Annotated in this window: 84 protein-coding genes, 3 tRNA genes and 2 pseudogenes; 40 read left to right on the top strand and 49 right to left on the bottom strand. The window is 70.9% G+C overall.

Annotated features, from left to right (window positions below; genetic code table 11):
- Positions 1-370: 370 nt before the first annotated feature.
- On the top strand, positions 371-1,816 hold the full coding sequence (locus ABD191_RS13675) for an RICIN domain-containing protein (protein ID WP_344081174.1): 1,446 nt from the start codon (positions 371-373) through the stop codon (positions 1,814-1,816).
- A gap of 51 nt (positions 1,817-1,867) precedes the next feature.
- On the opposite strand, the gene ABD191_RS13680 is transcribed toward ABD191_RS13675, so the two are convergent.
- Entirely contained in the window at positions 1,868-2,272 is a 405-nt protein-coding gene (locus tag ABD191_RS13680) for a four-helix bundle copper-binding protein (RefSeq protein ID WP_344081176.1), read from the bottom strand.
- A gap of 72 nt (positions 2,273-2,344) precedes the next feature.
- The gene (gene lepB, locus ABD191_RS13685; RefSeq protein WP_344081179.1) at positions 2,345-2,857 is read right to left on the bottom strand and encodes a signal peptidase I; all 513 of its coding nucleotides are present in this window, start codon (positions 2,855-2,857) and stop codon (positions 2,345-2,347) included.
- A 123-nt stretch (positions 2,858-2,980) separates the two neighbouring features.
- Here lepB and ABD191_RS13690 point away from each other — a divergent pair, with 123 nt between their 5' ends.
- The 6 genes from ABD191_RS13690 (at position 2,981) to ABD191_RS13715 (ending at position 11,645) form a co-directional block, all read left to right on the top strand.
- Entirely contained in the window at positions 2,981-4,651 is a 1,671-nt protein-coding gene (locus ABD191_RS13690; protein ID WP_344081182.1) for a hypothetical protein, read from the top strand.
- Positions 4,652-4,725: 74 nt separating this feature from the next.
- The gene (locus ABD191_RS13695) at positions 4,726-5,964 is read left to right on the top strand and encodes an aminotransferase-like domain-containing protein (protein WP_344081184.1); all 1,239 of its coding nucleotides are present in this window, start codon (positions 4,726-4,728) and stop codon (positions 5,962-5,964) included.
- A complete protein-coding gene (locus tag ABD191_RS13700; protein ID WP_344081187.1) occupies positions 5,961-6,911 on the top strand; it encodes a D-alanine--D-alanine ligase family protein in 951 nt (316 codons plus the stop codon). Before ABD191_RS13695 ends, ABD191_RS13700 begins: the two co-directional genes overlap by 4 nt.
- A 459-nt stretch (positions 6,912-7,370) precedes the next feature.
- Positions 7,371-10,775: an endo-1,4-beta-xylanase gene (locus ABD191_RS13705; protein ID WP_344081190.1), complete on the top strand. Its 3,405-nt coding sequence runs from the start codon at positions 7,371-7,373 to the stop codon at positions 10,773-10,775.
- Positions 10,776-10,953: 178 nt separating this feature from the next.
- Positions 10,954-11,211 (top strand): type II toxin-antitoxin system Phd/YefM family antitoxin, encoded by a 258-nt coding sequence (locus ABD191_RS13710; RefSeq protein ID WP_344081193.1) that lies wholly within the window; start codon positions 10,954-10,956, stop codon positions 11,209-11,211.
- A complete protein-coding gene (locus tag ABD191_RS13715; protein WP_344081196.1) occupies positions 11,211-11,645 on the top strand; it encodes a type II toxin-antitoxin system VapC family toxin in 435 nt (144 codons plus the stop codon). The genes ABD191_RS13710 and ABD191_RS13715 overlap by 1 nt, the downstream gene beginning before the upstream one ends.
- 144 nt (positions 11,646-11,789) lie before the next feature.
- Here the strand turns inward: ABD191_RS13715 and ABD191_RS13720 are convergent, their stop codons facing one another.
- The gene (locus tag ABD191_RS13720) at positions 11,790-12,926 is read right to left on the bottom strand and encodes a Fic family protein (protein WP_344081199.1); all 1,137 of its coding nucleotides are present in this window, start codon (positions 12,924-12,926) and stop codon (positions 11,790-11,792) included.
- Positions 12,927-12,961: 35 nt separating this feature from the next.
- Positions 12,962-13,816 carry a tetratricopeptide repeat protein gene (locus ABD191_RS13725; protein ID WP_344081202.1) on the bottom strand — a complete coding sequence of 285 codons (855 nt, stop codon included), beginning with the start codon at positions 13,814-13,816 and terminating at the stop codon, positions 12,962-12,964.
- A gap of 66 nt (positions 13,817-13,882) precedes the next feature.
- Between ABD191_RS13725 and ABD191_RS13730 the strand changes: the two genes are divergently transcribed.
- Positions 13,883-14,836 carry a TIGR03885 family FMN-dependent LLM class oxidoreductase gene (locus tag ABD191_RS13730; protein ID WP_344081205.1) on the top strand — a complete coding sequence of 318 codons (954 nt, stop codon included), beginning with the start codon at positions 13,883-13,885 and terminating at the stop codon, positions 14,834-14,836.
- A 57-nt stretch (positions 14,837-14,893) separates the two neighbouring features.
- Here the strand turns inward: ABD191_RS13730 and ABD191_RS13735 are convergent, their stop codons facing one another.
- The 3 genes from ABD191_RS13735 to ABD191_RS13745 all read right to left on the bottom strand — a co-directional run bounded on the left by ABD191_RS13735 (position 14,894) and on the right by ABD191_RS13745 (position 17,002).
- The gene (locus tag ABD191_RS13735; protein ID WP_344081208.1) at positions 14,894-15,460 is read right to left on the bottom strand and encodes a hypothetical protein; all 567 of its coding nucleotides are present in this window, start codon (positions 15,458-15,460) and stop codon (positions 14,894-14,896) included.
- Positions 15,461-15,543: 83 nt separating this feature from the next.
- On the bottom strand, positions 15,544-16,500 hold the full coding sequence (locus ABD191_RS13740) for a cyclase family protein (RefSeq protein ID WP_344081211.1): 957 nt from the start codon (positions 16,498-16,500) through the stop codon (positions 15,544-15,546).
- Positions 16,501-16,507: 7 nt separating this feature from the next.
- A complete protein-coding gene (locus ABD191_RS13745; protein WP_344081214.1) occupies positions 16,508-17,002 on the bottom strand; it encodes a GNAT family N-acetyltransferase in 495 nt (164 codons plus the stop codon).
- 236 nt (positions 17,003-17,238) lie between these two features.
- Between ABD191_RS13745 and ABD191_RS13750 the strand changes: the two genes are divergently transcribed.
- Genes ABD191_RS13750 through ABD191_RS13760 form a run of 3 tightly spaced genes read left to right on the top strand, consistent with a single transcriptional unit; the run spans position 17,239 to position 19,508 of the window.
- A complete protein-coding gene (locus ABD191_RS13750) occupies positions 17,239-17,607 on the top strand; it encodes a hypothetical protein (protein WP_344081217.1) in 369 nt (122 codons plus the stop codon).
- Positions 17,604-18,557 carry a hypothetical protein gene (locus tag ABD191_RS13755; RefSeq protein ID WP_344081220.1) on the top strand — a complete coding sequence of 318 codons (954 nt, stop codon included), beginning with the start codon at positions 17,604-17,606 and terminating at the stop codon, positions 18,555-18,557. The genes ABD191_RS13750 and ABD191_RS13755 overlap by 4 nt, the downstream gene beginning before the upstream one ends.
- Before the next feature lie 9 nt (positions 18,558-18,566).
- A complete protein-coding gene (locus ABD191_RS13760; RefSeq protein WP_344081223.1) occupies positions 18,567-19,508 on the top strand; it encodes a hypothetical protein in 942 nt (313 codons plus the stop codon).
- Positions 19,509-19,517: 9 nt separating this feature from the next.
- Here the strand turns inward: ABD191_RS13760 and ABD191_RS13765 are convergent, their stop codons facing one another.
- Positions 19,518-22,202: a PASTA domain-containing protein gene (locus ABD191_RS13765; protein WP_344081633.1), complete on the bottom strand. Its 2,685-nt coding sequence runs from the start codon at positions 22,200-22,202 to the stop codon at positions 19,518-19,520.
- Between the two features lie 110 nt (positions 22,203-22,312).
- Between ABD191_RS13765 and ABD191_RS13770 the strand changes: the two genes are divergently transcribed.
- The 7 genes from ABD191_RS13770 to ABD191_RS13800 all read left to right on the top strand — a co-directional run bounded on the left by ABD191_RS13770 (position 22,313) and on the right by ABD191_RS13800 (position 34,394).
- Complete coding sequence (locus tag ABD191_RS13770) at positions 22,313-22,984, top strand: hypothetical protein (RefSeq protein WP_344081225.1); 672 nt, start codon at positions 22,313-22,315, stop codon at positions 22,982-22,984.
- Positions 22,985-23,086: 102 nt separating this feature from the next.
- Positions 23,087-23,344, top strand: coding sequence for a WXG100 family type VII secretion target (locus ABD191_RS13775; RefSeq protein ID WP_344081228.1), 258 nt, complete (start codon positions 23,087-23,089; stop codon positions 23,342-23,344).
- Positions 23,345-23,355: 11 nt separating this feature from the next.
- Entirely contained in the window at positions 23,356-27,771 is a 4,416-nt protein-coding gene (locus tag ABD191_RS13780; protein WP_344081231.1) for an FtsK/SpoIIIE domain-containing protein, read from the top strand.
- Complete coding sequence (locus tag ABD191_RS13785; RefSeq protein WP_344081234.1) at positions 27,768-30,077, top strand: serine/threonine-protein kinase; 2,310 nt, start codon at positions 27,768-27,770, stop codon at positions 30,075-30,077. Before ABD191_RS13780 ends, ABD191_RS13785 begins: the two co-directional genes overlap by 4 nt.
- Before the next feature lie 14 nt (positions 30,078-30,091).
- Positions 30,092-31,066, top strand: coding sequence for an AAA family ATPase (locus ABD191_RS13790; RefSeq protein ID WP_344081237.1), 975 nt, complete (start codon positions 30,092-30,094; stop codon positions 31,064-31,066).
- Between the two features lie 11 nt (positions 31,067-31,077).
- The gene (locus ABD191_RS13795; RefSeq protein ID WP_344081240.1) at positions 31,078-32,238 is read left to right on the top strand and encodes a DUF58 domain-containing protein; all 1,161 of its coding nucleotides are present in this window, start codon (positions 31,078-31,080) and stop codon (positions 32,236-32,238) included.
- Positions 32,235-34,394, top strand: a complete 2,160-nt coding sequence (locus ABD191_RS13800; protein WP_344081243.1) for a transglutaminase domain-containing protein — start codon at positions 32,235-32,237, stop codon at positions 34,392-34,394. The genes ABD191_RS13795 and ABD191_RS13800 overlap by 4 nt, the downstream gene beginning before the upstream one ends.
- Positions 34,395-34,699: 305 nt before the next feature.
- Here ABD191_RS13800 and ABD191_RS13805 read toward each other — a convergent pair whose 3' ends face one another.
- From ABD191_RS13805 to ABD191_RS29255, 3 genes and pseudogenes are all read right to left on the bottom strand, one after another.
- Entirely contained in the window at positions 34,700-35,011 is a 312-nt protein-coding gene (locus ABD191_RS13805; protein ID WP_344081246.1) for a hypothetical protein, read from the bottom strand.
- 91 nt (positions 35,012-35,102) lie between these two features.
- Positions 35,103-37,484 carry an ATP-binding protein gene (locus ABD191_RS13810; protein WP_344081249.1) on the bottom strand — a complete coding sequence of 794 codons (2,382 nt, stop codon included), beginning with the start codon at positions 37,482-37,484 and terminating at the stop codon, positions 35,103-35,105.
- A gap of 56 nt (positions 37,485-37,540) precedes the next feature.
- A pseudogene (locus tag ABD191_RS29255) lies at positions 37,541-37,798 on the bottom strand (ATP-binding protein); the annotation flags it as partial.
- Between ABD191_RS29255 and ABD191_RS13815 the strand changes: the two are divergent.
- The gene (locus ABD191_RS13815) at positions 37,786-38,517 is read left to right on the top strand and encodes a hypothetical protein (protein ID WP_344081252.1); all 732 of its coding nucleotides are present in this window, start codon (positions 37,786-37,788) and stop codon (positions 38,515-38,517) included. The pseudogene ABD191_RS29255 and the gene ABD191_RS13815 overlap by 13 nt on opposite strands.
- On the opposite strand, the gene ABD191_RS13820 is transcribed toward ABD191_RS13815, so the two are convergent.
- From ABD191_RS13820 to ABD191_RS13830, 3 genes are all read right to left on the bottom strand, one after another.
- On the bottom strand, positions 38,490-38,777 hold the full coding sequence (locus tag ABD191_RS13820; protein WP_344081254.1) for a hypothetical protein: 288 nt from the start codon (positions 38,775-38,777) through the stop codon (positions 38,490-38,492). The genes ABD191_RS13815 and ABD191_RS13820 overlap by 28 nt on opposite strands.
- 121 nt (positions 38,778-38,898) lie before the next feature.
- Positions 38,899-39,222, bottom strand: coding sequence for a hypothetical protein (locus ABD191_RS13825; RefSeq protein WP_344081257.1), 324 nt, complete (start codon positions 39,220-39,222; stop codon positions 38,899-38,901).
- A gap of 57 nt (positions 39,223-39,279) precedes the next feature.
- Positions 39,280-39,867, bottom strand: coding sequence for a TetR/AcrR family transcriptional regulator (locus ABD191_RS13830; protein WP_344081260.1), 588 nt, complete (start codon positions 39,865-39,867; stop codon positions 39,280-39,282).
- An 81-nt stretch (positions 39,868-39,948) separates the two neighbouring features.
- On the opposite strand from ABD191_RS13830, the gene ABD191_RS13835 reads away from it, so the two are divergent.
- Both ABD191_RS13835 and tuf read left to right on the top strand, forming a co-directional pair.
- Positions 39,949-40,824 carry an SDR family oxidoreductase gene (locus ABD191_RS13835; RefSeq protein ID WP_344081263.1) on the top strand — a complete coding sequence of 292 codons (876 nt, stop codon included), beginning with the start codon at positions 39,949-39,951 and terminating at the stop codon, positions 40,822-40,824.
- A 358-nt stretch (positions 40,825-41,182) separates the two neighbouring features.
- Positions 41,183-42,370, top strand: coding sequence for an elongation factor Tu (gene tuf / locus ABD191_RS13840; RefSeq protein ID WP_344081266.1), 1,188 nt, complete (start codon positions 41,183-41,185; stop codon positions 42,368-42,370).
- Between the two features lie 109 nt (positions 42,371-42,479).
- Here tuf and ABD191_RS13845 read toward each other — a convergent pair whose 3' ends face one another.
- Positions 42,480-42,953 carry a DUF5680 domain-containing protein gene (locus ABD191_RS13845; RefSeq protein ID WP_344081269.1) on the bottom strand — a complete coding sequence of 158 codons (474 nt, stop codon included), beginning with the start codon at positions 42,951-42,953 and terminating at the stop codon, positions 42,480-42,482.
- Positions 42,954-43,217: 264 nt separating this feature from the next.
- On the opposite strand from ABD191_RS13845, the gene ABD191_RS13850 reads away from it, so the two are divergent.
- Positions 43,218-43,703, top strand: a complete 486-nt coding sequence (locus tag ABD191_RS13850; RefSeq protein ID WP_344081272.1) for a hypothetical protein — start codon at positions 43,218-43,220, stop codon at positions 43,701-43,703.
- Between the two features lie 324 nt (positions 43,704-44,027).
- Positions 44,028-44,414 (top strand): DUF3592 domain-containing protein, encoded by a 387-nt coding sequence (locus ABD191_RS13855; RefSeq protein WP_344081275.1) that lies wholly within the window; start codon positions 44,028-44,030, stop codon positions 44,412-44,414.
- Between the two features lie 258 nt (positions 44,415-44,672).
- Here the strand turns inward: ABD191_RS13855 and ABD191_RS13860 are convergent, their stop codons facing one another.
- A complete protein-coding gene (locus ABD191_RS13860) occupies positions 44,673-47,726 on the bottom strand; it encodes a tetratricopeptide repeat protein (RefSeq protein WP_344081278.1) in 3,054 nt (1,017 codons plus the stop codon).
- 97 nt (positions 47,727-47,823) lie between these two features.
- On the opposite strand from ABD191_RS13860, the gene ABD191_RS13865 reads away from it, so the two are divergent.
- Positions 47,824-48,429: a DUF2690 domain-containing protein gene (locus tag ABD191_RS13865; RefSeq protein ID WP_344081281.1), complete on the top strand. Its 606-nt coding sequence runs from the start codon at positions 47,824-47,826 to the stop codon at positions 48,427-48,429.
- Positions 48,430-48,617: 188 nt separating this feature from the next.
- Positions 48,618-49,085: a hypothetical protein gene (locus tag ABD191_RS13870; protein WP_344081284.1), complete on the top strand. Its 468-nt coding sequence runs from the start codon at positions 48,618-48,620 to the stop codon at positions 49,083-49,085.
- Positions 49,086-49,172: 87 nt separating this feature from the next.
- Here the strand turns inward: ABD191_RS13870 and ABD191_RS13875 are convergent, their stop codons facing one another.
- Positions 49,173-49,568 (bottom strand): hypothetical protein, encoded by a 396-nt coding sequence (locus ABD191_RS13875; protein WP_344081287.1) that lies wholly within the window; start codon positions 49,566-49,568, stop codon positions 49,173-49,175.
- Positions 49,569-49,605: 37 nt separating this feature from the next.
- Positions 49,606-50,025, bottom strand: coding sequence for a hypothetical protein (locus tag ABD191_RS13880; RefSeq protein ID WP_344081290.1), 420 nt, complete (start codon positions 50,023-50,025; stop codon positions 49,606-49,608).
- A gap of 712 nt (positions 50,026-50,737) precedes the next feature.
- On the opposite strand from ABD191_RS13880, the gene ABD191_RS13885 reads away from it, so the two are divergent.
- On the top strand, positions 50,738-53,194 hold the full coding sequence (locus ABD191_RS13885) for a non-reducing end alpha-L-arabinofuranosidase family hydrolase (protein ID WP_344081293.1): 2,457 nt from the start codon (positions 50,738-50,740) through the stop codon (positions 53,192-53,194).
- A gap of 454 nt (positions 53,195-53,648) precedes the next feature.
- On the opposite strand, the gene ABD191_RS13890 is transcribed toward ABD191_RS13885, so the two are convergent.
- Complete coding sequence (locus tag ABD191_RS13890; protein WP_344081296.1) at positions 53,649-54,437, bottom strand: hypothetical protein; 789 nt, start codon at positions 54,435-54,437, stop codon at positions 53,649-53,651.
- 86 nt (positions 54,438-54,523) lie between these two features.
- On the opposite strand from ABD191_RS13890, the gene ABD191_RS13895 reads away from it, so the two are divergent.
- Together ABD191_RS13895 and ABD191_RS13900 are read left to right on the top strand one after the other, a co-directional pair.
- Complete coding sequence (locus ABD191_RS13895) at positions 54,524-55,636, top strand: sensor histidine kinase (RefSeq protein ID WP_344081298.1); 1,113 nt, start codon at positions 54,524-54,526, stop codon at positions 55,634-55,636.
- Positions 55,633-56,238: a response regulator gene (locus tag ABD191_RS13900; protein WP_344081300.1), complete on the top strand. Its 606-nt coding sequence runs from the start codon at positions 55,633-55,635 to the stop codon at positions 56,236-56,238. Before ABD191_RS13895 ends, ABD191_RS13900 begins: the two co-directional genes overlap by 4 nt.
- 273 nt (positions 56,239-56,511) lie before the next feature.
- On the opposite strand, the gene ABD191_RS13905 is transcribed toward ABD191_RS13900, so the two are convergent.
- Positions 56,512-57,567 (bottom strand): hypothetical protein, encoded by a 1,056-nt coding sequence (locus ABD191_RS13905; RefSeq protein ID WP_344081303.1) that lies wholly within the window; start codon positions 57,565-57,567, stop codon positions 56,512-56,514.
- A 132-nt stretch (positions 57,568-57,699) separates the two neighbouring features.
- Positions 57,700-58,248, bottom strand: coding sequence for a P-loop nucleotide/nucleoside kinase family protein (locus ABD191_RS13910; RefSeq protein ID WP_344081306.1), 549 nt, complete (start codon positions 58,246-58,248; stop codon positions 57,700-57,702).
- A gap of 72 nt (positions 58,249-58,320) precedes the next feature.
- On the opposite strand from ABD191_RS13910, the gene ABD191_RS29400 reads away from it, so the two are divergent.
- Positions 58,321-58,791 carry an NsdA family TPR-like regulatory protein gene (locus ABD191_RS29400; protein ID WP_486341494.1) on the top strand — a complete coding sequence of 157 codons (471 nt, stop codon included), beginning with the start codon at positions 58,321-58,323 and terminating at the stop codon, positions 58,789-58,791.
- Here the strand turns inward: ABD191_RS29400 and ABD191_RS13920 are convergent.
- Entirely contained in the window at positions 58,788-59,093 is a 306-nt protein-coding gene (locus ABD191_RS13920; protein ID WP_344081636.1) for an HAD-IA family hydrolase, read from the bottom strand. The two genes, ABD191_RS29400 and ABD191_RS13920, sit on opposite strands and share 4 nt — an antisense overlap.
- Positions 59,053-59,415, bottom strand: a complete 363-nt coding sequence (locus ABD191_RS13925; protein ID WP_344081312.1) for an HAD family hydrolase — start codon at positions 59,413-59,415, stop codon at positions 59,053-59,055. The genes ABD191_RS13920 and ABD191_RS13925 overlap by 41 nt, the downstream gene beginning before the upstream one ends.
- A gap of 198 nt (positions 59,416-59,613) precedes the next feature.
- Here ABD191_RS13925 and ABD191_RS13930 point away from each other — a divergent pair, with 198 nt between their 5' ends.
- Positions 59,614-60,540: a phosphorothioated DNA-binding restriction endonuclease gene (locus tag ABD191_RS13930; RefSeq protein ID WP_344081315.1), complete on the top strand. Its 927-nt coding sequence runs from the start codon at positions 59,614-59,616 to the stop codon at positions 60,538-60,540.
- Between the two features lie 393 nt (positions 60,541-60,933).
- Here ABD191_RS13930 and ABD191_RS13935 read toward each other — a convergent pair.
- A tRNA-Arg gene (locus ABD191_RS13935) sits at positions 60,934-61,006 on the bottom strand.
- A 34-nt stretch (positions 61,007-61,040) separates the two neighbouring features.
- Positions 61,041-61,131, bottom strand: a tRNA-Ser gene (locus tag ABD191_RS13940).
- Between the two features lie 226 nt (positions 61,132-61,357).
- Between ABD191_RS13940 and ABD191_RS13945 the strand changes: the two genes are divergently transcribed.
- Positions 61,358-64,870 (top strand): carboxypeptidase regulatory-like domain-containing protein, encoded by a 3,513-nt coding sequence (locus tag ABD191_RS13945; RefSeq protein ID WP_344081318.1) that lies wholly within the window; start codon positions 61,358-61,360, stop codon positions 64,868-64,870.
- Positions 64,871-64,909: 39 nt separating this feature from the next.
- On the opposite strand, the gene ABD191_RS13950 is transcribed toward ABD191_RS13945, so the two are convergent.
- The gene (locus ABD191_RS13950) at positions 64,910-65,623 is read right to left on the bottom strand and encodes a CPBP family intramembrane glutamic endopeptidase (protein ID WP_344081639.1); all 714 of its coding nucleotides are present in this window, start codon (positions 65,621-65,623) and stop codon (positions 64,910-64,912) included.
- A gap of 52 nt (positions 65,624-65,675) precedes the next feature.
- Positions 65,676-67,154, bottom strand: coding sequence for a peptide deformylase (locus ABD191_RS13955; RefSeq protein ID WP_344081321.1), 1,479 nt, complete (start codon positions 67,152-67,154; stop codon positions 65,676-65,678).
- 213 nt (positions 67,155-67,367) lie between these two features.
- On the opposite strand from ABD191_RS13955, the gene ABD191_RS13960 reads away from it, so the two are divergent.
- Together ABD191_RS13960 and ABD191_RS13965 are read left to right on the top strand one after the other, a co-directional pair.
- The gene (locus ABD191_RS13960) at positions 67,368-68,153 is read left to right on the top strand and encodes a (2Fe-2S)-binding protein (RefSeq protein ID WP_344081324.1); all 786 of its coding nucleotides are present in this window, start codon (positions 67,368-67,370) and stop codon (positions 68,151-68,153) included.
- Between the two features lie 32 nt (positions 68,154-68,185).
- Positions 68,186-70,096, top strand: a complete 1,911-nt coding sequence (locus ABD191_RS13965; RefSeq protein ID WP_344081327.1) for a primary-amine oxidase — start codon at positions 68,186-68,188, stop codon at positions 70,094-70,096.
- Here the strand turns inward: ABD191_RS13965 and ABD191_RS13970 are convergent.
- The 5 genes from ABD191_RS13970 to ABD191_RS13990 all read right to left on the bottom strand — a co-directional run bounded on the left by ABD191_RS13970 (position 70,093) and on the right by ABD191_RS13990 (position 72,953).
- Positions 70,093-70,599, bottom strand: coding sequence for a GNAT family N-acetyltransferase (locus tag ABD191_RS13970; protein ID WP_344081330.1), 507 nt, complete (start codon positions 70,597-70,599; stop codon positions 70,093-70,095). The two genes, ABD191_RS13965 and ABD191_RS13970, sit on opposite strands and share 4 nt — an antisense overlap.
- Positions 70,596-71,060 carry a T6SS immunity protein Tdi1 domain-containing protein gene (locus tag ABD191_RS13975; RefSeq protein WP_344081333.1) on the bottom strand — a complete coding sequence of 155 codons (465 nt, stop codon included), beginning with the start codon at positions 71,058-71,060 and terminating at the stop codon, positions 70,596-70,598. Before ABD191_RS13975 ends, ABD191_RS13970 begins: the two co-directional genes overlap by 4 nt.
- A 152-nt stretch (positions 71,061-71,212) precedes the next feature.
- Positions 71,213-71,998 (bottom strand): hypothetical protein, encoded by a 786-nt coding sequence (locus ABD191_RS13980; RefSeq protein WP_344081336.1) that lies wholly within the window; start codon positions 71,996-71,998, stop codon positions 71,213-71,215.
- Between the two features lie 58 nt (positions 71,999-72,056).
- Positions 72,057-72,803, bottom strand: coding sequence for a methyltransferase domain-containing protein (locus tag ABD191_RS13985; RefSeq protein ID WP_344081339.1), 747 nt, complete (start codon positions 72,801-72,803; stop codon positions 72,057-72,059).
- 61 nt (positions 72,804-72,864) lie between these two features.
- Positions 72,865-72,953: transfer RNA gene (locus tag ABD191_RS13990), tRNA-Ser, on the bottom strand.
- A gap of 103 nt (positions 72,954-73,056) precedes the next feature.
- On the opposite strand from ABD191_RS13990, the gene ABD191_RS13995 reads away from it, so the two are divergent.
- Positions 73,057-74,031, top strand: coding sequence for an NAD(P)H-quinone oxidoreductase (locus tag ABD191_RS13995; RefSeq protein WP_344081342.1), 975 nt, complete (start codon positions 73,057-73,059; stop codon positions 74,029-74,031).
- On the opposite strand, the gene ABD191_RS14000 is transcribed toward ABD191_RS13995, so the two are convergent.
- Positions 74,028-74,729, bottom strand: a complete 702-nt coding sequence (locus ABD191_RS14000) for a glycosyltransferase family 2 protein (protein ID WP_344081345.1) — start codon at positions 74,727-74,729, stop codon at positions 74,028-74,030. The two genes, ABD191_RS13995 and ABD191_RS14000, sit on opposite strands and share 4 nt — an antisense overlap.
- A gap of 125 nt (positions 74,730-74,854) precedes the next feature.
- On the opposite strand from ABD191_RS14000, the gene ABD191_RS14005 reads away from it, so the two are divergent.
- Positions 74,855-75,598 (top strand): class I SAM-dependent methyltransferase, encoded by a 744-nt coding sequence (locus tag ABD191_RS14005; RefSeq protein ID WP_344081348.1) that lies wholly within the window; start codon positions 74,855-74,857, stop codon positions 75,596-75,598.
- A gap of 71 nt (positions 75,599-75,669) precedes the next feature.
- A complete protein-coding gene (locus tag ABD191_RS14010) occupies positions 75,670-76,287 on the top strand; it encodes a bacterial proteasome activator family protein (protein WP_344081351.1) in 618 nt (205 codons plus the stop codon).
- Between the two features lie 30 nt (positions 76,288-76,317).
- Here ABD191_RS14010 and ABD191_RS14015 read toward each other — a convergent pair whose 3' ends face one another.
- From ABD191_RS14015 to ABD191_RS14025, 3 genes are all read right to left on the bottom strand, one after another.
- Positions 76,318-77,175 carry an HAD family hydrolase gene (locus ABD191_RS14015; RefSeq protein ID WP_344081353.1) on the bottom strand — a complete coding sequence of 286 codons (858 nt, stop codon included), beginning with the start codon at positions 77,173-77,175 and terminating at the stop codon, positions 76,318-76,320.
- Between the two features lie 79 nt (positions 77,176-77,254).
- Positions 77,255-78,514 (bottom strand): serine--tRNA ligase, encoded by a 1,260-nt coding sequence (gene serS, locus ABD191_RS14020; RefSeq protein WP_344081356.1) that lies wholly within the window; start codon positions 78,512-78,514, stop codon positions 77,255-77,257.
- A 48-nt stretch (positions 78,515-78,562) separates the two neighbouring features.
- Positions 78,563-79,363 carry a hypothetical protein gene (locus ABD191_RS14025; RefSeq protein WP_344081359.1) on the bottom strand — a complete coding sequence of 267 codons (801 nt, stop codon included), beginning with the start codon at positions 79,361-79,363 and terminating at the stop codon, positions 78,563-78,565.
- A gap of 135 nt (positions 79,364-79,498) precedes the next feature.
- Here ABD191_RS14025 and ABD191_RS14030 point away from each other — a divergent pair, with 135 nt between their 5' ends.
- Positions 79,499-80,116: a GNAT family N-acetyltransferase gene (locus ABD191_RS14030; protein WP_344081362.1), complete on the top strand. Its 618-nt coding sequence runs from the start codon at positions 79,499-79,501 to the stop codon at positions 80,114-80,116.
- Here the strand turns inward: ABD191_RS14030 and ABD191_RS14035 are convergent.
- Positions 80,078-80,902, bottom strand: coding sequence for a hypothetical protein (locus tag ABD191_RS14035; RefSeq protein WP_344081365.1), 825 nt, complete (start codon positions 80,900-80,902; stop codon positions 80,078-80,080). The two genes, ABD191_RS14030 and ABD191_RS14035, sit on opposite strands and share 39 nt — an antisense overlap.
- Before the next feature lie 21 nt (positions 80,903-80,923).
- Complete coding sequence (locus ABD191_RS14040) at positions 80,924-81,574, bottom strand: NADPH-dependent F420 reductase (RefSeq protein WP_344081368.1); 651 nt, start codon at positions 81,572-81,574, stop codon at positions 80,924-80,926.
- Positions 81,575-81,684: 110 nt separating this feature from the next.
- Here ABD191_RS14040 and ABD191_RS14045 point away from each other — a divergent pair, with 110 nt between their 5' ends.
- The 3 genes from ABD191_RS14045 (at position 81,685) to ABD191_RS14055 (ending at position 83,318) form a co-directional block, all read left to right on the top strand.
- A complete protein-coding gene (locus tag ABD191_RS14045) occupies positions 81,685-82,113 on the top strand; it encodes an OsmC family protein (RefSeq protein ID WP_344081371.1) in 429 nt (142 codons plus the stop codon).
- A 67-nt stretch (positions 82,114-82,180) separates the two neighbouring features.
- The gene (locus ABD191_RS14050) at positions 82,181-82,528 is read left to right on the top strand and encodes a metallopeptidase family protein (protein ID WP_344081641.1); all 348 of its coding nucleotides are present in this window, start codon (positions 82,181-82,183) and stop codon (positions 82,526-82,528) included.
- Between the two features lie 52 nt (positions 82,529-82,580).
- On the top strand, positions 82,581-83,318 hold the full coding sequence (locus tag ABD191_RS14055) for an AIM24 family protein (protein ID WP_344081374.1): 738 nt from the start codon (positions 82,581-82,583) through the stop codon (positions 83,316-83,318).
- A 145-nt stretch (positions 83,319-83,463) separates the two neighbouring features.
- Here ABD191_RS14055 and pheA read toward each other — a convergent pair whose 3' ends face one another.
- From pheA to ABD191_RS14110, 11 genes and pseudogenes are all read right to left on the bottom strand, one after another.
- Positions 83,464-84,399, bottom strand: coding sequence for a prephenate dehydratase (gene pheA, locus ABD191_RS14060; protein ID WP_344081377.1), 936 nt, complete (start codon positions 84,397-84,399; stop codon positions 83,464-83,466).
- A gap of 19 nt (positions 84,400-84,418) precedes the next feature.
- Positions 84,419-84,799, bottom strand: coding sequence for an ACT domain-containing protein (locus tag ABD191_RS14065; protein ID WP_344081380.1), 381 nt, complete (start codon positions 84,797-84,799; stop codon positions 84,419-84,421).
- Between the two features lie 67 nt (positions 84,800-84,866).
- Positions 84,867-85,298: a hypothetical protein gene (locus tag ABD191_RS14070; RefSeq protein WP_344081383.1), complete on the bottom strand. Its 432-nt coding sequence runs from the start codon at positions 85,296-85,298 to the stop codon at positions 84,867-84,869.
- A 58-nt stretch (positions 85,299-85,356) separates the two neighbouring features.
- A complete protein-coding gene (locus ABD191_RS14075; RefSeq protein WP_344081386.1) occupies positions 85,357-85,980 on the bottom strand; it encodes a hypothetical protein in 624 nt (207 codons plus the stop codon).
- Between the two features lie 201 nt (positions 85,981-86,181).
- The gene (locus ABD191_RS14080) at positions 86,182-87,054 is read right to left on the bottom strand and encodes a DUF5926 family protein (protein WP_344081389.1); all 873 of its coding nucleotides are present in this window, start codon (positions 87,052-87,054) and stop codon (positions 86,182-86,184) included.
- A gap of 17 nt (positions 87,055-87,071) precedes the next feature.
- Positions 87,072-87,527 (bottom strand): ATP-binding protein, encoded by a 456-nt coding sequence (locus ABD191_RS14085; RefSeq protein WP_344081392.1) that lies wholly within the window; start codon positions 87,525-87,527, stop codon positions 87,072-87,074.
- Positions 87,524-88,726, bottom strand: a complete 1,203-nt coding sequence (locus ABD191_RS14090; RefSeq protein ID WP_344081396.1) for a sensor histidine kinase — start codon at positions 88,724-88,726, stop codon at positions 87,524-87,526. Before ABD191_RS14090 ends, ABD191_RS14085 begins: the two co-directional genes overlap by 4 nt.
- A gap of 102 nt (positions 88,727-88,828) precedes the next feature.
- On the bottom strand, positions 88,829-89,578 hold the full coding sequence (locus ABD191_RS14095; RefSeq protein WP_344081399.1) for a glycerophosphodiester phosphodiesterase: 750 nt from the start codon (positions 89,576-89,578) through the stop codon (positions 88,829-88,831).
- On the bottom strand, positions 89,559-89,897 hold the full coding sequence (locus ABD191_RS14100; protein WP_344081402.1) for a rhodanese-like domain-containing protein: 339 nt from the start codon (positions 89,895-89,897) through the stop codon (positions 89,559-89,561). Before ABD191_RS14100 ends, ABD191_RS14095 begins: the two co-directional genes overlap by 20 nt.
- 24 nt (positions 89,898-89,921) lie before the next feature.
- Positions 89,922-90,989: an LCP family protein gene (locus ABD191_RS14105; RefSeq protein ID WP_344081405.1), complete on the bottom strand. Its 1,068-nt coding sequence runs from the start codon at positions 90,987-90,989 to the stop codon at positions 89,922-89,924.
- A 128-nt stretch (positions 90,990-91,117) separates the two neighbouring features.
- A pseudogene (locus tag ABD191_RS14110) lies at positions 91,118-91,353 on the bottom strand (LCP family protein); the annotation flags it as partial.

Here is a 91,353-nt window from a genome sequence, read left to right on the forward strand (position 1 = left end):
TTTGGCGCGGCGCGGCGCGGGCGCGGGCGCGGCGTGGGCGCGGGCGCGGGCCGTGCCGGTCGCCTTCGCGGTCGTCTTCTTGGCCGCGGCCTTCTTCGGCGCGGCGGCCTTCTTCGGGCCGCCGCCTTTGATGCACCCCGGGTTTGGACCGGACATCGGCCCGTCCAGGGCTCACCGTCCGTTGCCTGCGAGCACCGCTCAAGGCGGACAGTGGCGGAGTACCAGACGCTATCCGCCGTGGAGCGCACGCGGTCGACCCGTACTGCGGTATCTGTTCTTTTTTGAATCCTTTTGAATGATTCCTTTCGATGTATGGCCTGCCGGTTCCGTTTCCGTTACGAAGACGTTAACCGGACGAAAGGACGACACCGTGAGACCGAACCGACGGCTTCTATCGCTGGGCCTGTCGCTGGTCGTGACCGCGGGAGCGACGCTGGTCGCGGTGGCCGTGATGGCCCCCGCGGCGCAGGCGGCAGCGGTGACCCTCACCAACGGCACCCAGTTCCCCGACACCTCCGGCAACCCCGTGCACGCCCACGGCGGCGGGGTGCTCAAGGTCGGCGACTACTACTACTGGTTCGGCGAGAACCGCAACCCCAACAGCACGTTCCGGGCGGTGTCCGTCTACCGGTCGACCAACCTGCGTGACTGGGAGTTCCGCAACAACGTGCTGACCCAGTCGTCAGCCAGTGAGCTGCAGGTCGCCAACATCGAACGGCCGAAAGTCATCTACAACGCGAGCACCGGCCGGTACGTGATGTGGATGCACAAGGAGAACGGTTCGGACTACGGGGAGGCGCGCGCCGCGGTCGCCTCATCGGCGACGGTGGACGGCAACTACACGTACCACGGCAGTTTCCGGCCGCTCGGGCACATGTCCCGCGACATCACGCTCTACAACGACAACGGCACCGCGTACATGATCTCGGCCGCGGACGAGAATCGCGACCTGCACATCTACCGGCTGACGTCGGACTACCTCAACGTGGCGTCCCTCGTCGGGAACTTCTGGAACGACGCGGGTCGCGAGGCGCCCGCCCTGTTCAAGCGGGGCAGCACGTATTTCCTGCTCACGTCCGGGCTGACGGGTTGGAGCCCGAACCAGGCCAAGTACGCGACCGCGTCGAGCATCTCGGGCCCGTGGAGCGGCATGACGAACGTCGGCGACTCGACGACGTTCCGCTCCCAGTCGACGTATGTGCTGCCGATCCAGGGCAGCTCCACGACGAGCTACCTCTACATGGGTGACCGCTGGGCGGGCGCCTGGGGCGGTCCGGTCAACGACTCCCAGTACGTCTGGCTGCCGATCAGCTTCCCGTCGAGTACGACCATGAGTCTGAGCTGGTACCCGTCGGTCACGATCGACACCGCCGCCGGCACGGTCACCGGCGACGCACCGCCGTACTACCGCATCACCGCCCGGCACAGCGGCAAGGTGATGGACGTGGTCAACAACTCCACGGCCAACAGCGCGGAGGTCAAGCAATGGAGCTGGAACGGCGGCGGTAACCAGAAGTGGGAGTTCCAGGACGCGGGCAGCGGCTACGTCCGCATCGTCAACCAGAACAGCGGCAAGTGCCTGGACGTCGCCTCCGGTTCGACCGCCGACAACGCCAACATCATCCAGTACACGTGCGGCAGCGGCACGAACCAGCAGTGGCAGTGGCGGGCCACGGGCAGCTACTTCCAGCTGGTCGCGCGGCACAGCGGTAAGTGCCTGGACGTGGTCAGCGCCAACACGGCCGACGGCGCCGACATCACGCAGTACACGTGCGGCAGCGGTACGAACCAGCAGTGGTCCCGTACCCCGTCCTGATCCGGTGGCTCTTCGGGGCGTCGACGCGCGTCGACGCCCCGAAAGCGGCGGTCAGCTGATCGTGGCGAGCAGGTCGCGGCAGGCCTGCTCGCAGGCGCGGCAGGCTTCCGCGCAGATGCGGCAGTGCTCGTGCATCTCGGCATGGGAGGCACACTCGTCGCCGCAGGACCGGCAGGCGACCACGCACGCCTCCAGCAGGCTGCGGCTGATGTTGGCGTCATAGCCGGTGTGCCGGGACAGCACCCGGGCGGCGGTGGCGCAGATGTCGGCGCAGTCCAGGTTGGTGCGGATGCACGTGGTCAGCTCCCTGACCATCTCCTCGCTCAGGCAGGCGTCGGCGCAGGCCGTACAGGCGGCGCTGCACGCGATCAGGCTGTCGATCGTGGCCGCGAGCTCGGCGCGGTCCAGGTTGATCGAGGCCGGATAGGTCTCCAGCATCGGCATGGTCGTCGTCATGATCTTCTCCTGTCGCGGCTGGGCTGGCAATTCCCCCTCCCTACCCGCCACGGCGCCACGCAACCGTGATGATCAGGAGACCATCACCGCGGACACCGACGTCGCCGGGATCGGACCGGCGCACCGGGAGTCGTTGGACGCGGCGCGGTTGTCCCCCATGACGAAGACGCTGCCCGTGGGCACCGCGACCGGGCCGAAGCGGCGGGGCCCACAGTCCTGCGGGCTCGGCGGCAGGTCCAGCGGAGCGTCCGTCGCGACGTACGGCTCCGTCAGCGGCTGACCGTTGACCGTGACCTTCCCGTCCGGGTCGCAGCACGCGACGGTCTCGCCGCCGACCGCGATGACCCGCTTGAGCAGGGGCGCGCCGCTGCCGCCCCATTGTTCGCCCCCGTGGAACAGCACGATGTCACCGCGCTTGGGCTGGTAGTCACCCTCGACCGTCCGGACGGTGATGACCTGCCCGGACTTGACGGTCGGCGCCATGCTGACGCCGCCCTGGGTGAACTGTTCGGTCCCGGCGGCGTCACCACACGCGGCGGCCGTCACCAGAGCAGCCACGGCGAGCAAGGGCAACAGTCTCCTCATCCGGCCGATCCTGCCAGAAACGAGCCGGCCAATACATTGATGTATTCCGATGTTGGTGGCCCGGGCATATGCTCTCGAAAATCCGCGATAGGCAGCGTCGACGTTACGGTCAGGGGTGCCACGATGCCACGGCAATCTGGGGTAACGCGCTGGTCAGCGGGTATCCTGGCCGCGACGCTCGCGGCGCTGGGGCAGTCGGCACCGGCAACGGCCGGCGCCGGGAACCAGCCCATGGCGGCGGACTTCGTCGTGTACGGGTTCAGCCAGTCCGACGTCGGCGACGAGGATCCCCAGGTCTACGAACTGGACCCGGACACCACGATCCGCGCCATCGGGAAGTGGTCGACCGCGGGGGACGAGGCCGCCGACTACAACTTCGACCAGATCGCGCGCTACCGCGCCAAGGGCATCACCTTCATGGGCAGCGGCACCGCGAGCATCATCTTCCCGAAGGACTTCGCCACCCCGGAGATCTTCGACGACATGTCGACGCGCGACGCGGACGGCAACCCGGTCCCGCACGACGAGTTCGGCTTTCCGGAGCCGGCGCGCCGGGGCAACATCTTCAACCCCAAATACCGGGAGTACCTGCTGTCCTGGGCGCGCATCCAGGTGGACGGCGGCGTCGACGGGCTCAACTTCGACGAGATCAACGCCGGGTTCAGCGGCGGGTTGAAGTACGGCTTCAACGGCAACGAGGGCTTCGACGACTACGCGATCGCCGACTTCACCCGGTACCTGTTGGCGAAGTACCCGACCTACACCGCCGCGGACTGGATGTCCCGCTTCGGCATAGCCGCTGACAACCTCCCGCGTCGCGACGTGCCGGCCGACGACCTGGCGGCCAACTTCAACTACCGCGAGTACCTGCGGGCCGGCGGCTGGAACCTCAACCCGGTGAACGCGGCCAACCCGCTCGCCCCCGAGTGGGGCCGGGTGATCGCCAACCGCATGTACGCGGAGGACACGTCGTTCACGGCCACCTACATCCGCCGGTACTGGAAAGGGATGGTCGACGAGCTGCGCGGGTACGCCTGGCGCACCAAGCACCGTCGCCTGCTCATCTCCTCGAACGGGCTGTGGCCGTATGTGGACTTCAACAGCGTCGGCATGTACCCCTGGAACCCGGACGAGCAGACGCCCGACTGGCGCGGCGCCGACTACGTGCCGGTGGTCGACGGCCACCTCAACGGCGCCAAGTCACTGCAGTCGCAGTACCGGTACCTGAAGGAGCAGAGCGCCCGGATCGCGGGCAACGTGCCGGTCGTCGTGTTCATCGACTGGCCGACCGACATGATGACCAACTACCTCAACCTGCCGCTGCGGGAGAGGCAGGACTACTGGCGGATCTTCGGCGCCGAGGCGTACGCGAACGGCATCTTCCCCGCGTTCCATCTGAAGGACACGGTCGGCAGCCCGACCGCGACGGACCTCGGGATGATGGAGTTCTTCACGACGTACACCCGCTTCTTCAAGGACCATCGCTCGATCTTCAAGGACAACGCGATCGGCACCCGGGCGGTGCGGGTGGGCGCCTCCGGTGTGGCAGCCAGCCTGCTCGTGCAGCGCGGCACCGGCAGGCGCACCATCCACCTGGTCAACCACAACTACGACCAGGGCATCGCGCCGCAGGCCGGGTTCACCGTCGAGGCCGACCTGGGCTCGTGCCCGCGCCGGGTCACGATGATCTCCCCGGACCGCACCCGCTCGACGTCGCCGGCGTTCACCTGCCGGCACGGCACGCTCAAGGTGGCAGTCGACCGCCTCGACTATTACAACGTGATCCTCGTGTGAGTCATTTAGGCTGACCGCCAACCGGTGAGGTGAGGTGGTGGGCCGTGGGGCAGCCGTCGCAGGCTGGGTCGCGAATGGACCCGTGGCACGGGCATTACTCGTCGCGGGCGGCGGGCATGGTCGCCTCCGAGGTGCGCGCGCTGTTCGCGGTCGCCTCGCGGCCGGAGATCGTGTCGCTCGCCGGCGGCATGCCGTACGTGTCGGCCCTGCCGCTCGACCAGGTCGGCCAGCTGATGGCCGAGCTGATCGGCCAGCGCGGCGCGGTGGCCCTGCAGTACGGCTCGGCGCAGGGTGACCTCGGGCTGCGCGAGCGCATCTGCGAGGTGATGGCGCTGGAGGGCATCGACGCCGGCCCGGAGGACGTCGTCGTCACGGTCGGGTCGCAGCAGGCGCTGGACCTGCTGGCCCGCGTGTTCGTCGACCCGGGCGACGTGGTGCTCGTCGAGGCGCCCACGTACGTGACCGCGATCGCGACGTTCGCCGGCTACCAGGCGGAGCTGGTGCACGTACCCCTGGATGATTCCGGGCTCGTGCCGCAGGCACTGGCGGAGGCGCTGGGGCGGCTGGCGGCGGCCGGCCGGAAGGTGAAGCTGCTCTACACAGTGCCGACGTTCCAGAACCCGGCCGGGGTGACACTGAGCGCGGCGCGGCGCGCGGAGGTGCTGGAGATCTGCCGGCGCTTCAACGTGCTCGTGGTGGAGGACAACCCGTACGGCCTGCTGTGCTTCGACGGCGAGCCCGTGCCGGCGATGCGGGCCGGGGTGACGGACGGGCAGGTCGTGTACCTGGGCTCGTTCAGCAAGACGCTCGCCCCCGGCCTGCGGGTGGGGTGGGCGCTGGCGCCGCCGGCGGTACGCGACCGGCTGGTGCTGGCCGCGGAGTCGGCGATGCTGTCCCACTCCGTCCTCACGCAGCTCGTCGTCGAGCGGTATCTGGCGACGCAGCCGTGGCCCGAGCAGGTGAAGGTGTTCCGCGAGCTGTACCGGGAGCGGCGCGACGCGATGCTGGCGGCGCTGGCGGCGCACATGCCGGCCGGGGTGACCTGGACGCGGCCGGCGGGCGGGTTCTTCGTCTGGGCGACGCTGCCGGACGGGCTGGACGCGAAGGCGATGCTGCCCCGCGCGATCGGCGCCCGGGTGGCCTACGTGCCGGGTACGGGCTTCTTCGCCGACGGCGGCGGGCGGGCCAACCTGCGCCTGTCGTACTGCCTGCCGCCGGCCGACCGCATCGCGGAGGGCGTGGCGCGCCTGGGCGAGGTCGTGACCGCCGAGCTGGAGCTGGCCACCACGTTCGGAAGGGGTGGGACTCGATGAGCGATCTGGACCGCGTGGTGGTGCTGGCCGGTGGGCTGTCGCCGGAACGGGACGTCTCGCTGCGTTCCGGGCACCGCATCGCCGAAGCCCTGCGGCGCGTCGATGTGGAGGTCAGCGTCCACGACGTCGACGCGACCCTGTTCGCTCACCTGGCCGCCGACGCGGGCGTCGTGGTGTTTCCCGTCCTGCACGGCGTGTCCGGGGAGGACGGCACCGTCCGCGAGGTCCTTGAGCTGGCCGGCGTCCCGTACGTGGGGGCGGCGCCGCAGGCGTGCCGGTTCGCGTTCGACAAGCCGCTCGCCAAGGCGATCGTCTCGCGGGCCGGGCTGCGCACGCCGGCCTCCGTCACCCTGCCCCGCCAGGTCTTTCACGACCTGGGCGCGGCCGCGCTGAGCCGCCTGATCCTGGACAAGCTGGGCCTGCCCGTATTCGTGAAGCCCCGCGCGGGCGGGTCGGCGTTCGGCGTCACCGCCGTGCGCGGCCGCGACGAACTGGCCGAGGCGCTGATGAGCTGCTTCGGTTACCACGACGAGGCGCTCATCGAGCTGGCCGTCAGCGGCACCGAGATCACCGTGGGGGTCCTCGACCTGGGCGGCGAGCCCGTGGCCCTGCCGGCCGTGGAGATCGTGCCGGACTCGGGCGTCTACGACTACACCGCTCGGTACACGCCGGGCGCCACGGAGTTCTTCTGCCCCGCCCGGCTGCCGGCTGCGGTCCTCGCGGAGGCGGCCCACGCCGCCCTGACCGCGCACCGGGCGCTCGGCCTGCGCGACCTGTCGCGTACGGACATGATCGTCGACCGGGACGGGCGCGTGCACGTCCTCGAGACGAACGTGGCGCCCGGCATGACGGACACCTCGACCTTTCCCATCGCGCTGGGGGCGGCCGGGTACGACTTCGGCATCGTCTGCCGCGACCTCGCCGCGCACGCCGCCGACCGCGGGTAGCGAAACGGGACCTGTGCTTTGTACGGGTCCCGAACCGCAGGTGTATCTCCTGAGCCGGTTCTCCGTACACATGTTCTATCCACAGCCTGTGGACCCCGCGCGGCAGAGCGACTCGCACTCGCGTTTCCGCTGGTAAAAGGCGTTTTTAGTGCCGGCATTCAGAAGATCTCCACGACCGCGGGACTACCCGATCCGGCGCTCGCCATCGAAACTTTCGATTAATTGCGGCCCTCAGGGCTCTCGACGAGTTTCGCCTGATCCAGATAGCATCCCCGCGTCCGCACGCTCTAGCGCGATAACCGCCGGCGGCATCCCTTCAACGTCCCCCATCACCTGCCGTGCATGGAGATCAGCATGCGTCTCATCAATAGGCATCGAGATAGGTCCCAGCGGCGATCCAAGCGTCGCCCCGTCATCATCCTGGCCGCCGCGGTTCTCCTGGCCGGATTGGCCCAGGGTGTGGCCAGTGCGGATGACGAACCCCTGCTGTCCAACGACTTCGAGTCCGGGTACGAGCCGTGGGGCCCGCGCGGCGCGGTGACCCTGGCGCTCTCCGACGAGGCGCATGGCGGCTCGCACAGTCTCGCCATCACCGGTCGCACCGAGAACTGGAACGGCCCGGCGACCAACGCTACCGATATGTTTCGAGCGGGCAGCACGTATGAGGTGACCGGCTGGGTCAAGCTCCCCGCGGGTACCGAAGGCTCCACGGGGATCCACTTCAGCGTGCAGCGCGTGTCCGACGACGGCGCCAGCACCAACTACGACTGGATCGGTAGCAACGTCACCACCACCGCCGGCTCCTGGGTGCAGATCGGCGGCAGCTACACGTTCCCGGCCGGCCAGAGCGAGGCCACGCTCTATGTCGAGGCCGAGGGCGCGACCACACCGTTCCTGCTCGACGATGTGACCGTCACCGGGCCGCCGACCACCGTGCCGGCGACCGTGATCAGCAAGGTCGACTTCGAGGACGGCACAACCGGCACCTGGACCCAGAGCGGCGGCGGCGATGGCACGCTGACCGTGGTCGACGGCCCCGACGGCGGCAAGGTGCTCAGCGTCAACGACCGCGACGCGGACTACGTCGGCCTGCAGAGCCCGACCGGCCTGTTCCAGGCGGGCAAGACGTACACGATCTCGATGAAGGCCCGCCTGGCCGCCGGCACCGCCGGGTCCGCGGGCGTGCGCTTCGTGATGAAGCCGCAGTACGAGTGGATCGGCAACACCACCATGACGGCCGGCGAGTGGGCCACGGTCACCGCCGAGTGGACCGCGCCGGGCACGGCGCCGGAGGGCACCGACCCGACGACGCTGCAGCTCTACATCGGCACGAGCAACCTCGACCCGAACGTGCCGTACACGTACCTGATCGACGACATCTCGATCACCACGCAGCCCAGCGTGGTCGAGGACATCACGCCGATCAAGGACACGCTGGACGTCCCGTTCGGCGTGGCGATCGACAGCCGCGAGACGGTGGGCAATCCCGCCAAGCTGGTGCTCAAGCACTTCGACCAGATCACCCCGGAGAACCACTTCAAGCCCGAGGCCTGGTACGACGAGGACCGCAACTTCCGGCCGAACTCCGAGGCGATCGCCCTCATGGACTTCGCGCGCGACAACGACGTGCGGGTCTACGGGCACACCCTGCTGTGGTACGCGCAGACGCCGGACTGGTTCTTCCAGGACGACGCGGGCAACCCGCTGCCGGCCGACGCGACCGGCAAGGCGGTCCTCACCCAGCGCCTCAAGGACCACATCAACAAGGTGGCCGCCTGGCTCGCCACGTACGGCGAGTTCGGTGGCGGCAACCCGATCGTCGCGTTCGACGTCGTCAACGAGGTCGTCGCGGACACCCCCGAGAACGCCGACGGCCTGCGGCGCAGCGAGTACTTCCGGATCCTGGGCGAGGACCACATCGATCTCGCCTTCCAGTTCGCCAACCAGGCGTTCAACGTCGACCACGCGGCGAGCGGGGCCAACCGACCGGTCAAGCTGTTCATCAACGACTACAACTCCGAGCAGAGCGGCAAGCAGGACCGCTACTACGCGCTCGTGCAGCGCATGCTCTCCCGGGGCGTCAAGGTCGACGGCGTGGGCCACCAGATGCACCTCAGCATGACCTCGCCGATCAGCTCCCTCGACGGGGCGCTGGACCGGTTCGCGGACCTGCCGGTGGTGCAGGCGGTGACCGAGCTGGACGTCACGCTCGCCACCCCGGTGACCCAGGCCCAGATCATCGACCAGGGCTACTTCTACCGGGACGCGTTCAAGATCTTCCGGGAGCACGACCTGTTCTCCGTGACCGTGTGGGGTCTCACCGACACCCGCTCGTGGCGCGCCGAGCAGTCGCCGCTCGTCTTCGACGGGCAGCTGCAGGCGAAGCCGGCCTACTACGGCATCGCCGACCCGGAGAACCTGCCGGCGCGCCTGCGTACGGCGAACGCCTTCGGCGGCAACGTCGCCCTCAACGGCTCCGCGTTCAGCGCCGTCGAGTGGAAGCAGCTGCCGGCGATCCCGCTCGGCAACGACGCCGGCTCGTTCAACGTGCGCTGGAACGACGACCACCTCACCGTGCTGGTCACCGTGGCCAGCGACGACGCCGACGCGATCCAGTTCGTGTACGGGGGCCAGGAGGTCACCCTCAACAAGAACGGCACCGGCGACGTGGACGGCGTGGTGAACGGCGACGGCGACGGTTGGCGCGCGGTCGTCCACCTGCCGCACACCGGCGTCACGCAGGGCGGCACGGGCCGGCTCGACGTGCGGGTCCTCGCCGACGGCGACGTCGTCGGAGCGTGGAACTCCCCCGGCGCGGTCGGCACCCTGTCGTACATCGAACCGCTGTCGTACCTGGAGGTCGTGCAGGCCCGGCAGGCACCGGTGATCGACGGTGACACCGACGCCGCGTGGGCCGACGCCAAGGCCGTGCAGACCAGCAAGGTGCAGTCCGGCGCCGCCGACGGTGCGACCGCCGAGGTGCGCACCCTGTGGCAGAACGACGTCCTGTACATCCTCGCCACGGTGACCGACCCGAGCATCGACGTCTCGTCATCGAACGCGTACGAGCAGGACTCCGTGGAGCTGTTCGTCGACCCGGGCAACGCCAAGAAAGGCACCTACCGGGCCCTCGACACGCAGATGCGGATCAACGCCAACAACCTGCACACCTTCGGTACGGGCGATGTAGCCGCCCAGGAGGCCCGCCTGCGCAGCGCGACGAAGCTGACCGCCACCGGGTACGTCGTCGAGGCGGCGATCACCCTGGAGGGTGAGGGCGGCCTCGGCACGTTCCAGGGCCTGGACTTCCAGGTCAACGACGGCACCGCCGGCGCGCGCACCTCGGTGCACTCGTGGGCCGAGCCGACGGGCACGGGCTACCAGACGACCGCCCGCTGGGGCGTCGGCAAGCTGGTGGCCTCGACGGTGCCGGCCTGGACCGCCGGCACGACGTACAAAGCCGGCGACTGGGTGACCTACGACGGGAAGTTCTGGACGACGACGTCGAACAAGACGACCCAGAAGCCGGGCGACCCGAACGGCGCGTGGCAGCAGATCGCCACGGCCGACGACGGTACGGCGATCTGGACCGCGTCCCGGATCTTCACCACCGGGGACAAGGTCACCTACCAGGGCAAGAACTACGTTGCCCGCTGGTGGACCCGCAACCAGAAGCCGGGCGACGTGAACGGCCCGTGGACGGAGACGGCGACCACGCCGGACGGCGCGACGCTGTGGACCGCGACCGGCATCTACAACGCCGGGGACACGGTCGTGTACGACGGCAAGACGTACGTCGCGCAGTGGTGGACCCGCAACGAAATACCTGGTACGCCCAACGGCCCGTGGAAGCTCGTGAGCTAGCCAGCGGCCCTGTGGCCGGCCACCGGCGCCCGAGGAGGACTCGGGCGCCGGTGGCCGGTTCCGTTTCTCCAACCGATCCTTGGATGCCCTGATGGTGGCGACAGGTGAGGCCGACCGGCGGTAGCCGTACGAGGCGATCGTGTAGTAACATTGCTACATACGATCGGAGGTGGTAGCAGTGACCGTCACCACGATGTCGAGTCGCGAGTTCAACCAGGATACGGGTCGGGCGAAGAGCGCGGCCCGCGGCGGCCCGGTCTTCATCACCGATCGCGGCCGCCCGGCGCACGTGCTGCTGACTTTCGAGGACTACCAGCGGTTGACCGGCAGCCGGGACAGCATAATCGACCTGCTCGGCCTCCCCCCAGAGGAAGCGGATATCGAGTTCGAGACCGTGCAGCCGCGCGATCTCGCCCGACCGGCGGACCTGAGCTGATGTTCCTGCTCGATACGAACGTCGTGTCCGAACTCCGGAAGGCCAAGGCCGGCAGGGCCGACAAGAACGTCGTCGCATGGGCGGCCGGCTCCTCGGCCAGCAGCATGTTCGTATCGGCGATCACCGTCCAGGAGTTGGAGATCGGGGTCCTCCTGGCCGAACGACGGGACCCCGCACAGGGCGCCGCCCTGCGTCGCTGGCTGGAAGCGCAGGTACTGCCCGCATTCGTCGAGCGCATCCTCCCGGTCGATACCGCCGTCGCCCGACGCAGCGCCGCGCTGCACGTTCCCGACCCGCGGCCGGTCCGGGACTCGCTCATCGCAGCGACCGCACTCGTGCACGGGATGCCTGTCGCGACCCGCAACGTGGCCGACTTCGCACCCACGGGCGTCGAGATCATCAACCCGTGGCAGCCTGCCGAAGACTGCACCTGAGCACCCGACAAGCCAGAACAGTTTGTACATCTTTGCTCTCAGGCAAGGGGCAACCTCGGCGAGGGCGCACCCGCGACCGCAGTTCGGATGGCTCAGCTTCTCGAACGTGAATAGTCACGCGACGCAGAACTCCATGTTGGCTTGTCACGCGGGTGCGTAGGGGTCGCGTCCCGGTCCGCGCACTGCGGCGGTTGCCGCTTGCGCGATCTCAGTCGCGGCACCTGCCAGCAGGTAGACCCGGGTGGTCGCGTTGCCGCGCGGCGTCAGCAGACCGGAGCGCGTCAGCGCTTGGATGTCGCGGATCGCCTGGTCGCGGCTGAGGTCTTCGTCTTGTTGATAGGTGGTCCGTCGGACCTCTCCGACAGCGGCCGCGTACAGGGCGGAGACCACGCGCTGGGGCAGTCCGCGCTGTTCGGCCAGGTGTTCCAGGTCGTTCCAGAGGCGCACGGTCCACTCGTACCGCCGTTTCACCCGTTGCGCCTGACGGTGATGTGCCGCGAACACGAATCGCAGCCAGATGTGCGCATCCCGCTCCGGCTGAAAACTCCCGGCCTGTGTCGATCGGAGCGCGTCGTAGTACTGGACCGTGTTGGTGTGCTCGCCCAGCCATTCCTCGATGGAGGAGAATTCGGGAGCCAACTCTCCCGTGCGGGCCAGGACCAGGGTGTGCAGAGCGCGTGCCGTGCGGCCGTTGCCGTCGCGCCAGGGATGAATACCGACGAGGTTGAGGTGGGCCAGCGCCGCCCGCGCGTAGGCCGGCGCGTCGATGTCCCCGTCACCTAGCCACTCGATCAATTCGTGCATGAGCCCGGGAACAAGCTCGGCGTCAGGTCCGGTGTACGCCGGTTCCAACGGGTCGGCACTGGTCACGAAGATCCCGCCCGTGCGGTAGCGGCCCGGCCACTTCCCCGGCTGGTACTTGGTGATCATGAAATGCAGTGTGGAGATCAGCATCTCCGAGTACTCGAAGAAGTCCATGTACGGCGTCTGCTGCACGTAGGTCATCGCGTCGCGGTAGCCGATGACCGCTTGCTGAGTCTCCTCGTTGGCGTCGGCCGACATGGGTGCGTGTTCGACGAGCGCCCGGGCGTCCGAGTTGCTGATCGTGATGTTCTCGATCGTGTTCGAGCCCTGGATGGCCGCCGCGAACAGGCTGCGACGCAACTGACCCTCCCAGCGAGGCTTGGACCGTAGCTGCGTCCGGAGGTCTGAGCGCATCTCGTCCAGCTCGCTCAGGACCTGGAGATCGGCCGCGTCGAGGGTCGGCATCGCGTACAGCATGCTCCAATGCTATAGGAGTAGTAGCATGGAAGCGCTCAATGCAGGTCGCGTAGCGCCCGTGCCGCGAGCGCGTCGCCCGCGTCCGCGCCCAGCTGGAACTGCTCGCGCGCCTGCTCGTCCGCGCCGCGTTCGAGCAGCAGCACGCCGAGGTTGTGATGGCAGTACGTGTCCCCTGCGGCGATGCCGCTGCGGTAGGCCGTCTCGGCGGCCGCCGCGTCATCGAACTCGTCCGCGTACAGGTTGCCCAGCGGCAACCAGCTCTCGGCCTCGCCCAGCTTGGCGCCGCGTTCCAGGGCCGCTCGCGCCTCGCCGACCCGGCCGGTCTGAACGAGCAGTTGCGCGAGGTCAACCCGAGCCGAGGGGTACAGGTCCGCGCCGGCACGCAGTGCGGGCTCCAGGGCGGGGTCCCCGGTCTCGTCCCACTCCCAGCACGCGAGCACAGCCGCCGCCGTGGGGTCGCCCGCCTCCACGGCCTCCCGGGCCGCGACCTGGGCCGCCGCCCGCTCGCCCTGCTCCCGCAGGCTGAACGCCAGCGCCAGCGCGCCCTTGGCGTCGCCGGCCCGGAACGCCGCACGGAACGCGCGCATGGCCCCGGCCAGGTCACCGAGGTCTTCGAGCGCGGTGCCCAGGTTGAACCAGGCGGCCGCCTCGCCGCCGGCCAGCGCCCGCTCGTACGCGGCGACGGCCTCGGCCGGGCGGCCGCTGTCGGCGAGGGTGTTGCCCAGGTTGAACTCCGCCACGGCCGAGCCGAGGCTGGCGGCGCGGCGGAAGCAGCGTTCGGCGTCGGACAGCCGTCGGGCGTCCGCCAGGTCACACCCGAGGTCGATGAGTTCGTCGATGTCCTCGGAGGTGCTCACCTGCGACAGGCGGGAGTCCAGGTCATCGCCCACAACCCCATGATGCCGGACCGTGGGCCACGCAGCATTGAACCGAAACACAATGGGTACGCACCCGAGGTGACGGTTTTCGGCTTCCACAACTCGCATGAGCAGATCCACCCGGCGGCGTTGCTGGCCGCGGTGCGGCGGGCCGAGACGGCCGGGTTCCAGGCCGCGATGTGCTCCGACCACTTCTCCCCGTGGAGTACGCGACAGGGCCAGTCCGGCTTCGCGTGGTCGTGGCTGGGCGCGGCGCTGGAGGCGACGCGGCTGGACTTCGGCGTGGTGAACGCGCCGGGACAGCGATACCACCCGGCGATCATCGCCCAGGCGATCGGCACCTTGGCTGCCATGTACCCGGGACGGTTCTGGGCGGCGCTCGGCACCGGGGAAGCCAGCAACGAACACATCACCGGAACCGGCTGGCCCCGCAAGGACGTGCGGGACGCCCGGCTGCTGGAGTGCGTCGCCGTGATCCGGGCGCTGCTGGCCGGCGAGGAGGTCAGCCACGACGGGCTGGTCACGGTCGACCGGGCGAGACTGTGGACGCGGCCGGCGGAGCCGGTGAAGCTGATCGGCGCGGCCGTGAGCACCGCCACGGCGGCGACGGCGGCCCGGTGGGCCGACGGCCTCATCACCGTGAACCAGCCGACCGAGCAGCTCAAACGGATGATCGCCGCCTACCGGGACAACGGCGGGGAGGGCGAGCTGTGCCTACAGGTGCACGTGAGCTGGGCGCCCACGGACGAGGAGGCCCGGGCGATCGCGCACGAGCAGTGGCGCAGCAACGTCTTCGCCCCGCCCGTGTGCTGGGACCTGGAGACGGTGGACCACTTCGACGAGGTGTCGCGGGAGGTGACCGACGAGCAGGTGGCGAAGGTCGTGAACGTCGGCGCGGACCTGGGCCGGCACGCCGAGATCCTCAACGGGTACGCCGAACTGGGCTTTGACCGGATCTACCTGCACCACGTCGGACAGCAACAGGACGAGTTCATCGACGCGTTCGGCGCCAAGGTCCTGCCACAGCTGTGACTCGCGCGGTGGCCCAGGCGACGTCGAACGACCCGACCGTGCCGGAACAGCGCCCGGTCACGCCTTCTCAGCAGCCCTCCCCAGCTCGGCGATCGCCCGGACGAACTCCAGCACTGGCCGGCGCAACACGACCGTCCCGTCCTTACCAGCCACGCCGCCGGCCAGGACAGACCACCGGGCGAACGCGAGCAGGACCGCACCCACGATCGCGAAGACTCCCGGCGCGACCGCGACCGCCCAGCGGACGATGGCCTGGAACGGGGACAGTTCATCACCGCCTACCTGCTCCGGTAGGACGAACGGCACATACAGGGCGCAGGAGCACACCGTCAGCAGGAAGCAGGTGACGGCCGTCCCGACGAGCCTGCTCCGTAACGCGGGGCAGACGTCGCAGAACCCCCACGCGGGAGCGCTGACCTGCCGAAGCATGACGTTGTGGACCAGCCAGCCGGCGAACAGCCCACCGAACAGCAGGAGGAGGTACAGCTCTGGGTCGGGATCGTCGAGGTAACGCGCGGCCGGGACGACCACCGGCAGCCCGGCCGCTATGACGACGACGAAGACCGCGACGCACAGCAAGACGGGTGGGCGGGAGCGAAACCAGACCTCGGTCCGGAACGTCACCGGAAGCCCATGACGGGCGCAGATCGCTACGCTGCCGCTCCACTGTGGAACGATCGTCACCATGCCCGCAGCCGCCCGCGCGCTCAGAATGTCGCGATCGGGTTGACCGGGCTGCCGGACGTACCGGCGAAGCGGACCGGCGCGACCGTGAGGTGGAAGTCCCACTGGCCGAGCTCGGCAGCCGTCGTCGCGCACGACTCCAGGTCGCAGTTGTCGAGCAGCCACAGACCCATCGCGACCAGACCAACGGCGTGCACCGGCATCAACACGTCGCCGTACCCCGACGGCTGGACGTCCTGAGGGGTGTCCGCGCCGATCAGCGCGACCTCCCGGTCACGCAGCCACGGCAGGCAGGACGCGTGCCACCCGGCCTGCGCGAAGCCGCTCGCCGTTCCGGCCTCGTGCCGCATGCGGCCATAGCCGGTCCGCAGGAGGACCGCGTCGCCGGATCGCACCCGCACGCCCTGGCGCCGCTCGGCCTCCTCAAGATCGGCGGGAAACACTCCCTGCCCCGGCTCCAACCACGGCACGTCGCGAACTCTCGCGATGTCCAGCAGGACGCCACGCGTGATGATCCCGTTCGCGGCCGCCGTGACGGCTGCCCACGCCGATCCCGTGTCGGCGTCGACCAGCGAATGCGGCCGCCCGTTGTACATCGTGCCGTCCCAGAAGATGTGGCACGGCGAGTCGACATGGGTGAGGGTGTTGCCGTGGAACGTGATGCCGAGACGCTCGGACGAAAAGCCCCAGCGCCGGTCGGCGTGGAAGCCGGGCACCGGCATGTTCTCGGCACCCGGCATGTCGGCGGCGCACGGGCACGTCGTCGTCGACCGCTCCATGTCCCGCGGCGCGGCGACCTCCCACGCGCACGACACGCTCCTGCCGTGGCGCACCGCCCGCGCCGCCGCCAGCCGGACGCCGTCGGTGATGTGGTTCAGAGTGCCCAGCTCGTCGTCGTCGCCCCACCGCCCCCAGTTCGACAGCGTGCGGAAGTACCCGAGCACCTCGTCCTGGGTGGGTACCGGTCGCCCTGCCGTCATCCCGGCCTCACTCTGCGTTCTTCGCGGGAGCGTCGAGGCGCAGGATCGTCTCCTCGATCTCCGCTTTTCGCCCGTTGGCGTACGAGACCTCCGTGCCTATGATCTCGAATCCCGCCCTGCGCAGCACCTTTATCGACCCCGTGTTGTCACTCGCGGCGCGGGCGAACAGGGGTCGCGTGCGAACCGACTCCAGGAGCAGAGCGAGTGCTCGACCGGCGATGCCCTGCCCCCAGAAGGACCGGTCAATCCAGTAGGTGACCTCGGTATCGCCATCCATGACGAAACTGGCGATGCTGCCGACGAGCCGCCCATCGACAGTGATCGCACGGTTGGTCGCCTCAGGCGACGCCCGGACCTTCGCCATGTGGACATCGAACGCGGCACGGTCATCGGGATTCTCGGCCACGAAGGCGGCCATCCGCACGGACTCGGGATCCCGCATCTGTTCGAACAGGGCGTCGAGGTCGGCATCCTCGATCGGCCGTAGCGCCACCTCAGCCACCAGGAACCCCCAAACCCTCGTCCGGCTGTCAGCGGGCGCAACATACCAGCGGCGTCGGACATCGGCGAGGACTCGGCGCCGGGCCAGCCACATGTTCCTCTCGCCGTTACGTCGCGGCACGCCGCACGCGCGCGACGCGGTGACGGCCCGTCGCTTGGTAAAGGGTTCCCATACCGCCCCGCCTGGTCCGCCTTCTAGCGTGTGGACTCAAGCGGTCCACGGTGGAGGGAGCAGTCATGTGGGACTTCGGCGCGGCGCCGGTGTCCACCGCGGGGACGGTACCGGGTCTGGGCAGCTTTCCGGACGGTGACCCGGAAGCGATCCGCGCGGTTGCCGACCAGCTCCGAAGGATCGCTGGCCTGCTGGCCGGCGCCCCGAAACCCGCGGTCGCCAGCTGGAGTTCCCCTGAGGCCACCCGCGTGCGGGGGCGGCTGTCGGCTGCGGTCGGCGTCGCCGGCCGCGGTGCCGACGAGATTCGTGGGTGTGCGGCGGCCCTCGACCACGCGGCCGACGAACTCGCCGCCGACCAGCGCGACTGGCGGTTGGCGAAACGGCGGTTGGACGAGGCGCGGCGACTCGCCGAGACCCAAGGAGCGGACCGGTGAGCGCGTACACGGTGGACCCCGCCGCCATGCGGGTGGCGATCCCGGCCGTGCAGGCGCTGATGGCGCTGCTCGACGGGGCCGCCAGCGACCTGGCCGGGGTGAGCGCGCCGGCCGGCGTTCCCGGACCGGTGGCCGCCCGCGTCGCGCAGGTCGCCGGCAGCGTGAGCGCCGACCTGCGCCGCGCGTCGCGCGACCTGGCCAGCTTGCCCGACGACCTGCTGCGGCGCATCTCCGCCGCGCAGGTCGCGAACGCGCCGTGGGCCACCGCGGCGTCGTTCGGCCTGCCGGCGCTGGGCTTCTACGCCCGGTCGTTCACCGCGCAGTCGTTGAGCCGGTCGCTCGCGGCCGGACTCGCGGCGCGGGAGGTCGCGGCGGGCCTGCGGGCGGGGCAGTCGTACGGGGGCGGCGGACCGCGCGGCACGTGGAACGCCTTTCGGGCGTCCTCGGCGGCGGCGCGGGCCGCGACCGCCAACCCGCGCGGGCTGCCGCCGGGCCTGGGACGCGCGGCCAGCGTCGCCGGGCGGGGCCTGACGTTCGTCGGCTGGGGCGTGACGGCTGCCCAGAACGCGACCAACCCGCACCTGTCGACGACGCAGAAGGTGACCCGTACGGCCGTCTCCATCGGCGCCGGCACCGGCGCGTCGGTGCTGGGCGGGGCGGCGGCCGCCGCGATGGTGGGGGGCACGGCGGCCGGCCCGGTGGGCGCGGTCGCCGCGTTCGGGGCGGCCGTCGCCTGGAACGCGCTGGACAACAAGTTCCACGTCACCGACAAGGTGGGCGACGCGGCGGCCGACGCCGTGGACGCGGTGGGCGGCGCGGCCGGCGACGCCGGGAAGGCGGTGGGCGGCGCGGCCAGCGACGCCGCGAACGAGGTGGCGGACGGCGTCTCGTCGGTCGCCGGCGGTGCGAAGTCCGCCGCGAAGAAGGCACTGGGCGTCATTGGACTGTAGGGACCTGGGATGACCACCGTGGATCAGTGGCGGCGGGTCGACGTACCGCGGTTGCGCGGCGGTCGGCCCGCCATTGTGCGTGGGCCGGCTCCCGAGCTGGCCGGTCCGGCCGATCCGGTCGCGCTCGCGACCGACGTGACGGCCGGCCTGGCCGACCGTTTCACCGACGTGTGGGCCGTGGACGCCGTCGCGGAACGCGCCGGGGTGCGCCTCGTGCACGCCGCGACCGGCCCCGACGGCGAGGGTGTCGTCATCGAGACGCTGGTCGGCGCCGACGTCGCCTGCTGGGTGTCGCCCGTGCCCCGCTACCTGGCGGAACGCGAGGCGGCGCGGCGGGCCATCGCGGGTCGGCCACCGTCGGCGGCCCACCCTTCGGATCCCGATTCCGGGGTACGGGTGGCAGAGGCCTATCTGTCGTGCGTACCGGAGCCGCTTGTGGTGCGTTGCCGGGGGCCACTCGCCCACCTGCTGCCGGCGGACCGGGCGGTGCCCGCCTCGACCGTGCCGGGACTGCTGTTCGCCCTGGTGGGCTGCGGTCCACGGCCCTTGCCCGGGGACGGGTCGATGGTCGTGACGACCCGGTCGACCCTGGACCGGCTGTTGGCCGCGGACGGCGCGCTGTCGGGCGTACCCGAAGCAGTTGATTTTGATTCTTCAGGCGCGGCCGAGTTCGTCGCACGGCGACCGGCCCACTGGTGGCTGGACTGGTCCTACGGGCGCGACGTGGCGCAACTGCCCGCCGACGAGGACTGGAGCACCGCGGTCGTGCAGCGCCAGGGCCGGCTCGAAGTGCTCGACGCCGGCCCGGACGGCGGGCTGTGGCGGGTGCTCACCGACCTGCCCGAGGCGCTCGCCGACGACCTGGCCGCCGCGCCGGGCGAGGAGCCGGTGGCACTGGTGCGCTCGACCGGCCTCGCGGTCTTCGACGAGCTGGCTCAGCTGGTCGCCTGACCGCCTCCGCTACGCCCAGACGCAGCCCAGGGCCTCGCGGTCGGCGGCACCGTTCGCGTTCGGGTCCGACGAGATGCTGTAGACGCGCGGGGACGCGGCCGTGCCGGCACCCCGCCACGTCCGGTAGATCTGGACGCTGCCGGCCGGGCAGGACGCCATGAACACGGCCAGCCCGGTGGGGCCCTCCCAGGCGGTGCCGTTGAGGGAGTACGGCGCGTTGAACCGGGACGCGAAGTGGTTGACGTCCAGGCCGCCGCACCGGCCGCCGCCGATCGTGCAGAAGTAGCCGTTGACGAACGAGGCGCCGGGGATGGCGGTGCCGGCGGCGTAGCCCTGGCCGACCCGGAAGGCCTGCCGGCCGTAGCCGGGCGGGTTCTGGCCAGCCGGACGCAGCACCCACACGTCCGAACCGTCGTCGCGCTGGTAGATGTAGTACTCCACAGTGGACCACTGCGAATAACGGACGGTCACCGCCGAGCCGATCGGGGCGGCGCTGCCGGCGGCCTGGTCCTGGGCGTACACGATGTTGGCGGTCGTGTCGCGGTGCAGGTCGTTGACGGGATTGCACACGTAACCGGCGGCCTGGATCGCGGCGCACGCGGCGTTGATGTCGCGTCCCGCGTAACTGTCGATGGCCGGGCCGGTGTTGCTGTAGAAGGTCAGCGTGACCGTCGAACCGACGTTGTGGGCCGTGTCGGCGTCGGGGGTCTGCTGGTAGACGGCGCCGGCGGTGCCGTTGCCCCAGGCGGTCAGGCCCTCCTGCTTGACGCAGGTGAAGCCCCGCCGGGTCACGTCGGCGCATGCCTCGTCCACGTTGCGGCCGACGTAGCGGCCGATGGTGCTGGAGCCGCGGTAGTACGTGACGGTGATCCGGTCGCCGATGCGCACGACCGTGCCCGGCGCCGGGTCCTGGGCGTAGACGGCGCCGGGCTGGTTCCCGCCGGTCGCCGGGTCGCCCTCCACGGCCGTACACACCATCTTGTACGTCTTTTCCAGCTGGTCGCACGCCGCCTTGTGCATCGAGCCCTGCACCGACGGCGCCGCGATGGTGTCGCGGTACGTCAGCCGGACCGTGCCGCCCTTGTCGATGTCCTCGCCGGCCTGGGGGTCCTGGCTCGACACCACGCCCAGCTGCTGCGGCGTGTCCGCCGGCGTCGGGTCGGTCACGCGGCGACAACGCAGGCCGCGGTCGTCGAGGGTGTCGCAGGCGCGCTTGATCGGGAGGCCAACCACGTTCGGGTTGCGCAGCGGGCCGACGTAGCGGACCACCACGCGGCTGTCGACGGGGACCTGCCTGCCGCCCGGCGGATCGGTGAAGATCACGTCGCCGGTGTCCAGGCCGTCGCGGTCGCCGCCCGGGGCCGGCCGGCAGAGCAGGCCGAGCGCGGTGATCTGCTCGCACGCCGACTGGTACGGCGTACCGGCGGGGAAGGTCGGCACGGTCACCCGAGGGCCGGGCGCCGGCGTCGTCGGTCCGGGCTGCGGTTCGCCGCCCTCCGGCCGGTCGGGCGGGGTGGCCGGGTTGGTCGGCCCGCCGCCGTTGGTCTCGTCCTGCGAGTCGGTGACGTCCGGGCTCGCGCCCTTGTCGACGTAGTGTTGCGTGCCGTCCGCGTCGACCACGAGCGCGCGGCGGTCGTACTGGTCGTTGGCCCACACCTTGCCGCCGCTGACCTCGAGCGAGAACGGCACGCCCTTGCGGCCGGGCACCTCGAACGGCTTGCGGTCGGCCGTACCGGTGGCGAGGTTGACCCGCCACAGCGACGGTCCCGCGTAGTCGGGGACGTACGCCCAGGTGCCGAGGAGTACGGGTGCGTCGAGGCGGGCGGACCTGCCGACCCGGATGGTGACCGTGGTGACCTGACCGGTGCGCGGGTCCAGGGCGCCGAGCCGGCCGGTGCGCCGGTCCACGGCCACGACCAGCCGGCCGGCTCCGCGCCACGAGCCGAGCACGAGGTTGCCGCCGGACACGCCCAGGTTGCCGATGGCGCGCGGCTGGGCGCCATCGACCGCGTACGCCGTGCCGTCGGTCGCGACGACGACCGGGTGGCCGTCAGCCTGCGTGATCCCGGCGGCCGGCGCGCCGACGCGGACGGTCCGCACGGCCCGGCCGTCGACGACCTCGACCGCGTCGCCGGTCGCGGTGACGACCCACGCGGAGTCGCCGCCGGGTGCCACACCCACGATCGGCCCCGGGGCGGAGACGGGCTGGGAGGGCGGCTGGCCCGGGGTAACGATCTTGGTGACGGTGTTGTCCTTCAGGTCGACCAGGTAGCCGTCCTTCTCGGTCGCCACCGGCACGATGTCGTCCTTGCCGGACCCACCCGGCTTGCCCGGCTTTGTGCCCGGCTTCGTACCCGTGACGGTCATCGTGGCGGCGTCCAGGAAGGTGACCGTGCCGGTGTCCTTGTTCACGATCGCGACCCGGCCATCGGGCAGGCGTACCGTCTGCAGCCGCTCGGTACCGGTGGCCAACTGCTGGGCCAGCTCCGCGTCCGACAGGCCGGTCTCGCCGTTGACGTGGGCGACCGTGTGACCCTTGGCCAGGAACGCCGAGCCGTCGCCCAGCAAGGGCTGGGTCACGCCGAACCCCGCGCCCGCGGCGACCGTGAGCGCCCCCGCGAGCAGCACCACGACGAGGACCGAACTGATCGCCTGCCCCGCCGGTCGCTTCGGCAGTCGCAGGCCCTTCGGCATCGGAATCACGGGGCTCCCTCCGGGTTGCCGGACGCCCCGACAGGCTACAAAGTTGGGCGGCGGGGAGCGAATGGCAACCGTTCCCCAATTCCGGACACGGTGGAGGCTCAGTGAGTACGCAGTCGCTCGTGGTGACGGTCGACGGGGTCCGGCGCGAGATCGCGGCCGACGCGTCGTTCTCGTTCGGCCGGGCCAGCGGCTGCACGGTGTGCCTGGACCCCGACGACCCGGCCATCTCCCGGCTGGCCGGCGAGATCGAGCGGGCGGGCGACGTGTGGCTCGTCGTCAACCGCAGCCGGAGCCGCCAGTTCGCGGTCGTCGACCAGTACGGCCTGCGCCGGGTGCTCGGCCCCGGGCAACGCGAGCCGGTCGACGGCCGGGTCCGGGTCATCGTGGACGGCGCCAACGCCAGTCACGAACTGATCGTGGAGGGCCCGCCCGCCGGGATCGTCGCGGCCGACGACGCGACCGGGCTGCCCACCTCGGCAGGGCACGGCGTGATCATCAACGACGCGGACCGGCACGCGCTGGTCGCGCTCTTCGCCGGCTACCTGCAGGAGGGGCCGCGCTACGACCCCAACCCCAAGTCGTACGCCGCGGCGGCGGCCCGGCTCGGATGGCCCCGCACGACGCTGGTGAAACGGATCGAATACCTGCGTACCCGGCTGGCCAACGCCGGGGTGCCCAACATGCAGGGCTGGAACGCGCTGAGTTCGCTCGCCGAGTACGCCCTGACCACCGGCATGATCACTCGCGAGGACCTGCGCCTGATCGAACAGTGACCGCCTCGCGTTGGGGAGGGTTTCCGATGTCGCGCCGTCGCCGCGCTGCCTAGCTTCGGTGGCACGACGGGTCACCGACCCGCACCGACCCGAGGAGCCCCGATGATCCAGGCCGAACTGGCAGAGCTGGAGACCCTGTCCCGCCGACTCGGCACGTGCAGCGGCGAGGTCGACGACCTCAAGCGCGCGCTGACCACGCTCATCGCGACGACGACGTGGACCGGCGGCGCCGCCGACCGGTTCCGCCACGCGTGGGAGTCGCAGTTCCGCCCCGCGCTGGACGCCCTCGCCCGGGAACTGACCCACGCCTCGACCGAGGTCGACCGCCGCAAGGTCGCCATCGACCACGCGGCGAACTGACGGCAACCCCGGTGGACGTCGACATCGTGGTGGACGGCGTCGAGGTCGCCGTGCGGGCTGAGCCCGGGGCGACCGTCGGCGACCTGCGCCGCGGGCTGGCCGGGATCGGCCTGCCGGACGCGCCGCTGTCGGTCGGCGCGGGCCGCGTGCTGCCCGACGACGCGCCGCTGGCCGGCGCGGGCCTGCACCACGGCGTCGCCGTCCACACGGACGGCCGGGCCGGCTGGACGCTGCCGCCGGACCGGGCGGCCGGCTGGGAGATCGCGGTGGTGGGCGGCCTGCACGGCGGCCGCACCGCCACGGTCGGGCCCGGCGAACGGGCGGGCGTGGGACGCTCGCCCCGCAGCCGGCTGCGCATCCCCGACCACGAGGTGAGTCGCGAGCACGCCGAGGTGCGCGTCTCACCCGACGGCGCCGGCGCGGAACTCGTCGACCGCGACTCGGCCAACGGCATCCGGCTCGGCGCGTGGCGCCTGGACGCGCCGGGCGACCTCACCACCGGCCAGGTCTTCGCGATCGGCGAGTCCGTGGTCGCGGCGCGCCGCCCGGGCGACGAGCCGGTCGGCGAGGTCACGGCGGACGGGGCCACCCGGCTGTTCAACCGGCCACCCCGCATCACCCCGCCCGACCGGCTGCCCGAACTGCTCGTGCCCGTCGAGCCGGTCCGGCCGCGCGGGTTCCGTTTCCCGTTGGCGGCCACGCTCGCCCCCGCCCTGCTGTGCGGGGCGCTCTACCTGTTCCTGCCGGCGGGCGGCTTCGGCGGGTACCTGATCGTCATGATGGCGCTGTCGCCGCTCATGGCCGTGGCCAACCTCGTCGCCGACCGGCGCAGCGGACGTCGGGAGTACGCGCGGGCGATGGCCGACTACGGGCGCGCCCGCGAGGCCTTCGACGCCGAACTGGCCGCGGCGGCCGGCGCGCAGGAGGCGGCCGACCGGGCCGCGCACCCCGATCCGTCCACAGTGGTCGGGCGTACGAGGCCGGGGCGCTCGCGGCCGGCCGCGTCCCTGTGGCAGCGACGCCCCGCCGACGCTGACTTCCTCACGCTGCGGATCGGCCTGGTGGACCGGCCCGCGCGCCTCATCCTGCGGCCCGACGCGGCGTCCGCGGGCGGCGTTGACGAGCCGCTGCCCGTGCTGCACGACGTGCCGCTCACCGTCTCGCTGCCCGAGGCCGGGGTCCTCGGCGTGGCCGGCCCTCGCTCGACCGTGCTCGCCGCGGGGCGGGCGCTGCTGGCCCAGGCCGCCATCCTGCACTCCCCCGCCGAGCTGGGCATCCTCGTCATCACCGGGCGGGACACCGCGCCGGACTGGGAGTGGACGACCTGGCTGCCGCACACCCTGCCGGCATCGTCGGCGTTCGCCTGCCGCCGGCTGGTCGCCACGGACGCGGCGCAGGCCGAGGCGCGCCTGGCCGAACTCCGGCGGCTCATCGAGGAGCGGGCAACGCAGCGCCGAACCGCGCTCCACCAGGGGCCGCCGGCCGGACGCACCATGCTCGTGGTGCTGGACGGCGCGCACCGGCTGCGCGACCTCGCCGGCCTGGCCGAGGTCCTGGCCACCGGCCCGGCCGCCGGCGTCCACGCGCTGTGCCTCGACGACCGGGAGCACTCCCTGCCCGACGAGTGCGCGGCCACGGTCGTCGTCGGGCCCGAGGCGACGCGGGCGACCGTACGCCGCGCCGGGTTCGCGCCGGTCGCCGACGTCCTGATCGACGGGCTGACGCCCGAGCCCGCCCTGGCCGCGGCCCGGGCCCTGGCGCCACTGCGGCTGCTGGGCGAGCGCGGCCAGGACGCGGCGCTGCCCGACCGCGCACGCCTGCTCGACGTGATCGACACCGGAGAAGGCTCGGTCCGCCCAGGCGGATGCCTGGGCGGCGCCGGTGAGCCGAGCGCGGCGGCGGTGCGGCGGCGCTGGGCGGCGCAGCCCCACGGGCGCAGCACAGTGGCCCAGCTCGGGCTGGGCGCCGCCGGACCGGTGAGCGTGGACATCCGCCGCGACGGGCCGCACGCCCTCGTCGCGGGCACGTCCGGCGCTGGCAAGTCGGAGCTGCTGCGCACGTTCGTCGCGTCGCTGGCGCTGGCGAACACGCCCGACGCGCTCACCTTCGTACTCGTGGACTACAAGGGCGGCAGCGCGTTCGCCGCCTGCGCCGACCTGCCGCACTGCGTCGGACTCATCACCGACCTCGACGGGCACCTGGTGTCGCGAGCCCTCGACTCCCTGTCGGCCGAACTGCGCCGCCGCGAGGAACTGTTCGCGGCCGCCGGCGCGACCGACATCGAGGACTACTGGCTGCGTACCGGGGCGCGGCTGCCCCGGCTCGTGATCGTGGTCGACGAGTTCGCGTCCCTCGTCGAGGAGCTGCCCGAGTTCGTCCCGGGCGTCGTCGGCATCGGCATGCGCGGGCGCAGCCTCGGCGTGCACGTGGTCCTGGCCACGCAGCGCCCCGCCGGCGTGGTGACCGCCGACCTGCGGGCCAACCTGAACCTGCGCGTCGCGTTGCGCGTGACGTCCACGTCGGACTCCCAGGACGTGATCGACGTGCCGGACGCGGCCCGCATCCCGCACCGGCTGCCCGGCCGGGCCTTCCTGCGTACCGGGCACGCGGAGCTGACCGAGTTCCAGGCCGCCCTGGTGAGCTGGCCGAGGCCGAGCGGCGCGCCCGCCGGCGACGGGGGCGCTCCCGTGACCGTGACGCGGCGCCGGATCGACGCCCTGGGCCTGCCGGAGCGCCGCGCCGGGCACGGCGGCGACGAAGCCGTACCCGACACGGACCTGACGGCACTGGTGGCCGCGATCCGCGACGCGGCCGCCGAGAGCGGGCTGACCACGCCGCCGCGCCCGTGGCTGCCGCCGCTGCCGGAGGTGGTCACCCTCGCCAGCGTCAGTACGCCGGGCGCGGCGGCGATCGGGCTCGTCGACCGGCCCGCCGCCCAGGCGCAGGTCCCGTTCGTGCTGGAGCTGGAGCGCACCGGCCCGGTCGCGGTCGCCGGCGCGGTCCGGGCGGGCCGCAGCACGGTCCTGCGTACCCTCGCCGTCGCGCTGGCCGAGGACAGGTCCCCCGCCGATCTGCACCTGTACGCCCTCGACTGCGGCAACCAGGCGCTGGCCCCGCTCGCCGCGCTGCCGCACTGCGGGGCGGTCGTGGACGGCGACGACGCGGCGCGCACCGAGCGCCTGCTCGCGATGCTGCACGCCGAGGTGGTCCGCCGGCAACGGCTGCTGACGGCCGCCGGCCACGGCTCGTTCACCGAGACGAGCCTGCCGCTGGTCGTGCTGTTGCTGGACCGGCTGGAGGCGTTCGTCAACCGGTACGCCGAGACCGACGGCGGCCGGCTGGTCGACCGGCTGGAGTCGTTGCTGCGTACCGGCCCGGCCGCCGGCGTCACCGTCGTGCTGAGCACCGACCGCACCGGCTTCGGACATCGCGTCGCGTCGGCCGTGGCCGCCCGGCTGGTGCTGCGGCAGGCGTCGCCGGACGACGCGGCCGCGTTCGGCGTGGACCCGCGCGGGCTGCCCCGGCACCTGCCGCCCGGGCGCGGGGTGTGGGGGCCGACCGGCGAGCACGTGCAGGTCGCCGTGCTCGACCCCGATCCTGGCGGCGCGGCGCAGGCCACGGCCGTCGCCCGGGCTGCGGCCGCCCTCGGCGCCCGGTGGGACGGCGTTGCCGAGCGGTTCCTCCCCCAGCGGCTCGACCGGCTCCCGGACGAGATCAACACGGCCGAGGCGGAGGCGTTGCGCGTCGGCGCCCGCCCGGCCGGGCCGGCGGTGTGCAGCCCGGCGGTCGGCGGCGACCGGCTCGGACCCGTCGATGTCGACCTGGCGGACGCGGGCGGCTCGTTCCTCGTGGCCGGCCCGCAGCGCGCCGGCCGCTCGACCGCGCTGATGACGATCGCCGCGACCCTCGCCGGACGGCGCACGGGTGACCTGCCCGTCCTGGCGGTCGCGCCGCGCCCGTCGCCGCTGCGCGACCTGGCCGGCGGCGAGGGCGTTCTCGACGTGCTCACCGGCGACCCGCAGGAGGTCGCGGCCGGGATCGCCGACGCCCTCGCGGCGGGCCCGTTCGCGCTCGTCGTGGACGACGGCGAACTCCTGGGCGCCGATTACGAGCTGGCCGAGCTGCTGGACGGGTTCGCCCGCGACGCCCGCGACCGCGGCTGCCTGCTGGTCGCCGCGGTCACCACGGAGGACGTGCTCGCCAACCCGTACCGGGGGTGGCTGGCGACCGCGCGCCGGCCCCGCAGCGGCCTGCTGCTGAACCCGGCGAGCCACCTCGACGGCGACGTGTTCGGCCTGCGGCTGCCCCGCTCGACCGGCGGCGGCTGGCCGCGCGGGCGGGCACTGCTGGCGCTCCGCGGCGAGGCGACGACAGTCCACATTACGACCCTGGCCAGCGCGGATGCGCCGACCGGAGCACGACCATGATCAATACAGTGCCGCCGCCCGGCTACGGTACGGTGGTCCGCGAACTGCTGCCCGCTCCGTTCGCGGAGACCGACGCCGGTGAGGTGACCACCCCCATGGTGCCACTGCCGGGAGCCGCCCTTCCGGGAGTCAGGCTGCTGGGTGACGTGCCCGGCGGCGGGCCGATCGTAGCCGTGCCCGGCGTCCGCGACGGCGACAGCGTCCCCGTGCGGGTCCTGCTCGTGACCGCCCCGCTCGACGCGGCGACGCGCCGGCGGATCCGCGTCGAATGCGCCGAACTGGAGGCGATCCTCACCGGCGTGCCCGACGACCTTGTCAGTGGCCTGCTCGACCACGGCGTGACCGACGACGGCCGGCCGTACCTGCTGGTCCCCGACCCCGGCCCGGACCTCGCCGCCGACCCGCCGGCCGGCGTAGGGCTGATCCTCGCGGCGGCGCGCGCCGCCGCCGACGGCCTGGCCGCCCTCGCCGCCCGAGGGTTCGTGGAGCGCCCGCCCGCGCTGCGGCGAGCCGGCGAGGGCGGCGTCATGCTCGCCACCCCGCTGCCCCCCGCGCTGGCCGAACTCGCCGACGACGGCATCGACACGCCGCCGGAGGTACGCGCCGGCGGCAACTGGTCGCCCGCCGGGCAGGTGTACACGGTCGCCGCGGCGCTGCTCGCGGTGCTCGGCGGCGGCACCGGCGCGGTCGGCCGGACCCTGCGCGCCGCGCACGGCGACGACCCGGCCGCCCGCCCGGCCGACCCCGGCGCCCTCGCCGACCAGCTCGCCAACGCCGCCGAGCGGGCCGCCGAAGAAGCCGCCGCACGGGCCGCCGTTGAAGAAGCCGCCGCACGGGCCGCCGCTGAAGAAGCCGCCGCGCGGGCCGACGCCGAGGCCGGCGGCGGGCGGCGCGTCGACGAGACGATGCCGCCGCGCTCGGCGCCCGCCTACCCGCCCGTGGCGCAGCCCCGCCCGCTGGGCAGCCGGTACCTGCTCGACGCCCAGATCGGTCGGGGCGCGAGTGGGCACGTGTGGGCCGGGCGCCGCCGCGAGGACGACAGCCCGATCGCGGTCAAGCTGTTGCGCGCCGAGCTCACCGAGGACCCGGAGGCGGTCAACCGGTTCCTGCGCGAACGCACCGTGCTGACCCGCCTGCGTCACCCGAACCTGGTCCGGGTGCATGACCTGGTGGCCGAGGGTGACGTGCTGGCCATCGTGATGGACCTCGTGCCGGGCGAGGACCTGCGCCGGCTGGCGCTGCGGCGCCGGCTGTCCGTCGCGCAGGCGGCCGGCCTGCTCGCCCAGGTCGCCGACGCGCTCGCGGCCGTACACGCGGCCGGCGTCGTGCACCGCGACGTGAAGCCGGCCAACGTCCTGGTCACCGGGCAGGGCGAGACGCTGACCGCGCTGCTGTCCGACTTCGGCATCGCCCGGGCGATCGAGGGCGCGACCAGTACCCAGCTCATCGGAACGGCCGCCTATCTCGCCCCGGAGATCGTGCTGGGCAGTCCGCCGTCGCCCGCCGCGGACGTGTACGGGCTCGGCGCCATGGCGTACGAGCTGCTGACCGGCGAACGGCTGTTCACCGGGCCGACGTCGGAGGCCGTCCTGCGCCAGCAGGTCGACAAGGTGCCGCAGCGTCCGGCCGGGCTCGACGACGCGGTATGGGACCTGCTCGCGGCGTGCCTGGACAAGCAGCCCGAGCGGCGGCCCGCCGCCGCCGAGGTGGCCGACGCGTGGTCGCGGCTCGGCGGTACGCCCCGGCTGGCCGGCATGGCGGTCGCCCCGCCGGCCCGTCCCCGGACCGAACCCGACGACGGCGGACCCGGCACCGTGCGCAAGGCGCGCCCGGTGCCCGTACGCCCGAAGGAAGAGCAACCACGACGGCGCTGGTGGCGGCGCCCGGCGCCGCTGCTCGCGATGGTCGTGGCCCTCGGTCTTGTCGCCGGGTCCGCGTTCGCGGTCCTGACCTCCGGCGGATCCGGACGCGGCACGGCCCTGGATCTCACGGCGTCACCGGCCGCGAGCGGGTCGGTTGGGCAGCCGGGTTTCGTGACCGTGCCCGCCACCGTGACCGCCTCCGGCTCGGCGGCGACCGTGCGGTGGTCCGCCGCGGCGGGTGAGCTTCCGGGGTTTTCCTTCTTCCTGGTCGTCAACGCCGACGGCGCGCCGGTGTCGGACCAGCTCGCGGCCGACATCACGTCGTTCACCGTGCCGCTCTCCCGGGTCAAGGAAACCTGCTTCCTGGTGCTCGCGGTCGGTGCGGCCGACCCGTCCCCCGCCGCCCCACCGCCGCCGCCCGCCTGCCTGCCGACCCCTCGTTGACGAAGGACGCACGGATGACGATGTACGCCCCCACCGCCAGCGGAAACGCGGCGGACCTGGCCGCCGCCATCAGCAACAACATCGAACAGGTGCTGCGCGGCAAGACGGCCGCGATCCGGCTCGCCCTGACGTGCCTGTTCGCCGGCGGCCACCTGCTGATCGAGGACGTGCCCGGCACCGGCAAGACGTCGCTGGCGAAGGGCCTGGCCAACAGCATCGGCGGCACGGCGCACCGCATCCAGTTCACGCCCGACCTGCTGCCCACGGACATCACCGGCGTGTCCGTGTGGCACCAGCAGCGGCAGGGCTTCGAGTTCCGGCACGGGCCCGTCTTCGCCAACGTCGTGGTCGCCGACGAGATCAACCGGGCCTCGCCGAAGACCCAGTCGGCGCTGCTGGAGGTCATGGAGGAGGCTCAGGTCACCGTGGACGGTGTCACGCACGGGGTGCCGACGCCGTTCCTCGTGGTCGCCACGCAGAACCCGATCGACCTGGAGGGCACCTACCGGCTGCCCGAGGCGCAGCTCGACCGGTTCCTCATGCGGATCTCGCTGGGTCACCCCGACGTGGCCGTGGAGGAGGAGATCCTCAGCGGCCGCGCCCGCTCCGCGCCGCCGGTGCTGCGCGCGGTCACCTCGCCGGACCACGTCGCCGCCGTACAGGCCGAGGTCGGGCACATCCACGTCGCCCCGGAGATCGCCCGCTACATCGCCCTCGTCGCGTACGGCACGCGCAACCACGACGCGCTGCGCCTCGGCGTGAGCACCCGGGGCAGCCTCGCCCTGGTACGCGCGGCCCAGGCGTACGCGGCCTGCGCCGGCCGGCACTACGTCGTACCCGATGATGTGAAGGCCGTGGCCGGCGCGGTGCTGACCCACCGGCTGGTGCTGTCCGCGCACGCGGACGTGCGGGGCACCACGGCGGCGCAGGTGCTCGCGGAGGTGCTGGACAGCGTGCGCGTGCCGACCCTGTCGGCCGCGCGGGCCTGAGGTCGGGCGACGTGCGGCGCTTCACGGCCACCGGCTCGGGCATCGGCCTGGCCGCCGGCGCGGTCGCCTGCTACGGCCTGGGTGTGCTGCTCGGCTATCCGGTGCTCGTCGCGATCGCGGTCGGCGCGTTCGCCGTACTCGCGTGCGCCCTGGTGGCGGTCGCGGTGCGCCCGTCGGTCACGCTGACCCGGCGGGTCACGCCGGCCCGCCTGACGGTGGGCGAGATCGCCACCGGCGAGGTCGAGGTGCGCAACACCGTGCGGTGGCCGTCGCCCGCGTTCACCGCCATCGACCAGATCGGCGCGGGAGAGCTCGTGGAGCTGGCCGTCTCCCCGCTGGCCGGCCACGGTCGCCGCACCGTGCGCTACGAGGTGCCCGCCCGGCGACGCGGCCGGCTGCGGCTCGGCCCGATGACCGTACTGCGGCGCGACCCGTTCGGGTTGCTCGCGTGGCGGCAGCGGCAGACCGCCGACGGGGTGCTGTGGGTCCATCCCCGGGTGCATCCGCTGCAACCGTTGCCGGTCGGGGTGGTGCTCGACTACGAGGGACGGGCCAACGACCAGGCCAGGCTGGGCACCGTCACGTTCTCGTCGCTGCGCGACTACGTGCCCGGCGACGACCCGCGCCAGATCCACTGGAAGACGACCGCGCGGTTGGGCACCCTCGTCGTCCGCGAGCACGTGGACACCATGGAACCCACGACAACGGTCGTGCTCGATGCCCGCGCGGACGCTTTCAGCTCCGCGCAGTTCTTCGAGTACGCCGTAGAGCTGGCCGCCTCGGTCGTCCGCGCGGTGGAGAGCGTGGGCCGCCCGGTGACCCTGCGGGTCGTGGGCGAGCAGGCCGACGGCGGCGCCGAGTCCACGATGGACCGTCTCGCGCTGGCCGAGCCGACCCCGGACCCGGACCCGCTGCGGCTGCTCAGCGTGATCGAACGGGCCCCGGGCGGCGGCGTCCTGGTCGCCGTCACCGGCCCGATCGACGCCGGCCTGCTGGGCCGGCTGGCCGAACAGCGACGCCGGTACGCCCCCGTGGTCGTCGTGGCCCTCGGCGGCTCGTCGACGACCGGCAGCGTGGCACGCCGGCCGGGGATGGCGATCATCGACGCGCCGAACGCGGTCGAGGCGGCGTTCGCGTGGAACCGGCTCGTCCGCGGGGAGACGGCATCGTGAGCGGGCTCGTCCGCGGTGCGCTCGTCGCGCCGCTGGTCCGGGTCGGCTTTGCCGGCCTGCTGGGGGCCCTGGCCGGCCTCGGGTTCGCGCCCGCCTTCGGCGGATTCAGCGGCCCGCTGCTGACCGGCGTGCTGGCCGCGACCGGTACGGCGGCCGGCATGGGGGTCGTCGCCGCGCTGTCGGGCACGTCCCGGTCAGCCCCGCGGCTGCCCGCGGCCATGGCCGGGCTGGTCGGCGCGCTCGCGGTCGTCGCCGTCGCCGCGGCGGTCACCGGGGCGGGCGCCGCCGTGGTGCACGGGCCCCGCCAACTGCTCACCGGCGCGGTACCCGCGGACCCGACCGGCCCGCCGCTCGCGGCGGCCGCCATCGTCGCGGGGTGGAGCACCCTGGCCGCCCTCCTGCTCGCCGTGTACGCCCGAACGCCACTGGCCGCCGCCGCGCCGCCGGTCGCCTGCCTGGTCATCGCGCTGAGCCTCGGCGCGGCCGGACCGTCGCTTCCGGCGTGGTACGCGGCCGCCTTCCTCGCCGGCGCCCTCGGTCTGCTGCTGACCGGCGCCAGCCGTTCGGTGCCGGGCGGCGCGGTTCCGGGCGGCGCGGCCCGGGAGAGCGCGCCGGGCCGCCGGTTTTCGCCGGTACGGGCCGGGCTGGCGGCCGCCATCGCCGTCCTCGCCGCCGTGGCCGCGATCGTGCTGGGGCCCGGCGCCCCCGGGGTCGGCACGCGGCCGCCGGCCGACCTGCGCGCCGCCGTCGCGCCGCCGGTGACGCCGCGCAGCGGGGTGAGCCCGCTGCAGCAGTACCTCGCCCTGCGTGACGGCCGGGTCCGGCTGGCCCTCACGGGCACGGTGTCGTCGCCGACCACAACGCTGCGGATGGCGACCCTCACCCGGTTCGACGGGTCGTACTGGACCGTCGCCGGTGACTTCCGGCGCGCAGGTCACCAACTGCCCGTAGCGGAAGCGGCGGACGCCCGGGTCGTACGCGCGCACGTGGAGGTGACCGCTGGCGAACTCGACTGGCTGGTCACGGCCGGCCGGGCGACGACTGTCAGCCAGAGCGGCCTCGGGGTGGACGAGGCGACCGGCGACCTCGCCGTCCCGATCGACACCACCCCGCCGCGCGCGTACGACGTGGCGGCCAGGGTCGGCGAACCGGACCCGCACCGCGTGCTGGCCGCCCAACCGGTGCCCCCGGCACAGCCGCTCACGCCGCCACTGCCGGCCGACGTGCGCAGCTTCGTCGACCGGGTGGTCGCCGACCAGCCCGAGGGCGCCGACCAGTTGCTCGCCCTCTACCGCCACTTCCGCGACAACGGCAAGTTCCGCTACGACCAGGCCGAGGACGCCGCGGGCGGGCACGGCTACTACCAGATCCAGCGGCTACTGGCGACGAAGCGCGGCACCAGCGAGCAGTACGCCAGTGCGTACGCGGTGCTGGCCCGCCAGCTCGGCGCCGACGCCCGGGTGGTGATGGGCCTGCGTCCCCGCTACACCGGCGAGCGGTTCGAGGCCAGCGGCGCGGACGTGGACGCCTGGGTCGAGGTGCGCTTCGCCGGCCTCGGCTGGGTGACGCTCGACCCGAGCCCGCGCGCCAACCCCATCGGCACCCGCGCCGGCGCCCGCCCGGCCGGGTCGGCGCCCCGGCCGGCGGACGACCCGTTCGGCCAGGCCGACCGCCCGGACCCGGTCGTCGACCCCGACGACGAGGCGCCCGCCGACCTCGCCGGGCCCAGCGCGGCGGACCGACAGGTGCCCACCTGGGCGTGGGCGGCAACGGTCCTCATCGCGCTGCTCCTCGCGTCCGTCCTGGCCACCCCGGCCGTCAAGGTCGCCCGCCGGACCCGGCGCCGACGGGCCGGGCCGACCCGGCTCGCCGTGCTCGGTGCCTGGTGGGAGACGCTGGAGCGGTTACGCGAGGCCGGCATCGCCGTGACCCCCTCGATGACCACCGGCGAGGTGGTGGCCCGGGCCACCGGTGTGGCCGGCCTGCCCCACCTGGCGTCCCTCGTGGACAGCGCGGCGTACGCCCCGGAAGAGCCGGGACCCGCGCAACGCACCGACGCTTGGGAGCGCGCCGGGGAGGTACGGCGTCAGCTGCGGGCCACGGTGCGGGTGACGCGGCGCCTCGCCGGATACCTCGATCCGCGCACCCTTCGCTGAGGCGGGCGGCGAGGTTCCGGGCGAGGGCAGGTCAGGCCGGCGCGGCCGGCCGGCGCAACGCCGAACGACAGGAAGGCCGAGCAGGGCCGAAACGGCTCGCGATGCCGCGACGGTCAGCACAGCGGGGCGACTGCCCCGCCAGGCCAGCACTGCGGCGGCGATGGTGATCAGGCCCAGTACCGCGACGGTGTAGATCAGGCCGAGCGGCGGGGCTCCCTCGACCCCGGTGGCGAACACGCCGGCTACATCGAGCAGGCCGAGGAGGAGACTGAGCAGGAGACCGGTGACGACGGCCGGGGTGCGGTTCATGGTGTACCTCCTGGGTGGTGGGCGGCGGCCACGACGGCGACCGTCGTGAGGATGTCGCTGGTGACGCCGGCCTGCGCGTCCTGCCGCGTCCGGCTCTCCACCAGCGCCCGGAAGCTGATCGCCGTGGCGCGGCTGGCGAAGATGATGGTGGTGTGGCTCTTGCCGGTTTCGGGGTCGTCCATCCAGAACCCGGACACGAAGCCCGGCTGACGACACACCAACGGCACGATCTCCTCGGTGAGGAGGCGGCGCTGCTCGTCCCTGCGGGCCACGTCCGTCGTCCAGATGCCCACGACTGCGTGCATCACGTCGCGCCTCCTGGCGTCAGCGTTCCGGTACGTCGCTGACGCTATGGCCGGCCGGGCTGGCCGCCATCGGGGAAACCACTCAGCTGGGTACTCAGCGCGACGCGTCGCCCCGGGTCGCGTACCAGGAGGCGATACGCGCACGCGACTCGAACCCGAGCTTGGTGAGGATGTGGGTGACGTGGTTCTCGACCGTGCGCTCCGACAGCCGCAGCCGCTGTGCGATCTGACGGTTGCTGAGCCCGTCCGCCACGAACGCCGCGACCTGCTCCTCGCGGGGCGTCAGGACGCTGTGGCGGGTGTCGCGCAGGGCGGTCGCGTCGGCCAACACGCGCGGCATGCCGAGCCGCCGCGCGATGCGCACGGCGTGGTCGAGGTGCTCCCGGGCTGCCTGGTCGCGTCCGGTGCGCACGTGCAGGCGGGCGAGCGCCAGCCGGGCGATCGCCTCGTACGGTCCTGAGTCCATCGCCTTGGCCGACACCAGCGCGGTCCGCAGGTGCCCCTCGGCGATGTCCCACCGCTCGGTCGCGGTCGCCATCAGCCCGAGGTAGAGCGAGACCGGGCCGGCGGACGGTGTGTGCGCCCCGGAGATGGCCTGCCGGTCCGCGTACGGAGTGAGCGCCTCAGCGATCGCCGCGGCGGTGACCCGATCGCCGACCGCGACGCATACCTCGGCGTTTCCGCAGGCCGCGACGATCCACTCAGGAGCGTTGCGGGGGAAGGCGGACACATGCGGCGCCACCGCGGCCCACAGGTGCGCCGCCTCGTCGAGCCGACCCCGGCCGACGAGCAGGTGGGCGAGCCAGGTTCTGGCGAGAAACGGTCCGGTTTCCACGAAGCGGGTGACCTCGGCCTCGACCTCGTCCAGACCTACCCCGTCCCATACCGCGATGTGGGCGCGGAACACGAGGTGGAAAAACGCCGCCTCGCCGTGCCCGCCCCGCAACCCGAGTTCGCGAGCGTCGTCGGCGAGTTCCCGGGCGGCGGCGAAGCGACCCTCGTGCGCCACGATCGCCGCCTGCATCATCGTCAGCCGCCAGTGCCACCACGGCTGCCGCAGGTGACCCACCACTGTGGTGAAGGCGGACAGTTCAGCGTCGATCTGGAGCCGGCGACCGAGTTCCCACAGGGCGTCCAGCCGCCAGGTGCGGCCCCAGGCGGCGTACTCGGCGTTGCCGGTTTCCTCGGCCAGCCGCAGGGCCCGGTCCCCCAGGGACAACCGCTCCAGCACGTACTGGCTGTTCACCAACGCGACCGCCCTGGCCTGCATCGCCAGGAAGCGGGCGTCGGGATCGCCGGTGGCCTCGGCGATCCGCAACGCGCGCCCGCTCAGGTCCTGATCGCCGCCGGCCGCGAACGAGTCAGTGGTGATCACCAGCTGCGCCATGAGTTTGGCCGCACGAACGGGGTCGGACTCGCCGATCAAACCCAACGCCTCCCGGCTCAGGGCGTGGACCTGCGCCGTCAACGGAGAATTCGTGATGCCGCGCAGCACCACGGCCGCGTCCGCCACGATGGCTGGCGCGGCGGTCGCCCGGCCGACGTCGGCCGCCTCCCGACAGGACCGCCAGGCGTCCTCGACCGCGCCGGCACGTAGCGCGCAGTGCGCCGCGTCGAGCAGCAGCGTTGCGCGTTCCGCCGCACCGCCGGTGATCAGTGGCAGCAGCGTGAGCGCCTCCCGGTACTGGAACGCCGCGTGCTCGTACGCGAGCTGGCTGCGTGCCCGGTGCGCCGCCTGCCGGGTCACCGCCAGCGCTTCGTCGGCCCCGCCGAGGGGGGCCGCCCGGCGCAGGTGGAACGCGATCGCGTCCATCGGGCCCGCGTACCCCGAGGCCGGCGGCGCCGCGGCCGCCTGAAGCACCGCAGCCGCCCGGGCGTGCAGGCGTTGCCGCTCAACCATGGGAAGCTCCGCGTACAGCACCTCCTGCGTGAGGACATGACCGAACCGCAGCCCTGGCCCGTCGAACCGCAGCGAGTCGGCGGCGATCGCCGGCTCAAGGAGGTCGAGCACCCGCCCCGGCGGCACGTCCATCAGCGCGCCCAACGTCGTGACCGTGAACTCCCGGCCGAGCACCGCGGCCCGCCGGAGCGCGTCCCGGGTGGCCGACGGCAACAGGTCCAACCGGCGGCCGATGACGTCGCGAACCCCCTGCGGCAGCCCGCCCTCGACATGACCGGCCGTCTCCCACAGCCGCACGAACTCCCGCACGAACAGCGGATTGCCCTCGGCCCGCTGCTGGACGACGCGGACGAGCGAATCCTCCGGCCGGCTGCCCGACACCAGGACGGTCAGCTGCGCCACCTCGTCCGGTGACAGCCGACCGAGCACCAGGTGGTCGACCGCCCGCTGCCGTCGGACCTCGGCCAGCGCTCCGGCCAGGTCACCGGGCGGGCCCACCTCCCCTTCCCGCAGGAGACCCACCACCAGCATCGCGGCGTCCGCCGCCGCGGCGGCCACGGCCAACAGCAACCGCACCGACGGCACGTCGGCCCAGCCCACGCGGTCCGCAAACCGGCGGCCCGCGCCCGGCCCACCAGGACATCAGCGAGGGCGGTCTTGCCGGCGCCAGCCTCACCCTCCACGAGCACCAGTCCACCGTGACCGTCCCGCGCGGCCGTGAGCCGCCGGTCGAGAACCATCAGTTCACGGGCCCGGCCAACCAGGCGCGCGTCGGTCACCGGCCCACCGTACCGGCAACCGCACGGCGCACCATGAGTACCACGATGAGTGGTTTCCCGGACGGCAGCCGCCCGGATCCAACCTAGCGTCGCCCGGTATGAACGAGACATCCTCCCTGCGACGGGCCGGCGGCTGGGCGCTGCTCCTCGCCGGCCTCACCGGCGTCGCGTGCGGCTTCTTCCTCGCGTACGTGCCACCAGCCGTGACCGACGACCGGTTCAGCTATCCGCTCACCGCCGACGGCTACGTCGCCATCCAGGTCTTCTTCTTCGTCCACCATCTGGCTCTGGCCTGGGGACTCCTCGCCGTCTGGCGAACGGGATACGCCGGCCGCGGCGTGCTCGCCGTCATGGGCGCGGTCGCCAGCGTCGGGTCCATGGTGCTGCTCGCCGGGCAGGAACTCGTCGCGATCTCCGCGAGGGACGCCGCGTACCCGTCACCGGAAACCGACACGATCGAAGGCGTCTACGGCGTGCTGTCCATGTTCAACGGATTCGCTCTCATCCTGCTCGGCATCGCCGTTGCGCGCGCCCGCCGGTGGCAGGGCTGGCCTCGGTTCGTCGTCCTCGCCCTAGGGATCTTCGTCTTCGTGCCGCTCACGCCGGCCCTCTTCGGCCCATTCGTGCTCGCCCGACTCACGATCGGCGCCTGGATGCTGATCTTCGCGCTGCTCGGCGTGGCGCTGCTACGGCCCGGTCGGCCTGAGCCGACCTCACCCAGCGACCTTCTTCCGGGAACGACGGAGAGCGTCGATCACGGACCTGACGCTGGCCCGTCGGCCGTGACCAGGAGTGCCGAAGATCAGCCGCTTCGACGGTTGCCGTACTGACGAGGGCTCTGCACCGTCCCGGAACGGCCGCGGACGCGGCCTGCGGCACCCCCGATGGGGTTAACGGGTGCCTTGCCTTTGGACCGGCGTGCCGCCCGGTTCTCGAAGGGCTGCGGCAGGTCCTCGGATTCCGCTTCGGCCTCAGCGGTGGGATCGGCGTCGCCGGGAGCGTCGGTCATCTGGGTACCCTCGCCTTGTTCAGGATCGGACTGATCGCCGCGGATCTTCAGCGCCGCCGCGACAAGCAGACGGTAGCGCACACCACCTCGGTCCGGCCGGCTGCCCGGCAGCCGATCCAGGTATGGCGGAACCTGCCTTTCCCGCACACCGGGCGGGACCGACCGGAACAGGTCGTGGGCCTGCGTCCCGAGCAGGGCGGCGTCAGTCGATCGGCTCGGCGCCGCTCAGATCTTCCAGGCGTACCGGCTGATGCCGGTCAAAGACCACGCCGAGCCCGTACGGGTCGCATCCGGGCAACCGGCCCTCCTGGAAGTGCAGGAGCCAGTCGTTGCCGGCATAGAACACGAGCTGCGGCTCGCCCAGCGGCAGCTCCTCGGGCTCGGAGGTCGCCCTCGGTCGGGCCGGACGAGGCCGGGTCGGCCAGCGACACGGCGCGCACGAAGCCAAGCGCCGCAGCCAGGTACTCGTCGATGTTGTCGACCACGTGGGCGACCATCGGTAGGTCGACGTCGTCAAGCTCGTCATCGCCCTCGAGCATGATGCGGCCACCATTCTCAACCATCAGCGACAGGGACACCCCGGTCAGGCGTGCCGGCTCTTGCCGGCGATCATGTCGACGAGAGTGTCGGTGAGGTCTTCGGCGCAGACGCCTCCCCACTTCGGGTCGGGGAGCTGGCCGCTGGCCTCCAGGCCGGCAATCCCGTTCGCGCTGCTGATGAGCAGGGCTGCGTATCGGCGGGCGTCCTGCTCGCCGACCAGGTCCGCGACGACAGCCAGGAACTCGGTCTGGCTTCGCTGGGCGGCGCGGGCGAGTGCTGTGGGGTCGCCGGGCGGGTTGCTGAACATGAGCTTGTAGAGGTGCGGCTGAAAGCGGCCGATGTCGATGAGCGCCATCAGACCGCCGCGAATTTTCTCGGCGGCCGATAGGCCCGGTTCCGCGCGAAGGGCCTGCATGCGGTCTCCGAGCGTGTCCCATGCCCGGGTCCCGACGGCGATCAGCAGGCTCTCCTTGTCGGGGAAGTGCCGGTATGGCGCTCCGCGGGTCACGCCGGCGCGCGCCCCCACCGCGCGCAAGGTCACCGCGTCGAGGCCACCGGAATCGAGCAGCTCAGCGGCCGCGTCGAGCAGGGCGCGGCGCGTGGCAGCGGCTGATTCGGCACGGCTGATCACGCAGGCGATCCTAGCCCGCCCGTGATGACTAAGTCACTTGAACCAGTTGACGATGTCATCTCAATCCCCCACACTCAAGAGATGACAACGTCATCTGAAACTCGGGAACTGGTAATCGTGACCGGGGCGTCGTCCGGCATCGGCGCGGCCACCGCGCGGGAGCTGGCTCGGCGCGGCTTCCACGTCCTCGCCGGCGTACGGCGCGACAGCGACCGGATGCCCCTACAGGCCAACGGCATCGAGCCCGTGATCCTCGACATCACCGACCCTGACCACGTCGCCGCGCTCGCCGCACGGGTCGACCGGGATCCGCGGCCGCTGCGGGCGCTGGTCAACAACGCCGGCATCCCCGGCGCCGGGCCGGTCGAGGTGATGCCGCTCAGCGAATGGCGGCGCATCTTCGAGGTGAACCTCTTCGGCCACGTCGCCATCACCCAGGCGCTGCTTCCCGCGCTGCTCCGCGACAAGGGACGCGTCGTCAACATCAGTTCCCTCAACGGCAGGATCTCGATGGCCGGCTACGGACCGTACGCCGCAAGCAAGTTCGCGATGGAAGCGATGAGCGACGCGCTCCGCAACGAGCTGCGTCCCCACGGCGTGCGGGTGGTCGTGGTCGAACCGGGCGGCGTCAAAACCGAGATGTCCCGCGTCGGCCTGGCCGCCCTCAGCCGCCTCGATGACGGGATGACGCCCGAGCAGAACGCGCGCTACGGCGCTCTGATGCGGGCGATACCTTCCCACGTGGCGGCGTTCACCAAGGCCGGCGTGACCTCCGACGTCGCCGCGAAGAGGATCGCCAGAGCGGTGACCGACAGCAGGCCCCGCACCCGTTACACCATCGGCGCGACGGCCGCCTTCCTCATCCGGGCTTCCCGCATCCTTCCCGACCGGATGCTCGACCGCATGACGACCTCCGACCTCCGCAAGCACTACCCGGCGACAACCGTGACCGCATGACCGCGCCACATACCAACGACGACAGGTCAGCGGGTGCGTCAACACGGTGCAGCGCTCGAACCGGGTGATGTGCTGCCATTGATTATTCGGTTGGCGCGGTGGCGGGAGGTCCGTAGCGTGGTCGGCATGTTCGCCATCCGGTTCGCGCGGCCCGCGGGTGTTCTCCCGTGCCGGCCGGCGGCCGTGTGCGCGCGGCGAGCCGATCGCTGACCCTCTCCCAGCACCAGCGGAACCCGCGGGAGAGGGTGTCGGCCGTACCCGGCGCGCGGTTTCGGCGCGGAGTCCTATGAGCGGGGTGGCACCCGCCCGCGTACCACCGTCATGCCTTCCCTCAGCCAGATGTGGAGGCACATCAACCATGGCGAAACGAGAGTTCGTGCGCGCGAAGGCGCACCTCAACATAGGCACGATGGGTCACGTCGACCACGGCAAGACGACCCTGACGGCGGCGATCACCAAGGTTCTCGCCGAGCGCGACCCGGTGGCCAACCGGTACGTGTCGTTCGACGGGATCGACCGGGCGCCGGAGGAGATCGCCCGCGGCATCACCATCAACATCGCCCACGTCGAGTACGAGACGGCGACGCGCCACTACGCGCACGTCGACATGCCCGGCCACGCCGACTACGTGAAGAACATGATCACGGGGGCGGCGCAGGTGGACGCGGCGATCCTGGTCGTCTCGGCGCAGGACGGGTCGATGCCGCAGACCCGCGAGCACGTGCTGCTGGCCCGACGGGTCGGCGTGCCGTACCTCGTGGTGGCCCTCAACAAGGCCGACGCGGTCGACGACCCGGAGCTGCTCGACCTCGTCGAGCTGGAGGTGCGCGAACTGCTCAGCACGTACGGCTTCCCCGGCGACGACGTGCCGGTGGTCCGGGTGTCGGCGCTGCGGGCACTCGCCGGCGACCCGGCCTGGGTGCGGTCCGTCGTGGACCTGCTCGACGCGGTCGACAGGTACGTGCCGGTGCCCGAGCGCGAGCGGGTCGGCCCGTTCCTGATGCCGATCGAGAACGTGCTCACCATCTCGGGCCGGGGCACGGTCGTGACCGGCGCCGTGGAGCGTGGCACGCTGCGGGTCGGCGACCCCGTCGAAGTGGTCGGCCTCGGGCCGACGCTGGCCACGGTGGCCACCGGCCTGGAGATGTTCGGCCGCTCCCTGGCCGAGGCCGAGGCCGGCGACAACGCGGCGGTGCTGCTGCGCGGCGTCAAGCGCGACCAGGTCCAACGGGGTCAGGTCGTAGCGACGCCGGGCTCGCTGACGCCGCACCGCCGCTTCACCGCCCGGGTGTACGCGCTCACCGCGGCCGAAGGCGGCCGGCACACGCCGTTCGCGGCGAACTACCGGCCGCAGTTCTACTTCCGTACCACCGACGTACCCGGCTCGGTCGACCTCGGCGGGCTCGACCTGGTCATGCCCGGCGACACCGTCGACCTGACGGTGGAGTTGGGTCAGCCGGTCGCCATGGACGCCGGGCTGGGCTTCGCGGTCCGGGAAGGCGGCCGTACGGTCGCCGCCGGCTCGGTGACCACGCTGCTCGACTGAGCGCTCTGCCGGGGCGGGCCGATCACGGCCCGCCCCGGCAGGGCCCGGTGTCCGGCCGCCCCGATCGGACAACCGATCGCCGCTGCTCTCTGTCGCGGGGCGACGTGACTCACTCTGCGACTGTGCCACCCAGGTAGAGCAATTCGTAGACTGCGGTCCCGTCCCGCTCGATGGTCTCCCGGCCGGTGAACCGGGTGACGTCGCCGCTGGACGTGTCGGTGTACAGCCATTCCTGCACCTGCGCGGTCCATCCGCCGAGGAAGCGGCCGGTCGCGTACAACCCTGTGAGTGCTGCCTTGATCACCCGGCCGGCGGTGGCCGCGTCGATCAGTTCCGGGCGCAGTAGGTAGCCGTAGTAGGTCATGGACCAGACCGGGATGTCGTGGTGGCGTACGGTCTCCTGGCCGCAGAAGCTGGCGCCGCCGACGTAGCAGTCCTGGTAGCTCCATGGACCGTCGCTGAAGGTGAGCAGGTGGCTGCCCGGCCACGGTGGCGCTGCGGGGGTTCCGCCACCGACATAGGTGGCGGCCTTCGCGCGCACGACGAACGTCTCCAGCGTGCCGGCATCGGGGGGTGCGATCATGCGGTGCACTATGCCGGCGCCCCCTGACAGGATCGACGTAGCCGAATCGCAGAAAGCTCTCATCCGTCGGTGTCCGGGCATCAAAGCCGCTATGAGTTGCGTGAGGTCCTCAATTCGATCTTCCACCAGAACCGGACTGGTTGTTAGGCCGCTATGGCGACCCAAGAGACCGGAAAATCTGATAGCTGCATGCCGGAACCTACCAACCGGTTCGGCGCTCCTTATTGCGTAACGCAATCAACCTCGTGCCGAGACGGAGGCAGCATGGCCGCAAGAGGTAAGGCAGTGTTGGCAGCATTCATCGTCGGTACTCTGCTCGCTATTGGAGCGGCTCCCACGCCGGCTTGGGCCGTGGATCCCTGGGAGACGGCGGAGCCCGCACCAAACAACTACCCGGCCCCCAATTCCATCTGCCAGGCCATCAACGCTGCGACTGCCTGCTTCTCAATGTCCGGCGATGACTGGTACGTCCTGGACCGGTTTCCGGACGGGTTGGCGGTATACGTCAACTGGCAGAACCAGCTCATGAACAGCGTGGGGAGTTGGTCACTCTATCGAAGTGGACAGTGCCGCAGCAACTTGGGAACCTCCAACTGGGGCGTCTGCTACAAGGACTACTACGAGAATTCAACCGCCAACAACGCGTACGGCGGAAAAGGTAGCCAACTCAGGTGGCAGGCGTGCGCCGACGCTGGCGCGGCTCCCGACATCTGCAGCAGCTGGACGCCGTGGCGCAACAATACTTCGTGATCGCCGCAGAAGCTCCTTCTGTAAGAGTCCGTCCGTAAACCGGCTTCGGCGACGCGTCATGCTGTAGGCGCAAGGAACTCCTGGTAGATCGAGCGTGTCCACGCGCCCTTTCTGCCAGGATTCCGCCTACCGACCTCAGCGTTGCCAACGTCAGATTGGCAGGGCTGAGTGTCCTCATCGGATGATTGGCCCTTTGCGACCGGCGGGCACACTGGTGCCGTGTCCTCCCAACCTCCGCTACGTCCGCCGACACCTCCGTCGGATGGGCGGCCAGGTCGTCGACCGCGACGGATCAGCGACCGGTGGAAGGATCTGCTGATCGCGGTGTTCGCTTTCGGGCTGGGCATCGCGCCGGCCGTCTACTGCGTGGATACGACGGCACGCAACATCGCGCTGTTCGGTGATCGGCCCACCGCCGACGCGGAGGTCGTGGCGTGGAACCCGCACGTGAAGGGCAACGGCGGGACGCTCACCGTCCGGTTCGTCACGGCGGACGGGCGGACGGTCACCACGATCGTGTACGAGATGCGCGACCGCCTGTCGGCAGGTGACCGCCTGCGGGTTCGCTACAACGCGGAGCGCCCCCGGTACGCCCGTGCCGCGGACGCCGGGCCGGATGTGGTCTGGCCGTTGGTCGCCGGGCTTGTGGCGATGGTGGCCCTCGGTGGGGGTCTGGCGATGGGGTGGCGGGCCTGCAGGTCGGCTCGGTAGGCACGGGGGCGCGTCGGCCGGTTGCCGGCGCCGGTCCATGCGTCCCGCTCTCCAACGGCGGTGACCCATTGTCAGGCTGGCACTGGACCGACTACGCGAGCTCCAGCAAAGCCGTGTCGTCGCACTCACACCCGGCAGATGCGCTGAACCGCGCGCTCTTCGAGGTCGGGCCGCGTCCACGAACGGCCGGTCGTCCGCCAGAGTGCTCGTCACCCGGTCCGGTGATCAACAAGCCGGACGCCAGGGACGGCACCGGGGTTACGCGCCGAGGCTCATCAGCGCAGCGCGGACCCTGTCGGCGTCTGGATGGCCGAGTTCGTCGAGGGCGTCGAGGGCGTCACGATATGCCGTGCGAGCCGAATCCGGTCGGCCGGTGGCCAGGTGCGTCTCGGCCAGATGGCCCAGACTCACCGACTCGTGGTACCGGTCGCCGAGCTCCCGGTAGATGTCGATCGCCTGCCCGTAGCTGGTGGCCGCCGTGGCGTGGTCCCGGAGGTGGTGGTGGGTGTACCCGAGCGTGTCCCAGGCGTTGGCCTGCCCGGCCCGGTCGCCGAGGTCCCGCGTCACCTCGAGCGCCTCCCGGCAGTGGATGACGGCCTCGTGGTGGTTTCCCAGGTGTGCTTGGTACCAGGCGAGCGCGTTCAGCGCGTGTCCCTGCCCGAAGCGCAGACCGCTCGCGCGGCACATGGCGACTGCTTGTTGCGCGTGGTCGACGGCCTCCCGGTAGCGGCCCTGCTGCTCGTACACCAGCCCGAAATAATGGTGTGTCTGGGCCTGGCCACCTGCGTCGCCGTGCTCCGCGTACAGGCGGAGCGCGTCCCGCAGATGTGCCTCGGCGCGGTCGCCCCGGCGCAGTCGGACATACGCGCGCGCAAGGTGGACGTGAGCTGACCCCTGAGCCGCGACGTCGCCCGCCCGCTCCGCGGCACGCAGTGCGTGGCGCTGGGCCGTGAGCTGGTCGTGCCACAGCCCGCGCCGGTACAGAAAAACGGCTGCGGCCTCGGCGAGCCGCCAGACGTACGGGTCGAAGCCGGTACGTCCGGCGTGGTCGGCCATGGCGAGCAGGACCCGGTGTTCGACCGTGAACCAATGCATCGCCTGCCGGTGGTCGGCGGGCGCCTGGACGGTGACGCCCGCGCGCGGCGCGTCGACCGGACCCGGGTCCCGCGCGGGTTCGAGCAGCCCGTCGGCCGCGCGGGCCGTGTGCAGGTAGTGGTCCAGCATCCGGCCGGTCACCGCATCGGGCTCCTCGTCGAGGGTCAACCGACCGGCGTACTCGTGCAGGAGATCGTGGAGCGCGTACCGGCCGGGGGCGTGCTCGCTCAGCAGGTGCGCCCGGATCAGCTCGACCAGTAGGGGCCGGACCCGCGGCACCGCCACCCCGGCGACGCTCGCCGCCGCGGCCACCGAAAGCTCTGGCACCGGGTGCCGCCCGAGCAGGCGGAACAACCGTGCCGCAGCAGGACTCAGCGCCCGGTAGGACCAGGAGAACACGGACCGTACGTCGGTGCCCGCGTCGCCGGTGGATAGCGCGTCGAGCCGGTCTCCGTCGCGCAGGTCGGCTGCGAGCACGGCGAGCGGCAGGTGCGGTTGCGTGGCGGCACGGGCGGCGGTGATGGCCAGCGCGAGCGGGAGGCCGGCGCAGCGGTCGACGATCCCGGCGACCACGTCGGGCTCGGCGGCGGTGCGGCGCGGTCCGATGCGCTGGGCCAGCAGGTGCTCGGCGTCGTCGTGGCTCAACACGTCGAGGGCGAGCGGATGGGCACCGTCCGAGGCCACCAGCCCGGCGAGCGGGTCGCGGCTGGTGACCACCGCGAAGCAGCCGGGCGCGGTAGGGAGAAGGGGACGGACCTGCTCGGCGTCACGGGCGTTGTCCAACACCAGCAGCACCCGCCTGCCGACCAGCAGGCTGCGGTACAGGCCAAGCTGAGCCGCCGGATCGGCGGGTAACCGCTGCGACGGATAACCCAACGCGTCCAGGAACCCGGTGACCGCCTCGGCAGCTGCCATCGGTGAGCCGCTCGGTTCGAACCCGCGGAGGTTCACATAGAGCTGACCGTCGGGAAACCGGTGGCCGACCCGGTGCGCCCAGTGCACGGCCACGGCGGTCTTGCCCACGCCGGCGGTGCCGGACACCGCCGCGATGACGACGGCCGATGTGGAGTGGTGGGCGTCGAGCAGACCGTCGAGCTGTGAGATTGCGGCAAGGCGTCCGGTGAACTGGTGGATGTCGGCCGGCAGCTGCGCCGGCGGGCGCGGCTCCTCGGCGCTCGGCTGCGGGGAGGCGGCGGACTTGCCAACCGGCTCCTGGCGTAGGACCCGCCGGTGGGCGTGGACCAGCTCGGGGCCCGGCTCGATGCCGAGATCCTCGACGAGTCGTCGGCGGATCTCGGCGTACGTGGTGAGGGCGTCGGCCTGCCGGTTGCCGGCCCCGAGGATCGCGATGAGCCGGGCGTGCAGCGGTTCGTGCAGTGGGCTGGCCGCGGCGAGTTCGCGGAGCAGGGGCAGGCACCGGTCGCCCTGGCCGGCGGCCAGGGCGAGATCGGCGTACCGCAGGGTCGCGGCGGCCCGTTCCTCCATCACCGCGGTGACCAGTGGATGGTTCCGCAGTTGCGGGATGTCGGCCAGCGGATTGCCGCGCCACAACGCGAGGGCGGTTTCCAGCAGTTCCAACGCCCGGGCCGGCTCGGCGGTGCGGGCCTGACGTACCTGGCGGCGGAACTCGGCCAGGTCGAGCTGGTCATCGGGGAGGTTGAGCCGGTAGCCGCCGGCCGCCCGGCTGATGACGCTGGTCCGCCCGGGTGCGGCCAGGTGCAACGCCGACCGCAGCCTGGACAGGTAGGTCTGCACCGCCTGCGTCGGCGACAACGGGGGTTCGGCCTCCCACAGCAGGTCGACCAGGTCTGCGATCGGCACCGTTGCGTTCACCGACAGGGCCAGCCGGCCGAGCACAGCCCGTCGTCTCCCCCGGCCCACCGGCACCTGCCCCGGTCCCCGCTGGACACTCAGCGGTCCCAGTACCCGTACCCGCACCGGCTGGGCCGGGTCCACCTGCCTGGCTGGGGTGGCCCGGTCGATATCGATGGCGGCGCGCCGGAACGCGACCGCGTTGTCGCCGGTCAACCGCAGGGCACTGACCATCGCGTCCACGGAGCGTCGCTGGGGTCGGCGAGTCCGTCCCTGCTCCAGGTCGCGGATCGCGGCCGGGCTGATGCCGGCGCGGTCGGCCAGTTGCCGCTGGCTGATGCCCGCCGCCCGGCGACAGGTACGCAACAGCCCACCGAAGTCACTGTGATCCGCGGTCGTGTCCACGTCGTACGTGCCCCTGTTTGTCCACCGTCGATGCGTCAGCCTAGTACGGGTTCGCTACGGGCAGGCAATGGTCAATCGATGGAAAGGCAGGGCCGGCATGCTCGATCCCATCCGCACGGCCCCCGGTGGGAGGCGTGCGGACAACGAGCGGTTCTTCCCGCAACCGTCCGTTCCACTGTGCATGCGTCATCGCCTGGCCGATGACCGACCGTATGGGGAGGAACCATTGAACCGTCGGCTCAAGACGCTCACGGCGGCGTGCGCCGTCATCGTCGCCTTGGTGGGGCTCACGCCGGGCACCGCGTTCGCCGCGAGCGGGTTCGGCTACGACGGCCTTTGGGCCGATCAGACCATCTGCGGCAACGACGGAAGAACCGTGATGTCGGCCCCAGTAACCACGCAAACCCAGTTGGGCACGGTCTACGGAAAGATCGAGCTCCGCTACAGCAAGGTCTGCCGGACCGTGTGGGCCCGGGTGACCACCCCGGTCCTGCCGATCCAGCAGTGGGCCGCGGTCTCCCGGAACTCCGAAGAGCACCCCGGGTACCAGGAATGTGACGGCCGGCTGTGGAGCGACTCGCTGAACTCGTTCTACTGCTTCACGGCAATGCTGTACGACGGCGGCATGACCTCGTTCGCGGCGGGCTGGATCTCCCGCAGCATCCTCGAAGACGGGGCCTACGGCTACACCGGCAGCTACTGACGCACAGGGCCTGGCATCCGCGCGGATGCCAGGCCCTGTCGACGCCGCGCGCAGCGCACCCGCCGCTGGTCCTCACCGAACCCGAACCACCGCTGCCGCACGTCGTCGCCAGGGTCGGCAGCCTTGGCGACATCGCAGGCACTTGCCGGCACAGGAATCGCTGGTGCACCGACACTAGGAGTAACAAATTGAATACTCGCAAACCGGCCGAGGCATGGCGGCTGCGGCGGAGGCTCAGCGCCTCGGCTGCGGCGCTGATGCTCCTGGTCACGGGGGCTACCGTCCTTGGGACCGCCGGTCCCGCCTTTGCGGCCGGGTGCCGCACCGCACCGTACAGCGAAGACTACATCGGCCTGGTCGATATCTTCGCCTCGCACGAGAGCTGGGCCTGGGGCGACTTCGGCCCCTACTACGCCACGTCGCAGTGCGCGGACATCCAGGTCCAGAGCATCCCCTCGCTCGGGGACGCGGCCCACCCGCTGTACGCCTGCGTGATCTTCGTGAACTACACGAGCAGCTGCAATTACTGGACGTACGTCCCGGCGGGCGAGTGGCGCAACATTGCCACGAACGTCAAGGACGGCACCAAGTTCCTCATCCGCCTGAACGTCGATCTGGGGACCTACTACAGCGCCGGGGTGCGCGGCGACTGGTGACCTCCGCTGACCGCCGCCTGGAGCACGACTCCGGGCGGCGGCGCCAGCCCTCACCGAATGGACGGTACCCGGCGGTAGGGCCAAGACCTACAACGGCATCGCGGGATCCAGTTGGCGCTCGATCGCCTTCTTGCGGCGGTTGACGACGCCGGCGAAGTTCACCAGAACACCGAGATACCGGACGGTTTCTGAAGCCCACATGTCGATTGTGGAACCACCGCCGGGCTGTGACTCGATATCGATGGACATGACGATTCCGCCATGGATGCCGCGCCGACGCATGTTGATCATTCCCGGCCCGGCAGCCGTGGTCCAGAGCACGGACCGAGGGCCGCCGAACGCGTCACGCACTACCTGCGCCACCTCGGCGGGTTCGTAGGATGTCCGGATCGTCGTCGTGGCAACCGCCCGCTGCGACTCAACGAACTGCCAGATGAGAAGAGCAATCAGACCGACGACGGTGAGTAGACACAGATACTCCACGCGAGCTTCCTTTCTGGAAGATCAAAGGATTTGGCCATTACGGAACGTCAGGCAGCTCAGCCCTGTCCCTCGCTGTTTGATCGAGGCGTATCTGTTCGTTGACGGTCAGCCTCAGGCTCCCCGCGCCGCGTGCGAGCTTGAACGTGATGCCCCCGTCGATCAGCGGCAGCGCCCCGGGCTCGTCCAACGCCTCGCTGCCGTACATCTCCCAGACGAGGCACGCGGCACCGAAAGTCGCGAAACCGTCCCGGTCCGCCGACACGACAGCACGGAGTTCGGTGAGAAAGGCGTCGCGGTCGTCCGTCGCGTAGGCGTACAGCGGCCCGATGCGGTCCCACATGTCGCTGCCATCGATGCCGCTGTGCTGAACGTCGAACGTGTACCGGCCGAGCTTTTCCAGCCAACGCAGCATGTCAGTGGGGAAACGCCGCCGGCGCTTCTTCCTGAGCAGTGCCATGTCCGTCTCTGACGGACAGTCCGTCAGAAACACTGGAGCGCGCACGGGAGGTCACCCACGTGGCACGGTCCATCCAGGTCAGGTCCCGCCCGCTCTCATCGTCGACGAGTCCATACTCGACTAACCCCGATCTCAAAGTTGATCGTCTTCTGAGCCACCTTCTGTGGACGCGGGCCTACTCAGATCAACTAGTTCGTGAAAACTTTCGCAATGTCGGTCGACCGTTCGGCACGTGCTTCAGCGAGGATCCGGCTGGCCAGTGAGGCACAGACAGCTACCACCGAAACATCGACACGTGGAACTGCGTGGCCAGAAACGTGAATATATTTGGGATTGCGCCCCGCCCTGTGTCGGGCCTCCGAAAAACAGCAGCTGAAGGCGCTGCCGGATACGGGGCATGCCGACGTGTCCGCGCCGGGTCGGCAGCGGAACGGCGGCCGGACCTGGCCGGCACTTCCGATAGGAGTTCCAAAAGTTTCGGAGAGATTCTGTTGCGAGTTTCGGAGGGCCCTGGCATCGTTATGCGCCACTACACCCCCACGTCCCCCAGCACTAACAGCTCAGCAAGCGCTGGCAGCTCAGCGGCCGGATCACCCCTCCGGCTACGTCGCGGTGACGGCCACCCCGCCACTCGTCGGCTGCCCGGCGCTCCTGGCGGGCATCTGCCTGCCAACAGCCATGTCAACCGATGTTAGCGTTCACAAGGAGCGGGATGTCCACCTCGATCCGTCCACCAAAACGCAGATTCAAGACCATAGCGATCGCTGGCGCGGCCCTTGCCGTGACGGGCGCGGTCGCGCTGGTCATCCCCGAGGCCGGTGCGGCAGCCAGCACACTCGCTGCCGCAGCGGGCCAGTCCGGCCGCTACTTCGGCACGGCGATCGCCTCGGGCAAGCTCGGCGACTCGACCTACACCACGATCGCGAACCGTGAGTTCAACATGATCACGGCCGAGAACGAGATGAAGATCGACGCTACCGAGCCCAACCAGAACCAGTTCAACTTCACCAACGCCGACCGGGTCTACAACTGGGCCACCCAGAACGGCAAGAAGGTACGCGGGCACACCCTTGCCTGGCACAACCAGCAGCCGAGCTGGATGTCGAACCTGTCCGGCACCGCCCTGCGCAACGCCATGATCAACCACATCAACGGGGTCATGGGCTACTACAAAGGCAAGATCCCCTACTGGGACGTGGTGAACGAGGCCTACGCCGACGGCAACAGCGGCGGGCGGCGCTCGTCCAACCTGCAGTCCACCGGCAACGACTGGATCGAGGTCGCGTTCAGGACCGCCCGCGCCGCCGACCCCGCCGCCAAACTCTGCTACAACGACTACAACACCGACATCTGGTCCTGGGCCAAGACGCAGGGCGTCTACAACATGGTGAAGGACTTCAAGTCCCGGGGCGTGCCGATCGACTGCGTCGGTTTCCAGTCCCACTTCAACGCGAACTCGCCGTACGACAGCAGCTACCGCACCACGCTGTCGAGCTTCGCGGCGTTGGGTGTGGAAGTGGCGATCACCGAGCTGGACATCCAGGGTGGCTCAGCCACCACCTACGCCAACGTGGTCAATGACTGTCTCGCCGTCCCGAAGTGCGTCGGCATCACCGTGTGGGGCGTGCGCGACAGCGACTCCTGGCTGGGCAGCAACACCAGCCCGCTGCTCTTCGACGGCAACGGCAACAAGAAGTCCGCGTACACCTCGGTCCTCAACGCCCTCAACGCCGCGTCGTCGACGCCGACCAGCGCCGCACCGACCAGCGCCGCCCCCACCAGCGCCGCGTCGACGGGCGGCACCGGCGGCACCGGTCGCATCCAGGGGTCCCAGTCGGGTCGTTGCATTGATGTGCCCAACTCCACGACGACCAACGGCACCAGGGTGCAGCTCTACGACTGCAACAACCAGCCGAACCAGGCCTGGACCTATACGTCCAGCAAGCAGCTGAAGATCTTCAGCAACACCTGTCTGGACGCGGCGGGCACCGGCGACGGTGCGGCCGTCCAGATCTACAGCTGCAACGGGCAGACCAACCAGCAGTGGAACCTCAACTCCAACGGCACCATCACCAGCGTTCAGACGGGCAAGTGCCTGGACGTCTGGAGCACGTCCAACGGGGCGCAGGTGCAGATGTACGCCTGTAACGGACAGAGCAACCAGCAGTTCAGGCACTATGGGAGTGGCGGCACCACATCGGCACCGGCGACGACCGCGGCATCGACGACCGCGGCATCGACGACCGGCTCGCAGCAGACGTGCGCGCTGCCGTCCACCTACCGGTGGTCGTCGACGGGCGTGCTGGCGACTCCGAAGTCGGGCTGGGCGTCGTTGAAGGACTTCACGAATGTGACCTACAACGGCAAGCACCTGGTGTACGGGACGTCGCACGACTTTGGTACGTCATGGGGTGGGATGAGCTTCGCCCCGTTCACGAACTGGTCGGACATGGGTTCGGCGACGCAGAACACGTTGCCGTTCACGGCTGTAGCGCCGACGTTGTTCTACTTCGCGCCGAAGAACATCTGGGTGCTCACCTACCAGTGGGGTGGCAACGGCGCGTTCTCGTACCGTACGTCGAGCGACCCGACCAACATCAACGGCTGGTCCTCGGCACAGACGCTGTTCACGGGCAGCATCTCCAACTCGAGTACGGGTCCGATCGACCAGACGATCATCGGTGACAGCTCAAACATGTACCTGTTCTTCGCCGGGGACAACGGCAGGATCTACCGGGCGAGCATGCCGATCGGGAACTTCCCGGGCAACTTCGGTTCGTCGTACACGACAATCATGACCGACACGACCAACAACCTGTTCGAAGGCGTTGAGGTCTACAAGGTCAAGAACCAGAACCAGTACCTGATGCTGGTCGAGTCGATCGGGTCGAACGGGCGTTACTTCCGTTCGTACACGTCCTCAAGCCTGAGCGGTTCATGGACGGCGCAGGCGACGTCGGAGGGCAACCCGTTCGCGGGCAAGGCCAACAGCGGTGCCACCTGGACCAACGACATCAGTCACGGTGACCTGGTCCGCGACAACCCGGACCAGACCAAGACGGTCGACGCGTGCAACCTGCAGTTGCTCTACCAGGGGCGTTCACCCAGCTCCGGCGGCGACTACGGCCTGCTTCCCTACCGGCCGGGGGTCCTGACGCTGCAGCGCTAGCGGCATGACACAGGTAAGCCCGAGGCTGTCAGGATCGGGTAAACCCGCTGTGGCGGGCTCGGTGCGACACCGAGCCCGCCACAGTCATGTAGGCAAAGCCGGAGAGCAGGCCCACCCCTCGGTTCCACTACACCCGTGACGTCGAACGCGTCCTCGTCGCTGCCTGGGCAGGTACCGACTCGTGCAAGAGTGGAAACAGGCGGGCGACCCTGGGTGGCGGCGGGCGCGAGCCACCGACCTCCCGTCACGAGGTACCGCACCGGCCCACCTAAGCCACAAAATGATCAGCGGTGCATCGGGATCCGGCGCCGGCTGTGTTCGAGGCGATGCTGATCGGGTGGGGGTGCGAGCAGCAGGCCGGCGCGCATCGAGGCGTCTCGGCAGGTCGCCGAGGCCGCGACCACGCTGTCTCCGCTGACATGGCGCGACCGGTAGCAGCGGCACCGTTGCCGGCTCACATCGTGACGGCGACTGCGATTGCGGTGAGACCGATGATGAGGTCGACGACGCCGCACCACTCGGCGTACGGGCGGGGGACGACCAGGTTGCGGCGGTGGTGCCAGGCGTCCCAGCCGGCGTGGAAGATCCAGCCGAAGCCGACCAGGATCTGGCCCCACTGTGGGCCGGCGGCCGCCGCCGCGGCGAGCAGGAGCAGGTAGCCGGCGAGGGCGGCGAGCTGGGCGAGCAGGACCGGGCGGGGGCGCAGCGTGCGGCGGACGGTGCCGATCGTGAGGTAGCCCAGCGGCAGGACCATCATCGCCACCAGGGGTACCGGCCGGGGGTTGAACAGGTAGTCGACGGTCATGAGCACGGCCAGGGCGCTCGGCCAGCGGGCCAGCAGGCCGTGCCGCCCGGCGTGCCGATGTGCCGGTGTGCCGTACTCGGTGGGGCGGCGCAGCATGGCCAGGAGCATCGCCGGCAGCATCAGCAGAAGACCGCCCATCAGCACGATGTCGCCGCCGATCAGGCCCGCCCACCACGGGGGCAGCAGGAGCAGGAACGGGGCGTACATGGCGACGGTCATCTCGGCGATCGCGGCGCGGCCGTGACCGCGGTGCCACATCCACACCGCCATCGCGGCCGCCATGTCGGTCGCCATCACCAGCGACGCGATGTCGGCGCGGTCGGCCGGCGGCCACAGCGGGCCCAGTACCACCATGCCGACCACCATGGCCAGGACCATCTCGACGAAGTGGCGGGCGAACGCCCGCCGGGACACCCGGTGCTCGACGTGTGTTGTCATGCCGGCAGCGTGCCGCCGCCTGGGCGCCGCCGGCCCATGACGTTTTCACGGTCCGGGCATGACGGGTGCTGACCTACAGTCGCCCCATGCAGCAGCGCCTGGCCCAGGTCCGGGTCGTCACGTTCGTCGTGCTCGTCACCAACGCTTCCGCGGCGCTGTTCCTGCCGGCGGTCGGGCTGTGGCGGGAGCCGGAGCCGGCCCGGCAGGTCCTCGGCGCGCTCGGCATCGCACTGTTCAGCGCCGCCCAGGCCGCGGTGCTGTACACCTTGGTCACGCCCTGGCTGAGCGGGCGCGTCAAACGGTGGTCACGGGTGGCGCTGGCCTTGACCGCCGTCGCGTCGCTGCCTCTCGTGGGGCCGGTCGGCGGTGGCTGGCCGACCTGGTCGTGGCTGGCCGCGTGCAGCGTCGGCGTCGTGCCGGTGCTCACCGGGCCGCTCCTCGCCATCGGGCTGAGCGCCGCCACGGTCGCGCTCGCGCTGGCCGTCACGCCCGGCTCGATCGGCGACTCGCTGATCATCACGGCTGGGTTCGGTGCCGGTCTCGCCGCGATTAACGTGCTGCACGTCTGGCTGTGGGACGTCTTGCTGCAGGCCGAGCAGGGCCGGGCCGCGCAGGTGCAGCTGGCCACCGCCGAGGAGCGGCTGCGCTTCGCGCGTGACGTACACGACCTGCTGGGACACAACCTGTCCATCATTGCGCTGAAGGCCGAGCTGGCGGAGCGGCTGGCCGCCACCGACGGGGCGCGGGCCGGTCAGGAGGCGGCGGAGGTGCGCCGGCTCGCCGCGTCGACCCTCGTCGAGCTGCGGGCGGCAGTGTACGGATACCGGCAGGTCGGCCTGCGCGAGCAGCTCACCGCGATCGAACGGGTGCTGGAGTCGTCGGGCGTGCGCTGCACCGTCAGCGTGCCGGACGGTGATCTGCCGGCACAGGCGGTGCTGACAGCGGTGGTACGCGAGGCGACCACCAACGTGCTGCGGCACAGCCGGGCCGGGTGGTGCACCATCACGCTGCAAGCCGCCCTCGGCGAGGTCCGCCTGACCGTGACCAATGACGGTGTACGGGATGCGGCCGCGCCCGACGCACACAGTCAAGGACTACGTGGGTTGGCGGACCGGCTGGCCGAGGCCGGCGGCGTGCTGCACACCCGGGCCGACGGTGGGCGGTTCACCGTCGAGGCCGTCGTACGCTCACCGTCGTGATCCGAGTCCTGCTCGCCGACGACGAAGAGCTCATCCGCGTCGCGGTCGCCGCCCTGCTCGGCCTGGAACCGGACCTGGACGTGGTGGCCCAGGCCGCGGACGGCCGCGCCGCCGTCGAGGCCGCCCGTGCCCACCGCCCCGACGTCGCCGTCGTCGACCTGCAGATGCCGGCGCTGGACGGCATCGAGGTCGCCGCCGAGCTCCGGCGCGCAGTGCCGCCCTGCGCGGTGGTCATCCTGACCGGCCGGGGCCGCCCGGCGCAGCTGCCCCGGGCCCTCGCCGCCGGCGCCAAGGGCTTCCTGCCCAAGGGCTCACCTGGCGGCGCGCTCGCCGACGTGATCCGCCGCGTGCACACTGGCGGCCGGTACGTCGACCCGGGCCTGGCCGCGGACGCGCTGAGCCTGCCCGAGTGCCCGCTCAGCCCCCGCGAGCTGGACGTCCTGCGGCACAGCGACCCCGACGTCCCGGTCACGGTCGTCGCCCGCCGCCTGCACCTCTCCCCGGGCACCGTTCGCAACCACCTCACCGCGATCACGTCGAAGCTAGGTGTCACCGGCCGCGAGCAGGCCGCCGCGAAGGCCCGCGAGCACGGCTGGCTCTGACCACGCCATGTTCAAGGTGCGCAGGCGGGCGTCGTGAACCCGCGCCACATACATCGGCAGCACGGGCAGCGTCGCGGCGACCGGACAGGGCTGTCGTTCACTGTCCGACAGGGCGGTAGCGGAGATGTACGACGCCGTTTCGGAATCGGCGCTCATCGAGCCGCCAACCGCGCGCGCAGGGTCGGCGAAGCGCTGGACGGTGCGCGGATTTGCCGATGAGCGTGCAATGGTCGAGGCCAGCCTGGGGTCTGCCTTCCGGATGAGACCCGGCTGCTACACGAGGCGCGGCTTGATATCGATCCACTCGCGCAGCTGGGCGGCGAGGCCCGCATCCTGGACGGCGTCCAGGTGCCACTGGGCCGCGTTGACTAGATTCTTCGCCTGCCGGGAGTGACGCATCTGCGTGCGGTCGAGGCCGCTGAGGTCGCGCTGGTCATCGAGCATGGCCACCTCGTTCAGACCGGCTGGGAGGGCGTCCAGGCAGGCCCGGACGATGTCGTCAGCCGACGGCAGCACCACCGACTCGACCCCCGCGCGCCGCATGTCGCCTGCGAAGTACGCCAGCTTCTCGGCGCTCTCAGCTTCGGTGAACACAGCCCGGGCCTGTCCCTGCCGCAGCAGCCAGAGCTTCAGTTCCGCCCAGTCCGCCCGCCGGTGCGACTGGTCACCCAGGTGTTGATCGATGAGCAGCAGCAAGTACAGCCACCAGTTAGTGCGCTCGTGTAGTGCTGGCTGGCGACGGTCCAGCCACTGCCAGCGCTGCTGCTCATCGAGCTGGAACAGGTGGACCAATCCGTCCTTGACAGCCTGGCGCTGCCGGCCGAGTTTCCCGGCGGCCACATGCTCGGGCGGATGGGGTGCGCTGATCGACCACACGTCACCGGCATCGATCATCTCCTGGTACGCGGTGGTGGCGACAAGGAGCGATATCCGCGACTCGGCAAGCCAGTAGCGCCGATAGTCCGCGCCGGTCTGGTCGGTGATCTCCTGCAGGTAGAAGCCGAGGCGGTCCAATTCGGCGTTCAACTGCGTAAACCGCGGATGTCGGCCGAACGGCCCGTACCGATGCACAAGTGCCTCCGTGACCGTGATGCTCGCCAGGCGATGCGCCTGCACGGTGAAGCCGGTCGCCTGCCAGCGGCTGGATCCGGGCCATCGCCCCCAGGAAAACTCCACCAGGCCGTAGTCACGCCGCATCGCGGCGCGGGTTCGGCTCTCTACGAATGCATCACCCAGCGTGCGGGCGACATCGTCCGGCGAATCTGTCTGGCCCACGCCCAGAACCGTGCCGCTGACCACCACGTCGACGAAGAAGTCAAGGTCGGCCACCCCGCAAGCGTGGTGGAGAACCGGGCGCGGCGCAATCAGCGGCCGGCATCCCCCGATGAACAATCTCGCAGATCATCCCGCACCGGCTCGCACATGCCGCCGTCGGTGTGCGACCGGGCCACCGATGTCTCGTTACGCAGGGTCATTCGACCGCCGAGGCGGCCAGCGGTATCCGCGCCACTCATCCCATGTTGCGAATCCAGCCGGTGGGTCATCAATGGGTTCGCTGCCGTCGAGTTCTCCTCGCGTTGGGATCTCGAGGTTGGCAGCCCACTGGGCGAGTTCGTCGTCGGACATAGGCCAGGTCGTGTCTGGCGCTTCGGCTTGCCGCCGATCGAGCCGTCTTCGCTGCTCGGCTGGGGCGAGTTCGAAGTAGCGCATCTCCACGGCCGCGCCGAGGTCTGCTGCTGCCTGGCGTAGAGCGGAGCGCTCGTCTCGACTCCAGAGGCCGAAGTCGATTACGACGTTGTTGCCCAGTTCAAGAGCGCGCAGCCCGATCTGGATGAGCCGTCCTTCGAGTACGGCCCCAGCCGATGGTGGATTTTCGTGCCCGTAGAGTGCCTTGACCCACTCGTCCTTCGTGAGACGAAGTGCTTGCTGCTCGATCTCGATGCGCCGAGCGGCAGTGGTCTTCCCGGTGCATGGGAGTCCCACGGTCAGGAACAATGTTGGCTGCCTCATCCTCACCCGCTTTCGACCGAACCGAGCTCATCGTCATTGCCGCCATCCGCTCATGCCGCAGACCCGTCAGCGATGCTCGCCGCTCGATCAGCTCGCGCCCTGTCCAAAACCGGCGATCGGCGGGCCTGTGCCCGCATGCTCAACCGTGCTCGTGTTCAGCTGGAACATGGTGTCAGCTCGGATGATCCAGCCTGGCTCTACTGGGTGACGGAAGGTGAGATCGAGATGATTGCGGGATCTTGCGCCCTCGATCTCGGAGATCCGAAAGAAGCGCTCCGCCGGTTCGACGCGGCGATGGCTGCCGACTACCGAGGCGACGACGAGTATCCACGGAGCCACGCCATCTACCTGGCTCGAGCTGCTGAAGCCCACCTTATGCTGCGTGATCTCGATGGGACGCTACATCGAGCCAGTCATGCTATGCAGTGCCTTGGCGGAGTTGACTCCACCCGCTCATCAACAACCCTGACCAGCCTTCGGGCGAAACTCGCCAGCCACGCGAGCAATCGGGCGGTCCGCGAGTTCCTGGACTCCACCCGCTAGAGCGAGCGCGGAAGTCCCAGCAGCGCCCGCAACCGCACCGCAGTCTCGTCCTCGTCCAGTGCGTGGATCACGGTAATGCCCATCGCCTGCGCAGCCGCGAGGTTCACCTCGGTGTCATCGGCGAACAGGCACGACGTAGCAGCTACACCGAGTCGCTTCAGCGTGTGATGGAAGATCGCGGGGTCTGGCTTGCGGATACCGAGATCCGTCGACAGGACGACGACGTCGAAGATGGTGTCCAGCCGGTACGGTAGATACGGATCATGAGGGTCGGTTCCCCAACGAGTTCGACAGCACCGCAGTTCTCATACCAGCGTCACGCGCGTCTCGCGCTACCTGCAGCACCTCGTACGCCGGGTCCAAGGCATACAGCACCCGGCCCATCAGGTTGCCGGAGTCCACCCCGAGCAGCGCGCCGAAGCCAGCGTTCCAGCCGCGCTGATCCATCTCCCCGACTTCAAGGCGACGGTACAACTCCTGTCCGGGGGGACTCGCCCATGCCCTCAGGAATGCCCCAGCCGGTAGCTGCTCTCGGCGTTCGAAGTCGGTGATGACCTCAACCATGTTGCTGGTCAAGACGCCCGCGAAGTCCAGAATCAGTCCTTCAAAGCGTCCAGTCGCCACAGTGCCCCACCATACCCGGATCAACCCGGCGACTGTATCGCCGAGGTCCCGGCCCGGCCGCACGTGCACTTACCCGAGAGCGCCTCCGGAGACAGCCATGCCCCGCCGAAGTGTTCGCGAAGAACCAGGCGTACGGCCGCGTCCATGCCGTCCGTCACCGTCTCCTTTGCACCGTCGCGCGTGTGGCACCCTGAAGTGATGACGGCCTCACCCGGCGACACCGGCCAGGGCGGTCCGTTGGACCGGTTGGCCCGGCTGCGTCAGCACGAACGCGGCGGTCGGCGCTCACCGCACAAGCCGCTGCTGGTCCTGCTGGCCCTCGGCCGCCTGCACCAGGGCCACACCGACGGCCTGACGTGGCAGGACGCCCAACAGCGCCTCGCCGACCTCATCACCGAATACGGTCCCGCGTCACGGACCCGCCCCGCGCAGAGTGCCGCGTACCCGTTCACCCGACTGCGCTCCGATGCCATCTGGGTCCTCGACGCCGACGTTCCCATGGACGACGTCGGCCCACTGAACCGACACAACCCGGTTGGCCGGTTCACCCCCGAACTACAGACACTGCTGCACGGCGACCCCGATCTGGTCAGGTCCACGGCCCATGCCCTCGCCGAGGCACACTTCCCGGCGACCGTCGCCGCCGACGTACTCGCAGATGTAGGTTTCGATCCGGACCTCGTACTGACCGCGCCGGATGTTCTGCCCGATCCCACCGGCGCCCGCGACCGACGCCGCGACCCCGCCTGGCGGCACGCGATCCTGCAAGCCTGGGACCTCCAGTGCGCCTTCTGCGGCTACGACGGACAGATCCTCGGCACCACCGTCGGCGTCGAAGCCGCCCATGTGCGCTGGTTCTCCTTCGACGGCCCCGACAGCCTCGACAACGGCCTGGCCCTGTGCGTCCTGCACCACAAACTGTTCGACCGCGGCGTCATCGGCCTCGACCACACCCACCGCATCGACGTCACCACCGCCTTCCGCACCAGCACCGACGCCGGCCGCGCGATCTACGCCCTCCACGGCCGCCACCTACAACCCCGCCCCGGCACCCAACCGCCCGCCACCGACCACATCGCTTGGCACCGGCGCGAAGTCTTCAAGGGCACACGACTACCGACCTGACCAGGAACGACCATCGTCGTACACATGTACTATCCACAGGCAGTGGACAACCCCAGGTCCGCACCGACCCACCGGGGGCGCGGGCATGGGACGCACCACGACAGGACCATCGCGATGGACGAGGGCCCCGCTGGAGCCCCGCTGTTGGTAGACCGGCGAGACCCGCAGGTGGACGCCACATCATCGGCGGCACCGCCGGATTCCAGCGCGGACCAATCGGCACCCACCAGCACGAGTCCAACTACACCGACATGCCGCGTCACCAGGGGCATCGTCGACGGACGAGCACCACCGGAGCAACGCATCCCAACATGCGGAAGATTCGCGGCACATGACGGGAAGCAATCAGGGCTGTGACCCACGTTTCCGCTGGTCACAGCCCTGATGTCGCTGCGCGCCCGAAGGGACTCGAACCCCTAACCTTCTGATCCGTAGTCAGATGCTCTATCCGTTGAGCTACGGGCGCAGGTGCCTGCCCAGTGTACATACCGGGCTGAGCGCGGAGGCTCCGGGATTCGAACCCGGGAGGGGCTTTAAGACCCCAACCGCATTAGCAGTGCGGCGCCATAGACCGTACTAGGCGAAGCCTCCATGGCGGCCCTAGGAACAGGACCACCGCCGCTAGAGGATACAGGGCCGGCGGGGTGCCCGCCAAAGCACTATGCCCGTCGACGCGGGACGGCCCCAACCGGACATCGGACGCGAGCGGGTAGAAGGAGCCCAGACATCAATGTGTGGGCCTATCATCAACGCCGGCTGAGCCTTAGCTGAGAGCTTTTCCTGTTCCAGCCACCCCTTCTTCGGAGGCACCACACTGATGCCTGCACCCCTTCTTGCACGCTTCGCGGTCGCGGCGTCGCTTGCCGTGGTCCTCGGGGCCGCAGCGCCTGCGCCTCCCGCGTACGCGAATGACACGACCGGTACGGTCGCGGGCCATCTTCGTGACGGCACCGACCCGATGCCCGACGTCGCTGTGAGCCTGTCGACGATCGATGACGTCGCTGTGGTGAGCACGGTCACGGACGCGGATGGCGCCTTCGCCTTCGCCGACGTGGCGCCCGGCGACTATGTCGTGCGGTTTGACGGGCCCGAACCTCTGCGCCAGTACTACCACCATGCCAGGGACGCCGCCGGCGCCCAGGCGATCACGGTCACGGCGGGCGAGCAGACGATCGTCGAGGAGACCGTCTTTCCGTACGGGACGTTGACGGGTCGCGTCGTGACGGACGGGGGCGACCCGCTCGGGGACGCTATCGTGACGATCTTCAACAGCGAGGATGCCGGGGTTGCCAATGTGGTGACCGACGGCAACGGTGTGTACACCGTCCCGTACCTGTGGCCGGGTGGGTACCGGGTCTCGGTCTACGACCAGGAGTACGGGCTCACCCAGTACGTGCCGCAGGCGACGACCATGACCGGCGCCGAGGTGATCTCCGTGGCGGCCGGTGCCCCCACGGTGGCGAACCAGACGCGGCTTCGCACTGGCACGATCACCGGCACGGTGCTCTACAAGGGAGTTCCGGCTCGTGGATCGGTGACGGCCTACGCAGGCAACGACTCGCAGGGCACGGCCACCCTTTCGACGAAGGGTACGTTCAGCCTGGTGACGTTGGCGGGCACGGTGCAGTTGCGATACAAGATCGGCGGGCCGGGCACCCCGACCTACCAGTGGTACCACCAGAAGACCACACAGGACGAGGCAGAGCCGCTTGAGGTGAGCCCCGGGGGCACGCTGACGGTGGACGAGACGATCGTCGACCCGCTCAACGAGGGTCTTATCAACGGTCGGCTCACCTACGAGTCCGGTGACGTGGCGGCCGATATCCCGGTGACGATCACCTCGAGCTCGGGCGCGACGTACCACACGACGACCGACGCCTATGGCAAGTACTCGCTGGTCGTGCCGACCGGCCTCCACCGGGTCCGGTTCGACGCTCCGCAGTTCACCCAGTGGGCCTTCGGCAGGTACTCCGAGGAGTCGGCCGACTTTGTCCAGGTGAGAGTGAACAGGACCACCACGGTGAGCGATGTGTTGAAGCCGGGCGAGCCACCGGCTCCGACGGGCATCGTCGGCAAGCTCACCGACGGCGGCGAGCCGGTTGCCGGCGTGCCGGTCGCTGCCTACACCGAGTCGTACGGATGGGTCGAGTCGACAACAACCGGCGTGGATGGCTCGTTTGCCTTCCCGACGGCCTGGCCGGGCAACTACAAGGTGCGGTTCACGTTGCCCGGGAACGTCCAGCAGTGGGCGCATCAGAAGTGGAGCTTCGACACGGCCGACGTCATTGTCGTCAACGACGGCGGGGCAACGGTCGTCAACGAGGAGCTCGCCCCGCACGGGCAGGTCACCGGCCACCTGACCGACGCGGACGGCGCGGCGATGGGCAACGCGAGCGTGACGGCGTCCAGCGTGGATGGGCAGATCCAGGCCCAGGTCACTGCCGGGGCGAACGGTGCGTACACCGTGCCTTTCCTCCCGGCCGGCGATTACACGATCGCGTTCCGGCCGTTCGGGGACGGCGGGCCGACGCAGTTCGCGTACCGCAAGACCCGCATCAGCGACGCCGCCGTGATCCCGGTCGCGGCGGGTGCCTCGGTGACCGTGGACGACGAGATTCTGCCGCTGGCAACCGTCACGGGTCGGCTCACCGACAACGGCCAGCCGGTCAGGGACGCGCAGGTCGCCCTCCACGACGCGGTGACCGGGGAGATCACGTACGCGTTCACCGACGACAACGGCGACTGGCAGGCACGCACCTTCCCCGGCGGGTACAAGGTGCATTTTGCCCTGTCCAACGGCCTGAGTCAGTGGGCGCATCAGGCCCGCGAAGAGGACGACGCGGCGGTGTTGACCTTCGTCGCGGGCGACAACGTCGTGACCGAGGAGATGCTGGCGACCTCGACGATCCGCGGCCGCCTTGTCGATCACCACGGCAACGTCGTCACGAGCGGCAACGTCGAGATCAGCGGCGGCAACGAGGTCTACAACGCCTATCTCGACGAGAACGGCGAGTGGTCGGCGACCGTCGCCCCAGGCACCTACAAGGTCCGGTTCGTGACGGACGAGGGCACCCAGTGGGCGTACGGGAAGCCGACGGCGGCGACCGCGGACCCGATCACGGTCCCGGCGCGCGAGACGGTCGTCGTCGATGACGATCTGATCGCGCCCGGCTGGCTGCGCATCACGGCGAAGGACTCGGCGACGGGCGCGGCCATCACCACCTTCTGCGCGTACGCCGACAGCGGCGTGATCGTCAGCGGGTGCACGACGAACGGGGTCGTCACCTTCGCGGGTCTGAGCCCTGGCGAGTACACGGTCGCGGCGTACGTGGAGGACGAAGCGTCGGACTACCTGACGACCGAGATCCAGGACGTGATTGTGATCACCGACCAGGAGACGCCGCTGGCGATGGGCCTGCGCAAGGGGGCCACGTTCAGCACCACGGTGAAGGACGCCAAGACGGGCGTGCCGGTGCCAGGCGCGTGCGTGGAGCTGGTCGAGGCCGATCGACCGAGCTACCTCGGCGTGAGCCGGCGGGTCTGCGCCGACAGCCAGGGCGTCGTGACCCAGAGGAAGGTCATTCCGGACGCCTACAACCTGTTCGTATGGGTCTCCGACGGCGTGCACGGCCGGCAGTGGGTCGGCCCGAACGGCGGCGTCGGCGCACAGGCCAAGGCGAAGACGGTGACGTTGATCGGTGGCACGACCATCACGATGCCCGCGATCAAGCTCGACAAGTCCGGCTCGGTGAGCGGCGTCGTCACCGACAAGGCCTCGGGCGCCCGGCTCGAGAACGCCATGGTGGCGCTGTCGAGCTACCACGACGGCCACGGCGGCGGCGGTTCGCTCACCGCCACCGACGCGCAGGGCCGCTACACACTCACGGATCTCGGCCCGTACGAGTGGACGCTGTTCTTCCGGCACCGCGATTACGCGGCCCAGTGGTCCGGCGACGTCCCGAACCGGCTGGCGGCCCATGGGGTCAAGGTCAAGGCCGGCAAGACCAAGAAGTACGACGTGAAGCTCCGCAAGGGAACGTCGCTTACGGGCACGGTTCTCGGGTCGGGTGGCCGGGTGCCGGACAGCGCGCGGATCACGGTGATCAACGCGGCGACGGGCGACGAGATGGGCAGCGCCGACACCGACGCGAACGGCGTCTACCAGGTACCCGTTCTCGGACCGCAAGTTATCAAGATCCGCATTGAGGGGTCGGTCGGTGGGTCCTGGGGCACGGAGTACTACAACGACTCGGACTACCTCAGCGACTCGCACACGGTCACGGTCCCGGCCACTGGCACGAAGATCCTGAACATCACGTTCACGCCGTAACGACACGTCGGTGGGGCGGCCCATGCCGCCCCACCGACGTCACCGTAGGAAGTCCAGCTTGTCGGCGAGGTAGGTGTAGCCGAGGTACGCGATGACGTCCAGCAGCGTGTGCGCAATGATCAACGGCCACAACCGCTTCGTACGCGTGTAGAACCAGCCGAACGCCAGTCCCATGATCACGTTGCCGACGAAGCCGCCGATGCCCTGGTAGAGGTGGTAGGTGCCGCGCAGCAGGGAGCTGGCCACGATCGCCGGCCAGGCGCCCCAGCGCAGGTCGCGCAGCCGGGTGAGCAGGTACCCGACGACCACGACCTCCTCGATCACCGCGTTGCCGATCGCGGCCAGGATGAGCACGGGTACGGCCCACCAGATGGCGGGCAGGTTCGCCGCGGCCACGGCCGTGTTGATGCCCAGCTCCTTGGCGGCCACGTAGAGCCCGATGCCGGGCAGCCCGATGGCCGCCGTGATGCCGAGACCCGTGAGCACGTCGAACGCCGGACGCGACCGGTCCAGGCCCAGCGCCGCCGGTACGTCGGGGTGGTCGCGCCGCAGCAGGTGGATCGCCAGCAGCGCGGGGATGATGTTGAACAGCACGCCGAGCAGCTGGTACGACAGGTCCAGCCAGGGCCGGCCGGGCGCCTGGGACGGGTTGAGCGTCGTCGTCTGCGACGCCAGCGGCGCCGGGGCGGTCAGCTTTCCGACGAAGCTCACGATCGAGTACAGCGCGGACTGCCCGAGGCTCACGCCGAGCATGAGCAGGACCTCGCGTCTGCGTACTACATCCGACAGCACGACGCGAGCGTAGTCAGTACCGCCAGGGCAGGCCCGCCCCGTCGTACTCGGACACGGGTACCAGCGGCACGCCGGGGTGCATCCGTTCCGGGTAGAGGACCCCGTCGAGGTGGTCGACCTCGTGGGCGATGAGCCGGGCGAGCGCCCGGTCGAACCGGGTCACCACGGGCGTCCCGTCGGGCAGCTGGTGCCGCACGTCGATGACGGTGGGGCGGGGTACCTGCCCGCGCACGTCGAAGAACGACAGGCATCCTTCGTACTGTTCGTCGTGTTCTGAGGCGGATGCGACGACGATCGGGTTGAGCAGCACGATGTCGGCGGCGCCGATGGGGCGCACGATGGCGGCCGCCCAGCCGATGCCGACCTGCGGGGCGGCGATGCCGGCACCTTTGCTGAAGTCGTGCAGGCTCATGACCCTGCCGAGGGTCTCGCGGAGCCGCTCGACCACGTCCTCGGCGAGCGCGCGGTCGGTGGGCAGGTCGAACCGACGGGCGGGCGTGGTCAGGATGGGGGCGCCGCGCTGCACGACCCCGGCGGCGCGCATCCGGTCACTGGGTGCCCCGGCGACGCCCCGGAACCGCCATTCCAGCCGGTACCGGGCGTTGAGGGGCGGGTTGTCCGTGGCCCAGTCGAAGGTGACCCGGTCGCCCTCCGCGCGGTGCGCGATGGGGGTACGCAGCGGCGTGGCGTCGGCCGTGAAGGAACTTTCCACGCCCCACACGATCGGGTCGAGCGCGGCCGGGAAGTCCAGCCGTACGGTGAGCCGCTCGGTGGGCAGCCGGATGGCCCGCTGGAACCAGGTGCCCCATTTGTCCTCGCCGACGGAGTACTCGTACTCGATGGTGGTCCGCTGGCCGGGGTAGAGCGGGAAGCGGGAGTCGGCGTTCTCGAACAGCAGCCAGACCTCTTTGAAGGAGTCCCGGTCGTGGGTGGGGCGGATCATCATGGGCTCGCCGGCGCTGCGGGCGGAAAGCTCCAGCTCGGTCCAGGTCAGCGGGTGGGTGCGGTAGTACCGGTTGGACCGCTCGGGCTCGCCCGGGTACCGGTCGACGGCGACGCGCACCAGGTAGCGGGTGACCGGTTCGGTACCGGCGTTGTAGAGCGCGCGGCGCACGAGGCAGCGGTAGCGCCCGCCGGTGAAGGTCAGCTCGGCCAGTTCCCGCTCGACGATGAGCCCGGCCTGCAGGTTCTGCCGCTGCTCGGGCGGGCCGAGGCGGCGTCCGCCGGTGTGCCGGCCGCCGGAGGCGCTGCGGGCGTCGTCGTACTCCCGGAAGAGCTGCCAGATGACCCCGGAGGCGCGCAGCACGGTGTCGGCGCGGCGGGCGAAGTCCTCCGTGGGGCGGTGTCGCTTGGCTTCGACATGGCTGACGTACGAGGGGTCGAAGCCCATCTCGGCGGCGAGCTGCTTCTTGCTGAGGCCCCGTTCCTCCCGAAGGTGGGCAAGGGCGTCGGCGAAGGCGGTCGCGGCCCGATCGACGGGCGGTTCCGTCATAACCGGTCACCTCGCCGGGTCGGGGGGAGCGTTACTCGGCGCCGTATTAAGTGTTTCTCGGGTCCGGATGCCCGCCGGCCGACCGACACTTTTCTGACAAAATGCTTGACAGGGCCTGATCTTCCCCAGCCCGGACGGTTACTCTGGTAAGGCTTACCTAAACGCGCTACTGTATTGCGTCTGTGATCGCCGCGCATGGGGAAGGGAGTGAGCGTGACCGCTGTCCTGAGCCGGACCGCCGACCCGCTCGCCCCGCTGCTGGACGCCCTGGCGCGCATGGACGGGCCCGCCGCCGCGGGCCTGACCCCGGGCGTGCGGGTGCACTCGGGCCACCTGGGGTGGATCAGCTCCACCCGGCTCGTGTCCGGCGACGCGCTGCCCGGCCTGCTCGACTCCGCCGCCCGCCGGTGGGGCGCCAGCCCGCACGCGGCCGCCGCGCTGGCCTGGAAGTGCTACAGCTACTGGGTCTCGCTGCCCGCCGTGCTGAGCTTCGCGGTCGCCCGCCGGGTGCCCCTCATGACCCCCGACGCGGTCGCCGCCCGGTGGTCGCCGCACCAGCCGTTCCTCACGGCCGGCATGACCCACGTGCGGGTCGCGATCCTGGCCTCCGACCCCTTGGCGGTCACCCCGACACCTGAGGTCCTCGTGGTGCCCGACGAGGCGGCGCTGCGCGAGGTCCTGCGCGCGTCGCTCATCGACGCGCACCTCACCCCGCTGCTCGACCGCATCCGCGAACACGTGCACCTGGGCGCCCGTACCCTCTGGGGTTCTCTCGCGTCCGGGGTGGCCCACGGCCTGTCGCGGGCCGCGGACGCCATCCCGGGGTCCACCCTGGACGCCGCGCACGACCTGCTGGACCTGTTCGACGTGGACGACCTGGTGACCCTGGAACCCGCGGCCACGGGCGCGGGGCTGTGCGTGCGTCGGCGCACCTGCTGCCTCGCGTTCACCCTGCCCGAGCCCAAGGTGTGCACCGGCTGCGTGATCAGACACCCCTGACTTCTGCGCGTGGGGCGGGCAGAATCGCCGGCATGACCTCCCCTCATCCACTTGACCGCCTCACCGCAGACGAAATCACCGCCGCCCGGGCGCTGCTCGCCCAGCAGGGGCTGGTCGGTCCCGATACCCGCTTCCCCTACCTCGCGCTGGAGGAGCCGTCGAAGGACGCCGTGCTCAACCACAAGCCCGGCGACCCGATCGACCGCCGGGTCCGGGCGATCCTGCTGGACGTCCACACCGGAGCGTCGCGCGACGTCCTCGCCTCGCTGACCCGGCAGGCGATCGACCGCGACACCGCGCTCGACCCGGTCCGCGACGGCCAGCCGCCGATCCTGCTCGAGGAGTTCATGGCCGTCGACGAGATCGTCAAGGCCGACCCCGAGTGGCGGGCCGCGATCGAGCGGCGCGGCATCACCGACATCGACCTGGTGCGCCCGTGCCCGCTGTCGGCCGGCGAGTTCGGCATCGAGGGCGAGGCGGGCCGCCGCCTGCTGCGCGCGCTGTCCTTCGTGGCCAACCGGCCCGACGACCACTGCTGGGCCCACCCGATCGACGGCCTGGTCGCCTACGTCGACCTCATCGAGAAGCGGGTCGTACGCCTCATCGACCACGCGGACCTGCCCATCCCGGCCGAGGAGGGCAACTTCGACAAGCCGGAGTCGCTGCGGCGGACCCTGCGGCCGATCCACATCACCCAGCCCGAGGGCCCCAGCTTTACCGTGAACGGCGACGAGGTGACCTGGGAGGGGTGGCGGTTCCGCATCGGCTTCGACGCCCGCGAGGGCCTCACCCTGCACCAGATCTCGATCAACGACCGGCCGGTCATCTACCGCGCGTCGGTCGCCGAGATGGTCGTCCCGTACGCCGACCCGAGCCCGGTGCGGTTCTGGCAGAACTACTTCGACGCCGGCGAGTACCTGCTGGGCCAGCAGGCCAACTCTCTCCAGTTGGGCTGCGACTGCCTCGGCGAGATCCACTACTTCGACGCGGTGCTCGCCGACGGCGACGGCAACCCGCGCGAGATCCCCAGCGCGATCTGCATGCACGAGGAGGACTTCGGCGTGCTGTGGAAGCACACCGACATCTTCACGGAGTCGCGCGAGACCCGCCGCCAGCGCCGCCTGGTCATCTCGTTCTTCGTCACGGTCGGCAACTACGACTACGGCTTCTACTGGTACCTCTACCTCGACGGCACGGTCCAGCTGGAGACGAAGGCGACCGGCGTGGTGTTCACCTCGTCGTACGTTCCGGGCTCGCCGTACGCGACACAGCTCGCGCCCGGCCTCGGCGCGCCGTTCCACCAGCACCTGTTCAGCGCCCGGCTGGACATGATGGTCGACGGCGTCGCCAATGCGGTCGACGAGGTCGACGTCGCGCGCGTGCCGGTCTCGGCGGACAACCCGTACGGCAACGCGTTCACCCGCTCGATCACGCGCATCGGGCACGAGTCCGACGGGGCGCGCGACGCCGACGCCTCCGTCGGCCGGGTGTGGCAGATCTCCAGCGCCGACCGGGTCAACCGGCTCGGCGAGCCGACCAGCTACGTGCTCTACCCGACGCAGTCCCCGCTGCTCGCCGCGGACGACACCGCCTCGATCTCGCGCCGCGCGGCGTTCGCGACCCGCTCACTGTGGATCACCCGGTACGACGCGGACGAGCGCTATTCGGCGGGTGACCTCGTCAACCAGCACGCTGGCGGGGCCGGCCTGCCGTCCTACGTGGCCGCCGACCGGGAGCTGGACGGCCAGGACGTGGTGCTGTGGCACACCTTCGGGCTCACCCACTTCCCCCGCCCCGAGGACTGGCCGGTCATGCCGGTAGACACATGCGGGTTCACGCTGAAGCCGGCCGGCTTCTTCGACCGCAACCCGACCCTGGACGTGCCGGAGAGCACGGCCGAGCACTGCGTCGACAGCCGTACCCGCGCCTCGCACTGTCACTAGGTTGGTGGGCGCCCCGGCCCGTTCGCCGGTCGGGGCGCCAACGACCGACGCATCGCCGGCATGCTGTGGCGGGCGAAGCCGAGCTGCTGGTAGAGGGGCTCGCCGTACGGGGACGCGTTGAGTTCGACCTTGGTCACGCCCCGCTCGGCATACCAGGTGAGCAGCGCGGTCATGCACGCCCGGGAGTACCCGCGCCGCCGGTAGGCCGGGTCCGTGGCCACGTTGAAGATGTGGCCGGTCTCGCCGGTGAGGTTGCCCGGGTTGGGCAGCCGGCGCTCGATCGTGCCGACCGCGCAGCTCGCCAGCCCGGTGTCGTCCTTGTCGACGACGAAGGCCGCCCAGGCGCTGTCCGGGTCGGCGAGCGTCTCGCGGAACCGGGCCACGGTCGCCGGGTACCAGGGGCCGGGCACCGGGGCGATGCCGTCGAGGGCCGCCCACATGACCACCCGAAGCCGGGTCAGCTCCTCGGCGTCGTCGGGCCCCGCCCGGCGTACGACCGTCATGGTCCCTCGATCTTGATCTGACCGATCGGCGTACCCGGCGGCAGGTCGCGCAGCTGCTGGTGCAGCTGGCCCGCGATGTTGATCGAGACCACGAAGTCCTCGACGGTGATGTTCGCCACATCGAACGAGCCGCCCAGGACGGGCGGCGGCATGAAGTCGAACACCTGGTCGGGCCCCAGGCTCAGCCCCCGCCGCTGCGCGGCCTCTGCGAGCGGGGCCAGCAGGTACCGGTTCTGCCCCTCCTCGGTGGCCAGGTCGAGCTCCAGGGCCTCGCGCGTGGGCCAGCACAGCTTCACGTCGCCCTCGATGGTGTCCAGGAACCACCACCCCTGCGGCGAGGAGAGGAAGACATCCCCGAAGTACGAGGTGAACTGCGCGGCGAGCCCGTCGAGGGGCAGCCAGCGCCACCCCGCGAGCGCCGCGTCGTACTGCTCCTGGCTGAACGTCCTGGTCCATTCCACGCCGCCAGTATGCCCGCCGCGTGATCGACGGCTCCTCGCTCGACGGGATGGGTGCCTCAGAACACCGACTGCACTTTTGTGGACACGCTGTGGACGTGCTGTCGCACTTTTGGTGCAACACGTCCGCGCGGACACCCATCGCTCCGCCCGGTCTACGCCAGCTGGAGGACCACCGCGTCGCCGGCGCGGGTGATCCGCGCGGTGTGCTCGTGCCAGTCGAGGAGCCCGCCGACCGGCTTGTCGTAGGAACCGTCGTGGTTCTCCTGCCAGCCGGTGTCGACCAGGTGCGCGGCCAGCCGGTCGGCGATCTCGTCAGGTGCCTGGCCGGGCGCCCCGGTGACGGTCATGAGCACGTCGCAGAACCCGGAACTGCCGCACCGGCGCTCCTCGGCCGCCACGGTCAACCCGGGGGGCAAGGGCAGCACCTCCACCGCCTCGGCCTGAGACTTCAGCGTCGACAGGCTGCGGTGCCCGTCGGACGTGACCGCGAACCCGATGACCCCCACGACGAGCACACCGACCGCCAGGGCGCCGGCCCCGATCGCGTACCGCCGGGTGGGCTGGTCGACCCGCGACCGGTCCCACGCCAGTCCCAGGGCACACAGCGGGTACGCCACCATCGCGTACGCGAACATCCAGTCGTGCCGCGGCGGCGCGATGGTGCCCGGCTGCCAGGTCGACAGGGCGTAGAGCACCGGTAACGCGACGGCCAGCGCGATGGCGAGCGGGCGGGCGAGCCGGCTCCGCGCGGCGCCCAGCCAGATGAACAGCGGCGCCACGAACGGCCCCGCGATCAGTACGTGGGCGGACGCGAACCGCCACTGGCGGGCGGCCACGCACAGCAGCACCACCAGGCCCAGGGCCAGCAACGGCCGCGACCTGCCGCCGCGCAGCCACGCCACCAGCCGCCCGGTCATCGACTTCCGCCGCGTCTCCATGGCGACCGACTATGACAGGCGCACCTGGTCGCCGTCATCCACAGGTTGTGCCGCGCGCTCAGCCCTCCGCGCGGGTCAGCAGGAAGATCGTCTCGCCGCGCGAGAGGCCGAACCTGTGCACGTCCGGTTCGGTCGCCACGCAGCGGCGCGAGGCGAGGCCCGCCGCGGCGAAGCGCTCCTCGATGTCGGCGCCGTAGAAACGCACGTGGTCCGACTGGCCGAAGAGAAGCGCCCGCTCGCGCGGGTCGGTCACCGACGGGTCCTCGAAGGTCGTCTCCCAGGTACCAATGAACGGCACAGCGACCACGGCCGTACCGGCGGGACGCAGCACCCGCCGGACCTCCCGCAGCGCCATCCGGTCATCGGCCACGTGCTCGAGCACGTGCGAGCAGATGATCAGATCGAAGGACTCCGCGCCGTACGGCATGCGCTGGATGTCGACCGAGTGAGGCGAACCGTCGTAGACGGCGGCGACATAGGTCCCGCAGAACTTCTCGACCGACTGCTGCAGGGCGTACTCCGGGGCGAAATGCAGCACGTCCAACCCGGCGAGCAGCCCCGGGTTCCGCTGGAGGATCAGGGCGATGAGGCGATGGCGCTCGACGGACCCGCACCGCGGACACATCGCGCCGGGCCGCCGCCGCACCCCGAACGGCTCGAAGTGACCGTGGTACCCGCACAGGGGACACTGCCTCGGCCACTCATCGTCCCTGGCCCGGCGGCGACGGCCGACCTCCAAAACGTCGCTGATCAATGCGCGCAGCGGCGACCGCTGCTTGGGCGCACACGGATTCTTGACGGTCACGTAGCGTTACGTTACGAGCATCACCTGGTAACGCCACCCGACTCGCCGCCGGGCATGTAAGCGGAGGGCCAGGGATTCGAACCCTGGAGGAGTGTCACCACCCCTAGCGGTTTTCAAGACCGCCGCCATCGGCCACTAGGCGAGCCCTCCCGGCACCCTGAACAGTGTGCCAGATCCCCCGGTCGCCCCCGCCGGGCATTGGCACGGCGCGGCCGGCGGTGCAGTGGATGCGCTGGCAGGGGATGATGTGCGGGTGCATGCGATCACGATCAGCCGTCCGGGCGGGCCCGAGGTGCTTGTCTGGGGCGAGGTGGACGAGCCCGAGGTCCGGCCCGATGAGGTGCTCATCGAGGTGGCCGCGGCGGGCGTGAACCGGGCCGACCTGTTGCAGCGGGAGGGGCACTATCCGCCGCCGCCCGGGGCGTCGCAGTACCCAGGCCTTGAGGTGTCCGGGACCGTCGCCGCCGTCGGGCGGGAGGTGACGGACTGGCGCGTCGGCGACCGGGTGTGCGCGCTGCTCAGCGGCGGCGGGTACGCCGAACGGGTGGCCGTGCCGCAGGGGCAGGTGCTGCCCGTGCCGGACAGTGTCGACCTGGTCGCCGCGGCCGGGCTGCCGGAGGCGGCGTGCACGGTGTGGTCGAACGTGTTCGACGTGGCACGGCTTCAGCCGCTGGAGGTGCTGCTCGTCCACGGGGGCGGCAGCGGGATCGGTACGTTCGCCATCCAACTCGCGGACGCGCACGGGTCGCGGGTACTCACCACGGCGCGAAGCGCCAAGCATGACGCGTTGCGCGAGTTGGGCGCGGACCTCGCCATCGACTACACGGACGAGGATTTCGTGGCCGCGACGCTGGCGGCGACGGCCGGCCGGGGCGCCGACGTGATCCTCGACATCGTGGGCGGGGCCTACCTGCCGCGCAACGTGCAGGCGTTGGCGCCGGGCGGGCGGCTCGTCGTGATCGGGCTGCAGGGCGGGCGGCGGGGCGAGCTTGACCTGGGCGTGCTGCTCGCCAAGCGGGCCTCCGTGGCCGCCACCGCGCTGCGGTCGCGGTCCGCCGAGGACAAGGCCCGCGTCGTCGCGGGCGTACGGGCGCACGTGTGGCCCCTCGTGGAGGCAGGCATGGTCGGCCCGGTGATCGATACGAAGTTCCCGATCGCGGAGGCGGCCGCCGCGCACGAGCGCGTCGCGGCCAGCGACCACGTGGGCAAGGTGCTCCTGGTTGCCTAGCGGCTGGCGACCGGCGGCTTGCGGATGCGCTCGCGGGTGAGGATCCAGAGCGCCTCGACGCCGTCCTTCCAGGTGATCTTCTTGCCCTCCTCGCGCGAGCGCGCGCGGTAGGAGATCGGCACCTCGTACGGGCGGATGCGCTGGCGCAGCAGCTTGCCGGTGACCTCGGCCTCCATGCCGAAGCCGGCCGACTTGATGTTCAGCGACCGGTAGAGCTCCAGCGGCATGAGCTTGAAGCACGTCTCCAGGTCGGAGATGTAACAGTTGTAGAGGACGTTCGCGGCCGTCGTGACGCCCTTGTTGCCCATGACGTACCAGAACGAGAACGCCGAGTGGCTGCCGAACGTGCGGTTGCCGTAGACGACCCGGGCATGTCCGTCGAGGACCGGCTGCAGCAGGCGTGGGATGTCGTGCGGGTCGTACTCGAGGTCGGCGTCGAGAATCACCATGTACTCGCCCGTGGCGCCCTCGACGGCCGTCCTGATCGCGGCGCCCTTGCCCTTGTTCTGCGGGTGCGCGATCAGGTTGATCCGTGGGTCGTCGAGCGCGGCGAGGACCTCGCCCGTGCCGTCCTGGCTGCCGTCGTCGACGATGACGAGTTCGACCTCCACCGGGTACGTCACGTCGAGGGCCTGCTTCACCGCGCTGGCGATGCTCTTGGCCTCGTTGTAGACGGGCATCAGGATGGACAGTTTCACTGGGCACTCCGACAGACGGCTGGACCGGTCACGGGCGATGGCATGTCCGAATCGTGACTCAGATTCCACAAAACGGAAATAGTGTCTTCTCACAGTACGGGTGAAGCCGTGAGAGAGTCTACGGCGTGCCTACCGTGACCGGAGATTCCCGCCTGCAGTCCGATGTGCTCGAGGAGCTGTCCGACGCCCGCGCCTACCGTCGCTGGCTCGCCCACCTCGCCCGGCCCTATCTCGGCGACGACCCCGTCGAGGTGGGCAGCGGCACCGGCGACTACGCCCTGGAGTGGGCGCCGACCGTGAAGAGGTTCACCGCGACCGAGGCTGACGAGTCGCGCTACAAGGCGTTGGCGGCGCGCTTCGCCGACCATGAAAATATCGTCACCCGCGAATTGCTGCTGCCCGACGCGGAGGCCGACGGCCACCACACGGCCGCGGTGGCCTACAACGTGCTCGAACACATCCCCGACCACGTCGGCGCGCTGCGCGGCATGGGCGCGCTCATCCGCCCCGGCGCCCCCGTGATCATCATCGTGCCGGCGTTCCCGTCCGCGATGAGCCGCTTCGACCGGGCCATCGGCCACGAGCGCCGCTACACGCGCGACAGCCTGCGCACCGCGATGACCGAGGCGGGGCTGGAGGTCGAGGATGTCCGCTACCTCAACCCCATCGGTTTGATCAACTGGTACGTGTCCGTGAAGGGCCTCGGCATGACCCCGCGCAACGGCGCGCTGCTGCGGCTCTACGACCGCACGTTCGTGCCCGTCGCCCGGTTCCTCGACCGGCGTGGACGCGCGCCGTTCGGCCAATCGGTCTTCGGCGTGGCCCGGGTGCCGGCGGCCCCGCCGCACGTACCCGGCCCGCGCGGTTAGCTGACGCGTGATCATCGTTAACGTCGGGCACATCGCGGAGGCGCCCGGTTCGCGACGCTATCGTGGTGCGCATGACGGACGCCGAGCGCACGGAAACTCCCCAGACCGACAGTGAGGCTCCGACCACCAGCACGGTGGTCGTGGTCGGCCCGGACGGGCGCCCCCTGGGCACGGTCGAGGTCGACGAGGCCGGCCGCAAGCAGGCGGCCGAGGAGGACCCGTCGAGCCTCATCGAGCAGCCCGCCAAGGTCATGCGCATCGGCAGCATGATCAAACAGCTGCTGGAGGAGGTACGCTCCGCGCCCCTGGACGAGGCTGCCCGTCAGCGGCTCACCCAGATCCACAAGCGGTCCATCAGCGAGCTCGAGGACGGCCTCGCCCCGGAACTGGTCGAAGAGCTGGAGCGGCTGTCCCTGCCCTTCACCCAGGACACCACCCCGAGCGTCGACGAACTGCGGATCGCGCAGGCCCAACTGGTCGGCTGGCTGGAGGGCCTGTTCCACGGCATCCAGGCCGCGCTCGTCGCCCAGCAGATGGCGGCCCGCCTCCAACTGGAGCAGATGCGCGGCGGCGGCGGTCGTGCCGCGCTCCCGGCCGGCCGGCCCGGCATCCCCGGCTTCGGCCTCCCGACGACGGGCGACCAGCACGGCCCCGCCGACCAGACGGGCCCCACGGGCCAGTACCTCTAGCGACGTGCGCCGACCGGCGGTGCGGCCGGGTCAGGCGTCCAGGAGGGACGCCACCCACGCCGCCACGCCGTCGGCGTCGTTGCTGGCCGTGACCTCCGCTGCCAGCGCCAGGATCTCCGGGTGGGCGTTCGCCACCGCGACGCCGCGACCGGCCCAGCGGAACATGGGTCCGTCGTTGGGCATGTCGCCGAAGACGACCGCGTCCAGCGGGGAGGCGTTGATGGCCTGGGCAACCACGGCCAGTCCGGTGCCCTTGTCGACCCCCGGCGCGGTGATCTCCACGTAGCCGAGCCCGGCCTGGGTGACCTCGGCCAGGTCCAGGGGTACGACCCGGCGAGCCAGGGCCAGCAGCTGGTCGGCGGTCATCCCGGGCGCCCGGGCGAACCCCTTGTAGACCGGCCCGGCGAGCGCCAGTGCCCGGTCGTAGACCTGCCATTCCGGGTACGGCCAGATGACGCCCGGGTCGCCCCACAGCGGCGAGCGGGGTGCGTCCAGGGCCTCGACCAGCACGGATAGCGCCTCGCCCGCCGCCAGCTCCATGAGTCGCAGGGCGGTACCGAGGTCCTCGCCGGGCATCCGGTCACGGCGCAGCACGACGGGCCGGGCGGGGTCGCGCTGGTCGACGACGTATGCCCCCTGGGCGAGGACGAAGAAGTCCGCCTCGGGCAGGTCGCGGCGGCACAGGTCGAGCAGGCGCGGGCCGCGGCCGGTGACGCCGACGATCGTCGCGCCGGCCGCGCGCGCCCGGCGCAGCACGGAGACGCTGTAGTCGCTGACGGTCTCGTCGCCGCGCACGAGGGTGCCGTCGAGATCCGTGGCGATGATGCGGGGCAACCGGGGCGACGTCCGTGCGACGGGACCGGGGCTGACCGCGACGCTGCTGGTCATGCGTACTCCTTGAGGAAAGGGCCGACAACATTACCCCCGATGGAGGTGTCGCGACCATGTCCGCAGGGAGGCAACCGCCCTAACTGGGCGTGAGCACGTCCCGGCCGCCCAGGAACTGCTGCAGGGCCTTCGGCACCCGGACCGAGCCGTCCGGGAGCTGGTGGTTCTCCAGGATCGCGGTGATCCACCGGGTGGTGGCCAGGGTGCCGTTGAGCGTGGCGGCCGTCTGCGTGCGGCCGTCGGCGTCCCGGTAGCGGATGTTGAGCCGCCGCGCCTGGAAGGTCGTGCAGTTGGACGTGCTGGTCAGCTCGCGGTAGCGCTGCTGCGACGGCAGCCACGCCTCGCAGTCGTACTTGCGGGCCGCGCTGGTGCCGAGGTCGCCGGCCGCCACGTCGATCACCCGGTAGGGCACCTCGACCTTGGCCAGCATCTCCTCTTCCCAGGCGAGCAGGCGCAGGTGCTCGTCGTGGGCGTCCTCCGGCTTGCAGAAGACGAACATCTCCACCTTGTCGAACTGGTGCACGCGCAGGATGCCGCGCACGTCCTTGCCGTACGACCCGGCCTCGCGGCGGAAGCACGACGACCAGCCGGCGTAGCGCAGTGGCCCCGCGCTCAGGTCGATGATCTCGCCACTGTGGTAGGCGGCCAGGGCGACCTCGCTCGTGCCGACGAGGTAGAGGTCGTCGGCCTCCAGCCGGTAGATCTCGCTGGCGTGCGCGCCGAGGAAACCGGTGCCCTCCATCGACTCCGGCTTGACGAGCACAGGCGTGATGCTGGGGGTGAACCCGACCTCGACGGCCTGCTGGATGGCCAGTTGCAGCAGCCCGAGCTGCAGCAGCGCGCCGACCCCGGTCAGGTAGTAGAACCGGCTGCCCGACACCTTCGCGCCGCGCTCGACGTCGATGGCGCGCAGGCCCTCGCCGAGCTCCAGGTGGTCGCGCGGGTTGTCGATCTGGGTGCGCTCGCCGACCTCGCGCAGCACGACGTAGTCGTCCTCGCCGCCGGCCGGCGCGCCCTCCTCGACGATGTTGGGCACGACGAGATTGGCCTGGCGCAGGACCTGCTCGGCCTCGGTCGCGGCCGTCTCGGCCGCTTTGACTTCCGCCGAAAGCTCCTTCGTACGGGCCAGAAGCGCGGCCTTCTCGTCACCCTTGGCGGCGGCGACCTGCTTGCCCAGCGTCTTCTGCTCGGCGCGCAGCGACTCGAAGCGCTGCACCGCGGCACGGCGCGCCTCGTCGGCGGCGAGGAGTGCGTCGACGGCGTCCGGGGACTCGCCGCGGGCCCGCTGGCTGGCACGAACCACGTCGGGGTCTTCTCGGAGCAGGCGCAGGTCAATCACAAAGCGTGAGCTTACCGGGCGGCCGCGACAGCCCTCACATCAATATCCTCAGCTGGGCGTGACCGTGAGGTCATAGGGGTCGCGGGGTCGCCAGACGGACGTGTCGCCCGCCTCGATGAGGTCCGGCCCGGTGTCCTCGACGGCGTCCGGGTCGGCCGCGGCGGGCGCCGCCGGTGCGGCGTACTCCTGGGGTGGCGTGGCGCGGGACGCGAACCAGACGGCGCCCAACGGCAGCAGCACCGCGGCGAACGCGAGCAGCAGGCCCGCGCCCACCGAGAAGGTGGGTGGCGCGGCGCCGGTGATCGACAGCAGGTTGCCTTCGTCGTCGTAGCCGTAGGACATGGTGAGCTGGTCGAGAACCGACCGCTTCATGTCGAGGCGCTCGGTTGACGCGCGCAGGGCGACCGCGACGAGCATGGCCACCAGGCCGAGTCCGCCGCCGATGACGGGGAAGCGCAGGCGCGCCGCGTGCTCGGCCCGGCCGATCGCCGCGGCGGCGGCGGCCAGCAGCCCGATGACACCGACCAGGTACACCGTGCCGAACAGGTCGAGATCGCCCACGCGCGAGGCGACCTCGCCGGCGAACTCCAAGGTGCGGCGGATGTTGACCTCGCCATCCTGTTGGGCGAAGGTGACCCGCTGCCAGTCCGCGATCAGCGAGGCCGCGAACGCCCCGGCGCCGACAACGGTGAGCCCGATGGCGAGGTGGCGCGGGCCGTAGTGGCCGGCCGGCACCATCGCCCGGCGCAGCCAGCCGCTCGGGGGCCGCACGCGGCGCCGGGCGGCTTTCGTCCGGTCGCCTGCCGGCGGGCCCAGTTCGTCCTGCCAGATGCCGATGTCACCAGCCACCACGTCATCGTGCCAAACGACCGGCCCGACAGCTATCCCACGAGGGCCACGACCTCGGTGTACGCGGCACCAACAACGGCTGGACAACGGGGTGCGGGGCTGCCAGCATCGATATCCCCGGCCGAGGAGGCGACCGTGTCATACGTGGTGGAAGCGCCGTTCGTGCTGCCCATCGGCGACGACGCGGGCCTGATGGTGCGCACGCCCGCGATCGCGCGCGCCTACCACAACCTGCTGGTCGCCAACCAGGAGCGCCTGTCGCGCTGGGAGCCGTGGGCCTGCGCGCCGCTGAGCCTCGCGGACACGACAGGGTTCCTCACCGCCTCGGCCCGTCGCTGGGCGGAGGGGCACGAGTTGCCGCTGGCCATCGTCGTGCGCTCGGCCAACGGCTGGGAACTGGTCGGCTCGTGCGGCCTGTGGCTGGACGACTCCCGCTCGGCGGCGTCGATCGGCTACTGGATCGACGCCTGGTACGAGGGCCGCGGGCTGGTAACGCGCAGCGCGCGGGCGCTGCTGCACCAGGCGTTCGGCCCGTACCGGCTGGCCCGGGTGGAGATCAGCACCGTGGCCGAGAACGTGCGCAGCCGGGCGGTCGCGCAGCGGCTGGGCTTCACGTACGAGGGGGTGCGCCGGCAGGCGATCGCGTTCCCGACGGGGCGCTGTGACCAGGCGATCTTCGGCATGCTGGCCGACGAGTGGACGCCCGCCGCGGCCTCAGCCGCGCCAGCCTTCTCCGCCGCCGGCGCCCGCTGACCCGGCCGACGCCAGCTCCGGCGGCGGCAGCTGGGCGCGGTGCGGCGTGGGCAGGCGGGTGTGCTCCGGGTCCAAGAAGTCGATCAGCTCGATGAGCTGCCGTTGCAGCAGCACGAGTCGGGTGACCTGCTCGGGCTTGGCGCCCACGAGCCGGTACACGTCGGCGTGCAGCGGGGCGAACCACGCCGCGAACACGGGGTCGTCATCGAGCGCGCGGGAGAACGCCGCGAAGCCGCGGCACTCGTGCCGCGGTCCGTCGACCGCGCCGGTGGGCACCATCATCAGCTCACCGATGGCGCGCTGGCGGCCGCGGAACACCCGGAACGCCTCGGGCAGCCGGTCGCTCTGGAACGTCACCTGGATCAGGTCGAGCTGAGCGAGCAGCGCCTTGTTCCCGGCCAGGTCGCCGGCGTCGAGGAAGCGCAGCTCCTTGGCGAGGATCTCCACCCAGCACAGGTACTCCGCGATGGCGAACACGGTGTAGTCACGGGCGTACCGCTCCTCGCCCGGGTCTCCACAGTGGAGGTAATGGTCGAGGTAGTTCAGCCGCACGATGTTGAAGAGCCGGCCCTGGAGCGTGTTGGCGGCCTGTAGCAGCGGGTCACGGTACTGCCGCATGACGCGCTCGGCCTGCTCGGTGCGGGTCTCCTGGCGCAGTTCGCGGGCCAGCTCGTGCTCCAGCCGGCGGGTCTGGATGGTGGACCGGGTGCCGACGACGCCGGCGCCGATCGCGGTCAGCGCGGACAGCCCGGCCGAGGCCAGCGCGATCAGCGTGTTCGAATCCACCCGCAGATCGTAGGGGCGGGGTCAGCCCGTGACCACTTGCACGTTGAACAGGTCCGAACCCTGGGCCAGCCGCAGCCGGATCCACAGCATCACGTACATCTCCATGCCCCGGGCCGCCTCGATGCCGCCGAGGTCGAGCAGGTGCTTCCAGCCGAAGGCGTGCAGCAGGTCGCCGACGGTCGCCTTGGCCTCCGGGTCGTCGCCGGCCAGGAACATGGTGTGCGCCCCGGGCACCCGGTGGGGCCGCACCATGACCTCGCAGTTGACCGTGTTGAGGCTCTTGACCACCAACGAGGACGGATACTCCCGCTGGATCGCCTCGCCCAGGCTGTCCGTGTTGGACAGGCTCAGGGCCGGCGCGCCGCCGGCAAACGTCAGGGGATTCGCCACGTCGAGGATGATCTTGTCGGCGAGGCGGTCCGCGCCGGCCAGGGCGAGGGCGTCCAGGCTGGCCGCCCCGCTCGTGGCGTTGATGACCAGCTCGGCGCGCCCGGCCGCGTCGGCGAACGTGCCGATCGACGCGCTCAAGGGGGTACCCAGTTCCGCCAACCACCGCGCGGCCGCCTCGTTGGCCACGGACCGCGAGCCCATCGTCACCTCGTGCCCGAGCTCCACCAGCCGGCCCGCCAGCGTGCGCCCCACATCCCCCGTGCCCAGCACCCCGATTCGCATGGTTCCACGATGCCAGCCGGCACGCGGCGGGTCGGCGCGTTCCGCTCAGTGAGCGCAACACCATACGCGACATGGCACGAGGTTCCCGCGTATGGACTAACGTCGCAGCCATGGCTATTCGCAACGCTTCCGCCCTGTGGCAGGGCACGCTGCTCGAAGGTACCGGCATCGTCCGCACGGGCCAGGGCGGCTACGAGGGCAACTACTCCTTCCGCTCCCGGTTCCAGGAGGGTGAGGGCACCAACCCTGAGGAACTCATCGGTGCCGCGCACGCCGGCTGCTTCTCGATGGCGCTGGCCAAGGCCCTCACGGATGCCGGGTTCCCGCCCACCTCCGTGGAGACGGCCGCGGCCGTCCACCTTGAGCCGGTCGACGGCGCCCAGACCGTCACCCGCATCGACCTCACGACGACCGGCGAAGTGCCCGGCATCGACGAGGCCGAGTTCGTCAAGCTGGCCGAGGCCACCAAGACGGGCTGCCCGATCTCGCGCCTGCTGGCCCCGGGCACCGAGATCACCCTGACGGCAAACCTCATCTGATTCTCGTTGGGTCGCGGCGGCATTCGGCCGCCGCGACCCAACGATGGGCACAATGGACGGCGTGGCCGTGGAAATGAGTCGCGAGCGCTTCGAGGATCTGGTCGGCGACGCGCTCGATGAGGTGCCGCCACAGCTGCTCAAGCTGATGAGCAACGTCGTCATCCTGGTCGAGGACGACCCGCCCCCGGGCGAGACGGAGCTGCTGGGCCTCTACGAGGGGCACGCGCTCACGGAGCGGGGCTGGGACTACGCCGGCGTGCTGCCCGACCGGATCCTGATCTTCCGCAAACCCATCCTGCGGATCTGCGACACCGAGGACGACGTCATCGACGAGGTGGCGATCACGGTGGTGCACGAGATCGCCCACCATTTCGGCATCGACGACGAGCGGCTGCACGAGCTGGGCTGGGATTGACGGTATCTCCTACCGTCGCGGACGTACCCCACCGCGCGGAAGGAAACCCCTCATGCGTAGCGCCCTCTTCGCTGCCGACAACCTGGAGAAGGAGTCCGACACCCCGGGTCTTCGGCTGCAGAACTCCAAGATGCTCAAGGTCGAGCTCAACGGTGAGATCATGTGCCGTCGTGGCGCGATGGTCGCCTACCAGGGCCAGGTGCAGTTCCAGGCGCTCGGCTCGGGCGGCGTGGGCAAGTGGCTGAAGAGCAAGGTCACCGGCGAGGGCGTGCCGCTCATGAAGATGACCGGCCGGGGCGATGTCTTCCTCGCCAACGAGGCGCAGGACGTCTACCTCATCGACCTCGATCCGGGCGACGCCATCTCGATCAACGGCGCCAACGTGCTGGCGTTCGAGTCGACCCTGCAGTACGACATCAAGTTCGTCCAGGGCATGGGCATGCTGTCCGCGGCCGGCCTGTTCAACTGCGTCTTCTCCGGTCAGGGCCGGATCGCGATCACGACCCACGGCACGCCCGTGGTGCTTCAGGTCGACCAGCCCACGTACGCGGACCCGCAGGCGGCCATCTGCTGGTCGGCGAGCCTGCAGACCGGCTACCACCGCGCCGACCAGCTCGGCCTCGGCACGCTGATCGGCCGCACCACCGGTGAGGCGTTCACGATGAGCTTCGCCGGGCAGGGCTTTGTCGTCGTGCAGCCGTCGGAGATGCCGCCCGGCGGGATCGGCGGTCAGGGCTCCGGCCAGCAGGCAGGTGGCGGCGGCGTGCTCGGCGGCCTCCTCGGCAACTAGGACCGAACTATCTGGACATTATGTGGAACCGCTGTGGAACTCCTGATGCAGTACGGTTCCCGCGACCATGTGGCTCGGCGGCCGCTTACCAAGGGCGCAACCACTCGCCTTCGGGCGCAGCGCCTGTCCCGGCGACCGGACGGGCTCAGATGCCGCCGGCGCGCAGGCGGGTCAGCCAGTCGGCGGCCTCGGCATAGTCCGCGTCGGTGGTGCCGGGCGCGAACTCGGCACCACCGGCGCGGCCGTCCAGCCGCGCCCGCGGGTACGACCCGAGGAAGCGCACGTCCGCGCTGACCCGGTGCAGGCCCATGAGCGCCTCGCCCAGCCGCGCCTCGGCCACGTGCCCCTCGCAGTCGAAGAAGAACATGTAGCGGCCCAGGCGCTCGCCCGTGGGCCGCGACTCGATGCGCGTGAGGTTCACCCCGCGCAACGCGAACTCCGTGAGCACCTGCAGCAGGGCGCCGACGCGGTCGTGGGCGATGAACACGACCAGCGACGTGGCGTCGTCGCCGGTCGGCGGCGCCGGTACGGCCGGGCGGGTCACCAGCGCGAAGCGGGTCATCGCGTCGGCATGGTCGGCGATGTTCTCGCCCAGCAGCCGCAGCCCGTGCCGGGCCGCGCCGATCGGCGCGCAGATCCCCGCGTCGTACTCCCCGCCGGCCGCGCCGATCGCGGCCGCCGCGTTCGACAGCACCTCGACCACGGTGGCGCCCGGGGCGTTCTTGCGCAGCCAGTTGCGGCACTGCGCGGCCGCCTGGGGGTGGGCGGCGATGGTCGTCACGGCGTCCAGGTCTATGCCGGCGCGGGCGCCGAGCACGAACTGCACCGGCAGGACCACCTCACGCGTGATCATCAGTGGCGCGCCGGAGGCCAGCTCGTCGAGGGTCACCGCGACGGCGCCGCCGACCGAGTTCTCCAGCGGCACGAGCGCCGCGTCGGCCTCGTCGGCGCGCACGGCGTCCAGCGCCTCGGGGACGCTGCGGGCCGCGGTCACGACGGCGTCCGCGACCTCCGGGAGGGTGCGCAGGGCCTGCTCGGAGAAGGTGCCCTCCGGCCCGAGGTACGTGTAACGCAACGGCATCAGCCCAGCCTAGTGCCGCTCATGTCGCGATGCGGTGGCCCGCGCCGGACAGGGCCGTGAGCGCCTCCGCCAGGCGTACGGTCGGCACGAGGATGTAGTCCGTGTCGTACGTGGAGAAGGCGAAGATGTTGACCCGGGCCTCGGCGAGCGGGTTGACCAGCGACGCGAGGATGCCGGTGAGGGCGAAGTCGACCGGCCCGGCGACCTGCAGGCAGCGCCACGGCGTGTTCGTGGTGGCGGCCGGCGGGGCGAGTTCGGCGGGGCAGATGACCGAGACCTCGTCCGCCGAGTGGGTCACCGAGACGACCGCGTTGCGGGCAGCCTCGATCGGGGGCACCGGGGTGCCCCGTTCGAGCCGGCACACCGCGTAGTCGTCCGGCAGCAGGACGAGATCAAGCACGCACAAAGGCTATGGCACCACTGACGAAGCCCGTACGGGAGGCCGCCGATTGAGACGCCATCGATGCCTAATGGCCGCTGAGAATCGCGAAAAAGGTGAGCGAGCCCACAACCGCGCCGTCCCGGCGTAGCGGGGTGGTCACCGCGTCGAGGGTCAGCGTCTCCACGGGTCCCACGGCCCGCAGCAGCCCGCGGGCGAGCGCGCCGGAGGTGAGCGCGAGGACCGGCGGCACCTTCTCCAGTTCCCATTCGGGCAACTCGGTGTCGCTGCCGCTGAAGTCGATCAGCCGCAGGACCTCGCCGACGAGCCGCCGGCCGGCGGCGTTCATCGGCGGCACGGCGAAGAATCCGGCGCAGGCGGACGACGCGGCGACGACCACGCCGTCCGCGTCGACGAGGACGCACGGCTCCTCTGCCCCGGCCACCGGACACAGCCAGCGATCGAGAGCCGGCTCGGCGGCCTCGACGGCTTCGGTGAGCGACAGTTCGACGTGCGCCACGACACCCTCCCCTCCGCCCGCGCGGGACGGCGCGGGCGGCACTGGCTTGGTGTCGACGCTAGCGCCGGTCGAGCCTCTTGTCAGCGGGCCCGGCACCCTCCGCGTACCACCGGTAGTTCGGTGCGTCCTCGTTGGAGTGATTAATCCAGGTATCGGGGTGGTCCGCCAGCGCGCAGAGCTTGTCGATCGTAGTCTGGGCCAGTCGGTTGCCGTGCGCGTCCAGCGCGCGGCGCAGATCCCGATAGGAGGCCACCACGCACCCCTCCGGCTGCTTTCCCCAGTAGACGAGCTGACCGCTGCCCATGAACGCCAGCATGGGAATCACCGGGATGCGCCGTCCGGCCGCGTTGGTGAGCGTCTCGCTGATGCGCTGCGCCTCCTTGCGGGCCATCTGCACGTACGGGGGGCGGCGACCCTCGATCTGCACCACGTCGCCGGCGACCTCGACCTTGGCGCGGCCGTGGTCGCAGACGGTGACCGAGAAGATGCCGCCGGGCCCGATCGCGATGAAGTCGGGGTCGGCGGGGTTGAGGTCGAGCACGCGCCACTGCGGCCCGAGGAGCTCGACCTGCGCGACCACGCGGGCCCGCTGGGTCATGAGCTTGCGGGTGGCCCTCTCCTCCCGCTTTCCTCGCATCCAGCTCAGGGGACTTAGTTGCTCGTTGCCAGGCAGACCAGCCATGACGCACCTTTCGGTGTTCACCCGTGAGTCGTCGTAGGACTACGTTAAGTTGCTCCGCGGACGTGACAGAAGATGTTGAGATAAGAATCGGCCTGAATGAATCCCGGATGAATGTGATATTCACGGCACCGGTCCCGCTACCTCCGGAGCGACCTGCATAGTTAGCGCGGTCGATCGGAGGTGATGAATATCACAATCCGGTCAGCGCAGCGTCAGCTGCCGACCCAGGAGACCCTGGCGGGTGCGCCGCTCCGCCGCGGTCAGCTCCGCGTCGCTCGCCACCGCCTCGGCGTACCGCTTGGCGAACTCCGCCAGCGGGGTCTCCCACTCCTCGGGCTGGACGTCGGGCGGCAGGTCCCACACGGGCACGAGCCGGCCGTGCGCCCGGAACATCCCCGCGAACTTGGTGTTCTCGCCCAGCGGCAGCGCGCCGTCGGCGCCGAGACGGGCCAGCGCGGCGAGCGCCGGCTCCTCAGCCTCGGTCAGCACCCAGCGCACATGCGCCTTCTCCGGCACCCGGCACCAGTACGCGGCCGGCACGGCGGCGAGCTTCGTCGTCGGCTGCACGGACGCGTTGGCGCGCTCCAGCGACGCCGCGACCGTCGGGTCGTCGCCCGGGTCGTTATCGAGCCAGAAATTGAAGCCCGTATGGACGGTCACGTCGAGCGCGCCGTCGACCAGGATGTCCTGCAGGCGCGGACCCTCACCGGGCAGCGGCGGCACGGTCACCGGGCCACCCAGGTCGGTGACCTCCAGCGCGTTGAGGAGCGCGACCGCGATATCCCGGCTCACGTCGCCGGACTGCTGGTGGCGTTGCAGGCCCAGGAAGATCCGCCCGTCCGGCTTGGTGAGGGCCGGCCAGGCCATGGGCAGCACGGTCGCGACCGTCACCTCGCGGTCGCCGTACTCCGGGCGCAGCCGCACGGGCGAACTCGCCGCCGGCACCAGCTCGCGCAGGGCGATCCAGTCGGCCTCGCCTGCCAACCCTTCGAAGGGCCGGGGCACGAAGACGTCGCGGACCTTGGACCGCTTAGCGCCAGCCTCGCCGCCGGCTTGCTTTCGACGCTTGCTCACGGAGGAGAGCTTATGGCCTAGTCGCTCGGCACCGGCAGCGCAGGGCCGAGCAGCGGCCGATAAAGCTCCGCCCACACGCATTGACCCAGGCCATCGCGGATGACGCCCCATCGCTGGGCGAGCGCGTCGATGATCGCCAAGCCGCGCCCGTCCACCGCCTCGGGCCCCACCTGGCGCGGCATGGGCGCCTGGTCGGCCCCGCCGTCCGTGACGCGCACCTCGACCGCCACGTCGCCGCTGCCCGTACGCAGGCGCCAGGCGACCCGGATCACGTCGCCGGGCAGCGGGGCGGCGTGACGCACCGCGTTGCCGACCAGCTCGGCGACCACCGTGACCGTGTCGGAGAGCAGCTCGGCGGAGACCAGTCCGCCGAGGTCGTGGGCGAGACGGCGTCTGGCCAGGCCGGCACCGCGGGCGTGGTGGGGTACCACCAGGCACCACGCCTGCTCCCTGACCGCCGTCGACACGCTCATGCCTCCCCTGCCGCCATCGATCGATGTGGAACGTCGGCGCGTGGCAGCCGTACCTCCGCGACGGTACCGCCCCCGTCACGAGGGCGGAGGGAAACCCAACCGTTTTGTCGCTCGATGATGCGTCTGACCAGATAGAGACCCAAGCCTACGCCTCCATTCTCGACAGCCCGGTTGCCCTGCCAGAACCGCTCGAACGCGCGCTCGGCGTGCCGCGGGTCGATGCCCGGACCCCGGTCCCCGACCCGGAAGAAGACGCTGCGCTCGTCGCTGCCCGCGTCGAAGTCGACCGGTGGCTCGGCATGCCGCAGGGCGTTCCCGACCAGCTCGGCGACGATCATCGAGAGGGCCGCGGGGTCGCCGTAGGCCGGCGGCAACGTGGGGGGAAGCTCCAGCTTCACGGACTCACGCGGCGACACCGGCAGGTCGGCCACCGCGTGGTGCAGGGCCTCAAGAAGATCAAAGGGTACGGACCGGGTGAGCCATTGCTGGGCCGACCTGCCACCGGCAGCGGCGAGCAGGCGGTCGACCAGGCGCGCGAGTTCGTCGGCACGTTGCGTCAACACCTGGGCCGCGCCCCGGCGCTCGTGGTCGTCGAGGGCCTCCCACCGGTCGGCGAGCGTTCCGGCGTACCCCTTGATGACCGTGACCGGCGTGCGCAGCTCGTGGCCCGCGGCGGCGAGGAAGAGGTCGCGGTCGTCCTCGACGGGTGACCGGTCGAGGACGAGGTCCTTGCGCTCGTGGTAGAGGCGGTTCATGCAGTTCGCGACGAGGATGACGGCGCCGACGAGGTCCTGGCTTATCTCGCCCCACCGCTGGGCGTAGTAGACGTGCATCGCGCCGATCGGCTCGGCGGCGGGGCCGACCCGGGCGCCCAGCATCCGCAGCAGGCCGCGGCTGAGCAGCGGCTCCGCCAGGCTCGCCGGCAGCACCTCGACCCGCCCGGACCAGACCCGCGGGATTTCCGGGACGACGTGCTCGGGCGCTATGGGTTGCCCGAGCGCCCACTCCATCGCCCCGGTGGCGGCGACCACCCGGCCGCCGTTCGCGTCGTACGCCGTGAACGTGGCGCCGGCCGCCTGCGTGGCCACCGCGAGCGTGTCCACGAGTTGGCTCACCGCGGGCAGACCCTGTTCGGGGTCGGCGGCCATGTCCGCGGTGATGTTAAGGCCGTCGACGAGGCGCCGATAATCGACGTGCATGTGTAGAGTCTGCCCGCTTTTGTAGGCGCATGGCAGCCCCCTAGCCGTCACTTTCATATTACGGAGGCAAATGCACGGGTCCATGCACGTGCAAATGCCAGGTCAACGGCCTAGGGCCCCCAAAACAAATTTCGGCCGGTCGGTGATGATCCCGTCCGCCCCGAGCCGACGGACAAGATCCAGGTCAGCGTCCGTGTTGACCGTCCAGACGTACGCCTTGCGTCCCCGGGCGTGCGCGTACCGGATCAGGTCCGGGTGGGCCCGCAGCGCTCCCACGCCCGGGCCGAGGATCTCCGCCCCGAACGGCAGGCGGGCCGTACGGACACCCGGCGGGACGTACTCCACGAGGTAGACCGTCGGGAGTGTGGGCGCCAGCGCCCGGATGCGGCGCAGCGCCAGGGCCGCGAAGCTCATCACGGTCACCTGTACGGGCGCGTCCGGATCGGCCGTGGCCAGGCCGTACCTGTCGAGCATCGCCACGAGCGCGCGCTCCACCTTGGCGCCGTGGCGGGTCGGGTGCTTCGTCTCGATGAGCAGGCGCAGCGGCCGGCCCGCGTCCAGGACGGTCCGCAGCAACGTCTCCAAGGTGAGGATGCCCCGCGCCCCGCCGAACTCCAGGCCGTTCAGGTCCTCCAGCAGTGACGTGCTCACCGGGCCGTGGCCGTTGCTCGTCCGGTCCAGCCGCCGGTCGTGGATGCAGATCAGGTGCCCGTCGCGGGTCAGCCGGACATCGCACTCCAGCCCGTCGGCGCCCGCGTCGATCGCGTCGCGGTACGCGTCGAGCGTGTGCTCCGGCAGGCTGCCCCGGTGGGCGAAGACGAGGGGCGCCTCGCTAGATGACGCGGGCGGCATGTCCGTCCTCGCTCACCATCGGCCGGCCGACGCCGACCCAGGCGAGCATGCCGCCGTCGAGGTTGCGCACCCGGTCCCAGCCGTTCGCGGCGAGGTAGGCCGTCACCTGCGCCGACCGGCCGCCGACCTTGCACACCACGACCACGTCGCGGTCCTGCGGCACCTCGTCGAGCCGGGCCAGCAGCTCCGTCATCGGCACGTGGTGCGCGCCCTGGACGTGGCCGGCCAGCCACTCGTCGTCGTCGCGGACATCGAGCAGGAAGTCGTCATCGGTGACATCGGTGGCGGCCACGGATGGCACGGGAGGAGGTCCGAACACCCACCCTGTATACCGCAGCCGGGGTCAGATGCGGTTCACCCACTTGCGGTTCGCGCCGGCCCAGGCCGCGAGTGTGTCCGTACGCACAGCCGCGAACAGGTCCGGGGCGCGCGGCTGCTCCACCACCACGTACGAGATGTTGTCGATCATGTCGTAGTAGGTCGGCAGCCGGATGCCCGTCAGGTTCTGCTCCGTGATGCCGCGCACCGCGAACAGCAGGTCCGTCAGCGATGCCGAGCCGAGGTCGACCACCAGCGACGACGCGACACTGCGGATCAGCCGGTCCAGCTTGATCGGATGCAGCAGCAGGTTCTGCCGCCGGACCTCCTCCGCGAGCGCCTTGATGAACTGCTGCTGGTGACGCTGGCGACCGAAGTCGCCGTCCGGCAGCGAGTCACGCTGGCGCAGGTAGTCCAGCACCTGCGCGGAGTCCATCCGCCGGCAGCCCTTCTCGAACACGGCGCCGGTGTGGATCGACACCGTGCGGGTGTCCACGCACATGCGCACGCCGCCGAGCACCTTCACGGCCGCCCGTAGCCCGGCGAAATCGATCACCGCGGCGCCGTCGAACCGGATCCCGGTCAGGTTGCTCAGGGTGCTCGCCACGAGTTGCGCGCCGCCGTACTCGAAGGCCGCATTGATCTTCGCGGACGCGCCGGGGAAGTTCTGACCCGGCTGGGCCGGGATCTCGACCAGCAGATCCCTCGGGATGGAGATCAGATAAGCGTGGTCCAGCTCGCGGGTGAGGTGGGCGATGATGATCGTGTCGGCGCGTTGGCCCATGGCGGGATTCGAGCGGCGCTTATCCGAGCCGAGAAGCAGGAAATTCAGCGGTCCGCTGACGGTGGAGCCCGGCATGGTGGCGCGGGCATCCGGGTCGAGCAGCACGTCGCGCTGGACGGCCCGGTCGTACAGCTGGACGGTGACCCGCGCCGCCACGAGGCCGGCCGCGACGACAAGCGCCAGGATGGCGAGGCCGACGAGCACAGCCCTCCGGCCCCGGCACCGGGCGGGTGTGAGGGTATGGCGGGTGACCTGACGCGGATTGCCCGTACCGGCGGACTCGTCCGAACCCGCCGATGGGACGGACATGGCGCTCCCATAAGGGGTGGTAGCTGCCTACACTCGTCACCCTACGTCGAAGATCGTCACCGCGGGCGGGAACCGGCAAAGATCGCGCGAGCGCGGGTCACGCCGGCTTCGGGCCGCCTCCCACGCCGCTACTTGAGCTTGGCGATCCAGTCCGGGTGCTGGGAGAGGAAGTCGTACACCTTGTCCTCGTGGACGGCCTTGAGCAGCTCGACGCTGTCCTCGTTGAGGGTCTCGTACCAGATTCCGTTGATGATCTCGCTGGACAGGTCGCCGCCGTTGGTCTTGATCATGACGACATCATTCTCGTCGAGGTGCTTGAAGGAGAACAGCCAGTCCTCGATCGGCACCTTGCCCAGGTCCAGGG

This window comes from Luedemannella helvata, assembly GCF_039528415.1.
Lineage (GTDB): Bacteria > Actinomycetota > Actinomycetes > Mycobacteriales > Micromonosporaceae > Luedemannella > Luedemannella helvata.

Excerpts from the sequence above, each read along its gene's own strand:
- ABD191_RS13680 (WP_344081176.1), bottom strand. The coding sequence starts at position 2,272 with ATGACGACGACCATGCCGATGCTGGAGACCTATCCGGCCTCGATCAAC.
- lepB (WP_344081179.1), bottom strand. The coding sequence starts at position 2,857 with ATGAGGAGACTGTTGCCCTTGCTCGCCGTGGCTGCTCTGGTGACGGCC.
- ABD191_RS13690 (WP_344081182.1), top strand. The coding sequence starts at position 2,981 with ATGCCACGGCAATCTGGGGTAACGCGCTGGTCAGCGGGTATCCTGGCC.
- ABD191_RS13695 (WP_344081184.1), top strand. The coding sequence starts at position 4,726 with ATGGACCCGTGGCACGGGCATTACTCGTCGCGGGCGGCGGGCATGGTC.
- ABD191_RS13700 (WP_344081187.1), top strand. The coding sequence starts at position 5,961 with ATGAGCGATCTGGACCGCGTGGTGGTGCTGGCCGGTGGGCTGTCGCCG.
- ABD191_RS13715 (WP_344081196.1), top strand. The coding sequence starts at position 11,211 with ATGTTCCTGCTCGATACGAACGTCGTGTCCGAACTCCGGAAGGCCAAG.
- ABD191_RS13720 (WP_344081199.1), bottom strand. The coding sequence starts at position 12,926 with ATGCTGTACGCGATGCCGACCCTCGACGCGGCCGATCTCCAGGTCCTG.
- ABD191_RS13740 (WP_344081211.1), bottom strand. The coding sequence starts at position 16,500 with ATGACGGCAGGGCGACCGGTACCCACCCAGGACGAGGTGCTCGGGTAC.
- ABD191_RS13750 (WP_344081217.1), top strand. The coding sequence starts at position 17,239 with ATGTGGGACTTCGGCGCGGCGCCGGTGTCCACCGCGGGGACGGTACCG.
- ABD191_RS13760 (WP_344081223.1), top strand. The coding sequence starts at position 18,567 with ATGACCACCGTGGATCAGTGGCGGCGGGTCGACGTACCGCGGTTGCGC.
- ABD191_RS13765 (WP_344081633.1), bottom strand. The coding sequence starts at position 22,202 with ATGCCGAAGGGCCTGCGACTGCCGAAGCGACCGGCGGGGCAGGCGATC.
- ABD191_RS13775 (WP_344081228.1), top strand. The coding sequence starts at position 23,087 with ATGATCCAGGCCGAACTGGCAGAGCTGGAGACCCTGTCCCGCCGACTC.
- ABD191_RS13785 (WP_344081234.1), top strand. The coding sequence starts at position 27,768 with ATGATCAATACAGTGCCGCCGCCCGGCTACGGTACGGTGGTCCGCGAA.
- ABD191_RS13790 (WP_344081237.1), top strand. The coding sequence starts at position 30,092 with ATGACGATGTACGCCCCCACCGCCAGCGGAAACGCGGCGGACCTGGCC.
- ABD191_RS13815 (WP_344081252.1), top strand. The coding sequence starts at position 37,786 with ATGAACGAGACATCCTCCCTGCGACGGGCCGGCGGCTGGGCGCTGCTC.
- ABD191_RS13825 (WP_344081257.1), bottom strand. The coding sequence starts at position 39,222 with ATGACGAGCTTGACGACGTCGACCTACCGATGGTCGCCCACGTGGTCG.
- ABD191_RS13835 (WP_344081263.1), top strand. The coding sequence starts at position 39,949 with ATGACAACGTCATCTGAAACTCGGGAACTGGTAATCGTGACCGGGGCG.
- tuf (WP_344081266.1), top strand. The coding sequence starts at position 41,183 with ATGGCGAAACGAGAGTTCGTGCGCGCGAAGGCGCACCTCAACATAGGC.
- ABD191_RS13845 (WP_344081269.1), bottom strand. The coding sequence starts at position 42,953 with ATGATCGCACCCCCCGATGCCGGCACGCTGGAGACGTTCGTCGTGCGC.
- ABD191_RS13850 (WP_344081272.1), top strand. The coding sequence starts at position 43,218 with ATGGCCGCAAGAGGTAAGGCAGTGTTGGCAGCATTCATCGTCGGTACT.
- ABD191_RS13865 (WP_344081281.1), top strand. The coding sequence starts at position 47,824 with ATGCTCGATCCCATCCGCACGGCCCCCGGTGGGAGGCGTGCGGACAAC.
- ABD191_RS13880 (WP_344081290.1), bottom strand. The coding sequence starts at position 50,025 with ATGGCACTGCTCAGGAAGAAGCGCCGGCGGCGTTTCCCCACTGACATG.
- ABD191_RS13885 (WP_344081293.1), top strand. The coding sequence starts at position 50,738 with ATGTCCACCTCGATCCGTCCACCAAAACGCAGATTCAAGACCATAGCG.
- ABD191_RS13890 (WP_344081296.1), bottom strand. The coding sequence starts at position 54,437 with ATGACAACACACGTCGAGCACCGGGTGTCCCGGCGGGCGTTCGCCCGC.
- ABD191_RS13895 (WP_344081298.1), top strand. The coding sequence starts at position 54,524 with ATGCAGCAGCGCCTGGCCCAGGTCCGGGTCGTCACGTTCGTCGTGCTC.
- ABD191_RS13910 (WP_344081306.1), bottom strand. The coding sequence starts at position 58,248 with ATGAGGCAGCCAACATTGTTCCTGACCGTGGGACTCCCATGCACCGGG.
- ABD191_RS29400 (WP_486341494.1), top strand. The coding sequence starts at position 58,321 with ATGCTCGCCGCTCGATCAGCTCGCGCCCTGTCCAAAACCGGCGATCGG.
- ABD191_RS13930 (WP_344081315.1), top strand. The coding sequence starts at position 59,614 with ATGACGGCCTCACCCGGCGACACCGGCCAGGGCGGTCCGTTGGACCGG.
- ABD191_RS13945 (WP_344081318.1), top strand. The coding sequence starts at position 61,358 with ATGCCTGCACCCCTTCTTGCACGCTTCGCGGTCGCGGCGTCGCTTGCC.
- ABD191_RS13950 (WP_344081639.1), bottom strand. The coding sequence starts at position 65,623 with ATGCTCGGCGTGAGCCTCGGGCAGTCCGCGCTGTACTCGATCGTGAGC.
- ABD191_RS13955 (WP_344081321.1), bottom strand. The coding sequence starts at position 67,154 with ATGACGGAACCGCCCGTCGATCGGGCCGCGACCGCCTTCGCCGACGCC.
- ABD191_RS13965 (WP_344081327.1), top strand. The coding sequence starts at position 68,186 with ATGACCTCCCCTCATCCACTTGACCGCCTCACCGCAGACGAAATCACC.
- ABD191_RS13970 (WP_344081330.1), bottom strand. The coding sequence starts at position 70,599 with ATGACGGTCGTACGCCGGGCGGGGCCCGACGACGCCGAGGAGCTGACC.
- ABD191_RS13980 (WP_344081336.1), bottom strand. The coding sequence starts at position 71,998 with ATGGAGACGCGGCGGAAGTCGATGACCGGGCGGCTGGTGGCGTGGCTG.
- ABD191_RS14010 (WP_344081351.1), top strand. The coding sequence starts at position 75,670 with ATGACGGACGCCGAGCGCACGGAAACTCCCCAGACCGACAGTGAGGCT.
- ABD191_RS14015 (WP_344081353.1), bottom strand. The coding sequence starts at position 77,175 with ATGACCAGCAGCGTCGCGGTCAGCCCCGGTCCCGTCGCACGGACGTCG.
- ABD191_RS14040 (WP_344081368.1), bottom strand. The coding sequence starts at position 81,574 with ATGCGAATCGGGGTGCTGGGCACGGGGGATGTGGGGCGCACGCTGGCG.
- ABD191_RS14045 (WP_344081371.1), top strand. The coding sequence starts at position 81,685 with ATGGCTATTCGCAACGCTTCCGCCCTGTGGCAGGGCACGCTGCTCGAA.
- ABD191_RS14055 (WP_344081374.1), top strand. The coding sequence starts at position 82,581 with ATGCGTAGCGCCCTCTTCGCTGCCGACAACCTGGAGAAGGAGTCCGAC.
- pheA (WP_344081377.1), bottom strand. The coding sequence starts at position 84,399 with ATGCCGTTGCGTTACACGTACCTCGGGCCGGAGGGCACCTTCTCCGAG.
- ABD191_RS14075 (WP_344081386.1), bottom strand. The coding sequence starts at position 85,980 with ATGGCTGGTCTGCCTGGCAACGAGCAACTAAGTCCCCTGAGCTGGATG.
- ABD191_RS14085 (WP_344081392.1), bottom strand. The coding sequence starts at position 87,527 with ATGAGCGTGTCGACGGCGGTCAGGGAGCAGGCGTGGTGCCTGGTGGTA.
- ABD191_RS14090 (WP_344081396.1), bottom strand. The coding sequence starts at position 88,726 with ATGCACGTCGATTATCGGCGCCTCGTCGACGGCCTTAACATCACCGCG.
- ABD191_RS14095 (WP_344081399.1), bottom strand. The coding sequence starts at position 89,578 with ATGCCGCCCGCGTCATCTAGCGAGGCGCCCCTCGTCTTCGCCCACCGG.
- ABD191_RS14105 (WP_344081405.1), bottom strand. The coding sequence starts at position 90,989 with ATGTCCGTCCCATCGGCGGGTTCGGACGAGTCCGCCGGTACGGGCAAT.